The sequence below is a fragment of the Chryseobacterium carnipullorum genome, from assembly GCF_900142785.1.
Lineage (GTDB): Bacteria > Bacteroidota > Bacteroidia > Flavobacteriales > Weeksellaceae > Chryseobacterium > Chryseobacterium carnipullorum.
Map to the genome: position 1 here is coordinate 1 of NZ_FRCD01000010.1, position 115,343 is coordinate 115,343.

Genomic DNA, 115,343 nt, shown 5'->3' on the forward strand with positions numbered 1-115,343 from the left:
ACCGATGATGCCGTAATGAAATCAGTGTATCTGGCATTAAAAGAAGCTACTAAAAAATGGACGATGCCTATCCAAAATTGGGGCATTGTTCTCAATCAATTTATCCTTATTTTTGAAAAAAGGCTCAGATTATAAAATCCAAGCCTAACTTTTTAACTTACACACTTTGTGGGATAGTGTCCTCATTGACAAGCTTTTACATCATTTCTGGTATTCCACCTCCCATTGGTATAGGTTCAGTGCTCTTCAATTCATTGGTTAAGTAGTAAGAAGCATTCCTTTTTTGTCTTGTAATATTAACTTTATCTGTTGGAGGCAGTTTATTTTAGTACGGTATTTAATTCAACCACTTCAAAGTCGTCATTATTTTGTAGCAGGTGTTTTAAGATAGGAATATGGCCTTGTCCAAATATGAGGATAACATATTTGTCATTGGGATTTATTTGCGTTATTATATTAGAGTAAATCGCTAAATTCCTCAAATACCAGTCAGAAACGGATTCTGCACCAATGTAATTGTCTCCGGCACCAATTTTTGCATAATATTTTAAGTATAATGATAAATTTTTCTGCAAAAGTTCTTTTGTGTTGATATATTTCAGGACTTCGGTGATTGAATTTCGTTTTACTACACCATCGAATTCAAGTTTTAAGTTATTCGCAGTAGTCCCTAATTCGTTTAACAGATATACCTGATTTTTTTCTTTAGCCGTGACAGAAACCAAACTGTCATGCTTCATTCCATAAAACTTATCTACACAATTGATCTGTTTTAAATTTAATTTTTTAGCTAATCTAAAACCGATTTGCTCCCGTTCAGAAACGGTTAATGTATACTTGTTTTGGGAATAGGCATTATACAGACTATCAATTTTCTTTTGTTGATTCAATGGTTTTTCTATCATCACTTTATCAGCATTTGTCCGTTTTAGAATTTCGGTCAGTTCTTCCAGTTCCTTCTGTCTTTTCGGAGCTAAAAAATCATCAGTCTTTAATTCATACGTATCTAAATGAGGGGTTTCGAAGTGAATGGTCCCGATTAACAGGATTTTGGTTTTGTGTTTAGACTTTTGTCCAAAAATTGTGGTTAATGTTAAAAGGGTAATTAAAAATGTGGAAATTGTTTTAATGAAAGTCATTCTTTAGGTTGTTAGTTTATTTTTGGCTAAAGATAAAGCTTCTTGCGAAACGTAAAGATGAATTCACCACAAAATTCGTAATTATGTGAAATGGCTTTTGTAGTTTTTTTTGATTTGCTGTTTTTTATTAACTTCCTTTTCTTATTCCAAACAAAAAAACCGCCCTATAAAATAGAACGGTTAGTATATTAATTTGCCTCGGTCGCTGACCGTTACATCATTCCCGGCATTCCACCTCCCATTGGCATAGCAGGTTCAGCGCTCTTAATTTCAGTGATTACGCACTCAGTGGTAAGAAGCATTCCAGAAACAGAAGCTGCATTTTCAAGGGCAACTCTTGTTACTTTCGTAGGGTCAATGATTCCTGCTTCAAGCATGTTTACATACTCGTCAGTTTTCGCATTGTATCCGAAGTCTCCTGTACCTTCTGCTACTTTAGCAACGATGACAGAACCTTCACCTCCTGCGTTGGCAACGATTTGTCTTAATGGCTCTTCGATCGCTCTTTTAACGATTTTGATCCCTGTAGTTTCGTCAGAATTGATTCCTGTAAGGTTTTCCAAAGCTGAGATTGCTCTTACCAAAGCAACACCACCTCCTGCAACGATACCTTCCTCAACAGCTGCTCTTGTAGCGTGAAGCGCATCATCCACTCTGTCTTTTTTCTCTTTCATTTCAACTTCAGAAGCTGCCCCTACGTAAAGTACGGCAACACCACCAGCTAATTTAGCCAATCTCTCCTGTAGTTTTTCTCTGTCGTAGTCAGAAGTAGTTGTTTCCATCTGAGCTTTGATCTGAGCTACTCTTCCTTTGATTTTAGCTTCATCACCACCACCGTTTACGATCGTCGTGTTATCTTTATCGATCGTTACTTTCTCAGCAGTTCCAAGCATATCTAAAGAGATGTTTTCCATTGTGAAACCTTGCTCCTCAGAAATCACCTGTCCACCTGTAAGGATCGCGATATCTTCCAACATTGCTTTTCTTCTGTCCCCGAATCCTGGAGCTTTTACGGCAGCAATTTTAAGAGAACCTCTTAATTTGTTTACTACTAAAGTTGCTAAAGCTTCACCTTCAACCTCTTCAGAGATAATTAATAGAGATTTTCCGCTTTGTGCGATAGGCTCAAGAACCGGAAGCAATTCTTTCATAGAAGAGATTTTCTTCTCTACTAAAAGGATGTAAGGATTTTCTACTTCAGCTACCATTTTCTCAGGGTTCGTCACGAAGTAAGGAGACTGGTATCCTCTGTCGAACTGCATCCCTTCTACAACGTCTACGGTTGTATCGATACCTTTAGCTTCTTCTACAGTGATTACCCCTTCTTTACCTACTTTTCCGAAAGCTTCAGCGATCAGAGATCCGATAGTTTCGTCGTTGTTAGCAGAAACGGAAGCTACCTGCTTCACCATTTCTTTAGAATCTCCAACTTCTTTAGACTGAGCTTTAAGGCTTGCAACAACCGCAGTTACTGCTTTGTCGATTCCTCTTTTTAAATCCATTGGGTTGGCACCTGCAGCTACATTCTTAAGACCTTCTCTTACGATAGCCTGTGCCAAAACAGTAGCGGTAGTAGTACCGTCTCCTGCGATATCATTAGTTTTGGAAGCCACTTCTTTTACCATCTGCGCTCCCATATTTTCTACTCTGTCTTCAAGTTCGATTTCTTTTGCTACAGAAACACCGTCCTTCGTTACGTGAGGTGCACCGAAAGATTTCTCGATCACTACATTTCTACCTTTTGGTCCTAACGTTACTTTTACTGCATTAGCCAATGCATCAACCCCTCTTTTTAAAGCGTCTCTAGATTCAATATCGAATTTTATTTCTTTTGCCATTGTTTGTTGTATTAATGTACGATGTACAGTGTACAAAGTACTTGATTTACTTTTTTAATATTTACTTTTAATCAGTCATTAATACATTGTACATTTTACATTGTACAACGTACAGATTTTTACCCAATAACTCCTAAAAGATCTCCTTCCTTAACGATTAAGAAATCTTTTCCGTCTAATTTTAATTCAGAACCTGAATATTTTCCATAAAGAACTTTGTCACCTACCTGAACAGTTGTAGGCTCATCTTTTTTACCTGGACCTACTGCTACTACAGTACCTTCCTGCGGCTTTTCCTTCGCAGTGTCCGGAATAATAATACCTGAAGCTGTTTTAGTTTCTGCAGCGATAGGCTCGATAAGAACTCTGTCTGCTAATGGTTTAAAGTTTACTGACATAATATATTTTATTTTTTAATTAATTCTCCATTATAATTCTCTAAATGTATGCCATGAGGCCCTGATGGATGAAATGGCAGAATTTTAATTCCGAGTGTGAAAATTTGGCAGAAAAATAGAAAAGATAAAGCCGGAAGATTCCGGCTTTGTATTGAACTCTGATGATTCATTGAATTATGGGCAGTGCTGTCCCGGCCCGATCCATAAAGTACATTTTCCCTGGTCGTCGCGTTCACAACAGACTGTTCTTGCTGCGCCTCCCATGATGGATTTTTGGGCGTCTCTGCTTAATGATTTAGCGTTTTTCATAAGTAATATTTTGTTTATTGTACGTGCCTGAACATTTAATGTCAATCAGGATTTTGACGATTTGATTTGATAAGTGTACGTCAAAGATAAATAAAAATAGAATTCAATAATACACCGTTGGTAGATTTATTTATGAATTTTGTATTCTGATTGTCATTATTTTAACTTTTATTTTGCGAGATGGAGTTAACCGATGCTTTTGATGGCCGCAATACATTAAAAAGAAAAAGTTTACCATTACGGTAAACTTTGTATATTCATTATTGAATGGTTTCCATTGTCATTTTTCTTCCACTCATCTCTATATCCTGTTTCAGAATTTTTCTGGTTTCGGGATCAATATAATAAGTAACGATGTTTTTTTTATCTCCTATATCATCGGTTGTTTTTACAGCCCATACTTTTTTTCCGTTATAATCTGTTTCCTTTACATCCATTATGTAGGCTTTAATAAGTCCTTTCTTAGCATCCGGATTATAATCGAAAATAGAGAGGTCTGCAGTATAATTTTCTTTCAGGGGAGAAAACCGGACCAGCATAGGATAGCTGCTGCTGTCAAAATAATCTGCGGCATCCATTTCTATATGGTCTTTTTTCTGGGATTTTTTATCAAGATAATAGCCGGTTACTTTAGTCTTACCGGATTTCAGGACCATATCTCTCATCATATTAAAAGACGAATGATAAATGGGTTGGAAATTAGCGGTTTTTACGATGGTAGAATCCGTCCACTTGGCATCCGGAGCCTGTTTCAGCTTTACAGCCGTTTTGATGAGCAGATCGGTTTTATTTAATTTTTTAAGTTCCGTTATAATGCTGCCGATCTCTATTTTTTTTCCTGCATTTTCAGCGTACCATACTGCTTCTGAGGTTTCATCTTTGATCAGTTTAGAATCAATGGTGCTGTTGCCTGGAGTGAGCAGTTTTTGTGAAAATAAATTAGCGCTGCTTACTAATAAAAAGATAAGAAATGTTCTCATGATTTTTTTTACCAATAAGTATTTCTGATTTTCAAAAAGTTACAGATCCGATATCAGCTTTTCTTCATATGACACAGAATTCATCTTATTTTTCTGATTCTGATTGATCTTTGAAATCACCGCCCCGGAAACTGCAATGCTGATAAAGTTGGTCACAGATCTTGCCTCATTCATAAAACGGTCTACACTGTACAAAAGGGCAATATCCGTTAAGGGAATTTTTCCAAACCGGTTCAACGTAAAAATAAGGGCAAGAAATCCTGATCCGGGAACGCCTGAAGCCGTTTTTGAAGTCACGGAAATAATCACGAAAAGCCAGAGATAATCACTGACCGTTAATGAAATATTATAAAACTGAATGAGAAAGCAGCAGGTCACAGAAATATAAATACACGCCCCGGAAAGGTTGAAATTATAGCCTAAGGGAATGACAAATCTTAAAATCTTTCTGCTGTAGCCTTCCGATTCCATTTTTTCAAAGATCAGTGGAAATGCTGTTTTGGAAGAAGAGGTGGTGATGACCAGAATAATTTCCTCCTTTAAATCAAGCAAAAACTTCCACAGACGGATTTTGAATATATAAGAAACGATTCCTAAAATTCCAAAGATAAAAACAATGTCAGCGAGATAAACCGTGGCAACGACTTTACTGAGCGGCAGGAGCGTGTTGATGCCATATACCGCAACGCCATACGAGATATTACAGAAAATAATAATCGGGAGAATGATGTAGAGATACTTAATTACGGTATAAAAAACTTTGAGGCCGCGGTCTAATAAATTCAGGAATTTTTCTCTTGCCCCGGAAAGATTCATGCAAATTCCGGCAATAATGGAGACTATAAGAAAAATTCCGTGCCTGTTGAGATACAGACTACCGGATAAGCTGCTGTCATTGATTTCAAATGTTTTCGGAAGCGATGTACTGATTCTCGAAGTGTTAATTCCTGTATCAGCGCCGGGCTTTACGGCAAAACCGAAAATGAAACCTATAATAATAGCCACAGAACTGATGATCAGAAAATAAAGAATGGTTTTCCAGACAATGCTACTTGCATTTCTGATACCGGACAGCTGGCAGATTCCATACATGATCGCCATGAAAATAATGGGAAGTATAAGCATTTCAAGCACCATGAAAAAATATCTGCTCACCATTCCCAGCTGAATACTTGCTTCAGGCGCATAATAGCCTGTAAGTACTCCGCCGAGAATGGCGGCAAATACATATAAGGTGAGATTTTTTAAATATCTTCCCGTGAATGTTTTCTTGGTTTCAAAAAGGTCCATCTGAAAAAAATATACAGTCCGTATCGATCTAAACGAAATACGAAAGGTTTTTATACCTCCGAAATATAATAATAATTAACGAATTCAGATTATATGACTCCAAGAATCAATGCAGCGATCAACATCACAACAGAAGATCCCAATGCCCATTTTAAAGTATATTTCAAATGATCTGAAAATTCCACACCGGCTAATGATACTAATAAATAGGTTGAGGGAACCAGCGGACTCAAAAGATGGGAACCTTGGCCAATAAGACTCGCTCTTCCCAGGATTTCCGGAGAAATTCCCAATTGATGTCCGGTAGCCACAATAATAGGTAAGATCCCGAAATAATAAGCATCATTGGAAAGAAAAAAAGTAAGCGGAATACTGAATACCGCAGTAACAATATTCATGTAGCCACCCCAGCTTTTCGGAACGATTTCTATCATACTGTTTCCCATGGCCTGCATAATGCCTGAACCATTCAGGATTCCGGTGAAAATTCCCGCTCCGAAGATCATTCCGGCAACCGATAAAGCATTACCAGCATGTTTTGAAATAATTTTCTGCTGATCTTTTAATTTGGGATAGTTGATAACGGAAGCGATACAAAAGGCGATCATAAAGGCAATTCCCAATGGAACTACATCCAGAATCATCACAACCAGAAGCGCGATCGTAAGCGCCAGGTTGATCAGGATCAGTTTCGGACGTCTGAGTTTAAGATCTACCTCACCGATGATATCATTGCTGTTATACTTGGTGAATTTTCCATGTTTGGCAATTCTTATTTTTTCTCTTCTCCCTAAAATATAGGCAACGAATATCACCCAAAGGATTCCAATAGCCATAATCGGGATCATAGGAACGAATATTTCGGTGTGCCCAAGTTTCAAAGAACTCATTACCCTTGCCGTAGGACCTCCCCATGGAAGAATATTCATGATCTGTCCCGCAAGCATAATAATACACGTAAGAATCAGTGGATTGATACCTTGTTTTTTATAAAGAGGAAGCATAGCGGCAACCACAATGAGATAAGTGGAAGAGCCATCGCCGTCCAGCGAAACCAAAGCCGTAAGAACAGCGGTTCCCACTGTTGTTTTAATGGGATTGTCTCCAACCGCTTTTAAAATGATATTGACTAAAGGCTCAAAAAGTCCTGTGTCGATCATTAAACTGAAATAAAGGATGGCAAAGATCAGCATGACTCCGGTGAGCGCTATTTCTTTGACCCCGTTCTTCATCATTTCACCAAGTTCAGGACCAAAACCCGCCAAAAGAGCGATGGTTACCGGTACGATGACCAAAGCCGTAAGCGGAGTCAGTTTTTTATTCATGATCAGGACCATGAAGATCAGAATCATGAGAAATCCAAGGAATGTAAGCATAGAGGATTTGATTTATAGTTATTTATTTTTGTTTTTCTTTCTCCAGTCGAAGCTGTTTCTGTACCCAATGTAGGCGTAGTTGCTTGTAGATCCGGTCTCCAGCTGATTGATAAAAGCTACTTCAACTGCTGAGTTTTTTCCAACCTTAATTCCCAGTCCTGCAGTTAATCGGTTACTGTCAAACGGATCTTCTTTCACTACGTTCATTCTTAATTCATTTTTCAGAATGCCGTATAGTTTTTCTTTTTCTCCCGCCCTGTTAAAAGGAATTCTCAGGGAAATTAGATACCGCAGCCTGACAATGAATTCATCGGGATTACTGATAAAGCGTTCTTCCACACGGAAACGGTGTGAGACGGACGTTCTTCCGATATTGCCTCCCAAAGTCACCTGTTGGAAAGGTCTCTTTTCATACCTTTCTTTTTTTGAATTGTCAGACTTATAAGAATCCAGTACCAGAAACATAAATCCGGCTGCGGGCTTCACTTCATTGGCTACTTCATAATCTACATAGGCAGAAACCAGAAAAAGCCTGGTGTCATACGCCAGATCAAAAGAACGGTACTGTGAAAGAGCGGTCAGTGTACTCTTGTCGGTCAGTTTTGCAGACATGAGATACTGAAACCACATATTGTAGTTGTCCCGGCTTTGTGCATCGATCTGCCAGCTCATGGCCAGCAGTAAAATGACGATTAATTTGAATTTAATTTTCATGTAATATTGAGTTAACATCCTGATGTCTCAAATATATTTATAAGAACCAGCCGCGGATTTATTTTTCAACCAATGACAGATTTTATCAGTGAACTGCAGGAGGGGGTAAAAAAGATGGTATATTTGAAAGATTGAAATTTGGATTTTTTAGATGTTTTTAATTATAAATATTGTATTTATATTGTTGGTTTTCAGGATTTTGTTTAATGCAAAGATTTTGAAAAGACTGATGGAATATCATTGGGGACTTTTGCTGAAGTTTCAGCATATTTTTTTCTTTTTTATCTTCTTTATCATCACTTTTTTCACCGAAAACTACTTTTTAGATGTTCCGGAACTGGTCTGGAGTGTTTTGTCTGTGATTATTTTTAATTTCGGAATTTACAGTCTCGTCTATTTTTATCTGGTTCCTGAATTCTATCTTTCCAATAAATATCCCGAGTTCATTCTCTATGCGCTCATCAGCTTTCTGTTCTCGAGTCTCTTTAGAATTTTACTCGAACCGGCAGTTTTTAATATGCATTTTAACGAGACGCTTTCCAATACCAAATTTCTCTACAATGTATATACAGCGCAGGGAATTGTGATACTTGTTGCCTCATTTTTAGGAATTACCAAGGATAAATTTCTCATTGAACAGGATTTTAAAGATCTGGGTGAGGAAAAAGACCAACTGTATCTGGATCTTTTAAAATCTAAAATGAATCCTCATTTTTTGCTTAATACCCTTAATAATATTTATTCCAAAAGTTTTCAGCCTTCAGAAAATACCTCAGAATCTATTTTACAGCTCAGTAAACTGCTTCAGTATGTGATTTATGATACGAGTAAAGAAAAGATCAGTATGGCTCAGGAGTTTTCTTCCATAAAATCTCTTGCAGGACTGTATCAGTTAAAATATAATAATGTGCTGAACATCACTTTTGATATTCAGGATGAAGAAACTCTGGAATTAATAGATATTCCACCTTCTGTATGCCTTACGTTATTTGAAAATGCCCTGAAACATTCGGCCATTGGAATAGAAACGGATAGCTACATCCAGATCAGCTATACAATACAGGATCAGCATCTTCTGTTTGAGATAAGGAATTCTGTATCGAAGAAAAAGAACTTGGTCGGAAATATGAATGACAGCGGATTGGGAAATGAAGCAGTCATGAATATTTTAGAGAAAAATTATGCAGGAAGATTTACTTTTATATCGGAACCTGCGGAAGAGAACCACTATCAAACTATTTTAAAAATCAAATTGTAATGCCTAATCTGACGATTGTAAGTGTAGATGATGAATATCCGGCGCTCCAGCTTATTCAGAAGTATTGCGGGCAAATGGAAGATGTGGATCTGCTGAAGGTATTTCAGGATCCGGAAGAAGCATTGGAATACCTTAAACAGAATAGGGTAGACCTCGTGATTCTGGATATCAATATGCCTTACATCAACGGAATTGAACTTTTACATCAGCTTCCGTATAAGCCGTTATGCATATTTCTTACCCTGGAAACTCAATATGCAGTTAAAGCTTTTGAACTGGATGTGGTGCATTATCTTGTCAAGCCTGTCGACTTTGAGACGTTCAGAAAAGCGATTAGTAAAGCAAAGGATTTCCTGCAGTTTAAAAATTCTGTGGAGGATCAGAAGAAAGAAGACTTTATCATGTTCAAGTCCAATTACGTGATGCATAAAGTTCTTCTGGATGAGGTACGTTGGGTCCAGGGATTCGGTGAATATATTATTCTGGTGACTCCTCTTAAAAAGTATATGATCCTTGAGCGGATGTCCAATTTTGAAGAGAAATTTCAAAACCTGGGATTTATCAGAATTCACAAATCATATATTGTTCTGTCTTCCCACATCAGCTCCTATGATGCGGCTCATGTGTATCTTAAAGACGGGGAGAAGCTTCCGCTTGGGAGAACGTATAAAAATTCTTTAAAGGCTTATTTAAATTAAAATGTACGTTTGGAAATTTCCGGCAGATCACACAAATTACGAAGATTTTTTTGATTTTAATATTTAAAAATTCAATACGGGCAGGCTTTAGCCCAATCATTAAAATGTTGTATTACAAGAAAAAAGGTTGTCTCAATTTGAAACAACCTTTAATTTTATGATTTCTTTCCGGCAGCCTGCATCGGATTGACCTTTCCGTTGGCTCCTCCTCTTACAGGACCACCTCCCTGTTTCTGTTTAAACAATTGGAATTTGGAAACCTGAGTATCTGTTCCGGTACTGCTCCATACGTTATTGGAAGTATCGATATCCGCGGTTTCTCTCATCGGGTCAAGCTGGATCGATTTTATTTTTTTGTCAAAATAATACGTCTTGGAAACCTTCTGCTCATTCTGTCTCCATATTTGCGCAGATGATTTGTCATACAGTTGAGTTCCGTCTTCAAATGTGAATTCAAGAATGATCGGCATTACCAGTCCGCCTTTATTAACAAAATCAATCTGGTAGCCTGTCAGGTTTTTGAATTTCTCCTGATCCTTGGCATCCAGCGGAAGACCGGCTTCTGTTTTTACAGTATATTCTTTGTCCGCATCTAATTTCTCCTGACCTCTGTCATATCGGTAATAGAAATCCTGAAGATCCTTATCCTTATCTACATAGAATGTGATGTTCTTATCTTCTCTGTTTCTGATTTTTGAAATATCTTCAAAAGTATTCTGAAGTGGTTTTTCCACTTTATATTTTGTTTCTTTGACTTCTTTAGGTGTTGTGTTGAGATCCGGGACAGCAACCGTTACTTTGTCAATTGCAATATCTACCGGATCTGTTCCGTAGAACCATCCTCTCCAGAACCAGTCAAGATCCTCACCGCTCGCATCTTCCATCGTACGGAAGAAATCGGCAGGCTCAGGATGTTTGAATGCCCATCTTTTAGCATACGTTTTAAAAGCCTTGTCAAAAAGTTCTCTTCCCATGATGGTCTCACGAAGAATATTCAATCCTGTAGCCGGTTTTGAATACGCATTCGGGCCAAACTGAATAATGTTTTCAGAATTACTCATGATCGGTTCCAGCTGATCTTTCGGCAATTTCATATAATCTGTGATCGTCCATGCCGGACCTCTTTTTGAAGGGAATTTATTGTCCCATTTCTCTTCGGTAAGATACTCTGTGAATGTATTTAACCCCTCATCCATCCAGCTCCATTGTCTTTCATCAGAGTTGATGATCATCGGGAAGAAATTATGTCCTACTTCATGGATCACTACTCCAATCATTCCGTTTTTGGTTCCTTCAGAATAAGTCCCGTCTTTCTCCGTTCTTCCGAAGTTGAAACAGATCATGGGATATTCCATTCCGTTGGCCGCCTCTACAGACTGTGCCACAGGATAGGGATAAGGAATCGTGAATTCAGAGTAAGTTTTGATAGTGTGGGCAACGGCTTTTGTTGAATATTTTCTGTACAGACCATAGGCTTCTTTTGGATAGAAACTCATCGCCATCACTTTATTATTGTTTTCAGGAATCGTAACACGCATTCCATCCCAGACAAATTTTCTGGATGAGGTCCATGCAAAATCTCTTACATCATTAGCTTCAAAATTCCATGTTTTTCTCTGCTTGGAATGATTTTTCTCTGCTTTTTTCGCTTCGTCTAATGTTACAATTTCAATAGGTTCGGAAGCACTTTCGGCTTTTCTGTATCTGGACATCTGGTCAGAAGTCAGAACCTGATCGTAGTTTTTACATTCTCCAGTTCCGCCAATAATATGATCCGCCGGTACATCCATTGAAACTTTAAAATTTCCGAATACCAATGCGAATTCACCACGACCTGTGAACTGATGGTTCTGCCATCCGTGGAAATCACTGTATACACACATTCTCGGATACCATTGGGTCATTGTGTAAAGATCATTTCCGTCTTCAGCGAAGTTTTCATATCCGCCGCGGCCGCCCATTTTGATTCTGTTCGGGATATTATAGTTCCAGTCTACTTTGAAGACCAGTTTTTCTCCTTTCTTTAAAACTTTCGGAAGATCGATACGCATCATCGTCTTGTTCACCGTATATTTCAGAGGATTTCCTGAAGCGTCCGTTACCTTTTCCAGATTAACGCCATAGCCGTTGTCTTTTTCCGGAAGATCAGTGACTTTCAGTTGCTGATCATTAGAAGAAGCCGGAAGGGTAGAAGAGAACTGGAATCCGGCATTTTTAACGGTAGATTGTTCATTTTCGTCCAATTGAAGCCAGATGTAATCCAGATTATCCGGCGAATTGTTGTAGTAGGTAATGGTCTCTGAACCTTTCAGATTTCTTTTATCTTCATCAAGGTAAGCCTTAATATCATAATCAGCTCTGTTCTGCCAATATCCGTGGCCTGGAGACCCGGAAGCCGTTCTGTAAATATTGGGAGTCGGGAGGATAGTCCCCAGCTGCTCGAATCTGTTTCCGTGATTACTTCCAGGATTGTTCTGGATATTTTGTGCGGTGAAACCTGTATAGGCCAATACAGAAAATGAAAATAGGACTGCTTTTAGTTTCATTACCGAAAAGATTTAATAATTATCAAAGATAATAATAAGTAGTTGAAAAATTGAAAATGTTTCAAAGTTAAAAAGGAATTCTCTCTAACGTCATTTTTAGCGCCAGTGCAAATACTCCCGAAGAAACAAACAGGATCCAGTCTTTTTTATTGACCTTAAAAATTTTAAGCAGAATAAATAAAAGGATAAGAATAGCCAGTACAATAACGATTTGCCCTAATTCCAATCCAATATTAAATCCTAATAAAGGAATGGTAATGCCCTGGCTTTTGGCAATCATTACTCTTGCTGTATTGGCAAATCCCATTCCGTGAATCAGTCCGAAGATCAGGGCGAGATAATAATTGGCGCGCATCAGAATCTGCTTCTTATTCTTCATCAGAATATTATCCAGAGAAGTCAGAACGATGGTGAGCGGAATCAGGAATTCTACCCACGCAGAAGGAACTCTGAAAACATCAAGAATACTTAATGCGAGGGTAACAGAATGTCCGATGGTGAATGCGGTAACCAGGATAAGAATTTTCTTCCAGTCAATATAAGAATAGACCGCGATCAGAGCCAGTACAAACAACTGATGATCCAACGCGTCAAGAGAAATAATATGTTCCCAGCCAAGGTTTAAGTAAAATAGAAAATCTTGCATTTTTAGTATGGTTTATAAATTTTTTATTTTTTAAATAATAGATTAAAATTTTTATTTATTGAATAGTTTGAATGTGATTTATTTTTGTTTAATTTGATATTTTTGTGAATTATTTATTTTTTAATTGTTGTTTTTGTTAATGTTGATGGTGTTTTGTTGGATTTTATTGTGAAATAAAAATTGTATACTTGTGATGTTAAAAAAAACTTAAAATATGCAATTAAAAAAACTATTTCTTGCAAAAGTAAACATTCCGATTGGAGGAGCGAAGTTTCTCAGGAATGCAACGGCTGCTTTTTTAGGACTGTACTCGTATGCTTTTTACGGACAGGTACAGAAATTGGATTCCAGATTTGATATTTTGTTGAAAAATAAAGATATCCTGGTAAAAGGGAATGTTATTAAAGATCTTGAACGTGACGATATGAAGCTGGACAAGCATCTTGTCGTAACTTCTAAAGGTGCTCAAACCATGTATTCATGTATTATCTATACAAAAACACCGGAAAAACTGAAAGCTGACGGTTTTTTGGTTCAAAGTCAGCTTCCTAATTTTGCGACCGCCTTGGTCACCATTGATGATATTGAAAAGCTGATGCAGCTTCCCTATGTGACTTCAGTAATGGCGCCCACCTTTGATGAGCTTCATAACGATGTGAGCAGAGCTCAATCCGGAGCAAGCCTGCTCCAGGAGGGTGCTTTTAATAATACCGCCTATAACGGAACCGGAATTTTAGTGGGGGTTTATGATACGGGAATAGATTGGAAACATCCCGATTTCAGAAAAGCTGCTGACCAGACAAAAAGTAGAATTGTTTCCATTTGGGATCAGACATTAACTGCTCAGGCAGGTGAAGTACCGCCCGCGGGATTTGCGACGGGTGTAGAGTACACAAGAGCTCAGATCGAAAATGAATTGGATGGTAGCCCGGCAGGTTTTGTTCGTGAAAATGATACCAACGGCCACGGAACCCACGTATCTGGTACAGCTGCAGGAAATGGTGCTGCTTTTGCAGATAAAAGGCACAAAGGTTTTTCTTCCGAAGCAGACATCGTTTTTGTAAAAGGAGGAAACGGTTCTTTTCCTACGACAAATACAATCAATGCTTTGACCTACTTTCAGAATGTGGCCACAGCTTTAAATAAGCCAATCGTCGTTAACATGAGTATTGGAGGTCAGGGAAGTGCTCATGATGGAACCTCTTCTCATGAAGTCGCAGTTAATAGTTTCACAACAGCAGCTCCAGGCAGGGTAGTCGTAATTTCCGCAGGAAATGATTATGGTGCCAATCTTCACAGAAAAGTTGATATCGAACCCAATGCTGCTCAGTCTTATACCTTTACGGTGGGAAGTAATACTTCTGCTTCTTCAGTATTTGCATTTTTGATGTATGCGAACAATGATACTGCTGTTACTGCAAAACTGACAACCCCGGATGGACAGCAATATATACAAAACGTAAGTACGAATACGGCACACAGTATATTAGGCGGAGGTTTTACAGCATCCATGTATAACTATTGGGGTACAGATAATAACAAACGTTATGTGCAGTTGGTGATCAGTAGAAATACAGGATCTGCAGCTGATTGTGCAGGAAATTATACTTTAGAAATCACGAATAACGGAACCCAGGCAATCACCACTCATGGCTGGTTATATAGCAAAGGAACAGGGATTAATGCTACTCTCCAAAATGGAGATAATGAATATGTTGTGGGAACTCCTGGTAATGCTTCTAACGCTATTACTGTAGCCTCATATATGGGAAGGGGAAGCTGGTATACTGCTGCTGGCGGATATTTAACACCTACTCCACAAGAATCTATTTCCTCATTCAGTGGACAAGGACCTAGGGTTGATGGTTTTCAAAAACCGGACATTACTGCTTCAGGTCAGAATGTGATTTCTTCGAGATCAGTTGATTCTGTTCCGGGAGCAACGGATATTATCAACGGTACGTCTTACTATGTGAAAAATCAAGGAACCAGCATGTCTTCACCGGGAGTGGCTGGAGCTGTAGGCTTGCTTCTTCAGGCTAATCCTGTTTTGACCGCAGCACAGGTGAAGAGCCGACTTACTGCTAATGCTAGAAAAGACGGAGCTACAGGAAATATCCCGAATGCAAGATGGGGCTATGGAAAATTGGATATTTATAAAGCAGTAACGGATGAACTGGGATGTGTAAAATCCAATTTTGAGACTGTAACTTATGACGAACCATACATTCTTGTCAGTGCAGAAAACAACAATTATTTTGATAATGCTGCTTTAGCTGTTCGATATACGCCAACATTAACAGGAAAATTAGGAGGCTTTTCATTCTCAACAGGTACATCCACAATTCCAAGTGATATGGCCGTTGATATTCAAATTAGAAAAGTAAATGCCAATGGTGATCCGGGAGATATCATTGCAACCAAAACCGTTTCTTCATGGGTAAATGATATTCAGAGATTTACTTGGAACTATGTGGATCTGTCCGGATTAAATGTGCAGATGGTGACAGGGAAGGATTTTTATATTGTAATTAATGGACTGAGCGGAAGAGTTTCTATGAAGAACGAATCTGTTTCGGCCAGCGGACGTACTAAAACTTCAACCAACGGAACCACCTGGATGATGAGAACCTTTGATCTTAAAATGAGAGCAACGGTTTATGAAAATATTGCCGAAGTGAAAAATCTCGCTACTTCAAATCTGAATAAAACAGCAACAGTATCCGGAGGATATAATTATTTTACCAATACCTGTCAGCTGATTGCAAGGGTAGAAAAAGAAGCAGCAAGTACCGTTTCAGGAGATATTACTTCAAAAGTGTGGGTTGATAATGCGCAGCCCAATTATGTTTCAAGGAGATATGAAATCAATCCTGCAACGTCTGCAACTACTTCAACGGGAAAAGTTACGCTATACTTCAAGCAGGCTGATTTTGATGCCTATAATCTGACTAGCAGCGTAAAACTACCTATGTCCGCGACAGATAATGCAAACAAATCCAATCTTGTGATTGAAAAATATGCAGGAACCAGTGCAAGCAATACCGGTACCATAGCTTCTTTTGGAAGTTCAGCTAGTGTAATTAATCCTAATGTAAATGATATTGTCTGGAATGAAACCTATCAATATTGGGAAGTGAGTTTTCAGACGACAGGTTTCGGGGGATATTTTGCTAAGGCGAGCACCAATGTGTTGGGAACAGCAGATGTTAAGATAAATTCAGAAGTTAATATTACACCTAATCCCGCGAGAGATGATGTAAATGTAATCTTAGGAAAATATACTAAAGCAACTGTAACAATCTATGATGCTTCAGGAAAATTCATTAAAACAGTAAATGTTGATGCTTCTTCCAATAAAATTGATGTTTCAGAATTGGTAAAAGGAGTATATGTGTTCAATGTTGTATTAAATGATACTACTAAAATTACTAAGAAAATAGTAAAAGAATAATCGAGGTTAAACATACAAACAGATGTCTTAAAAAAGCAGCAGTTGGATAACTGCTGCTTTTTTTATATTTGTTTAAAAATAAAATCAATGCAGGGTACATTCTTTTACGCCTTTATTTTTATGATAGCTGTTTTTTTTCAGAGTTTTACAAAGCCTGATCATGTTCATCCTTATCATGTAGGTTCTGTAGAAATTAATTATAATGCAAAATCCAAATCATTTGAGATTACCGGACGTTTTTTTCTGGATGATCTGGAAAACGGACTGGGTAAGAAATACGGAAGCTCATTTCATTTTAATGATGAAAAATATAAAGCGAAACTCAACGAGGCCTTAGAAAAGTACTGTGCCGAATATTTTAAACTGAAAGCAGACGGCAGGTTTTTAAAAATAAATTATGTGGGTTATGAAGAAGACAGCGAGTCTGTCAATATTTTTCTGGAATCAGAAACGGTTTCTCCTCCAAAAAAATTAGAAGCGGCAGTAAGTTTTTTGTACAATCTTTTTGATGATCAGATCAATATTGTTCATATGATTGTGAACGGACAACGGCAAAGTGAAAAACTTACTTATCCTAACCGTTATCTGTACCGCCAGTTTTAGCGCTGTTTTGTTTGTTGAAATTTTTTCTTCATCGCTAGATTTTAGAATAAATATTAAATCACTAGTTGATGATTAATAATTTTAAATTGTCCCGCTTTTAGAATTAATTTTAATAAGTTTTTTTTAGCGAATTCTTATTTTTGTTATCAATAATGCATTGGTAAATATTATTTAATTAATTAACCTTTATAATATTTGTTATTTGTTTGAAATAAATTATATTTGTGTATGTCTAATAAGGATGATTAATTTTTAAATTAATGATTTATTAAAGAAAATTTTTCATAAAATTTGAAATTAATTGATAAATTAGAATTTACGATCTTTTATTTAAAAATAAGAAATCACTAAAATCATACAGGAATCAAGGTAATCCTACTGGCATTTCTATAGGATAAATAGCTCTTGAGATTAAGTAGGGATTAGTACTAATGTATTTTTTAAATGAATTCAAGAGTAAAAAAGCTCATCAGTAGGACATGATGATGAACTCTTTAAAAGTAGAGATGAGAAGATTTAAAACGGGATTGACCCATAATTTTAAATAAGACCTTTGGTGTAATGCATAAAAATTCCCATTTATGACATTGAAGGCAGCGGATTCTAACAACACAAATTGTTAAAAAAGCACTTACGTTCCCTGTAGGTGTTTTTTATTTATGGTCAAGCTGGATCAATGTATTGATGCCTTTTGCGTGGGCAAGAAGATCAGGAAAAAAATCATGATAACATTCCTGGAGAAAAGATTTGTTTTTCAGGAAAGCTTCAAAAACAGGAATGTCCGGTTCAAGGTATTTCGCTTTGTTGAGAACATTTCTCATACTGAATTTGATGCCCCGGTCTTCACGATAATTATACAGCCAATCGTCTTCCTCCATTTTTACCAGCATTTTTTTGAAATTTTCAGGAAGCCATTCTTCATGTTCGTTCAATACTCTGTAAACCCTTAGGGAATGAGCTTTCCATTCAGCCAAAGAATGCAGGCTGAGATCATTGGCCACAAAATAATCCATAGCAACATCTACAAAAGCACCGGCATACAATCTCACAAGAGGAGAGAATACTTTTTTGGCCTCATGAATAGCGGGATGAGAATCGGTGAATGTATCCACAGCCCTGTGCATTGTGATTCCATCCTGAATGTCTTTCGGAAAAGAATAACGGTCTTTGTTCCGGATGAAATCTTCAAGAAATTGTCCTACGATCTGGCCGTCCGAAAAAGTAAGAAAAGAATGGGCTAAATAATTCATAAACGAATATAAAAATTTTTACACAATAACCTGTCCTCCACAAAGGTCTCCACCCAAACTCCCTTTTCAATTTCTGTATATTTAAAATCAATAGTATTTAAAATGATTTTTTCCGGAGAAACCAAATGAAGATGAAGCTCCTCCTCGTTCACGAAACTTGTGAACTGTACAGGGTAGTGAAAGTGATTCTGAATCTGCAGATCTTTATACCCATAAACCACAGTGCAGTCTGAACCTAACGGAGTAAAACGCTCATGATCTTTATAAATGTCTATAGAATGGGGATACCTTTCAATAATCTTAAGGCCTGCCTGTAAAGCTGTATAATAAAGAATAGATGAAAACTGACAGATTCCGCCTCCGGTTCCGCTGGATATATGATTTTTAATAAGATTCCGGCCTTCTTTGAAATTGTTTTTTGAGGGCTTACCAACTAATTTCCAGAAAGAAAAGACCTCACCGGGCTGAATGACCAGATGGTGAATTTTCTCACTGACTACTTTTAAGTTGTGGATCTTATTTTCATTTAACTCTCCCTTTTTTATGGCCTGTTTCATTTCGAGAATATGATTACCGATTCTTTTTGAATTATATTCCTTTGAATAGCGATAACGGGATTGTTGTTCGTCAAAATACCGCTGCCACAATCTGATTTGCAGTTTCAATGAATCGGGAAGCATTTTTTTTAATATCCTTTTCATTTCTTTTCCAGAACTACGATATGATAGGAAGCCCACTTTTTCAGAAAAGTACGGCAGAGCAGAATATCTAAAGGTAGAAAAAGTTTTCTTATGCTGTTGGGAAATCTGTGAACGGGAAACCATAAAATACCTGCAGTCCTCCTGATATTCCATTGTTTATCTGATAAAACTGAAATCTCTGAAGCCGTAAAGGTATTCCCTGCATGCCAGTCTTGCTGAGGGGAAACAGCCTTTCTTCTGGTTTTTGTAGGATAGTCAAAAATCAAAATTCCATGATCATCTAATTTCATATAACATTCATCAAGGAATTTTTCAGTTTCCTCTTTCGTTTGATGCATGATCACATGAAAGCAGAATATACAGTCAAATTTTAGATCAAACGGAATTTTAGAAATCTCCCCAACAGCTGTTATTTTCCCCGGATTTTTTTCTTTCGCAATGTGGAGCATTTTTTCACTGAAATCGAGTCCATGCGTTGCAAATTTAAGCAGCCTGCCCGTTCCACATCCTAAATCCAGAATTTTTGAATATCTTTTATCTTTGAAAAAAGAATGTAGAAAAACATTCTCCTGCTCGTCGATATACCTTCCGTAAGAATTCCCGAAACGGTTTTGTTCATAGGTTTCTGCAAGATGATCATAGTATTCATGAATACTGTTTTTCATTATTTTAAATTCTTTAGTGAAGATAATTAATTCTTTAGCTGTCTGTCAATAACTATTCCAACCTTTTTAGAAAACAGGGTTAAAAAATTCTTTCATGGAAATCTTCAATTTTGCTCACTTCCTCAATCTTAATTCCAAATTTTCTTTTCGGAATTTTGTTCAGGTTGGAGACAAATATTTTTTCGTACCCTAATTTTTCAGCTTCTGTAATTCTCTGTTCAACCTGTGCAATAGGACGAATCTCTCCACTTAACCCGATTTCTCCGGCAAAACAGAAATGCTCGGAAATCGCAATGTCTTCATTGGAAGACAGGATAGAAGCTACTACCGCAAGATCCAAAGCAGGATCATCCGTTTTAATTCCTCCGGTAATATTTAAAAAGACATCTTTAGCGCCCAACTGAAAACCTGCCCGCTTTTCAAGAACGGCCAGAAGCATATTCAGTCTTTTGGCGTCAAATCCGGTGGAGCTTCTTTGAGGAGTTCCATAAACAGCTGTACTAACCAGTGCCTGGATTTCAAGCAACATCGGTCGGTTTCCTTCCAAAGTGACTGCCACAGAGTTTCCGGAAAGTTCTTCGAATTTTTTGGTAATGAGGATTTCAGAAGGATTTCTGATCTCTTTTAAACCTTGGGAAACCATTTCATAAATTCCAATCTCAGCAGTAGATCCGAAACGGTTTTTATTGGCCCTTAGCAATCTGAAAAGATGATTTCTGTCGCCATCAAAATTTAAAACTACATCTACCATATGTTCCAATACCTTAGGTCCTGCAATCTGGCCATCCTTTGTAATATGGCCTACAAGGAAAACGGGAGTATTGTTTTCTTTTGCATATTTGATGATCTCATTGGAGCATTCCCTGATCTGGGAAACGGTTCCAGGTGAACTTTCGATTAACTGAGATTGTAAAGTTTGAATGGAATCGATGATCACAAAATCCGGTTCCAGTTTTTTGGCTTCGTGAAGAATCTTTTCCAGTGAAGTTTCCGTAAAAAGAAAACAGTTAGGATTCTGAAGATCTGTCAGCCTGTCCGCTCTCATTTTTATTTGTGAAGCGCTTTCCTCTCCGGAAACATAAAATACTTTCTTCTTCATCTTTAAAGCCAGCTGAAGCAAAAGCGTAGATTTTCCGATTCCGGGCTCTCCACCTATCAAAGTTACTGAACCCAGTACAATACCTCCGCCCAGAACACGGTTCAGTTCTTCGGAAGGTGTTTTTATTCTGGGTTCTTCGCTGGTCACCACTTCAATGATATTGATGACATGCTGTTTTGATTTTGAAAAAGGGGGAGTTTTAGATGAGGTTTTCTCAACGACTTCTTCTACAAGGGTGTTCCATTCTCCGCAGTTTTTGCATTGCCCCATCCATTGGGAATACTGGGTTCCGCAGTTTTGACAGAAATATGCTGTTTTCAGTTTTGCCATACTGCGAAGTTAAAAAAAATGAATCTCCTTTCAGAATTTTAATTAATTTTCAACCATGAAAAATATTCTTCTGAAAAGTGTGATCATATTTGTTGTGATGAGTTGTCTCAATGCTCAGCTTGCCCATTGGAGCGGAAGAATTCTTAAGTTGTCTGCCGGTCAATTGGGAATGCTTCCAACGGCTGTTTTTTTCGGATCTTTGATCATTACCGTGATTGCATCTGTAACTATAGTGATATTCAGGAGAAGCTATCAATCCCTATGGAAAAGTGCCGTTTTATTTGAAATCCTTTATCTTCTGATGCTATTGCTGTCTGGTGTTCATCCTTTTATTTATTTTATTGAGGCAACAAATAATCATCTTATAGACTTAATGTTGTACATCAATTCAATTATTGTTTTCCTTCTGATGTGTATAGTTGATCTCCTTTATCATAAAATTTTGGGATCTAAAATTAAAAACTAACCTACATCAAGATGAGGGTAATCAATATGCATTATCTTTACTCAATTAAAAATAAGTTATAATGAAAAAAATATTTTTATCTTTCGTATTCACGCTGTTAAGCGTTTTTGGGTTTGCACAAACGGAATGGATTGTAGATCCTATGCATTCTTCTGTAAATTTCAATATCAAGCATATGGGAATCAATTTTGTGCAGGGAAGATTCGATAAATTTGACGGAAAAGTAAGCACAGAAGCTGCTAATTTAGATAATGCCACTTTTGCATTTGACGTGGATGTCAACTCAATCAATACAGGAACAGATATGAGAGACAAACATCTTAAAAGTCCGGATTTTTTTGATGTTGATCAATATCCGGCCATGAGTTTTCGCAGTAAATCGATCACAAAAGATAAAAATAACACCTATATTCTGAAAGGAGCTCTGAAAATAAAGGAAACTGTAAAAGATGTCAGCATTCCTGTAACCTTTGGAGGCGTTACTAAGAATCAGCAAGGGAAAGAAGTAATGGGTTTCCAGGCAAAATTTACGGTTAACCGTTTAGACTATGGAATCAAATATGACCCGACTGGTGCAGGAGTCGCTAAGGATGTAGACGTAAGTTTATATTTTGAACTGGTAAAACAATAGTTTTATAGACCATTTGTATAAAAAAAGGTTTTTCAAGTGATTGAAAAACCTTTTTTTATTGGGATTTGATTCTCGCTGATCTATCAGATCTTGCAGGTTTAATTGCAACGCAAACATCTGTGCCATCTGCTAAATCTGCGGGAGATTATATTTTTTTAAGTTTAAGAATTAATCTTCCCGGAAGAAACTGTGAAAATACCGTAGTCATCAATCAACATGTTTTCCTTTCGGATTCCGCTGTATTTCATGATCCTGTCAAGCTCTTTCTGAGAACGTCTCCTCATGATCCAGTCTTTGTTCTGATGATTATTCAAAACATAAGCAATCATTTTAAGTTGCGGATGCCATGGCTGTCCTGTGTAGACGATAAAAGAATTTTTTTCAGAAATAGAAGCTGCTCCCTGAATTGCTTTAGCCGTCATCTCGTTGTCTCCAAATAGTTCAAGAATCCCTGAAACAATGGTAATGTTAGGTTGGAAATCTACCTTTTTATAGGTTTCAGAATCAAAGCAGTCAAAGTTGGTAAAACGGATATTCTGATAGTTTTTTTCTTTGATTACTTTTTCTCCGATCTCAATATTAGCCTTAACAAATTCATTAATAACAATCTCGGCATCAGGATATTTTTCTTTAATATCGAATAAATAATTTCCTGTCCCACCGGCAATATCAAGAATTTTAATTTTTCTCCCTTCTTTCTTAAGACTTTGGATATTCTGTTCCAAAAGTCGGATCAAATGCTCCTTACGGATACGAATTCCTTTCCAGCCAATCGCATTAAGATAATTTTTATCCATCATTTTCCCAAAACCGAATTTGCCTTTCGGCTGGTTCTGATACACATAATGCAGGGAAGCACCGGAATCAAAGCCGTATTTCAGACCGATCGCCATTCCGTTGCTTATTTTTCCGATGTTATTCAGTGAAAATTTCTGAAGCTTGAAATTCAGATTATTTCCGATATTATTCTGAAGATCCTCATATTCCTTTACAGAAAAGCGGTCAGGATGGAGGGAAGCTGTTTTGTGGGTTCTGCTGAAGCACTTTTCAGCAAAATCAGCTATTTTGTCGTATACTTTCTCCTTTCCGGTATCAAACAGGATTCCATGGAAAAAGCCGGATAATACTTCATATTTCTTTAAATCTGTATCAAGCCTGTCATAAAAAGTTTTCTGTTCTTTATTGAAAACCACATGATCTTTTTCTGCTGCCAGAATCAATGCTGGTGTATCAATAGCTTCAGCATCTTCTACCAGACGTTTTCCCGCTTTGGCAAGGTCGATAAGAAGTTCAGCGTCGATAGATCTTGTGATCAGTGGATCTGTGTCGTATGCTTTTTGCTGCTCCGGATCATGAGTAAGCATTTTAGATTTTACATAGCTTTTGATGATCAGTCCTTTTTTAAACTTTGTTCCAAGCGTAATCATTTCATTGGCCAGCGGAACAATAAGATTGATTTTAAAAGCAGGAGCTAAAAGAGCCATTCCGGCAATATCAGGAGCGAAATCGTGAGCCCAGGCTGAAGCGACAACCCCTCCGATACTGTTGGCCAACAGGAAAATATCTGAAATATTCACAGCGTATTTTGATCCCAGAAATTTGGAGAAAGAATCCAGATCTCTCACGTAATCCATAAAGATAGATGATGTTTTCGTCTCGGTGTGTCCGTGTCCGCGAAGATCAAATGCGAAAATGTTGTATTTTGAGAATTGTGAAGATTGCGCAATATCATTCAGTCTTTCCGAATGTTCATGACCGCGGTGGATGATGATGATGCTTTTTTGTTGTGGCTGATAATTCCATTCCCGATAGAAAATAGTACTGCCGTCGAAACTCTTAAAATGTCCGCTGTTCATAGTTTAAATTTTTTTCAAAAAATCCTTCAGATAAGGATGAATGACTGCATCTTTATGGATGCCTTTCATGGTTTCTACTGCTTCATCTAGAGGTAAAGATAGAATATTTTTCATTACTAAAATGCCTATAACAGAGCTTCTTGTTAATCCCATGGTGCAGTGAATGAATATTTTTCCCTCTTCTGGAAGTTTTCTATAGTTCTCTGTGATTTCATTAACCAACTTTTTCGTTTCTTCAATATCTAAAGTTCCGATATCCAGAAAAGAAACAGAGTGGTAAGAACACTTCTTTTGTAAATCCGGTATTTCCTCAATTTCTGCTGAAAGATCATAGACTAAAATATCTCTGCCTGTTCCGAAATAATGTACATCATCACGACCGGGCCTTGACGAAATGTAAATGCAGGGAGCAATTTCCAGCGGTCTTTTGTTCTTCCGTAAAAATTTCCAGAAAATCCAATAGACCATCAGATAGGGTGCATAAAATATTTTTTTCCATAATGAAATTTTTCCGTTTCTATCTTTTAGAAAGTGAATGTTATTTTTTTGATAATGATAACCGATAATAATAGCCATTGCGGCCGGCCAAAGAAGAATCAACCCTAAATGGCCATAAAATTTATCAAGAAGAACTGAAACTATGATCAGAATCCATCCGGACAAAAAATAAAAGTTTGCAATCTGAAAATTTCTTTATTGAAAATCATTTTTTCGATAAGGAAAGACTATAAAACTTAGATGCGCAAGGACTGTTCCTGTAAGAATATCCATGAAATGATGCTGGTAAGTTGTCAGGGTAGAAATTCCCAATGCAATAAGCCATAGCATCAGAAAAATCCGGAATCGGTTTAAGTTTCTGAATACGGTCCAAAAGATCAACGCATAAGCGATGTGCAGAGACGGAGACTGGTTGAAAGGCGAATCAAATATCTTGAGAAACTGAAAAGAGTAATCTAAAATAGAATTGTCTGTAGCGGGTTTTGTCAAAGAAAACCGCAGTGGAAACAGAATAAAACAAATGCCTGCAACTATTGTAGTAAAAAGCATTCTCTTTGTTAAAACTTTAAGCTGCTCATTATTTTTACATACAAAAAATACCAAACAGAAAAAACACACACTCGTCATATATGGAATAATGCTCCAGGGTAAAAATGGGATATACTTTTCAAAATTAAAGGTGAACGACGGAACTTTTTCAGCCTTTGAAGTGTACCATGCCGCAAAATTGTAAACAGTCATGAATACAAACGCACAGAGGGCAAAAGCATAGGTTTGCTGTTTTAGGGTTGGTCTTCTTTCATCCATCGGGCTTTCCTGAACATGATTGTATTTAATAAAAAAGAAGGAAGTAAAGACAGTGCTTTCATCATCCATTTCATTTTTGCCGGAAAAATTACTAATTTTTCATGGTTTTCAATAGCTTCTGAAATGATCCTTACTGCAGTTTCAACATCGGTAAGGAAAGGTTTTTTATGAAGATCATTATTATTGAGCTCTCTTAATTTTTCGGTGTCTACATATCCCGGAGCAATGGTCGTTACAGAGATTCCAAACGGTTTCAGGGCACGACGATAGGCACCAGCAATTTGTATGACGGAGCGTTTTGTTTTGGTATACAAACTTGAGTTATCATAATCTAAAATTCCGGAAACGGAAGCAATAACCGCAATACTGCCTTTTTTCTGTCCTTTCATCAGTTTTCGAGCTGTTTCAAAACAGTTTATCGTCCCTAAAATATTGGTTTGAAGCATTTCCTCAGCTTCTTCATAGGAGATTTTTCCGGCTACATCTTCCGCATAGCTTCCTGTACAGTTGATGAAAATGTCAAGATTTCCGCGATCGTTCAAAAAGGAATGTACCGCAGCGGCAATAGAATCCGTATCACAAACATCTGCCTGAAATGCTTTTAAATTTTCAAAATTATTTTCAGATATCTTTGCCAGGTTTCTCCCGCAGATTCCTACATCATCTCCTTTTTCACGATAATGCCGGGCAAGAGCATAGCCGATACCGGAAGTTCCGCCTGCTATAAAAACATTCATTAGGTTGTAGTGATTTGAATTTTGTGTAAAAATAGATTTTAAAACTGAAAGTTGGATTTTATCAACCACAAAAGGTTCAAAAGTTTTTAAACACTTTAGTGATTTTAAGTGTAAAGGTGTGAGAATAGAAGATCACATGAGTTGTTTAGAAAATCAAAGATTTTCAATGCATTAATAAGAATGGCTTTAACCCGTTTAAACAAAATGAAGACCATACCATTGGATTTTAGACAAATATAGTGGGTCATAAAACATCAGCTGCAAATAGATTTCATCGTCTGGTCATAACCGTACAGCCACTGCACTTCCATATCTTTTGCAAACTGGTTGTATGTTTTTGGGAAAGAAAAATCAATCTCCAGTTTACTCCAGTGGATTCCCTTTTTAAGATAATGACCTTTTAAATCCTTCTTAATAGTAGTGGTGTCAACCTTGAAACTCACCGGGAATTTTTCAATTTCGGCAAGTCTTTCATTACCACTGAAACCAAGCACAGCCCGGACAAAAGCTTCTTCGACAGAACTGTAAGATTGTTTTTTTTCGGTAATGATTTCGTCGGCAAGATGACTGGCCAATTCTACAGGAATAAGATCAATAGCTCCGCCTGCAAAATATTTTCCATGCAGAAAAGCGGGTTCTACATAAAACATATCGGAAATAGAAATCCGGGTGCTTTCAAGCAAAGAAATATGAGTTCTTATCATCGCAAGCCTTTCTACAGCGCTATTCATTAAATTTTCAGATCTGATAATGATCTGTTCCGGCTTGATTTTTTCTGCTGTCTTTGGGTCAGTGATTATAATTTTTTGATAAAGTTTTCTTCCATTTCTTTCCATTCCATTCTCGTTTGGATGAAAGAGAATTTCTGAACCGATAACGACTGTAGGAATGTTTTGTGAAAATTGAAGGTTTTTTAATGAAGGAAAAACTTCGGACAGATCCTGAGGCATTTCAACAAGATATCTGCTAAAAACATCTTCAATGAAAGGCGCTCTTTTTTTATCTAATAATTTTTTTAGTGAGAAAATTCCGATCTGAGAAAGTTTTTTATGTTTTGTCAATACCGTTCCGCGTACAAACCTGAAATATTCCTCCGACTTGAGATATTCCTTTCTGGAAATATGATCAGGAAAAGCATTAATAACGGTTGCTGCAAATGCTCCGCCACATGAAGCGATCAGTATATCGGGCTTCATATCCAATTCTTCAAGTGCCGCGAACATTCCAAGGTAAATCATCAGTCTGGTCCCGCCTCCTGAAAACAGAACCGCTCTTTTAAATTTTTCACTCATGATTTTAACTTTTTATAATAAGAGATAGGATCCAAAAGAAAATGGGAGCATTAAAGATCAGACTGTCCATACGGTCGAGTAAGCCACCATGTCCGGGAAGAAGCGTTCCTGTATCTTTAATATTGGCTTTTCTTTTTAAATAAGACATAAAAATATCCCCGGAAAATCCAGAAATACCAAGAATGACTCCTATGATTGTATTGACGAAAATATCAGTCTTCAGTAAGTAAAATCCTAAGATAGTACTCAATATCACCGTAAGAAAAACACCACCAATGAAACCTTCCAAAGTTTTATTAGGACTTATTGTAGGCGTGATTTTATGCTTTCCGAAAAATTTTCCCATCAGGTATTGAAAAACGTCATTGAGCTCCGTTACAACTACAATAAAAATAATGGAATTCAATCCGGAAACGGTGTCTCTGATGAATGAAAGGTGTGGAAAAGCGAAAAGGCAGACGAATAAAGCTATGAATATTCCGTAAAGCAGCTTTAAGGATATTTTCAAAATTAAAAAGTAGAGCAGAACAACGAGTGACAAAATAGAACTGTATATAAAATAGATTTCAATGGTGAAAAAATACAACAGAAAAAACTGTGCAGCTCCAAGAAATAAAGAAGGAATAATATGATTTGAATTAATTTTGAATAATCTTAAAAATTCAAAGAAACACTGGAAGCTGATCCATGAAACGAAAATCTTCATGGCGAGAGGATGCGAGGTTCCCATGGCAAAAACGACGATAATATAAATCCATGTTTTTACCCGCAAGGGAACATCTGAAAATTTATTTTCTTCAGGCTTCATGCAGTGATTTCTTTAGTCGGATACCGGTGCTTATGGTCAACAAAACAAAAATAAACCCGAAAATATAGGATGAAATTCCTGAAATATCCGCTCCGAAAAAAAGAGACAGACCATAAACTCCCAGAATAAGGGCTCGGTCACTTTTCCCCATCGGACCATCGTAACGACGTTCTTTTCCAACTACTTTCCCTATCAACCCTGCAAATTCGTTGATAATGCTTAATACTATAAAGATAACGATCAGGTATAGACTTTCAGGCTGAAATTTTAATAAAGGAAAAAAGATGATCACATCAGAAACAATATCACCCACTTCATTTAAGACTTCACCCAGTCTGCTGGTCTGATTGAATTTCCGGGCCATCATTCCGTCTAATGCGTTCAGAGCCATTCTTAATAAAAGTCCTATTGGCAGGCTTAAAAAGAACCATTTGGAGAAATCTGCATTCCAGAATAGAATCCCTATAACAACGGATAATATTATTGAAGCTATTGTAATTTGATTGGCTGTGATCTTATTTTTATGCAGGAATAATAAAACCGGAGTAAGCAGCTGCTGGAATTTTGGTTTTAATTTATATACGGAAATCATGATGGCTATCGCTTTTTGTCATTGTGTTTATCAAATATAGATAAATTTTTTAATCAGAATTTATAATTGATAGAGGCGTGTTTTTCCAATTTCAAAATTTAAAAAATTGCTTTGTGTCTCTTTTTCCCATAACTTTGCACAAACCTAATCTAATGAGTAAAAAGAATACAAAGTACATCTTTGTGACAGGAGGTGTAACTTCATCTTTGGGAAAAGGAATCGTGTCTGCTTCTCTGGGACTTTTATTAAAATCACGCGGTTTTAATGTAACGATCCAAAAACTTGATCCTTATATTAACATCGACCCGGGAACACTGAATCCATATGAACACGGAGAATGCTATGTAACCGAAGATGGCGCAGAAACGGATCTGGATTTAGGCCACTATGAGCGTTATCTTGATGCTCCTACTTCCCAAAACAACAACGTTACAACAGGGAAAATCTACCAAACAGTTATAGAAAAAGAAAGAAAAGGAGATTTCTTAGGAAAGACTGTACAGGTAATTCCTCATATCACCAACGAGATCAAACGCAGAATCAAAATGCTTTCCAAGCAGAACTACGATATTATCATTACTGAGATCGGAGGAACTGTAGGAGATATTGAATCTCTTCCCTACATTGAAACAGTACGCCAGTTGAAATGGGAGCTTGGTGAGAAAAATTCTATGGTGATTCACCTGACGCTATTGCCTTATCTGGCTTCAAGCGGCGAATTAAAAACAAAACCATCGCAGCATTCCGTTCGTCAGTTGATGGAAAGCGGCATCATGGCGGATGTCTTGGTTTGCAGAACAGAGCACAATATTCCAAAGGATCAGAGAGCAAAACTGGCTCAGTTCTGTAATGTTTCTTTAGATAATGTGATTGAATGTAAAGATCTTGAAACGATCTATGAAGTTCCGATGTATCTGCAGAAACAAAACTTTGATGATGTCGTTTTAAAAGAACTTGATCTGAAAAATGATAAAGAAGCTGACCTGAAAGACTGGAAAACCTTCCTTAAAAAATTCAAAAACCCTAAAAGAACAGTAGAAATTGCCTTGGTAGGAAAATATATTTCTCTGCAGGATTCTTACATTTCTATTGCTGAAGCTTTCAAACATGCGGGAGCAAGTCTTGAAACTGAAGTGAAAGTAAGATGGGTATACAGTGGAGATATCACCGCTGAAAATATTAAAGAGACCTTAAGTGGTGTAGACGGAATCCTTATCGCTCCAGGTTTTGGCGATAGAGGAATTGAAGGAAAAGTACTTACGGCTCAATATGCAAGAGAAAATAAAGTTCCGATGTTGGGGATTTGTTTGGGAATGCAGATCATGACGATTGAATTTGCAAGAAATGTTCTAGGTCATTCAAAAGCCAACTCAATGGAATTTGATACGTCTACACCAGATCCTGTCATTTCTATTATGGAAGAGCAGAAAAATGTAGTAGACAAAGGAGGTACAATGCGTCTTGGAGCATGGAAGTGTTCATTGAAAAATGCTTCTAAGCTATATGATATCTACGGAGCTAAAAATATTTCTGAAAGACACCGTCACCGTTATGAATTCAACAGTGATTATCTTCAGGAGTTTGAAAAGAACGGCTTCCTCGCAACAGGGACCAACCCTGAAACAGGATTGGTAGAGGCGCTTGAAATGCCGGATCATCCATTCTATGTAGGAGTGCAGTATCACCCTGAATATAAAAGTACCGTAGCAACGCCGCATCCTCTGTTCAGAGCTTTTATCAAGGCTTGCGAAAAGAAATAAGGTAATACTATACCATAAACGTCTTATCATAAACTCAGGCTGATTATTCTCAGCTTGAGTTTATTATATAGTAACATGGTAATGCATAGAGTTTTGATAAAAAAACAGTATTTTTGTCAGCTCAAAAAGTAGCACATTGTGATACTTAGGTTAAATTTTAAAATTTTAATATAAAAATAAAATGCAAGAAAACAAGGGAATCGATAAAAGTCAGATGATCAGTTTTGCGGTTTTATGTCTGGTTCTTTTCGGATTCATGTTCTATTTCCAGAACAAGCAGTCGAAAGAAGAGCAGTTAAAAGCTCAGGAACAGAAAACGGAGCAGGTAAAAAATGCTGTACAACAGACTCAGGCAAGCAATATCAATCCAAATGTAACTCCCAGCGCCATTCAGACAGCCAGTTTGAACAACAAAGAACTGAATGTGGAATTCTCAAGCTTGGGAGGACAGGTTTCTAAAGTACAGCTTTCGAAATACAAAGCATATGATCATCAAACAGACAGAGCAGATCTTCCTCTTTATCTGATTGATAAAAAGAACTCCAACTACGGTTTTCAGTTTAAAGATAAAACCGGAAAAGTGATCAATACTAAAGACTTAGTTTTTACACCGGCTGTTAATGGAAATGCTGTAACGATGACAGCGGACTATAATGGTGCTGTTATTAAGTTTATTTATACCTTACTTCCAAAATATACACTAGACTTTAAGGTAAGAACGAAAGGGCTTGCTGCCGTGACGTCTGATAATAAAGCAGACTTTATCTGGGACTACAGTGTAAGAAACCTGGAAAAAGGTAGAGCACAGGAACAGTCTCACTCAGAATTCTCATATGCTTTCAATAATTATGAAGATTATGATTATGATGGAAGAACAGATATGAGTGAGGAAAAAGAAACCCTTAACTGGATTGGTGTAAAACAGCAGTTCTTTTCTTCTGTCATCGAAGCTAAAAACGGTTTTACCCATAGTAAAGGAAATCAGGAAGCTATTGAAGAAGGTGAATACCTGAAGAAATTAAATTTTGAAGGCTTTGTTCAGATGACAGGAAGCGAGCTTAATCAGGATTTTACCTGGTACTTTATGCCGCTTGATTTACCGTTGTTAAAATCTTATGACAAAAATTTTGATGAAATTTTACCGTTAGGATGGTCTTTCATTGGAGGAATGAACCGTTATTTCTTCATGCCTATGTATAATTTCATCGCAGGATGGGGGCTTACAGCAGGTTGGGTGATCTTCTTAATGACCATCATCGTGAAGCTGATCTTATCGCCAATTATGTATAAACAACATAAATTGAGTGCGATGATGAAAGTGATTCGTCCTGAAATTGATGAAGCTAATGCTAAATTTAAGGATGCAGATCCAATGAAAAAGCAACAGGCTACGATGGAAATCTACCGAAAGGCGGGCGTTAATCAGATGGCAGGATGTCTTCCGGCGTTGGTTCAGATTCCTATTTTCTATGCTTTATTCCGTTTCTTCCCGAACTTTATTGATCTTAGGGGACAAGGATTCTGGTTTGCAAAAGATTTGACGGCTTATGATGACTTGATCAAACTTCCCTTTAAAATTCCTTTCTTAGGAGATCATTTAAGTGTTTTTGCTCTGGCATGTACGATCGTGATCTTGATTTATACAGTAATGACTTCAGGGAATATGCAGCAGCCTCAGCAGGAAGGAATGCCAAACATGAAAGTGTTAATGTATATCTTCCCGATTACCTTCCTGTTCTTCCTGAATACATCAGCATCTGGTCTTTCATGGTATTATTTTGTATCGAATGCGATTAACATTTTAATTATTCTTGTTATTAAATACCTGATCCTGGATGAAAAGAAAATTCATGCACAGATTCAGGCGAACAAAGAAAAGCCAAAATCAGAAGGCAAGTTCCAGAAGAAAATGAGAGAGATGATGGAGAAAGCTCAAAATCAACAACAGATCCAGGAGCAACAGAAAAAAAAGAAATAAATTAATACTTTATAATAAAAAAGAGAAGCAGATTACTGTTTCTCTTTTTTATTATATATCGAAATCTAATCAGACGATAAGGGCTCTTTTTATCTAGTCATATTTGAGTCTGAACGATTGTCTGTGATGTTTTGTGGGCCCGTATTTTATTAAGGCCTGCTGGTGAGCTTTTGTGGCATAGCCAAAATTGGTATTCCAGCTGTATTCGGGATGTTCTTCATGGAGCTCGATCATTAATTTGTCCCTGTAGTTCTTTGCCAGAATAGAAGCCGCCGCAATCGAAAGAAGTTTTGAGTCTCCCTTAATGATACATTGATGAGGAATAAAATTATAGGGATGAAATTTATTTCCATCTACTAAAATCAGCTCAGGTCTTATCGTTAATTGATCCAAAGCACGATGCATAGCATGAATACTGGCATTAAGAATATTATGTTCATCAATGAATACGGGGGGGAGCTCTGCAATCGCATAGTTCTTTACATTGTCTTTGATATAACTATCCAGTTCCATCCTTGTTTTGAATGTTAATTTCTTGGAATCATTGACTAAATTCTGCTTAAAACTATCATCTAAAATAACGGCAGCGGCAACTACCGGACCACTTAGGCATCCTCTTCCTACTTCATCGCATCCAGCCTCAATGTAGTGATCTGTCCACTTTTGTAATAAATCCATGATTTTATTTATATCATATTATAAATGATGGGTAAAATTAGTGAAAATTGCATTTAATAACTCATGCGGTTTTTTTTATATATAATTTAGTTTTAATAAATATATTGCTTCTATTTGACACATTGGTTATGTTGTGTGTAATATGGGTGGTTTTGTGTTCTTTTAAATAATATTAGTTTTTTGTTAAAATATTTCCAAGTATTTGGTTTATTGATGCTGTTGTATTTGTTAAATTAAATATTTTTAACGAAATATTTGGTGATTTTAAGAAAGTTTCACATATTTGCAATCATAAAAAAAAATAATCAATTTAAATATGAAGAAATTAACTACAAGTGTTTTAGTGGTAGTTCTGTCTTCGACTTTTGCTTTAGTAAGTGGTCAGAAGAAAGATACTGTTAAAACGACGGAGATTGGTGAGGTAATCATGACCGGAGCCATGAACAGAAAAATGAAGTTGGATGCTCAGACTTCAACCGCTGCCGTTATTGGAAAAGACAAGCTTGTTCAAGCTGGTGCTCCGAATGCTATTGCAGCTTTGGCAGGTAAAGTACCGGGCCTTACTATTAATAAAACAAGCAGCAGTGTTGATGGTACTTATGATATTAAAATCAGAGGTTCTAGAACATTAACAGGAAGTACTTCTCCGTTGATTGTTATTGACGGTGTAATCTCTTCAATGACAATTCTTCAGTCTTTACCATCTGATGCTATAGAATCTACTACAACTCTATTAGGTCTACAAGGTGCCGCTCTCTATGGGTCTCAAGGGGTTAACGGTGCTCTTATCGTAACTACTAAAAAAGGAAGTGGAAGCAGAAAGCCTAGAGTTAACTTCAACAGTAACGTTGAATTTGATAATGTTGCTTTTACACCAAAAAGACAGCAAAAATACGGACAAGGTTGGTACGGAGATAGAATTCACGTAGAAAACGGTTCTTGGGGACCTGCGTATTCTGATCCTGCTTTTGCTGGTCAGAATGTAGCTATTGGGGTTCCTTTTTATGATGTTAACGGAGATGGAGTAATCTCAGTTAATCCAGACGGAGATGTTCCTACGGAAGATGCAGCTGGATCTGTATTCGCTCCATTTGCGCCTAGAAAAAAAGATAATGCTAAGGAATTCTTCAGAACTGGTCTTAACCTTAATAACACATTAAGTATAACTGCCGGAAGCGAAGGTGCTTATGCAGGACTAACGATCAACCGTCAAGATAGAGAATTTATCGTTGCTGATGATAAGTTGAAGAAAACTTCGGTAATGTTAAATGGAGGTTTCAAAATTGGAAATCTTTCTCTAGATGGATCGGTAACTTATATCAATAGATCTGTTAACTCAACAGATCCTGCACTATATACGAACCTTCTTCAATCTGCTGCAGAGATTCCTATTGTGGATTTCAGAACTAGCCCGAATCCTTACGCTTGGACTGTTTTCTATCAAAATCCTTACTGGACAATCCAAAATGTTAGAAATACATCTAAGGTTGATATCGTAAACGGAACTATTTCATTAGGTTATAAGATCAATGATCATATCTCAATCAACAATAACGGAACTGCTCAGATTACTTCAACCGACATATTAAACTATAACAACGGATATAACGCAGCACAATCAGTTCCAACGATTGTGAAACCAGATGGTAATCCTGCACCAAATTCAATTACTTCAACTTTGGCTCAGTCTAATGCGATTAACAGATATTTCTATAATGACTTGATGGCTAATTTTAATTATGACTTTACAAAAGACATTAATTTTAAATTGACATTAGGTTATAATGTACAGAGAACTGAAAGTAAGACTACATCAGTAGGAGGTAGCGGGATTAAAATTCCTGGTATTTATCAATATTGGAACCTTAGTAATCTAACTATTCCATATAACCTTAACAACAGAAGATTCACTGATAACAGATATGCATTCTTTGCTAATATGGATCTTTCATATAAAGATTATTTATTTGTAAATGCTACAGGAAGATATGAAAATTCTTCTAAGCTTCTTCACTCTGATCAAACTCAGAAAAGTAAGCCTAGCTACTTCTACTATTCCGGCGGGGTGTCATTCATGCCTTTGAAAGCATTCAATGTTGAAAGTGAGGTAGTAAGCAGATTTGTAGTTAAAGGATCTCATACAAGAGTAGGAAATGACCCTGTAAGTGTCTTTGGTATCGAAGAGACTGTTGTTTTAGGACAAGGATACCCGTTTGGTTCAGCAGGACCTCTTAGTTTTGTAAACAATCAAAGACCTACAAATACTAATATCAGACCTGAAAAGATAACCAGTGATGAAGTAAGCTTAGGGTTAGGATTCTTTAAAAACAGAATTACATTAGATGCTAGTTTTTATCTTCAAACGACTAAAGACCTTATCACTAACCAAACTACATCTTCAGCATCAGGTTTGCAGCTTACAGCAGTTAACGTAGGTGATATCCGAAACAAAGGGATGGAGGTTAATTTAGGATTGACGCCAATAAAAGGGACTGACTTTTCTTGGGATTTAAACCTTGGATGGTCTATTAACAGAACTAAAGTAATTGAATTGGCTGATGGCCAGGATGAAGTAAACCTTTCTACGGGAGGAATTGCTGGTATCTATGCCGTGAAAGGAGAAGATTTCCCTCAATTAAAGGCTACTGCCTATATGAGAGATGGGCAAGGGAGAATAATTATCAACCCTGACAACGGGAATCCTTATATTTCTAACAATTATGTGAGCTTTGGACGTGTTACACCTAACTATACATTGGCACTTAATACAAACTTCAAATATAAAAATTTTGGATTGTATGCAGTTCTTGATTACAGAAATGGTGGTAAAATCTATTCTGGAGCAATGGCAGGTCTGGCATTTAGTGGAAACTTGGAGCAGTCTGCAGAATTTGACAGAACGCAAGGAGGTTATGTTATTCCAAATTCTGTTTATATGAACTCAGCTGGACAGTATGTTGAAAATACTTCAATAAAATCTGGAGGAGAAAGTTATGGAGACTTGCCGGATTACTATGGAAGCGTATACTCAAGGGTTGGTGAAAACTTTATCTTAAGTGGTACTGCATTCAAAGTTAGAGAATTAGGTGTATCTTATGCATTAAGTGCAGATGCGGCTAGATCTATTGGATTGACTGGTTTGAGTTTCAGTGTATATGCAAGAAATCCTTTCTATAAGTTTGCTAAAGAAAACAGAGGGTATGCAGATCCTGAAGGATCTTTCACAACAGGAAATATCCAGGGACTAACAAATGCAAATCAATATCCATCAACGAGAACAGTAGGTTTCACTACTACAATTAATTTTTAAATAAATCATAATGAAAAAGATACTAATACCTATTTTAGGAATGACGACGCTGCTGTTTTTCAACTCGTGTAGTGATGATTTCCTAGATGTAAATAAAAATGTAAACGAAGCCTATACTAATCAGGTAACTCCTAAAGATAGACTGGGCGCTGCTGAGACTGTAGTATTCAGAACACAGGGTAATACCATGAACAGATTCGGTAACCTGATGATGAATGCATGGGCAGGAAATATTTACTATTATGCTTCTCCTTACGGGGATGAGTTCAGAATGAGAGCAGATTCACAGTTCTATGACAATATCTGGGATAATCTTTATTTAGGAGTATCTAACCTGCAGGCAGTAATAGATGCTCCGGAATCTGCAAAATATCCTCATCATGTTGCAGTAGCTAAGGTGATGAAGGCTTATTATATGCAGATGATCGTTGACCTATACAATGATGTTCCTTATACTGAGGCATTCAAAGGACAGGCTAATAAGAATCCTAAATATGATAAGGCTAAGGATGTTTATAAGGGACTTTTAGCTGAACTGAACCAAGCACTTGCATTGATCCCACAGACTCCAAGTTCATCTAATTATAATTTGGCTTTTACTGAAGATCCAATCTTCCAAGGATCTGGTGCAACTCAGGATCTTGCTACGTGGAGAACTTTCTGGACGCAAATGGCTAATACAGTGAAGCTTAAAATGCTTGTTAGGCTTTCTAATTGTACAGATCCTGAAGTTATTACATGGAGAAATGCAGAACTTCTGTCTATGGCTCCACTTACTAGTAATCCAGCTAATTTTATCAGTGCAGATGTGAAGATTCAGCCAGGATTTAATCCAAATTCTTTAGATCAGAGAAATCCGTTCTATGCAAATTTTGGAAGAATAGATATTGATGCAGGGGATATTGGTGCAGGTTTTAGACAGACATTTGCGTCAGAACACATCGTTAACTCTCTAAGAGGATTGACAACTGAAACTTCAGGAGTGTCAGATGGAAGGATTTCCAGATTATTTATTGGTAGAGGACTTGGAAGCCCAAGTACTGCTGCTGGTAATATAGTAGGACAACCTCAGGGAGGAACTAAACAAGCAGGGAAAGCAGAAGGTGATTTTGCGACTCTAGGTTTATTTTTGGCCTTCACAAATGGTACTACTGGACCTAATACAAGTACGGCTTTAGCTTCAAATCCAGGACTTGTACTGACATTATCAGAAGTAAGATTCTTACAGGCTGAAGCTGCGGTTGTATATCCTACTACTATGGCATTTAACGCTCAAACGAGTTTTAATCAAGGTATTACTGAGTCATTTACAACGTTTGGTTCTACAGCAGCTGCTAGTGCTGCGTATCTTAATGCGATAGCTGCAAAACCAGGAATGGGATGGGCTGCATCCGCTAATAAGATTCAAGCTATCCAGTATCAGAAATGGGTTGCATTAACGAATATCAACCCGACTGAGACATACATCAGTTATACAAAAACAGGTTTCCCTCAGTTACCAATGCCACAAGGGGCCTATTATACATCAAGACCGAAGAGACTAATGTATCCGCAGTCAGAATATATCTCAAATACGGCTAACGTGCCTAATCCAAGTATTGATGATATGTATAATATCAATGCTTATTCTCCATTCTGGTTAAAATAATTGCTACAAATTTTTAATATATTTTTATTACCGCCTTAGGGCGGTTTTTTTTTGTCTATAAGGTAAGACCTCGCCTTTTTAATAGAATAAATATCATATGTGTAGCATTGTATTGTGGTGGTAATTTTTACCATTTTTCATTTAAATGTGATTAATTGCTTTGATTATCAGTTTGTTATTGCGATTTTTATTAATATTCCATATAGAAATAATCAATTAAAAGCGTTTGTGTTTTTCTGAAAAAAGATATCTATTAAATGTTTTGTTTTTGTTAATTGTATTGTTTTTAACTTAATTTAATATTTTTTAGTGTTGTTATTTTGAAAATTAATGAATATTTAATAATTTTTTACGATTTTGTTTTGTGTTTTTAAGAAAGTTTTACAAATTTGTACAGTTACAAAAATTAAAATTTGATATGAAGAAACTAACAACAAGTCTACTTGCTTTGGTACTGTCTTCGTCTATTGCTATTGTTCATGCCCAGCAAAAAAACGATACGATCAAAACAAAGGAAATTGAGGGGGTAGTGGTAACTGCACTCGGAATTAAAAGAGAAAAAAAATCTTTAGGATACGCATCACAGGAAATTAAGGCAAGTGCTCTTTCTGATGGAACAACAAATACGGGTAATATTGGAGCTCAGTTGTCAGGTAAGGTGGCTGGTCTTAATGTTACAACGAACAACAATTTTGGAGGTTCGGCAAACTTACTGATAAGAGGTGTAAAATCGTTAGGGGGTGGAAACCCTTTAATCGTTATTGATGGATCACCGGTAAACAACACCTATACCCAAGAAAAAAATGTAGATTATGGAAATGCCTTATCTGATATTAATCAGGAGGACATCGAATCAATTAACGTTCTGAAAGGTGCAGCAGCTTCTGCTTTATACGGAGAAAGAGGCTTAAATGGGGTTATTGTTATCACAACTAAAAATGGAAAAGGAAAAGATGACGGATCTTGGGGAGTTACTTTATCATCCTCAATAAATGTAGGTTTTGTTGATAAATCAACCTTTCCAGAGTATCAGACAAGGTATGGAGCTGGATATTCTCAAAAATTTGGGACGCAGGGACCTGGTGGTTTAAATAATGCCAATTTTGGAGCAGATGCATCTTGGGGACCGAAATTTGATCCAAATTTACTGGTTTATCAATGGGATTCTTTTGATCCGACCTCTCCCAACTACGGCAAAGCAACACCTTGGGTAGCTGCTAAAAATGGACCAATTACTTTTTTTAATAATCCAGCAACTTATAATAACACAGTAACCTTAGAAAAAGGCGAGAAAGGAAAGAATATTAGTTTTACTTATGATAATATGATGATGGATGGTCTTATGCCGAACTCTCATATTAACAAAAATACTTTTTCATTAAAAGTAAATTATGATCTGACTTCTAAATTACATACTTCTTTCTATTCTACAATGACTTTACAGGAGACGAAAGGACGTAGTGTAACAGGTTATAATGACAATACAATGAGTAATTTCAGACAATGGTGGCAAACTAACGTGGATATGGCTGAGCTGGAAAGAGCCTATTTCACGAATGTTAATCCTACTATTGCTAGTGCGGCCAATAATTATGGGAATGTTACATGGAACAGAAAATCTGCTGCGAATGGAGCACCTGCATATTGGAATAATCCTTATTTTCAGGCATATCAGAACTATACTACAGATAAGAGAAATAGAAATTTCACCTATGCACAAGTGACCTATGATGTAGTGGATAATATCTCTGTTACTGGGAAAGTATCCTATGATAGATCAAATCTTTTTGCTGAAAACAGACTAGCTGTTGGATCTATAGCCCAAATTTTTGGGCAGTCAGGAAATGATGTTTCTTCTGGGTATGCAAGACGTGATGTACTAAGAACGGAAACGAATTATGATTTGATGGCCAATTATAAATTTAATATTACTGATGATATTAACGTTTCAGGAGTTTTGGGAGGAAATATAAGAAGAAATTATTTTAACTCTGTTTTCGGTTCTACAGAAGGAGGATTGGTCGTTCCTGGAATTTATGCTTTATCGAACTCCAAAAAGACTCCTTTGGCATCGGATGAGAATGAATTTACAACACAAACAAATTCAGGATATATTACTGCTTCATTTGATTTCTTTAAAAAATTCTACATTGATGGGACTTGGAGAGTAGACCAAAGTTCAACATTACCAGCTGCTAATAATGTATATAACTATCCTTCAGTAACTACCTCAATCATTATGTCGGAGATTCTTAATACCAAAAGTTGGATGAATTTCTGGAAGTTAAGAGCAAATTATGCTGAAGTAGGAGGTACAGCAGATCCTTATATGTTAACGAATAATTACAGGTCTGCAGGTATTTTGTCAGGTGTAGGAATATATAACTCTATCTTGAATCAAGCCGACCCTAATTTAAAACCTCAAAGATCTAAAGAATTTGAGGTGGGTACAGAGGCACATTTCTTAAAAGATAGAATTACAGTTGATTTTGCCTATTATAAAACAAAAACGATTGATCAGATTATTACACTTCCTGTTTCATCGGGAACAGGATATACTGGTAAAGTTATTAATGCGGGAAGAATAGATAATACCGGATTTGAAGTGCAGTTAGGCTTAGTACCTATAAAATCAAAAGATTTTACATGGAATATTGATGCCAACTGGTCTAAAAATAAAAATGAGGTCGTTAGCTTATATCCTGGAATTACCAACCTTCTATTAAATAGCTTTCAAGGTGGAGTTTCTCTGAACGCCAGAGTTGGTGAAGCATGGGGAACGTTAATCGGAGGAGATTATGTTTATTTGAATGGACAAAGAGTTATTGATCCGGATACAGGAATTTATCAAATCAATGCAAATAAGATTATAGGTAATACGACTCCTGATTGGATTGGGGGTATTAGAAATAGTTTTACTTATAAAGGTTTCTCTCTAAGTTTCCTAATTGATATGCGTAAGGGTGGAGATATTTTCTCTACAGATATGTATTATGGTATGGATACAGGACTTTATAAAGAAACTGCTATTGGTGACTATAGAGATAAAGATGTTATACTTCCCGGAGTTTTACCAGATGGTTCTCCTAACAATATTGCCTTGTCACAATTTACAACTGGAAGTAATTACGGATATGAAACTCAGCCGGCAAAAGAATTTGTTTATGATGGATCATTCATCAAATTAAGAGAGGCTAGTATTGGATACATGCTTCCTAAATCTTTATTGGCAGGAACTAAAATCTATGATGCGAAAATTTCTATCGTAGGCAGAAACTTATGGATTATTCACAAAAATCTACCATATGCTGATCCTGAAGCGATGATAGGTGGAGGAATAAATTCTTATGGATGGTCAATTGGATCTATGCCAACGACAAGAGATATAGGGGTAAATGTTACGTTCAAATTTTAAAAAATCAACAATGAAAAATATATTAAAAGCAGCCTTAACTGGTATACTTATATCGGCAAGTTTGGTATCATGTCAAAGCGATTTGACGTCACTGAATGAAGATCCTAAACATCCATCAGTTTTACCTTCAGAAAATTTGCTGGCGACCGCGTTATTCCAGTCTTCTTATTATATGGACAACCCAAGTGTGAATTTTAACAACTATCGCTTTTTCACACAGCAATGGGCAGAAGGGCAGTATCCGCAGGAAACTCAGTATGATTTGGTTACTCGAAATCAACCTCGAAATCATTTTAATAGAATGTACGTGTACAGTCTTAATAATTTGAGACAGGCAAAGGAGAATCTAAAAAATGAAGTAGAAACGGAAGATGTTCGTACTAATAAATTAGCAACTTTAGAAATTCAAGAGATTTTTATCTGGGAAAATCTGGTAGATACTTTTGGAGATGTTCCTTATTCTGAAGCTTTTAAGCCGAATGAAGTTTTGACACCAAAATATGATGATGCCAAAACCATTTATATTGATTTAATTAAAAGAATTGACGCTGTGATCGCAGCAGTAAAACCCTCTGCAAAAGGATATGGTTCTGGAGATTTGGTATATGCGGGCAGCATGCCAAAATGGGTAAAATTTGCCAATTCTGTTAAATTAAGATTGGGAATAAACTTAGCAGATGTTGATCCTACATTGTCAAAAGCAACTGTTGAGTCAGCGATTGCTGGAGGAGTTATCTCTTCTGAGGAAGAAGCATATAAATTTAAATATGATGGTAACACATTTTCAAATCCTGTTTTTGATAACTTAGTAGCTTCGAACAGAGATGATTTTGTTCCTAGTGAAATCGTAATCAATACGATGAGTAGCTTATCAGATCCACGAATGGAAAAATGGTTTACCAAAGTTGGAGGAATTTATAAAGGAGGGGTTTTTGGCGAATTGAATGATCCCTATTCAGACTTTTCCCATTTAAACGATTATTTTAGATCCTCAACTACCGCTTCTAATTTATTAAGCTATGCAGAAGTGAATTTTCTTAAGGCTGAAGCAGCAGCAAGAGGTTATTCGGCTGGTGGAACGGCTGCAGATCTATATGCAACCGCAGTTACATCATCAATGAAAGAAAATGGAGTGGCAGATGCCAGTATTACTACCTATTTGGTTGCGCACCCTTATAATGCTGCTAATTGGAAACAATCTATTGGAGTTCAGGCCTGGATTGCTATGTTCAATAAAGGACTTGCATGCTGGAATTTTACAAGACGTTTAGATAATCCAACTCTTGTGAATCCTCCAAAATCTAACCTTTCTTCTGTACCATACAGAATGCCTTATTCGGATCAGGAATATGTTCTAAATGGAACCAATGTAAATGCAGCAGCCAGCAAAATCGGTGGCGATAAAGCGACTACAAAATTATTCTGGGATAAGTTTTAATATATTCTCTAAACAAATTGTAGTTTAGCTGGAGTAAATATTTAAGTAATGAAATTTTTTATAGGAATTTTTCTTTTTATGACTGTTATCTCATGTTCAAGTAATGATGACAATGACAATGACAATGACAATGATAATAATACTGTAGAAAGTGTAAGAATCAATGGTAATTGGAAACCTTACAAATATGAATTCAGAGGCAAAAGTATCACTTTAAATGACTGTGATAAAAAAGGTGAGATATCAATCAACTCTGATTTTTCAGGAACTTATGAGAGATATGAACTTTCTCCTTTGGGTGTTTGTAATCACATTGATTCGTACGGAGGTAAATGGTCTTATGATAATAGCAGTCTGACAATTACATATAATGAGGCAGGAACTGCTAAAACATTAAAAAAAACAGTTCAGTCATTCACTGATGTTGAATTAAGAGTTTTAGATAATTCTAAAGATTTAGATGATACACCAGGAAATGACCAGGCAACTTTAGTTTTTGTTAAACAATAATATTCTTATACAAACCGCCTTCGGGCGGTTTTTTTATTTCCGTATATTTGTATTTCAAAAATTTAGGACAGGTTAGGCTGGTTCAGCCGGCCTTTAAAAAGTAATACATACACATGAATATTAAAGATATTATAGAAGAGAAGCTTTCGGAGGTTATTTTAAACGTATTCCAGCTGAAAGATATTAAGCTTGAGATTCAGGAAAATAAAACAGAATTTGAAGGCGATTTTACCATTGTTACATTTCCATTGGTGAAGCAACTTAAAAAAAATCCAGAAAGCATCGGTGTTGAATTAGGAGGTGCTTTGACAGAACAGGAAGACTTGTTCGAAAGCTTTAATGTGGTAAAAGGTTTCCTTAATATTAAGGTGAAAAACCAGCTGTTTGTGGATAATTTCAGATCTGTTAGCAATGATTTTGATACTATAGAAAAGAAAAACGAAACAGTAATGGTGGAGTATTCCTCTCCAAACACCAATAAGCCGCTTCACCTGGGACATGTCAGAAATAATCTATTAGGATTTTCTGTGGCACAGATTCTTAAAGAGGCAGGATATGAGGTGATTAAATCTCAAATCATCAATGACAGAGGAATTCATATCTGTAAGTCTATGCTGGCGTGGGAGAAATTCGGACATGGAGAAACTCCGGAATCAACCCATACAAAAGGAGATAAGTTTGTAGGAAACTATTATGTAGAATTTGATAAAAACTACAAAAAAGAAATTGCTGAACTTATTGAGGCCGGGTCAACTGAAGATCAGGCTAAGAAAGACGCACCTTTAATTGTTGAAGCACAAAAAATGCTTTTAGATTGGGAAAATGATGATGAAACAGTAAGAAAACTCTGGAAAGAAATGAATGCCTGGGTGTATAAAGGCTTTAGCGAAACATACAAAAGATTAGGTGTCGATTTCGATCAGGTTCAGTATGAAAGTAATACTTATATTCTGGGGAAAGATTTAATCCAGGAAGGTTTGGATAAAGGTATTCTTTACCAGAAAGAAGACGGTTCAGTTTGGTGTGATCTTACGGATGAAGGACTGGATCAAAAACTGCTGCTTCGTTCAGACGGAACTTCTGTGTATATGACTCAGGATTTAGGAACGGCAGTAGAACGTTTTAAACAAAATAATATTCAGAAACTCATTTATACGGTAGGAAACGAACAGGATTATCATTTCCAGGTTTTATTTAAAATCCTGAAAAAATTAGGCTATTCGTGGGCAGATCAATTGTTCCACCTTTCTTATGGAATGGTAGAACTTCCCAACGGTAAAATGAAATCCCGTGAAGGAACCGTTGTAGATGCTGACGAGCTGATGCAGGAAATGTATGAAACAGCAAAATCGATCACTACGGAATTGGGAAAACTGGAAGGTCTTTCTGATGATGAAAAAGAGGTTTCTTATGAAATCATAGGATTAGCTGCTTTGAAATATTTTATGCTCAAGGTTGATCCTAAGAAAAAGATGCTGTTTGATCCTGCTGAAAGTGTAGAATTTTCAGGAAATACAGGTCCGTTTATCCTCTATACCTATGCGCGTATTCAATCATTGTTATCAAAGGCAGAGGTAGATTATAAGGAAATTTCAGAGGTAACTTTAAATCAACACGAGAAAGAACTGATCATGTTATTGACCAATTATAAAACGGTCGTTGCGAAATCAGCAGAGGCGCTAAGTCCTGCTTTGGTAGCCAATTATGTTTATGATTTGGTAAAAGCTTATAATTCATTCTATCAGAGCAATGTCATTCTGAAACATGAAGACGAAAACTTAAAAAAATTCCGTTTGAATCTATCAGACCTCACTGCTAAGACAATTAAAAAATCACTAACCCTGCTCGGCATCGGAACCGTAGACAGAATGTAAAAAATAAAGCCTCCTGAAATTTTAGGAGGCTATTTTTTTATAATGTAAAATAGATTACGGATAAATTAAAAGAAATCTCAGCTCTCACTCAAATCATCCTTTCTGCTATCTCTGTACAGCTTCGCCGCACTCCATTTGGCATGTTTTGAAAGAACAATGGGATATCCCTTTTTATTGTTATAAACTTTAGTAAACTCTGCTCCGAAAAACACAAGCATACAGGAATAATTGATCCACATCATAATCAAGATCACGGTTCCGGCAGTTCCAAAAGCGGAAGTAGGCTTAAAATTTCCAAAATAAAGGCTTAGTAAAAACTTACCCAGCGTAAATAAAACAGTAGTAAGCAAAGCCCCTTTCCATACAGGATTCCAGCTGATCTTTACATCAGGAAGTACTTTAAACATGAGCGCAAACAGCAGCATGACCAGACAAAAACCAATTCCAAAATTGACCAGCTCTACAATCATATAGGTTTCAAGGCCAAAATAATTCGTGATCCAGTTATTAAAAAGGCTGATCATGGAAGATAAAATCATGGTGATCATCAGTAGAAAACCGAGAATAAGAATCATTCCCAATGAATTGGCTCTGTCCAAAATAAATTTTAACAAAGCTTTTTTAGGAGCGGCTTCTACATCCCAAAGAGTATTTAAAGAATGTTGCAGCTGAAAAAATAAAGTGGTAGAACCGAAAACTAAAGATCCGATTCCTACTATTTTCATAAAGATATTCTGCTTGTCAATCAATGCACCGGCAATCATTCCTTCAATACTTTTTGCAACATCCGTCCCCATTAAACCGCTGATCTGATTACTGATTTCACCACGGATAGCTTCTTCACCGAAGAAATTTCCTGCGATCCAGATAATAATTATCAATAATCCGGGAATAGAAAATATCGCATAGTAGGCTAAACTTGCAGAATCTTTTGATGCAGAAGAACTGTTCCATTCATCGAAGGTCTCTTTAAGTACCTCCCAGAAAAATTTGATAGTATTGATCATATTAGAAAGGATATCCTATGGCTATATTTAAAATTAAATTATCTTTTCTCCAGCTAGAATCTCCGAAATTGATTCGGTCAAATGCCCATCGGTCTCCTTTTTCATAATAAGGAACCCGTAACGGCATTGCTAGATCCAGTCTTAAAATTAGGATAGAGAAATCAAGTCTTAGACCAACTCCGGCTCCAACTGCAATTTCACTTAAGAATTCTTTTGAAAATTTACCTCCGGGTCTGTTCTTATCATCATTGATTAACCAGACATTTCCCGCATCAACAAAAGCTGCTACATTTAAAAATTTATATAGATTGGCGCGGTATTCTGCATTTAACTCTAATTTGATGTCTCCTGCCTGGTCTAATAAAGTTCCCGGTTCAATAGTTCTTGGATCAAAACTTCCAGGCCCTAAAGTTCTTGCACGGAAAGCACGGATGCTGTTGCTTCCCCCAGCAAAAAACTGTTTGGAGAAAGGAATAAATTCCGAATTTCCATAGGGATAGGCTATCCCTCCGATAAATCTGCTGGCGAATGAAGTCTTTTCGGTGAATTTATGATAGAACCTGAAATCATGTTCCATTTTTGCATATTGGCTGAATGGGACTCCGAAGATTTTTTTCTCTTTATCTTTTTTTACATTGGCACCTGTTACCAAACCGGTAACGTTTCCTGCCAGATCCAACGTTCCTTTATAATAAATAGTGGTAGGCTTAGACAGCATTGTATTGGTATACGTATACGAGTAAGTTGGCCCGAAAATAAGTTGCTTTGCAACGACTCTTTGTGCAGCAGGAGTAGTTGCCTGCTTGTAAAACTCATCGGTTACATTGGCAGGAGATACCAAAGTAATATCAATGACCTTTAATTCATGTTCCTTTCTGGCGTTCTCCTTCCATACATACCCAAATGCAGCATTAAAATTATTAAGCGTATAAAGTTGAGTACGGTTTTGGAATTCATAGCCCAAAGTAATATTTGTTCTCGGAACAAAAGCACTTGAAGAATTAAAGCGGAAAGGTGCTACAATTCTTGGAATTGAAAGCTGAACATTCGTCCCTGCACGGAATAGATTCTGTGCATTTTCCTGTCCTCCCATCTGGAAATCAAAGGCTCCGTAAACGGCTGCCTTAAACTGTTCAGCTCCCCTGAAGAAGTTTCTGTGCGTCCAGTTCAGGTTGAGTTCACTACCAGCATAATTCGCGGAGTTCGTTCGTCCTAAAGCTTCCAGTCTGAGCGATTGAATTTGTCTTGGTGTCAATAAATAATACGCATCAAATTGATGTTTTAACGAATCTGAAACGATAAATTCATTTTTCACAAATTTGAAAACCCCCAAACTGATCAGACGGTTAAGCGTAAGATTATGATTGGAGCGGTTGTAAAGATCCCCCTTCTTGAAATATAATGCTTTGTCGAAGATTTTTGGTTTAAATTTATGTTGAGGGTCAATGACGTAGATGTCATCATAAGCATATTTGGACAGTGAATCAGGATTCATCGGAACGCTGTACTTTCCTCTTTTGACATCCTGAATAGTATAATTGGGAAAGACAATAACATTATTAATACTGAACTGTTCTGTAGCCAGATCAGGAGTGTCTTCTTTTAATTTTACGTTAAGCTCTACTTTGTGATTTTTGCTTACTGTACTGTCAGCCTGAACAATAACATTATCCGGACTGAAATAGTAGAAACCTCTTTCCTTTAAGCCATTATCAATACGCTCTCTCTCATCTTTGATCACATCGAGGTCGAAAGGTTTTCCGGATTTAAGTAAGGTTTTATTAGCGAAATTTTGAATTTCACGGTTGATAAGTGTGGAATCCTGCTGGAATTTAACATTGCTCACCAGATACCTTGCACCAGGTCTTAAGGTGTAAATAACCTGTGCTTTTTTATTTTTTGATACCGTATCATACGTGGCTTTTGCATTGAAATATCCTTTATTTTCAGAATAGTTTTCAATGATCTTTCTGTTGAATTCACGATCTACATCCCCCAGTAAAACAGGTTTTTCACCTACTTTATATTTTAACCAGTAATTGAATCCTTTATCTTTTTTAGGTTCTTTGGCTATATTATAGAAATATAATTTTGGGCGTAGACCTAATAATTTGGAATTGGGCTTAGGAACTAAATTTTCCTCCAGCGCCGCCTTGAGTTCATTCTTTTCCTTTTTTGAAAGACTGTCATTTTCGACTTTCACTTCTCCGCCGGTGTAAAGCATCTGACCTTCCTTAAGAAATTTTGTATTGCTACATGACACCGAAACAGCGGCAAATCCCGAAACGAACAAATATTTACAATATATATTAAAATTACTTTTCATTATTTAAATTCTACCACTTGGTTATTCTTGTTTTCTTTTTTACGTCTTTCTTTCTTGGATTTTTGGAAAATCTCGCGGAATTTATCATAGTCCAGAGTGATGATGAATCCTAATCCCGTTTCGATAATCTGTCCCTGAAGAGCCACCTGATATTCATCCTTACGATACGCCCTCATCATATATCTTCCATCTCTTGACAGACTGTAATCTATTGTGACATTTCCTGCTATGTTTGTGGTGTTTTCGTTTTGACGGGCTTCACCCTCCAAAGCAAAATTACTTCCTACAGAAACTTTCAGACGGTCATTCAGTAATTTTTTACTAACGCCCACATTCAGGTCTGTTCTTGTATTTTTTTGTCCCGTTGAATAATCTTCAGAAGAATCAAGGCCTAAATCGATATCCACTCCTTTGATCAAACCGGCCGCAAGATTATTTAATTGCTGGGAAAGAATTTTACTCACACTCTGTCTGGCCATCGCTTCAGCCGACATTCCTGCCCCGGATTCAAATGGATTTTCTCCGATAAAGCGGTTCAGTAAAAGAAGGGCGAAAACCTGCTTATTCATTTCCGATTCCTGAGTCCTTAGCTGATTGAGTTTCTGATCCACTACATCCGTTACCGCAGATGAAACAGCATTGTTTTTTTCGTCCGTTGTAATGTCGAAACTGATTTGCGGTTTTAGAAGTTCACCTTTCATTTTTAATAAGGTATTGAAAGGAATTCTTTGTTTAAGCTGGTTTAATACAGCCGGGTCATCAACCTGCTGCTCAACAAGATCAATAGGAGGTGCTTCCGTTTTATAAACAGCCGTAATATCCATGATAGCTGCAGTGGGCTCTCCCGTCCATGTAATCGTGCTTCCTTTCTGAATATCAAATTTACGTTTCAGAAGACTTACAGAAAGTTCGTAAGATCCTTTTTCTACTTCATAGACTCCTACCAGTGTGGTTTTTCCTGAAGGATCAATTCCTCCTGTTAACTCTGCTTCACCCTGAAGTTTTACAAAATCTCCGTTGGCTTTATCAATGACAATGGACATTTTTGCTTCTTTACTTACTTCGATATTCACACTTACATCCATACCTTTGAAACGGCTTTGGGCTTTCAGTGAATCAGCCTTAATTGTTTTGTTTAAAACCACCTGATCCTGATCGATGAACTCTACAATTCCATCTCTTTCCTGAAGGGAAGGACTGGACTGTGGAAGAACAAAAGTGAAATCTGTATCGTCAGAAACGGACAGCCTCCCGTCAACTTTAGGGAGATCCAGATTACCCCTAATATGAAGTCCCGCATCAATAGCAAGAATTCCATACATCATTGCATCATTGGACTTTTCAGAATTAACCACTTTGAAATCTTTGGCATTAACGTCAAGATTAAAAGCAAAATCTCTGTAAGTTTGCGTAAGAACCTGTCCATTGATTACAAGAGAATTTCCATCCTTATCATTGATTTTAAATTTGTCAAACTCGATACCCCGGTTGGTAAAATCAATTTCATCATTCAATTTTCTGAAATCACTGCCTGTTTTTGCAATTTCCAGTCCGGCATCATTGAATTTTACTTTCCCTAAAATATTAGGTTGATCCGTATTTCCTGTAATCTTTAAATTTCCTGAAATATAACCTTCGGTATTGGTGATCGCATTCATAGAAAAACCCTGAACACTTTTCATCTGAAGCTTATTGATCGCCATATTCAGATCAAATGTGCTTGAAGACGTATTATAATCTCCAAGAATTTTCACATCATTATTATTACCTGAAAGAGCAACGTCAGCATTTAAAATATTCGGTGAAGCGTTGTTCACCTTTACAGCAAGGTTCCCCACCGCATTTCCATAGACGATCAGGTCTGAAATATTCAGATCAGAAGTGAAGGTCATCTTTTTGGTAATATCCCGAAGCTGTGCTGTCCCATTGATGGTTCCTCTCGCCAGAACTGTATCTTTTTTGATAAGTTCAGTGATTGTTTCAATTTTAAAATCTTTCAGCGAAACATTAAGGGGACTGCTTGGATTGTCTGTTTCAGACTGAAGTGATATCTCACTTCCTGCATTGGAAAGAACAAAATTATCTGCCAGAATCCCTTTGCTGCTGATTTGAATTTTATTATTCTCAGCAACACTCCAGTCCGAGTAGTTAAGTTTTAAACCATTCGGATTCAATGAAATTTCTGTGATGTCATTCAATGATTTTGCATGACCTGCAATAAGGAACTGTGTGGTATCTTTATCGTCTTTTGTGGTAATATTGTAATTAATGGTATTATCTGCGACATCTCCGCTTACAGCCACTTTTTTCAAGGTGAAGCTTGAGCTTTTTAATGCAGCTACATTCAGGTTGTATTGCAACGCCTGATTTTCATTGGTTACTTTTAAAGCAACATTTTCAAGTGAATTTTCACCATATATGACCTGTGGGATCTGACCGTCGATTTCGATCTTTTGAGAATCTGCATTGTAATTTCCTGCTAAATTGATCGTTTCAAAACTTTTCAGCTCCGGAACAAACTTTCTGATTAAATCATCATTTTTGATCTTTGCATTGAAGGTGAAATATTGCCCCGGATCGATCTTCTGACCTTTCGCTGGTTTCTGAAACTGATAATATTGATTGATGGTCTGCGTTAAAGCTCCAAAAATCTGGGTCAGTTTATATTTTCCTTTTAAAGAAACATCAGCGATTTGAGAGTTGAAAATAATCTGGGTAGAGTCTTGGGTTGAGGAAGCTTTCAGATTCACTTCCTGTACAGGATAAACCTCTTTTGTATCTGAAAAAGCGAAATCCTTCAAGTTTAAATAACCGTTCAGGGCATCCGGATCAAGGCTTGAAAAATCTCCGTCGATCTTTCCGGCAATAATCATAGGCTTCTCATAGAATCCAAGTTTATTCACATCGAGTTTGATCACTTCTCCATTGATTTTTACGGTAGGATTTTTTTCATTGTAAACTCCGGAAGCGATTAAATTCAGATTCGCATTCGGATCTTTTGAATTTAAAACAATGTTGTAAGCTCCTTTATTAATTTTACCAGTAAGATCCATATTCTGGTAGCGGTATCCTTTATAGACAGCCGATGCTACATGGCCTTTCAGATCTGCTTTTGCATTTTTGAAATCAAAACTTTCGCCCTTTGCAGAAATCTGAGCGGTAATGGCTCCTACATCTTTATTTTTGATGATCTTTCCAACCTGAATACCCTGAAGATTAGCTTTTACATCATACAGTTCACGGTTTTTTCTGCTCATATCCACGTCTGCAACAATGGCAGCATTTCCAAGGGTAGAGTAGAGGTTAAGATCTGCTTTTACAATTTTGGTCGTTCCTTTTGCGCTTCCCTTGATACTAAAATGGGAAGGCAGAGAAATATTCGAAGGAATGGTGTTTTTTGGAACAAGATTGTAAACTGTCTTTGCCTCAGCTGAAAATTCTCCGATCCTTAAATCATAATAAAGATTTTCAGGTTTCATCGCGTTTTTGATCCTTCCTGAAGCTGCAACTCTCAGCTGATCCAAACCTGACACCTTAAGATCTTTGATCAGAAGGTCATTGACAATTCCCTGAACATTAGCATTGACATTCAGAATAGCGTTAGGATATTTATTGAATGGAACAGTATTGCGTAAAGTAGGAACTATATTCAATATGTCGGCAAAACCAATTTTGGAATCTTTAATATTAGCTTTAATTTTTACAGTGCCTGGATTTGAAGTCAGCTGCTCCAGGGAATCATAATTTAAAATTACCTCATCACGGATCAGCGTTTTGGGAGTCTGTAAATAGAGATCTTTTAAGTAAGCCTCTTTTTCGGCATAGACAAAATCTGTATTGAATTTTTGAATATCTAGCCCTCTTGCTTCCTGAACTTCCGCGGAATTCACGGTTCCAGCAAACGTATTATTCTCCATTTTGAAGCTTCTTACCTCCACATTCATTTTAGAGAAATTCATGTGATTAAAGTCCATGCCCTGTCTGGTAGGAGCAATAGCCGTGTTGTTGTAAACAGCTTTTACATCATTAAGGACAAGTTTTCCAAGAAGTACTTTCATCGCTTTATCCTGATCGGAAATTTTCGAAACTTCCGGTTCTTTTTGGTCTTTCGGATTAGCATTTTGTGCAGGAAGATAAAGATTCGCGTTAATATCTGCCCCTGACAGAACAACGTTGGAAATATTATAGGAATTATTCTCGAGATCCAGTTTATTGACCTTCGTACTTAATTCTTTAAACAGAACTTTGGCAAAAGTTTTGGTATTGTCGTCTCCATAATCGATATCGAAATTGGTAAGCTTGATTCCCCTCAGACCAATATTCATAGGTTTTTTATCGTTGAGGGAATCTACTTTTTTCTCGACTTTTTTAGAAACTTCTTCAATGAGGTCCTGTTTTAATTTTAATTTCAGTCCGTCAAGATTAATATCATTAACGGCATAGGTATTTTTATTCAGGTCAAAAGTTTTAACCCTTGTATCAAAAGATTTAAAATATAATTTAATATCATTCTTCGACTGCTGGTCATTAAATGTTACTCCAATATCTTTTAAATTGATCTTATCAAGAGAAATAATAAAAGGTTTGGAAGAACTTTCTTCTTTGTCACTCGTTGCAAAAGCATTAATGATATAATCGAAATTGAATGTTCCGTTGGGTTTGCGTACGACATTCGCACGGGCTCCGTCAAGATCTACGGAGGTGATATCGGCTGTGGAGCTGATAAGTTTCAGCATATTTAACCCTACATCGAGTTTTTTGACAGCGAGAAGCGTGTCTACATCCTGTCCTTTCAGATAAAGGTTTTCCATGACAAGGCTGTTCGGAAATCCGATATAGACCCTTTCCAGACTTACTTTCGTCTTGATCTTTTTCTCAAGATACACGATCAGCTTGTCTTTGATAAAGTTTTGAACGGCAGGAAGCCTTAAACTCAGGATCAAAAGGGTAAGTAAAACCAGTATAGAAATAATGGTTATTGCAATACGCCTTAAAATTTTTCTTTTGTTGATTTTCAGTTCCAAATGCGATTAGGTTTCTAACAAAGATAAGAATACTATTTTATTAGTTCTTTGTTGTGGTATCCTAGTGCAAGTACAAAAATCCTGCCTTGGCTGCCGTGATATGGAATTTAGTTAGTAGTTGTCAAGTGAATATGTTGATAAAGACAACCAAGGTGTGGATTTTTCTCTTTAGAAAGCCCCCTTTTTTAATCATTTTTAATGTTGAAAAGGTTAGCAAAAATGAAACTCAAATGTTAGACTAGTTTCAAAAAAGGGGGCGAGAAATATATGGAGATAATAAAATTTAGGTTAATTATTTTCGTTTTCCCATTTCACTTCTTCACCCTGCGGAGTGGCACCGCCCTGTGCTGGAGTGATGGGAGAAGTTTCCTGATTGATATGATAAATATAGGCTGCAATTTTTTCAGCATCTCTTCCGCTGATGGTTCCTTCTTTGATGAAAGGTCGCATCGTAGGGTTATTGGGTGAACCGTTTTCAAGCATCCAGAAAACATTTTTAAAAAGACTTTTTTCTTTGATATTGATCCAGTGCGTGTCTGTAAGATTTGGACCGATACCGCCTTTTCCACCGTCACCATGACAGGTTACACAATTGGTTTTGAAAAGTTCCTGACCATCTGCGATGTTGTCTGCACTATATTTTGCCGTTTCCAGATCAATCTGGGGTGCTGTTTTTTCATATTCAGCTATAGAAGCGAGCATTGTTTTTACTTCTTTATCATACTCCGCTTCAGGATGAGCATATTCAGTAAAGGCAAATGCGGTCATATACACAACGCAGAATATACATCCGAACCAGAACAGGCCTATCCACCATTTCGGAAGGGAGTTGTCAAGCTCTGTGATTCCGTCAAAACCATGGTCGATAAGAATATCTTTTTCTTCCGTAGCAGACTGTTTTTTGAAGGCAGAATTCCAAAGTTTCTGATAGTAGGGAATACTTTTTTCTGCTAAATATTCTTTCTTTTCCTCTTCTGAAAGTCTGCTGAAACTTTCGTTTTCAACAAGATCTCCGATGGAGTTCATGATTAGCAGAAGAATAACAGCGATTACAATAAGCGCCCAGAAAAACGGAGAAGAAAAATAGCCTGAATCTCCGGCGAACATTTCAAACGCCATGATCGTTAAGCCTATCGTCGTTGCGATATATATTGAAATGGGGGTTCTCTTTTTCATTGCAGTAAAAATTTTAAAGTTTACTCAGCACTTGCGGTCTGGATCTGTGTCGTTTTAATATCGGTACCTAATCTTTGCAGGTAAGCAATCATAGCTACAATTTCTCTCTGCTCCAGCGGTACGTAGGAGGTGCCTTTTGTTGCTTTTTCTTTTTCCATCTGATCTTTAAGGTCATTAGCCTCAGAATAAATTCTCTTTACAATGCCTTTTGACTGATTGTCTGCCCACTGGTTAGCCGAATCTATTTCTGCTTTTGAATAAGGCACATCGAAAGCATTTTTCATCAATTTCATCTTGTCAACCATTTGAGTACGATCCAGCTTATTGGTGATCAGCCATGGAAAACGGGGCATGATGGAACCAGCAGAGGTAATTCTCGGGTTGTACATGTGTTTAAAGTGCCATGAATCCGGATTTCTGCCACCTTCTCTGTGAAGATCCGGTCCTGTTCGCTTAGATCCCCATAAGAAAGGTCTGTCATAAATGAATTCTCCCGCTTTAGAATACTGTCCGTTTTTACCTTCAAATCTTACGATCTCATCACGGAAAGGTCTGATCATTTGAGAGTGGCAGGAGTTGCAGCCTTCCCTTACATAAAGATCTCTTCCTTCCAGTTCAAGTGGAGTATAAGGTTTTACAGCGGTGATGGTCGGAACGCTCTGCTTCAGAGATAGTGTAGGAACAATTTCTATTAATCCGCCTATGGCTACTGTGATGAAAGCTAATATTGAAAGCAGTTTTGGAGTTCTTTCCAGCCAAAGGTGTACACCTTCTCCTTCTTTTCTTGAGCTGCCGATCTCTGCCAGTGCCGGAGCTTCTGCAGGAACTTCCTTCTGGAATGAGCCTGATCTTACGGTTCTGATCACATTCACCACCATTAAAATAGCACCTGAAAGATAAAGGATACCGCCTAAGAATCTCATTTTGAAATAAGGAATGATCGCCGTTACCGTATCCAGCCAGTTTTTATACATTAAGGTACCATCAGGGTTGAACTGTTTCCACATCAGTCCCTGGGTGAATCCTGAGATATACATGGGAACTGCATAGAAAATAATTCCTAATGTTCCCAGCCAGAAGTGCCAGTTGGCTAATTTTTTAGACCATAAGGGCGTTCTCCACATGATTGGAACCAGGTAATATACCACTCCGAAGGCCATAAAGCCGTTCCATCCAAGGGCTCCCAGGTGTACGTGTCCGATCACCCAGTCTGTGTAGTGCCCGATTTTATTTAAAGATTTTGTAGCCAGTAAAGGTCCTTCGAAAGTGGCCATACCATAACAGGTAATCGCTACCACAAAGAATTTCAGGATTGGATTTTCTCTTACTTTATCCCAGGCTCCTCTTAAGGTGAGAAGACCGTTCAGCATTCCTCCCCATGAAGGCGCAATAAGCATGATAGAGAATCCCGTACCTACGGCCTGTGCCCATGCCGGAAGCGCCGTATACTGAAGGTGGTGAGGGCCAGCCCAAAGGTATACGAATATCAGCGACCAAAAGTGAATAATGGATAATTTATAGGAGAATACAGGTCGCTGTGCCGCTTTCGGCATGAAGTAGTACATCAGGCCTAACACCGGAGTGGTCAGTACAAAGGCTACGGCGTTGTGACCGTACCACCATTGTACAAGAGCATCTTTTACACCGGCATATACAGAATAGGATTTCCAGCTTGTGAAGGATAGGGGAACTTCAAGATTATTAAAAATATGCAGCATGGCCACGGCAATCCAGGTGGCAATGTAGAACCAGATCGCTACATAAAGGTGTCTTACCCTTCTCTTGGCAATGGTTCCGAACATATTGATTCCGAAAATAACCCATGATACGGTGATCATAATGTCAATTGGCCATTCGTGTTCAGCATATTCTTTGGAAGTATTGATTCCCATTAAGAAAGTGATCACTACGGCAACGATCATCAGCTGCCAGGTCCAGAAATGGAGCCATGAAAGTGTATCGCTGTACATTCTTGTTTTTAAAAGTCTCTGCATACTGTAATAAGCACCACAGAAGAAGGAATTACATACGAAAGCAAAAATAACCGCACTGGTATGAAGCATTCTGATTCTTCCAAATCCCATGGCTCCCTGTGTATTGATAAGTCCCTGTATATTTCCGCTTCTCAGACTCTGAATCGTGGTATCATCTGTCCCGAATAAAAACTCAGGCAACTCAGGGTAGAAAAGCATCAGCGCAGCCGAAAGTCCCAGCAGAAAGCCGACCAGCCCGAATACGATAGTAGCATACAAGAATGCTCTGACAATATTATTGTCATAATTGAATTTTTGCGTCTCCATAATTCCAATAGTGTTGTACCGAAGTGATATTTACCTTTTGAAAGCAGATTTTATTTTATCTTGATTTCTGTTAAAAATAAATATCATGTAACGTGTATAATGTTTTGCCAAAGGTATTTATTAACTTTGTGTAAGTCTAGTAGCTCTCCTTCTAAACTATACTAAAAACTACTAAAACAAAAACGATGAAAATATGTGGTCAAAATATCAGAAAAATCCGTAGAAGTAAAGACTTTACGCAGGAGTACATGGCTTTTGAAATGGGGATTTCCCAAAAGGCTTATTCCGACATCGAAAATTCTAAAGTAAAGATCAACCTTGATATCCTTAAGAAGATCTCCGATATCCTGGAAATTAAACCTTCAGACATCTGCAGTATTTCTCACAAATGCGGAACAGACGGGAATGAAGACCGGTATCAGTCGCTTTTAGAGTATATGAAAAAGAATAATATTTCAATTCCGGAAGAATATTTATAATAAAATACGACTTTTTTAGTTTTTAATTCTTTAAAAATGAACCTTTTGAATATTAAGAAAGCTTCATAGAAGGCAAATTTCTCTAAAGTTTTATATATTTAGGGCATAATTGATTTTATGAGCAGCGAACAGAAAACAGAGTCCAGCGATGGGGCTCTGGTGAGAGGATTAACCAACAGACATATTCAACTAATTGCCCTCGGAGGTGCTATAGGAACAGGATTGTTTCTTGGAATCGGCCCGGCAGCAGTTTTGGCGGGACCTTCCGTTATTCTGGGATATGCATTAGCAGGAATCATTGCATTCTTTATTATGCGCCAGCTCGGTGAAATGGTGGTTCAGGAACCTGTTTCAGGAAGTTTCAGCCATTTTGCCTATAAATATTGGGGTAATTTTCCAGGCTTTGCATCTGGCTGGAATTACTGGATTCTCTATATTCTGGTAAGTATGGCCGAGCTTACGGCTATCGGGCATTATATTCATTTTTGGTGGCCCGAAATTCCACTCTGGGTGTCCAGTTTATTCTTTTTTATTGTGATTACAGCCCTAAATCTGGCTTCTGTAAAAGTATATGGAGAAACTGAATTCTGGTTTTCCATCATCAAAGTGGTTGCCATTATCGGGATGATTGTATTTGGTATTTACTTATTATTAAATGGTACCGGAGGCGATAAAGCAAGTATTACGAATTTGTGGAACGATGGTGGATTTTTCCCCAAAGGATTTTTTAATAAAAGCGAAAGTGGATTTTCCGGACTGTTTGCCGCCATGGCGATGATTATGTTCTCATTTGGAGGATTGGAATTAATCGGAATTACGGCAGCAGAAGCTAAAAACCCTGAAAAGACCATTCCTAAAGCAACTAATCAGGTTATTTATAGAATTCTAATTTTCTATGTGGGAGCCTTGGTGATTTTATTTGCATTGAGCCCGTGGAGAGAGATTACAGAGGGAACAAGCCCGTTTGTGATGGTTTTTCAGAATTTAAATGGATTTGAATTCAATATTTTCGGAAAGGTGATTCAGTTCAATATTTTAATTGCCAATATCCTTAATCTGATTGTTTTAACAGCGGCATTGTCGGTATATAACAGCAGTGTTTACAGCAACAGCAGAATGCTTTTCGGACTGGCTCAGCAGGGAAATGCACCAAAGTTTTTAAAGAAACTGAACAAAAACAGTGTTCCTACGAATGCGATCCTGATTTCGTCCTGTTTCGCGGGAATCTGTATTATCATTAATAAACTGGTTCCGGAAAAGGCTTTTGAATATTTAATGGCTCTTGTAGTTTCGACTCTGATTATTAATTGGCTGATGATCTGCTATACCCATTTGAAATTCAGAAAAGATAAAGATCAATCGGGGGTGAAAACGTTATTCCCATCCATATTCTATCCGGTTTCAAATTACATCTGCATCTTATTTTTAGTAGCTATTTTGGTATTGATGAGCATTACGGGAATGGAAATCCAGGTGATCCTGATTCCGATCTGGCTGGCGTTTCTTTTTATAATGTTTAAACTGTATAAACCTAAAACCAAATAATAATTTGATTATAGTACAGAAAGTGGGTGCAGGCTTACTTAATTATACAGAGGACAGATTTTGATCTGTCCTTTTTTTTTGTCTATTACAATTAGATAAATAATAAAGCTTTTATCATTTATCCCATAATTTTATAATGTCCCTTCTTAAAAAGATTTTTTTTTGCGTACATTAGTAAGTATATATATCAAAATAGGGTGAAAAAAACCTAGTCAGAAATCAGATGATCATTTCAATATTACGATACAAGTAACAAATTTAAAACACATTCACTTATGGCAAATCTATTTCAAACCCTTACAAACACGGTAAAGCATTGGTATATTCCATTGATTTTCGGAATTATATTTTTAATCTGCGGTTTTTATGTATTCAGTGTCCCGCTTGCTACGTATGTCACTCTTTCTATTTTTTTCAGTGTTTCATTTTTATTTTCGGGAATAACGGAAATATTTTTTTCCTTACAGAATAACAAGTCATTGCAGGGATGGGGCTGGTTCCTGATAAGCGGATTGCTGACGACAGCAATTGGGGTATATCTTGTGAGCAATCCACAGATCTCGATGACGGTACTTCCATTTGTTGTGGGATTTACATTATTATTTCGTTCTTTTCAGCTTTTAGGATGTGCCTTTGATCTTAGAAGTCAGAAAATTTTAAGTTGGGGAAATGTTGCCTTGGCAAGTGCAGGGGGAATTATATTCTCTTTGCTATTGATATTTAATCCTGTATTTACCGGACTTTCCTTAGTTACATTAACGGCTGTATCTTTTATCTTTATAGGAATTGCTTCCATCATGCTGGCTTTAGACCTTAGAAAACTTAAAAGATTCCCTTCAAAGATCAGTGAGGAGCTGAAAAATAAAGTGAGATCTCTTCAGGAGGAGATTGATGAGTTGAAAAATAGAAAATAGAAAGATATCTATTGATTATCATAAAAAACTTCAAATAAAATGACTTTTGGGTTTCTGCCTTATATTTATTAATATGAGAAAGACAAGCAACACGTCAGACCAAGGACTGGCCAGATTAGAGAAGGAATTTTTCACTCCTGAAAAAATAAAAAGAATTATTTTTTTGATGAATTACCCTTTTCAGTAAACCAATAAAACCCGCGAAAGCGGGTTTTATTGGTTTACTGAAATCGTTTTAATGAATGTAACCTCAATTAAATACTATTGTTTTACAATTTTCTTGACGATTTTTTTTCCTTCTTTATTGATTCCATGCAGAAAATAAATGTTTGCAGGTAAATGATGAAGATCTATTTGTTTACCGGATAATGCTTCATAAACGATTTTTCCATCGGAAGTATATATTTCAACTGAGCTGAGTTCTTCTGAGAAAAAGACTACATCTTTTGCAGGATTGGGATATAAAGAAATACTAGTGGCAGCCTTTATATCTTCTGTTCCCATGTTACCTGACCCTAATTTTACCAGCCAAAAATCCGTAGCAGAAGAATTGGTGTGTAGGCCGGTCACATCACCATTGTTGGAAAGCGTACTTCCTGCAATAGCATAGCCGCCATCCGCGGTCAGATCTAAAGAAAAAGCAGTATCACTACCAGTACCTCCCAGAGATTTGGCCCAGGATTTATTTCCAGAAGCATCCAGTTTTACCACCCAATAATCATTATTGTTAGTGCTGCCGCGGTGATCTGTAACATCCCCGTCATTAGAGAAAGAAGTTCCTGTTACAGCGTATCCTCCATCAGGAGTTTGTTTAATAAAATGAGCCTGATCAGAATTACTCCCGCCCAGACTTTTTTGCCATTCCAATGTACCGCCAGAAGTTATTTTAACCACCCAGAAATCTTTATTTCCGTGATTTCCGGTAACATCACCATTTACAGAATTGGAATATCCGGCAAGAATATATCCTCCATCTGTCGTTTGCTGGATAGAATACGCATTGTCTTCTCCAGTTCCTCCTAAACATTTTTGCCATTGTAATACCCCTTGTGCATTTAATTTTACTACCCAGGCATCTCTTGAGGCAAGGTAGGCAGCGTCACCTGAACTCCAATACGTGTGATTTCCGGAAACATCACCATTATTTTTAGTTTGGGTAGAACCGGCAAGAATATATCCTCCATCTGTTGTTTGTTTTACAGAGTAGGCCACTTCATCATCTGAACCTCCAAAACTTTTACGCCATTCTATATTGCCACTGGGATCAGTCTTTATCGCTACCATATTATATCTGGTCACCGGGCCCACTCCGGCAGCATATATAGCTCCTGCCACTATAAAGCCTCCATCTGATGTCTGTTGAATAGAGTAAGCTTTTTCATCATCTGTCGTTCCCAGATTTTGTGTCCATAATTTATTACCTGCACCATCTAATTTTACAATCCAAATATCATTGGCACCGTAATATGCAGGTACATCTCCATTATCTATAGTAGAATATCCTGCAACAATATATCCCCCATCACTCGTGAGTGCTATAGCGGCTGCAGAATCATTTCCTGTTCCTCCCAATGCTTTTTGCCATTGGAAGTTTCCGTGGCTATCTGTTTTTACTACCCACATATCCTGGGTAAATCCGGCACTTCCGTGGAAACCGGAAACATATCCGCTGTTGGCATTGGTATTCCCTGCTAAAATATACCCCCCGTCCGGAGTATGCAAAACCTGTAGTCCATATTGCTTGTTTGCAGTATTGAAATCTACACATGCACCTTCAGTTCCTATACCTCCCAGACATACTGCCCATTCAATAGGTGGAGCTTGCTGAGCTGTTGACAAATGATATGTTAAAAGAAATAAGAAAAGGAGTAGCGTTTTTTTCATGGTTATAAAGTATTTGATTAAATAAATGCTACGAAAGTAATTAAATAAGCTCAAAAAAAATAAAGAAATGTAATAATGTCTAGTGAACGAAATCAGAGAAAAGCTAATTCATAATTTTTGAAGATTTTCAGATACAAAAAAACCATCCTTAGAAAAGGATGGTTTGTAGACCCACAGGGATTCGAACCCCAACTGATGGTACCAAAAACCAGAGTGCTACCGTTACACCATGGGTCTGTATTATTGAGTGGTGCAAATTTACTATTTTTTTATTGATGTGCAATACTTTGGAATATAAGAAGCTGTTTTTTTGAAGTAAAAAATTTTAAAATAATAGTTTTACGAACGTCATTCCAAAAATTAAATCTTGGATAATCTTTGGTTTCCAGATTCTTGTAAGCAAAAAAGCCTTCCCAACGAAAGGCATTGTCATCTCAACGTTTGAAAATTATTTTTTCGGTAAGCCATTAATTTTTGATTCTAGTTCGTTGATTCTTCTTTCAAGATTCTCATTTTTCTCATGCAGCGCTCTTATGGCTTCCACCAGAATGGCATCGTAATCTCCATAGGCAGTTTGCAAATAGCCTTTGGTATCTTTGGTTACTTTATCGGGAAAAACTTCCTGTATATTTTGGGCGATAAAGCCCATCTGTTTTTCTTTCGGACGAAGAATACCCGTTTTATCATCATTCCAATAATAGTAAACTCCTTTCAACTGAAGCAGTTTTTCTAATGCTTCATTGCCGGAGATTTGCTGAATGTCTTTTTTCAGGCGTCCATCCGAATTGGCAAGCCATGCTCCGGCAGTCGTTTTAGAAGCTTCTCCCTCTATCTCCAGAATATTTGTTGAAGCTGTTTTACCAATCCCGATCTTACCGTCCTGACCTATGGTCATTCGTAAAACACTTGAATTTGTATCATTGGGGGTCGTATGGAATTCTATTTTGATTCCCTGTGCTGTTGTTGTAAAATTCTGGGTTGCTTGTGCCGTGATCCTAGAAGAAGTTAAGGCATTGCTGTTGTAGCCATTTCCTGAGTTTCCTGCAAAGACAATCGCCCCTACATTATCTCCCGATGCTAAAGCTTGGTTGATACTGCTGTCAGTAGAGGCATTTTTTCTAAGGACGAAGTACGCGGGACCTACTCCTCCAGCTCTTTCATTGATTGCTCCTAACACATCACTCAAAATATGAAAATTGGATTGTGGATTAGTCATTCTTATTCCGACACGAGCGTTATCAGTAACAGTTAGTGCCTCTACGTTTGAAGAGTTTCGGACTTTAAATGACCTGTTTGCAGAGGAGTTTGTTTTGCTGACTACATCCAAGGTCGCCTGTGGCATAGTGGTGTTAATTCCTACCTGTCCATTTATAGATAAAAAAAAGCCTGATATTAATGCGAAATAAAATTTGAAAATAATTTTTGAAGTCATCGTATGTATATTTTAATATTGCGAATTTACAATATTTTCTTTTTCATAGATGAAATTTTAACAATAAAATGTAGTTATTATTATGATTGTTTAAAGTAATATTATTATGAATGGTTCGCAAATGTTAATATTGGGTTGAAATTACGAAATCATTAAAGACTTCCATTGGGAAATAAAAAAGCCTTAATAATCTGTCGATTAAAAAGGCTTTAAGTAGACCCACAGGGATTCGAACCCCAACTGATGGTACCAAAAACCAGAGTGCTACCGTTACACCATGGGTCTCTTTATTTTGGTGATGCAAATTTACAGCTTTTTTCTTTAGATACAAGAAAATTTTAAAGTTTTTTTTACATTTACACTCCGCTTTATTTCATACCATTATGCTGATAGACTTCAATAAACTCAATATTAATAATTTATCTCCTCAAACGGATTTCGAATATACCATCAAAAATTTTTTAGATGAATGGTTTTCCCTTGGAGATACTGTAAAAGTGCAAACTTCAGGTTCCACAGGGATTCCGAAAGTTTTTGAAATTGAAAAAAAGAAAATGATCAAGTCTGCGGTGATGACCTGTGATTTTTTGGAATTAAAAGAGGGGAACAAAGCATTGTTGTGCCTTCCTGTAGACTATATTTCAGGAAAAATGATGATGGTACGTTCTATTCAGAGAAAATTGAAACTGATCGTAACTGATCCCTCCTTAAAACCAACCGAATATTTAAATGAAGAAGTAGATTTTTGTGCTATGACGCCGCTTCAGGTAGAAAATTCACTCAACAAATTGCATTTGATTAAAAATTTAATCATTGGAGGAGCTGCTGTTTCTGAAAATTTAAAAAGCAAAATACTAAGTACAAAACTGCTTTCCAATACTTCAAACCGTATTTTTGAGACCTACGGAATGTCCGAGACCCTTTCTCATATTGCGTTGAAACAGCTGATGCCTGAACCTGAAGATTATTTCACTGTTTTCGAAAATATTTCTATCACTACAGATGAAAGAGGCTGTCTGAAAATAGAGGCTCCCGATTTAAATACTGAGGTTCTGCAAACGAATGATTTAGTTGAGATTAGAAATGAAAAACAGTTTAAATTTCTGGGACGCATCGACAATGTGATTAATTCCGGCGGAGCTAAAATTTTCCCTGAAGCATTGGAAGCATTAGTTAAAAAAGAAATTCCGAACGAAGCGGTATTTTTAGGAAGTAAAGATGAACGATTGGGACAGAAACTTATTTTGATCATCGAAGGAGAAGAATCTGCAGAACTTTCTGAAAAGGTTTTAAAAATCCCTTTTGAAAAAAGTTTTCACAAACCGAAAGAAATTATTTTCACGGATAAAATTCCCAGAACCCCAAACGGCAAAGTCAACAGAATAGAACTCTATAAAATAATAACCAAAAGTTAAAAAATAGTCCCATCCACTATCTATTCATTTACCATCATCCATCTCTACATCTATCATCTCGCCATCTATTATCTATTAATCCACTATCTTTAACCCATCCTATGAAAGACTTCTCAAAAGAACTCAGCTTTAAAACTTCCCGCAGCAGTGGGGCAGGAGGCCAGAATGTCAATAAAGTGGAAACTGCGGTAACCGTTCTTTGGCTGGTCGATGAATCCGAATTTTTTAATGAGTATCAAAAAGGGCTCATCAGGGGTAAGTTAAAAAACAGAATCAAGGCTGACGGCTATATGTTCCTTACCGTTTCTGAAAGCAGGACCCAGCTCATGAATAAAAATAAGGCGATTGAAAAAATTATTGATCTCGTTGACAAAGCCTTAATTGTACCAAAAAAGAGACTGGCTACCAAACCTTCAAAAGGACAGAAGCAGAAAAGACTGGATACCAAAAAGAAAATTTCTGAAAAGAAAGATAACAGGAAGTTTAAGTTTTAGAGATTCAGGTTTTGGGATGTAGAGGCTATGAGATCTGAGTTGCAGTTTAGTAGGTTTTTTCCTTTTGTATATCGGTATTTTTGATTATCTTAGGGGTATTATTTACAAACATTAATTTATGACAGCAATTATTCCTTCTTCTGCAGAAAGCCACTCTAATGGCCTTTTGTTGTCGCTGTTATACTTACATACAGATTCTTTTCTGAAGAGTTCCAAGGACTTTATTAATTAAGCCCTGTCAGGATCCACGACAGGGAAAATATTCCAATTAATTTCACGTATTTATTTTTGCAGTTTTCTACAGGAGAAAAACTGAATAGGGTCATCCTGCATTGGATCACTGGAATAGCTGCATCCACTCATTTTAAAAGAATTAAAAATGTCCAACCATATTACTGTAACCACCGGAATTTATGATGCGATAAAAGATACACTCAGAAGAAAAAAGGTAAGCATGCCGGAAGAGAAAAGACTTACTGAAGAACTGAAGAAAGCCAAGCAGGTTTTGAGGAGAGATCTCCCTGATGATGTAGTGACTGTTGACAGAAAAGTAACCATCAAAGACCACACGCGGAATTTCGAGCACGAATATATTTTCGTTGCCTCCGTAAAAGCTAAACCGGCAAAAAATAAACATTCCATCTTATCGGATATTGCTTTGGCAACTGTAGGATATAAAGTGGGAGATATCATCGACTGGCCTTTCAAAGATGGTGAAAGGAAGATCGAGATCTTAAAAGTAGAATCTTGTCACGGGTAGTCCCTGTGTTATCTATATTTGTTAGATGAAAGTACAGCTCCAGGGCTGTATTTTTTTTGTGTAAAATATGGGATGTTGAGAAACATTTTTTATCATTTGTTAAAAAAGGATGTTCGCGGAGGAGTTTATTGAAGTACTCATGTTGCATTCCGTTTTTAAGTTTTATCTTTGCAAAAATTAAAAAAATGAGCAAACCGATTTCTGAATTTATAGAGAAATATTACCTGCACTTCAATGCGGCTGCATTGGTAGATGCATCTAAGGGGTATGTTGCACATCTTAAAGATGGCGGAAAAATGATGATTACTTTGGCAGGTGCGATGTCTACTGCTGAATTGGGGAAGATTCTTGCAGAAATGATCCGTCAGGGAAAAGTTGATTTTATCTCTTGTACAGGCGCTAACCTTGAAGAAGATCTAATGAATCTTGTGGCACACTCTCACTACGAAAGAGTTCCGCACTACAGAGATCTGACGGCACAGGATGAGTGGGCTTTATTAGAAAGAGGGCTAAACAGAGTTACCGATACCTGTATTCCTGAAGAAGAAGCTTTCAGAAGACTTCAGAAGCATATCGTGGAGATCTGGAAAGATGCAGAAGCTAAAGGAGAGCGTTATTTCCCGCACGAATTCATGTATAAAATGATTCTTTCAGGAGTTCTTGAGCAGTACTATGAAATTCCAAGAGAAAACTCATGGATGATCGCTGCAGCAGAGAAAAACCTTCCGATCGTGGTTCCGGGATGGGAAGATTCTACGATGGGTAACATCTTCGCTTCTTACTGTATCAAAGGTGAGCTTACGGCAACCACTATGAAATCAGGAATCGAATATATGATGTACCTGGCAGACTGGTATACTCACAATTCAGCTGGAAAAGGAGTTGGTTTCTTCCAGATTGGTGGAGGTATCGCAGGAGATTTCCCAATCTGTGTAGTTCCAATGTTGTACCAGGATATGGAAATGCATGACGTTCCGTTCTGGTCATATTTCTGTCAGATCTCAGATTCTACAACGTCTTATGGTTCATACTCAGGAGCAGTTCCTAATGAAAAAATCACTTGGGGTAAACTGGATATCACTACACCGAAATTCATCGTTGAAAGTGATGCTACCATCTGTGCGCCACTGATGTTCTCTTACATTTTGGAAAATTCTTAAGAATAACTTCTTATCAAAATACCAGCGCTTCAATTCATTTTGAGGCGCTTTTTTATGGTTGTGCTTGTCATTGCGAGCGTAGCGAAGCAATCTCATAATTTAAGCAACAAAGTCTTTAAGGTTAATTGCTTTTGAAATTTTAATTCTAACCTTAATGTTTCAAAATAAAACCACTAAGAAAAAGTTTATAAAGAGATTGCTTCGCTTCGCTCGCAATGACGTACGTGGAGGGGTTCAGTCCAGAGAATTCACCAGCACAAAATAACGGTAGGCCAGAATTCCCTTCTCAATTTTACTGAGGCTGTTCGGATCCTTGTCGCTCAACTTGGGGAGCATCTTTTTATTCACTGTATTCAGCAGTTGGAAAAATGATTTTTTCATACCTTTATATTTAAAATCAAACATCATTGAATCATTAAACATTCAAAAATGATGCAAAAACGGTTTAAAATTCACGGAGACCTTATTTTTAACGGAACACAACCCCTGACTGACTATGGACGAAATTTTCAAACAACAGATTTACGAGATTACACGACTTATTCCCAAAGGAAGAGTTTCCTCTTACGGAGCTATAGCAAAAGCAGTGGGGTATCCGAACCATTCCCGTCACGTAGGAAAAGCGATGGGAGGCTGCCCCGAAGACGTTCCGGCACATCGTGTGATATCAAGTTCCGGAGTATTGTCTGTTCCTGAATTTCAAAAAAGACTCGAAGCAGAAGGTATTACCGTCGACAATTTAAGAATCAAAGATTTCAAAAAACTCTTTTGGAATCCGCTTGACGAGATTTAGGATTGAAAATTTTACCCGTTCAGATCAGGATTTTCCATTCGGTCAATAGGCGGGATAGCTTTGGTTCATCAATAAAACGAAAACCAATGAAACCCATTTCAATCTTCTCATTCCTATTCCTTTTTATCGCTATATTTTCAAAAGCCCAGATGCATTTATGGGTGACAAGATAAAAGAATACTTAACGAACACGAAAGTTAGGTTCTCTAAATACTTAAGGCACTAAAGTTTTTATTCAGCCAAATAGAGACCACCTGAATGGATTGGTTAGTAATAAAAAAGAGGAAGAGTGATACACCATAATAAAAACAGGTTCCAGCGGCTTTGCCGCTGGAACCCCCAAATAAAAAAGATCACTCTCCTTAATCTACCGATAGAGAAGTTAGATCTCCCTTCACATTCCCCTTCCTTGAAGGGGTGGATTTTTGCCTGCAAAAAGACGGGGTAGTAAAAAAAAAACCACAACCAATTAAAAAAAATATCCAGAATACTCAAGAGTATTCTGGATACAATAAACGACACTGGAAACTGCCAAATTTATCTTCTTCCTTTCGGAGTTTTTAATTCTTCTTTCAATCTTTCATTCTCTTGCTTTAGCAGGGCAATATAATCCTGTAAACTTTGAATAATGGATGCAGAGATGTTATGAAATTGAGTCATCGTTCCATTTCCGGAAGAGCTGTCATTAAATACAGGATGATCGTAATTAACAACTACTTTTGCTTCCTCTTCTTCATAAATATCTTCTACAGTAACATCCAAAAAACGGGCAATTTTGTCCCATTCATCTTTAACGATTCTTACATCACCGCTTTCTTTTCTGCTGTAGTTGGATACATCAGTCGCGATAATATCGGCTATCTGCTGCTGAGTATAGCCTTTTTGTTTTCTGATGACGCGTAATTTTTCTTTTTGCATATCCGACATTTTATACAAAAATGGAAAAAAAGGACAATGTGTACAATAGAAAATGGAAAAAATGTGAAGTAGGAGGTTGAGATTTAAGGAAAAGTGTAGAAAAAGTTTAGAATATCAAAGGTATTGCATCAATGTGTTTATTATTTACGCTTTTGTTTTTAGGTTTTACACACAAAGACGCAAGGTTTTAAAATATAAATAGTTTTTAAGACGCAGGAATATCGAAGATTTTCAGCAAGGGAAAAGTGATAGTTCAATTTTTTTTGATTGGTACGATTTGTAAAGGATTCTAGATTGATTATAAAATTATTTCATTTCTCGCAATATTAGCGGTGTACAATTTTATCGGAGATAAAATCTTTGCGCCTTAAAACAGTAGGATGTAAAAAAACTTTTGCGTCTTTGCGTTTCCTCAACTTCACATTCGGTTTGATTCAAATTTAAAGCATAAAAAAGACTGCTCCCAATATGAGAGCAGTCTTACTATTTTTAGAGTATCTATTATTTCTCCAGTTGCTTATAACTTCTTTGAATAAAATCTGTCAGGTCTTTTCCTTTCAACAGATTCTGTGAAAGCTTCGCAAGGTCAAGGGCATACTTGATTAAAGTTTCCTTTTCTTCAGGATTTTCTGTCTTTAAGATCTGGTTTGAAAGCTCACTGTTCGAGTTCACGACCAGATTATACATTTCCGGGAAACCTCCCATTCCGAACATACCGCCTCCGCCGGTTGCCTGCATTTCCTTCATTCTTCTCATGAATTCAGGCTGCGTGATGGTAAACGGAGCATCATTGCTGTCAAGATCTTCAAGTTGTACCGTGAATTTGGCGTCTTTTACAGCCTCTTCAACGTTCTTTTTTAAAGATTCTTTTTCAGTTTCAGTTAACTTAGAAATGACAGGGTCGTCTTTTTTGATCAGGTTATTGATGTGATCTGCATCCACTCTTGCAAATGAGATTTTCTCTTTTGACGTTTCCAGTTTCTGGATCACGTGAGAAATGACAGGTGAGTCTAATAACAGAACGTCATAACCTTTATCATTAGCCGCTTGAATATAGCTGTGCTGCTCATCTGCATTGGTTGCGTAAAGAATGACCGTGTTACCATCCTTATCGGTGTGCGAAGGCTGAATCTTTTCGATCAGCTCATTCCATAGGAAGTATTTTCCATCTGTAGTAGGATATAACGTGAATTTATCTGCCTTTTCAGCAAATTTTTCTTCCGTGATAATTCCGTATTCAATAACGATTTTGATGTCATTCCATTTTTTCTCATAATCTTCACGGTTTTCGTTGATCAGAGAAGACATTTTGTCGGCTACTTTTTTCGTGATGTAAGAAGAAATTTTCTTTACAGCACCGTCTGCCTGAAGATAAGAACGGGAAACGTTCAACGGGATATCCGGAGAATCAATGACTCCTCTCAGAAGCATAAGGAAATCTGGAACAATCCCTTTTACTTCATCCGTTACAAATACCTGATTCTGGTACAGCTGGATTTTATCCTTATCAATATTTAAATTGTTGCTCAGTTTCGGGAAGAATAAAACTCCCGTAAGATTGAACGGATAATCAACATTCAGGTGAATATTAAACAAAGGCTCTTCAAACTGCATTGGATACAGTTCGTGATAGAACTTCATGTAATCCTCACTGGTCAGTTCGCTTGGGGCAATCGTCCATGCTGGTGTTGGATTATTGATGATATTATCCACTTCTTCAGTTTCTGCAACGGCATCTTCCGGAGCATCTTCCGGTAATGGAAGTGTATGGGTTTTAGTCCCGAATTTAATCGGAACAGGCATGAATTTATTGTATTTTGAAAGCAGTTCACGAATTTTTGCTTCTTCTAAAAATTCGGTTGAATCTTCTGCAATATGAAGAACAATCTCTGTTCCTCTTTCTGTTTTGTCAGTAGTTTCCTCAAGAGTGAATTCCGGACTTCCGTCACAGATCCATCGTACGGCTGGTTCGTCTTTATAAGATTTAGTGATGATTTCCACTTTTTCGGCCACCATAAATGCAGAATAGAATCCAAGACCGAAATGACCAATAATTCCGGAGTCTTTTGCAGAATCCTTATATTTTTCAAGGAATTCTTCAGCGCCCGAAAAAGCAACCTGGTTGATGTATTTTTCAACCTCTTCAGCCGTCATCCCGATTCCCTGATCGATGATGCGAAGTGTTTTTTGTTCTTTGTCGATTTTTACTTCAAGCTTCGGATTTCCGTATTCCACTTTAGCTTCTCCGATACTTGTTAAATGCTTTAATTTTAAAGTAGCATCCGTGGCATTTGAGATCAGTTCTCTCAGGAATATTTCGTGATCACTGTAAAGAAATTTTTTGATGAGAGGGAAAATGTTTTCCACAGATACATTAATATTTCCTTTAGTCATAATATTTTAGATTTTTTAATTTCCTTTTAATGCTCAAAAAAAATACCATGAAGGAGAATGTGACAGAATGGCATTTTTTCTACGGACTGTAATTGTGAAACGGGTTACTTTTCAGTGGTAACACCAATCATCACTCCGAAATCTCCATCTACCTGAGTCCAGTTTTCTTCCGGGAAATAAGCTCTAGAGACAAAACCATCAAGATATAATGCATGGGTGCAGCCCAAACTCTTAAAGAAGGAGGCGAAGTGGTAAAAGTTTATTTTTTTCTTAGACATCACAAAAACCGGATCGCCATTTTTCAATATTCCGACACCGTTTCTGATATGTAAATTACCTGAGTTTTCTTGAAAAATGGGATTTATTTTTCCGTTGATGATCAACATAGGACCGGATTGCGTCGCAAATTGTATATTTGAATCTGTTTTGAAATTTGAAGTAGGAATAATGACCGATTCATTAGATTTTGTTCTATAGAAAATGCCATTAGGTTGTAAGTAGAAATTTCCTTCACCACTCAATGTATCAATGGGATGTAAAGTTTTAAAATTTTCTATGTATAATCCTTTTGGGATATTGTTTTCAATGAACATACCGCCATTCATAGCGAATTTTAAATTCTGATTTTTGGTGTTAACGTATTTTTTTAAATTTTCAATATTCCTTAAAGGCTGGTTTCGATGATCTTTCCAAAAGAATTCAATTTTCTCGTTTTTTGTATCGACAGGATATACGACGAAATCAGGGTTGATCTTGCTGTCTTTTTTACAGGATAAGAAAAATATAAATACCGAAATACCGACTATTTTGGATAGAATATTCAGCTTCATTTGCATTTTTATTTAAAATTACACAAAAAAAAGACAGCCCTGAAGCTGTCTTAAATATATGGATTGAAAAAAATTATTTTACTTTATTTTTCAATTCTTCTTTGATTTTATTTTCTAATTCATCAGCTAGCTCAGGGTTGTCTTTCAACACGTCTTTTACTGCGTCACGACCTTGTCCCAATTTGGTTTCTTCATAGCTGAACCAAGAACCGCTTTTCTTTACAATTCCCTGTTCTACAGCCTGATCAAGAATTTCTCCTGTTTTAGAAACTCCTTCACCGTACATAATGTCAAATTCAGCTTGTTTGAAAGGTGGAGCTACTTTGTTTTTTACAATTTTCACTTTCACACGGCTTCCTACTGCTTCATCTCCGTTTTTAATCGGTGCACTCGCTTTTCTGATATCTACTCTTACAGAAGCGTAGAATTTCAATGCATTACCACCGGTTGTGGTTTCCGGATTTCCAAACATCACCCCGATTTTTTCTCTCAATTGGTTAATGAAAATAACGGTACATTTTGTTCTGGAAATCGTAGCAGTCAGTTTTCTCAATGCCTGAGACATCAATCTTGCGTGAAGACCCATTTTGGAATCTCCCATTTCTCCTTCAATTTCTGCTTTTGGAGTTAATGCTGCAACGGAGTCAATAACCACAATGTCGATTGCCCCTGAACGGATCAGGTTATCAGCAATTTCCAAAGCCTGTTCCCCGTTGTCCGGCTGAGAAATAATTAAGTTTTCAAGATCGATTCCTAATTTTCCTGCATAACCTCTGTCAAAAGCGTGCTCTGCATCAATAAATGCTGCAATTCCACCTGCTTTTTGAGCTTCTGCAATCGCGTGAAGTGTTAAAGTTGTTTTACCGGAAGATTCAGGTCCGTAGATCTCAATGATTCTTCCTCTAGGGTATCCACCTACTCCAAGAGCGATGTCTAATCCCAAAGATCCGGAAGGAATCACTTCAATGGTCGTATCAATTGTACTGTCACCTAAGGTCATTACCGTTCCTTTTCCGTATGTTTTATCTAGCTTGTCAAGCACTAATGCAAGTGCTTTTTTCTTATCGTCTATGTTGCTCATCTGTTGTTAAAATAATTGCTCAAAATTACGGAATTTTACCTTCAAAAACTAATATTATTTACTGTGAAAAACTGTTTTTATCGTTAAATAATAATAATGTTTTGAGGCTGATGTTATTCATTACGAATGGAATGTGAAGTTTTATGATTCAAAACATAAAAAATAATTTTTTCCGTTGACTATACTTGCTGTTCAGTATTGTTTTAGTGAAAATTTGAATTTTTAGTCACTCTGAGATAGTCTTCCAGTACTTTCATCTGGTCTTTGTCTCCTTTTTTTATTCTTGCATCCCTGCTTACGATTGTATCATAGATTTTGTTGAACAGGATCTTTGTTTTGGGAAACAGTTTTCTGTTTGAAACTTCCGGGATCTGAAGTCTTTTGCATACCTCATCATCCAGCAGAAACCAGGTACAGCAGATGTGCAGATATCTGAGATTAGTCCTCTGAAACTTGAATTTTAAAATTGGATTTTCCAGAGATTCATTCAGTAAAGAATGGGCGAGTAAAATAGAATCTTTATCCGAAGGAGGCTGAACAGAAGTCCATAAATGAAAAAATTCTGTTGCCTGCTTTTTACTGTCGGGAAGAAGTTGCTCAGGAATTCCCAATAAGTATCCTACATATTTCCAAAGATGAAAAATTCCTTTTTCCTCTTCTTCTGAAAAGGTATTTCCCAATTTTTTAAGACTGTGAAGAAAAACAAGACTGAAACCAATATACGTAGCCATCATATCCCATGAATTGATAGGTTCTCCCCAGTTTTCCGTATCCCATTCCTTGTAATGTTTCTTGACGGAAAGTCTGGCGTACGAATGAATCAGGCGGGTCTTAATAGCAAATTCGTAACCTTTTGCATGAATTTGAAGGGCATCATAGCGCGTTGCATTGACCCAAAAGTCCAGAGTTTCTGAAAGACGTTTTACCGCACCTTTTTTCAGAGCCTCTGTAGCGGTGAGGGGTTTATTAAGATAGGCATAATCATAACCGCCGATCAGACAGTAATCCCTTAATGAGATGAGCGAGTCAATATTACTTCTCATACAGAGCTCTGCGCCGCTTTTCAGCAGGCTGTAGTCAAGCCATTCCGGAATCTGCTGGGTCTGGGTGAAAAGTTTTTTTACGCTTTCAGGAACATCATCTGTTTCAGAGACCCCGTTTCGGATATAATTTTCAATTTCTCTTGAGGCTTCATGAAATTTTTTAGTAAAATAAACCTCTTTTACCACTTCATCTCCCACCTCATCCACATGATAAAAATAGCGTGAAAACTTTTCAAAGTCCTTAAAACTCACTTCAGCTCCGGAAAAGTCGATAAGTTGTTTTCCGTTTCCTTTTTCCCAGAAATGTTTAAAGTGAGGAGAATCTTTAAAACGCGGCAGTATCATCATGTTTTCCATTACTATAAAAATACAAGTTTTAAACCAAAATATACTGGTGAGATTTATCAGCCTTTCATCAGATTTCTTAATAAAAAATCATTAGATAAGTCCTCTTTCAAAAGCTTTCTTTACAAGCTCTTTGCAGTTCCTGGAATCTGTTTTTCGTAAAATATTTTTTCTGTGGGTGCGTACTGTGTGTTCAGATAGAATCAGGGACTGGGCAATTTCAGGGCCTGAATATCCTTTTGTGATAAGGGAAAGAATTTCCATTTCTCTTTTCGTTAAATGTTCAGGGAAACTCTCAGGTTTCGAAAAGGAGTCCAGCTTCACTTGGTGAAAGTCATTTCTGGGGCCCATCCCTGAAATCAGGACGGTATAAGGATTTTCTTTTGTGATATGATGGATGTTAGTATGGATGTTTATCGCCTGAATGGGAATTCCGGTTTCATCTTCCATGGTGATCACAGACTGGTGATGGAAGAGTTCATATTTTCCTTCCGCTGTTTTCATTCTGAAGCAATAGCTGCATTTGATGTAAAGCTGATGTTCTAAACCTATTTCTGTCATTTTGTCGATCAGAGTCTGCTCAGCTTTCATGACAAATTCAATATCATCAGGGTGCGTGAGGTCTATGACTTCTTTTAAATTTTCAGGATAGCTGTCAAGACCGTGAAGTCTGAGGATATTTTCATGATGATGGGAAAGCGTACTATTGGTAAGATTGAGCGCGTAATAATAAAATTCACCAATGGCAAACATTTCACTGATGATCTTTTCGATCGGTGGTTTATCACGGATCGTTCTGTCTCTTCTTACACCCGGATACGTATTCCAGACTTCAATAAGAGGGTGTTTTTTTTCTGAATTCTCCATGAATTAATTGGTTTATGCTAAAATAATTAAAATACTTGCAAAATACCACAAAAGGGGGATTTTTTTACGATGATAAAATTTTAAACTTTGTACTAACTAATAACCAGGAAAACTCAATTTACTTTATCCCGTTTTGTTTAATGATTTAATTTATTCTATAATTTAATTTTAATTAAGAAAAACATTAACTGTCAAATCATTAGCAGACTGTCTTTACAGACTATTTTAATGAAATCTTTAATGAATGTTATAAAACAGTTTACTCTTTTCTTTTTAGTTGTTTGAAAATGATAAACTTATGGCCTCTCGTTGCTGGGGGGCTTTTTCTTTTGTCTCATATTACTTTACATCCCCTTTTTCTATATTTCAAAATCACCCGAACGGGTAATTTACTTGTATTCATGGATTTTTAAACTTTGTATAAAACTAATAGCCATGAAAACAAAAATTTTATCTGTAGTATTACTATTGATTGGAACATATGCTTTTTCTCAAAATTCATATGAGTTATTTGGAAACTTTATTAGCGAATCAACTCCGTATGAGGCTAAAATAAAAACTACAAAAACAAAGGAAAAAATTACATCATTTAAAATTCAGATTTGTAAAGCCAGTACGGAATGTGAGGAAAGCATTGAAATAGTAAATAATTTTGATCAGGAAACTTTTATCTCAGCCATGGGAAGCACTATGAAAAAGTCAAAACTGGTAGGAACTGCATTTATCTTGAAACCAGAGGTAGAATTACAATGGAAGAATATTTATTATAATTTGATGAAAGATTTTAATAAAAAGGAGGTTTTAACTGAACTGTATGATTTGCAGGATATTGAATATGGCGGAAGATTAAAAATGAATAAAGAATTAATTAAATTAAAGGCAGAGGATAGTACTGGTCAATATTTATATTTTGCCCCAAAATATGCAAGTGTAAGACTTTTTAACAATAAAATAAACAGTATTTCTGTTGTAGGAAATATATTGGATAGTAGTGGAACTATTGTAATAAAGGAAGAAGCAACATTATTCAATAGTAAGTATTCTATACCTTTCAGGTCCACGATTATCGATCGAAATAATTATAGTGCTAAAATATATACAACAAGAGGTACGGATAGCTATTATTATATAGAGTGCAACGATCTTTTAGATTATAAACCTTTTGAAAATAATTATAGTTATTCCTTAAAAAATAAAGAGTACGAAATAAAAGTTGATGAAGAGCTTAAAGTAGAAAAAAGAGGATTGTATGATTATTTTACAGCCATTATTTTTTCTGATTTTTTAGGATTTAATAATGAAGGAGGAAATAGCCTGCTACAAGCAGAAGGGAGAGCAAGGATTCCGTTAAATTATGTGAATTTTGGTAGATTTAATTCGCCTGAGTATATGGAAGCTTATTTGAATGCATCCATTTATAATGGACAGGAAGAGGGAAGTGGTTTTATCGAATTTAATGTAAAAGATAATTCGAAAAATATATCATCCTTTGAGCTGTTAAGAAAAAATAATGTAGAGGCCGGGGTAAATATTGGGGTTGGTTCATTTGAATGGAAAGGAACTTCCACTAGCTGGATTCTAGACTACGGTATTCAGATGTATAGAACTAAATTCAGAACGATAAAAGATACGGTTACTACAAACTATCAACTGTATTCTATTTCACATGGTCCAAGATTGAAAATAGAAATAAGACCTCAGATCAATTTTGGTGCAGATGTAAATTTTGGATTATTAGGATTGAAATATAGTGGAGCGAATAAAGATTTAGATATGATTGAAGGCAGGAATTTTAGAAAAGAAATTCTAAAGGATAATGGAACGTTCTATAATACTCTCTTTCTTACTACTAATTTTTATACAAAACTTAGTCCTAATGATGGAAATGGAGGATTGTATTTTAGATTGGGCGGATATTATGATTTTTATACAAAAAATGTTGCACCACAGGTAATGGTAGGATATGCTACCAATCTTACGACATTCATTAATAAATTTAAGAAAAATGATGACGTTGAAAAATAATGCAATATTAATATGAGCCTTGCCAATCTGGAAGCTTCTTGAAAGGCTTTTCAGCTCATATTTAAAACTATGAATATTTATCAGGTTGTATATCCGTTTTTATTTAAATAGACTTCCATTAATTCTGAATCAGAATATTGAGAATATCTTTCAATAAGTTCATTAAGCATAGTCAGATTTTAACGACTAAATTAAAAAAAACCTTCCAATTTGGAAGGTTTTATATTATTTATTTGCTCATTATTATAAAGAAGCAGAATGGATAAGCATATCTACCAATTTGTTTGAGTAACCCATTTCGTTGTCATACCAAGAAACAAGTTTTACAAAGTTTGGAGAAAGCATAATACCAGCATCTTTGTCGAAGATAGAAGTTCTCTTATCTCCTACGAAGTCCTGAGAAACTACTGCATCTTCAGTGTATCCTAAGATTCCTTTCAATTCACCCTCAGAAGCAGCCTTAATAGCAGCACAGATCTCATCGTAAGAAGTAGCTTTTTCTAATCTTACCGTAAGATCAACTACAGAAACGTCAACAGTTGGCACTCTGAAAGACATACCTGTTAATTTTCCGTTTAATGAAGGGATTACTTTTCCTACCGCTTTAGCAGCACCTGTAGAAGATGGGATAATGTTGTTAAGAGCAGCTCTACCACCTCTCCAGTCTTTAGCAGACGGTCCATCAACAGTTTTTTGAGTTGCTGTTGTAGCGTGTACCGTAGTCATAAGACCTTCTACGATTCCGAAGTTATCGTGGATTACTTTAGCTAAAGGTGCTAAACAGTTGGTTGTACAAGAAGCGTTGGATAAGATTTTGATATCGTCAGTAAGCTCCAGGTGGTTCACACCCATTACGAACATTGGAGTGTCGTCTTTAGATGGAGCAGAAAGGATTACTTTTTTAGCTCCGGCGTTGATGTGAGCCTGAGCAGAGTCTTTAGATAAGAAAAGACCTGTAGATTCTACGATATACTCAGCACCTACTTCATTCCACTTTAAGTTGTTAGGATCTTTCTCAGCAGTTACTCTGATTTTTTTTCCGTTTACCACAAGGTCGTTACCTTCTACAGAAACTTCTCCAGGGAAAATACCGTGTACAGAATCATATTTTAACATGTAAGCCATGTATTCTGCGTTGATTAGGTCATTGATTCCTACTACTTCAATGTTATCTCTTTCAGTCATTGCTCTGAAAACAAGACGTCCAATTCTACCAAAACCGTTGATACCTACTTTGATTGTTGACATAATAGTTTGTTTTAGATTTATAAAAAATAATTAGATTGCTAAAATTTCGGAAATCAGTAAAAGATCTTTATTGATTTCATTATGTTTTTTAATGGCATCTTCGATAGGCGTGTATACCATATCATTGGAACGCATTCCGGCCATTACATTTGTTTTTCCTTCCATTAATCCCACTACGGCACCGTAGCCCAGTCGGCTGGCCAAAACACGGTCTGCACAGCTCGGAGAACCTCCTCTCTGAATATGCCCAAGGATTGTTACCCGGATATCATAATCTGGGAATTCTTCTTTAGTCTGGTTGGCCAGATCGTAGATGCTTCCCAGTTTTTCACCTTCAGCAACTACCACGATACTGGATGCTTTTCCTGTTTTTTCAGCTTTTCTGAAATTAGCAAAAAGATCTTCCATGCTGTCTTTTTTCTCAGGAATAAGAATATCCAGAGCACCAGTCGCCAGGCCACTGTTTAAAGCAATGAAACCGGCATCACGACCCATCACCTCAACAAAGAAAACCCTGTTGTGGGAAGTAGCCGTATCACGAACCTTATCAATAGCTTCCATCGCTGTATTCAAAGCAGTATCGTAGCCAATGGTATTATCCGTTCCGAAAATATCATTGTCAATAGTTCCCGGTACACCGATGACCCTGATCCCGAATTCTTCGTAGAAGACCTTGGCTCCGGTGAAAGTTCCGTCACCTCCAATACATACCAATGCATCGACACCGTATTTCACACAGTTGTCATAAGCTTTCTGACGTCCTTCCGGAGTTCTGAATTCTACGGATCTGGCAGATTTCAGAATGGTTCCGCCCTGGTTGATTATATTTTTTACGGAACGGGGACCCATTTTCAGGAAATCATCATTGATGAGCCCGTTATAGCCTTCCCTTACTCCGTAGCATTCGATATTATAATAATTGGCGGTTCTTACCACCGCTCTTAATGCTGCATTCATACCTGGAGAGTCACCTCCTGAAGTAAGAACTGCAATTTTTTTTACAGCACTCTCTTTCATCTAGTAAAAAATTTCGAACACAAATTTACAAAAACAAGTTCAGATAATGGCAGTAAGTTGAGAAGAGTTTTGAATATATATAATTAAAAGCTTCTAAAATTTGTAGGTTTAAAAAAATACCTTGCTGTTTTGGTTTCAGAAGAATTTACATCAAGACGATACCATGGCGAAATATTTTTATCAAAAGGATTGGAAAGCATATGAATAGATTGGGCAGGAGTGAATCCCTGGCTTAATAAAAATAACTTTTCACCTTCCTTATTCTGACAGACTCCTGAAATAAAAACAATATGTCCCGGACTTCCCGGAGTGATCAGAATATCACCGGTTTTCAGATCAGAAGTTTTTGCAACCGGGTTTGTTTCTTTATTCAAGGAAATCGTTCCGGCATAATTGAAAATCAGATCCAGATATTTTCTGAAATTAGAATAGGAATCATCAAAACCTGCTGTCTTTCTAAAAATTACTGAATTTCCATTGACGAAAGCCCGGATACCATTTTTATAGTCATTCCAGGAGACCAGATCGCCACTGGTAAAATGAAACTTGATCTTGTCAAATTTTTTAGCTTTGTACAAATATTCCGCTCTTAAACGGATTGCGGCATCAGCACACTGTTGCAGATCTTTATTCCCTGTATGAATATCATAAACGGCTTCGTGAAGATCCTGAGTGGAAATAGGAGTGTCATCATATTTTAAAATCTGACTTCCATACGGTTTAAGCTTGAAATTCTCAATAAAATATCCAAAAGAATCTTGCTGCTCTTCAATCCATGTATAACCTTCAGGAGCAGAAAATCTTTCCCTGATCGTGTTTTTATCTTTATTGATTTGAACAGAACTTTCAGGACCCCCAACTCCTGCTATTTCAATGGTGTTACCTGATAATTTTTTGTCATTGTTACAGCTTGAAATGATCAGGGTAAGCGTCAGAATAAAAATATTTTTTTTCATGCAGTTTCTGTTTAATGACAAATATCCGTGATTTTAGGATATGAATTGAAAACAGACATTAAATTTTCTCATTTTCAGGAACCAAAAGCTTTCCCCAATCATTCAGCTGCCAAAGAATTTCTACCAGTTTTTCTCCAAGCTCCGTTAAAGTATACTCAACTCTGGGAGGTAATTCATTAAACGACTGTTTAACCAAAATACCATCCTCCACCATCTCATTAAGCTGCTGGTTCAAAACTCTGCGGTCCACCTTAGCAATTCCGCGAAGAAATTCACTGGGCCTTTTTTTACCTTCATTGATCTGCCATACAATAGGAACTTTCCATTTTCCACTGATGGTATTGACGGCGACTTCCAACGGACATATTTTATTTTCCTCAGCTTTATCCTTTGTTTTCATAAAATTGACTTTTTTATCCCTATGGGTGAAAAATATGCGTTATTGCCTATTCTGATTCACTTTTAGACCTTTGTAAAAATAATAAAATTAAAAAGATGAATAGTCTGGCTCAACAGATTGATGAATTAAATCATACATTATCTTCTCAGCTTCCAATAGAGGTTTTGCAGGCATTTCGAAAATCTATTGAAGAATTAAAAACCAGTAATCTGGAAAAAAGTAGTCTTAAGGTAGGTGATAAAATGCCTGAATTTTCACTTCCCAATACTGTCGGACAAATGATATCGTCCCGGGAAATTCTTAAAAAAGAAAAAATGATCCTGACTTTTTACAGAGGAAACTGGTGTCCGTATTGTAATCTCGAGCTGAGGTCTCTGCAGGAAAATCTTTCATTAATAAAAAATAAAAATACTTTTTTAGCCGCTGTTTCTCCACAAACTTTGCATTATTCTAAAACTACAGTTGAGGAAAATGACCTTGGTTTTGATGTTTTGACAGATGCAGGTAATGCTTTTGCAAAAAAGTTGGGAATCGTTTTCCAATTAACGGATTTTTTGTTGCCTTATTATGAAAGCCTCGGTATTGATCTTACAGAATTTAATGGTAATGAAGATAATATGTTGCCAATTCCTGCTGTATTTGTAGTTGACAGAAATGGTTATATCATTTTCAGATTTTTAGATGTAAATTACATGAACAGGCTGGATATTGAAGAACTGATTAAAGTATTATGACAGAAAAACGAAAAGGAGCCCGCTCCATCAAAGACATTCCACATGAGATTCTTGAAAAGCTGAATCGGGGAGAGATCGAAAGTGTTAATCTTACAGAATGGCTGGCGGTAGATCAAAGACTGTTGCTGGAAAATTTGCTTCAGCAGAATCACCGTACAGAATATTTGAAACCTATTGTAGAAAATGTAGACCAGCTGAAAAAACAAACCGTTAATACCATTAATGAAACCATCGGAATTGGTTTACTTAATCTGGCTTCTAAAAATAATGACGATGAGTTTCTTCTCAAACTTTCAGCCCATCCGGCAGATCTCGTACGTTGCTGGGCTTCCTATACCATTGGACGAAACAATAATTTGAAAATTAAAGAAAAATTAGACAGGATTCAGTCATTTGCTTCTGATTCTCATTTTGGAGTGAGGGAAATCTGCTGGATGGCAGTGCGTCCGGATATATCCAAAAATCTTGAGGAAAGCTTATCTGTTTTATCCGAATGGACGCGGCATGACAATGAGAATGTGAGACGTTTTGCCAGCGAATCTACAAGGCCGAGAGGTGTTTGGTGCGAACATATCAATGCTTTAAAACAAAATCCCGGACTTGGACTGAAAATTCTCGAGCCTTTACGGTCAGATTCTTCAAGATATGTGCAGGATAGTGTAGGAAACTGGTTGAATGATGCAAGCAAATCACAACCTGAGTTTGTCATCGAAACCTGCGATGAATGGCTTCGGGAAAGCCCAGGAAAAGAGACACAGTATATCGTAAAAAAAGCTTTGCGAACCCTTAAAAAGTAAGACTTATCCACAAAAAAAGAATGGTGATTTAATTTTTCATTACATATGTCACGGATTTTCAAATTTTTAAATAATTTTTTTCAAACCTCTATTCTCGTTGACCAGGGAATAATTTGCTCCATTTGACAGGAAAAATAAGATTGAAAAAGCCTCAATGTTAACGGTATGTTAACTTGAAAAAGTTATCCACAATATGAGTTTTTGATTAATGTGAATTATATATCTCATGAAATGAATGATTTAAGTAATATAAATCAAAAAGGGAATTGAAATCAGGTCTTTTTTCAACGAAATAAAAAGTTATCCACAATATGGAATGATTGATTCAAATTTTAGAACTTATTTCCAGAGATCATCGGGGATAAGAAAATTTAATTGATAAAGATTTGAAGCCGGAGGCACGAGGTTAGAAGTTATTATTGCGTTTTCATTTTTAAAGGATGTCATAAAATTTGATTTCAAATAGCTTTAAATGCTATGATCGCAAAATATTTTTAATTAAACCTGAAAAAAATGTTCGCAAAGGTGTCAGAAAAAATAAAAGAATGTTGAGTTACAATATATATGACCAGGATATGTAAAATCAATTTTATCCTGAACTCACGTTATTTAAATTTTTGAGGATCTGTTACCATTTTTCAGTCAGATATTTCCAGTACCTTTTCGGAACATGCTGCACATGCAGTTTTAAATTCTTCCTTTCCGTTATGTTGGTCTTCGTAAAATACCGCTGCCAAAGCGTTTGGTAATTCTGTTCCTCATCATGGAACTTTTGTTGGTATTTATGAAGATCTAGTTTTTCTTCCGGATAAAAAAACTCACAGCTTTCCAGATCGTACAGGATTCCATAATTCCGTCTCAAATCGTAGATCATCCATTTCTGGTCCTGATAACGGTCTTTAAAATGTTTCCGGATCAGGGGAAGAACATCAAAGTCAGGATCTATTTTGGCAAAGAAAACTCCGTCCTGCATTTTTTCAAACCGGACAAAAGCAGTCATTCTGTGCCTTTCACGATCTACAGATTTACAGATCTTTGATATTTTCAGCATCTCTTCATCCGCATAATTTTGAAGAATATTTTTGCCAGAGTGCCTGATGGATTGTTTGACAGCAGAAAGAATAAGATGCTCCCGTTCCTGATCTTCGGACAGAAAAACTTTCAGCAGCTGGTGAACGCCCGATCTTCCAATATTCTCTTCCAGTTTATTGAATACTCTTTCCGATTTGTCGCATTGTGTGATCACTTCATGAATTTCAGCGAAAATGTTTTCCTGATGGAACTTTTCCTTACTTATAATTTCAACATCTTGGTACCGGTATTCAAATACTTCAAATACTGCGGTTAAAAGGCCGTCGAAACTTCCGTCATAAAGCAATGTGGTCATTGGGATTCAACTAAAATTATTTTTTTTAATGCAAAAATGGGGCAACTATGGTATTTTATTTTGTTTCTTTGAAAGAGTTGTACAACCCAATAAAATACAAATGGTAAAGATGATAAAAAATTTTCTTTTAACCTTGATTTGTCTGATCGGTATTCAATTGAAATCACAGTCAGTTAAACAATTAAAAAAAGACTTACAGCAAATAATATCTACGAAGAATGCAACGTTTGGAATTTCTGTCAAAGGAATTGAAGATAAAGATACTTTGAGCATTAATGGAAATAAGAGAATGCCAATGATGAGTGTTTTTAAATTTCATATCGCATTAGCCGTACTGGATCAGGTGGATAAAGGAAAACTCAAGTTAAATCAGAAATTTTTCATTAAAAAAGAAGAACTTCACTCCAATACCTGGAGCCCGATCAGAGACGAGTTTCCTGAAGGGAATATGGATCTGACCCTTGATCAGCTGTTAAGATACACCGTTTCACACAGTGATAATAATGGATGCGATATATTACTGGAGATCATTGGTGGAACGCAAACGGTTCAAAAATTCATTAATAAAAAAGGAATTAAAGATTTTACGATACGATTCAACGAACAGCAAATGTCCGGAGAAAATCTATACATCAATACGACAACACCTATTGCGACTACCGAGCTTCTTGAAAAATTCTACAAAGGAAAAGTTTTAAAGAAAGCCACTACCAGATATCTGTACACCATCATGGTGGAAACGTCCAGAGGATTGACGTGGATGAAAGCCGGCTTGCCTGAAGGTACTGAACTGGCACACCGTACCGGAATTTCGAATACCAATGAACATAATCTCAGAGCAGCTATGAACGATGTGGGTATTGTAAAGCTTCCCAACGGGAAACATTTTATACTTTCAATCTATCTTAAAGATATTACAGAAGATAGAGTAGTCACAGAAAAAACGATCGCTGATATTGCCAGAGCGGTATGGGAATATTATTCAAAAAAATAAATGTGATACGGGAAATATCAGTTTTAAAACAAAGTCAACTGCTGTGAAAACTGATTGTGAAACTTGGAAGAACTTCCTCCTATCAGCAGTTTCCTTAAATTGATATCCGTTAAATATTTCAGGTAAGCATTTCCTGCATTAAAATCGATGAAATATTTTGCCCGGTTCACGGCAGCACCAAGTTTTTTCAAATGGTCCATATTTAAAACCTGAAAACGACGTGCCTGAACGATCTTCTGTGCCGTTTTTACGCCAATTCCCGGAATCCTTAAAATCATTTGGTAATCGGCCGTTTGCAGATTAATAGGAAATTGGTGAAGATGTCTCAGTGCCCAACTCAGTTTAGGATCTACCTCCAGATCTAAAAACGGCATATGAGGATCTAAAATTTCTTCCGCTTTAAATCCGTAAAACCTCATCAGCCAGTCCGACTGATACAGACGGTTTTCACGAAGCATAGGAACTTCCGTAGTCAGAGAGGGGAGTCTTTTATCTTCCAAAACAGGAACATATCCCGAATAATAGACTCTCTTCATATTGAAGTTTTTATAAAAATGATCAGCCACTTTGATGATCTGTAAATCGTTTTCATTGGTGGCTCCTACGATCATCTGTGTAGACTGTCCTGCAGGCGCAAACTTCGGTACTTTTCTGAAAATTTTCTTTTCATCTTTATATTGAATAATGCCTTTCTGAATATAGCGCATCGGATTGATCATATCCTGACGGTTCTTTTCAGGAGCCAACAGTTTCAGACCACTTTCTGTAGGAATTTCCAGATTGACGGAAAGTCTGTCTGCGTATAAAGCGGCTTCCTGCATCAGTTCATCACTGGCACCCGGAATAGACTTTAAATGGATGTAGCCGTTGAAATTTTCTTCAGTCCGTAATTTTTTAGCCACTCTTACCAAACGCTCCATCGTTGTATCAGCGTTTTTGAAGATACCTGAACTTAGAAACAATCCTTCAATATAATTTCTGCGGTAAAAATTAATCGTCAGATCCACCACTTCTTCTACTGTAAAACCTGCTCTTTTAATATCATTTGAACTTCTGGATACACAGTAGGCGCAGTCGTAGATACAGTGGTTGGTCAATAGAATTTTAAGCAAAGAAACACATCGTCCGTCTTCGGTATAGGTATGACAGATCCCGCTTACGGAACTGTCTCCCAAAGCGCCTTTCTTATTCTTTCTCGTTCCTCCGCTGGATGAGCAGGAAACATCGTATTTCGCAGCGTCCGCAAGGATTTCAAGTTTTTCTTTCAGGCGTTCAAAGTTCATATTTTTAACCGGATGTTATATTTTGTATCATTATTTTGTTTAAAAATAGTTCCAAAATTTATAATTATCAATCTTTTTCGATAGAAGTTATCAACAATGGTGACTTACAAAATTACTATCTTTACGGATATTAAATTTATGCTATGGATCATAAACCGGTAGAAGGTTTCTCGAAACTTACCAAGCAAGGCAAAATAGATTGGCTTGTGAGCGAATACCTTGATGGAAACGAAGAATATCAAAATATACTAAAACAATACTGGAACGAAAATGCTGATCTTCAGAAACTTCACGAAGAGTTTTCTGAAAATACGATCTCCAATTTCTATATGCCTTACGGAATTGCTCCTAATTTCCTTATCGACGGAAAGCTATTCGCCCTTCCAATGGCGGTAGAAGAAAGCTCAGTCGTAGCGGCCGCTTCCAAGGCTGCCAAATTCTGGATCGATAAAGGAGGTTTTAAAACAACCATTATCAACAATGAAAAACTGGGACATACCCACTTTATATTTAACGTAGAATCTCATAAGCTTCAGCATTTCTTTAATTTCAATTTAAAGAAAAAATTATACGAAGCTACAGAAGCGATTACAGCCAACATGAGAAATCGAGGCGGTGGAATTTTGGATATTAAATTAGTTGATAAAACTTCTGAAATGCCAAATTACTACCAGCTTAAAGCAAGTTTCGATACGGTAGATTCCATGGGTGCGAATTTCATCAATTCATGTCTTGAGCAGTTCGGTAAAACATTGAAACAGGAAATTTCAACGAGTGAAGATTTTACTCAGGAAGAAAAAAGCTCACTTCAGGTGGTGATGAATATTCTTTCCAACTTTACCCCTGACTGTATAGTAAGAGCTGAGGTTTCCTGTAAAATTGAAGATTTAAAAGACGACAGCGGAATTTCCAATGAAGAGTTTGCAAGAAAATTCAAACAGGCGGTAACCATCGCTGAAATAGAACCTTTCCGTGCCACGACGCACAATAAGGGAGTGATGAATGGAGTAGATGCTGTAGTCATTGCCACAGGTAACGATTTCAGAGCCACAGAAGCGTGCGCACATGCCTATGCTGCAAGAGACGGACAATATAGATCTTTAACTCACTGTACGATAGACAACGGAATTTTCAGATTCTGGATTGATCTTCCGATTTCTGTTGGAGTGGTAGGAGGACTTACGAATTTACATCCTTTGGTGAAATTCTCGCTGGCCCTTCTTGGAAAACCATCTGCACAGGGATTGATGAGTATTCTGGCTGTTTCCGGTCTTGCCCAGAACTTCGGAGCCCTTCGTTCTTTAGTGACAACAGGTATCCAGAAAGGGCATATGAAAATGCACTTGCTGAATATTTTAAACCAAATGGGAGCTACAGAAGCAGAAAAACAGCATTTTGTGACGTATTTTAAAGATAAAACAGTAAGTCATCATGAGGTTATTCATGAGTTTAACCGATTAAGAGCCCAATAATGCTGCAAATCATTTTACCTTTACTATTTATCGGCTTCGGGATTTTTTTAAAGAAAACGACATCCCCGGGATTCAGAAGTTCTAAAAAATTTTCCACTCTCTTTATGATATTGGGGATTTCGACTCTGGTTGCGAAACTTATTTTAATCTATATAAAATCAAAATAGTGAAACGGAATCTTCTATTCTTCCTTTTGATTTCAGGTTTAAGTTTTTCACAGCAAAAAAATGTGAAGATCAATAATCTGCAACCTGCCTCTGAAAACCATAATTTTCCGTTAATTTCTTACAGCGTAAAGCCTTTGGTTGAGAATAAGATCAATACTTTTCTGCAGGTCAGTGAACTGGAATATATTCCGAATTCCGGTGGGAACCCTTTTAAACTGGCCTCTACAGCTACGAATTACTATTCCAACTATGTCTATTTCTTTGATTGGCAGAAATTGGAAACTCCTAAAAATATTTTAAGTATAAGCATCAATGGAGAGGCTTCGGGAGCGTATCCGGAAGAGTTTTCAGACTGGAAGAATTTTGATCTGAGAACTGGAAATTATATCAATGCGGAAGCTTTATTTCAAGCAAGTGCTACCAAAACGGTTGCAGGTTTGATTCAGAAAAAAATTAAAAAAAGAGTCAATAGCTTTCTCGTAAAATTAAAATCCGAAAAGAATCCATCAGAAGAAGTTCAGGAGCAGATTGGCTTATATGAAGGATGCTTTATGGATTATACTTTGAATGGCATCCAGTATTTTTTCGGAAAGGATAAATTGACTTTTGTAGCAGGTCGATGTTCCAATCATGCCATGAGGGCATTAGATGATTTGGGAAGTCATAAACTGGAATTTACCTATAAAGAACTTGAAAAATACCTGAGTATTTATGGTAAGAATCTGATTTCAGGTTCTGAAAAAATTGGGCAGACGGGTCCAGGAAATAAATTATTCAAAGGAAAAATTGACGGAAAATATCCTGTTACGGTTTTGTTTAACGAAATCAATGAGGATGATTCCTTTTCAGCTACTTATTGGTATGACAAGAACAAAAAATCAATCAATTGGAGGGGCGAATTTGTCCATGACCATTTTTCCATCACAGAAGATGATTACCACAGTGAGGAACTTAAGGAATGGATACCAAGAGCCTTAATAGAAGCGGATTTGAAAGGGAATAAAATCATTGGTACATGGCAGGATTACAAAACAAAAAAATATTTAAATCTAGAATTAGAAGAATTATAAAATGAAAACAATTACTTTAATTTTCGGTGCCGCCTATGGAATGCTGTCCGTTATTCTGGGAGCTTTCGGAGCACATGCTTTAAAAAAGATACTGTCTGTGGAAAGACTTGAAAGTTTTGAAACCGGAGTGCGATACCAGATGTACGCCGCATTCTTTCTGTTGATCGTTGGCTACATCCTGAAATTTGATACTTCATCGCAGAAATGGATTTCTATTTTAATGATTGCAGGAACAATGTTATTCTCTTTCAGTATTTATTTCCTGAGTTTACAGGATTATCTGGGGGCCAACCTGAAGTTTTTAGGGCCCATTACTCCGCTTGGAGGTCTTTTTATGATTGTTAGCTGGGCACTGCTGATTTGGTATTTTGCCAAAACAAAAATATAATCAGAAACGGGTTTCAGACTTTGGCAAAACTTGTTTACTATAAAGACGGACAAATGAAAAATCGTTTTATCTTATTGTTGATGACCCTTATTATTTTTTCTTTCGGTGTTCAAAAAATAAACGCCCAGGAGAAGAAGAAATTCATGAATGGGAATATTTTAACGGCCGTTAAAACGATTCAAAAGAATTTTTCTGACAGCATCAGTCGGTATGATTACAAAAAAAATGCTGATCTGTACAGTAAGAAATATAAAGTTTTTTACATTGAAAAAATACAGAATCTGGAAAGCCTGTACCAAAGTATATTCGATAAAGAAGTCATCATCGGGAAGGTTGATCAAAGTATTTTATTTAAAACAGCGAATGGAATACAGGTAGAAAACACCGTGTCGCCGGGGGAATCTCAATCTCAAAATGAAATCAAAAGTAAATCTGTTGATATGAGTCAGGTCGAGAATTACCATCAACTTGAAGATTTAAAAAAACGCTTGACCGTTGATTTTCCGGTTTATTTGATAGAAGAGGGCGAAGGGACCTATCAGTGCCGGCTGAATTTTATCATTGATGTGGATGGGAAATTCAAAAAAGTAAAATACAGCGGATCATCCGGTACAGAGTTCAAGATTATCAGTGCATTATTCCTATATGCTATCGGAGGTTTGGAAAAGCCCTTGTATTATGATAAAAAGCCCATTATACAACAATTTTCCCAGCCGATTGTGTTAAGGTTTGAATAGTCAAAAACAACTGATGTTTTCTGACTCCAAAGATTACATGGATGGGATCACAGTCTGAAAAATCATCCGAAGAACAGAGGGAATTTGATAAATATGTTAAAAATCAAGTATACTGTACCTTAATTTTTAAGTCAATAAACTTGAACTTCCATGTCTTTTTAGTAAATTTGTCAACCTTTAAATTTTAAAATAAAATAATAAAAATAATATGAATCTTCACGAGTATCAATCAAAAGAGATTTTATCAAAGTACGGAGTTGCTATCCAACGTGGTTTCGTAGCTAACAATGTAGAAGAAGCTGTAGCAGCTGCTGAAAAATTGACTGCTGAAACCGGAGCTCAGGCTTGGGTGGTAAAAGCACAAATTCACGCAGGTGGTCGTGGTAAAGGTGGTGGTGTAAAGTTCTCTCCAAACATGGATAAACTTAAAGAAAACGCTCAAAACATCATCGGAATGCAGTTGGTAACTCCACAAACTTCTGCTGAAGGTAAAAAAGTACACTCTGTTTTGGTTGCAGAAGATGTTTATTATCCGGGAGAAACTGAAACTAAAGAATTTTATGTTTCTATTCTTTTAGATAGAGCTGAAGGTAAAAATACAATCGTATATTCTACTGAAGGTGGTATGGACATTGAGCATGTTGCAGAAGTAACGCCTCATTTGATCCACAAAGAAATCATTGATCCTGCTTTAGGTCTTCAAGGTTTTCAGGCTAGAAAAATCGCTTTCAACCTAGGTCTTGAAGGAAATGCTTTCAAAGAATTTACAAAATTCATTGCCTCTCTTTACAATGCTTACACTGGAATTGATGCTTCTCTTTTCGAAATCAACCCTGTGTTGAAAACTTCTGATAACAAAATTATCGCTGTAGATGCTAAAGTAACTTTGGATGACAACTCATTGTTCCGTCACAAAGACCTTGCTGAATTAAGAGATACAAGAGAAGAAGATCCAATGGATGTAGAAGCTGGTGAAGCTGGTCTTAACTTCGTAAAATTGGATGGTAACGTTGCTTGTATGGTAAACGGTGCTGGTCTTGCTATGGCAACGATGGATATCATCAAATTATCTGGTGGTAACCCGGCTAACTTCCTTGACGTAGGAGGTACTGCAGATGCTCAGAGAGTACAGACTGCTTTCGGAATTATCTTGAGAGATCCCAACGTAAAAGCAATCCTGATCAACATCTTCGGAGGTATCGTAAGATGTGACAGAGTAGCTCAGGGTGTTGTAGATGCTTACAGAGCGATGGGTAGCCTTCCGGTTCCATTGATCGTAAGATTACAGGGAACTAACGCTGTTGAAGCTAAAAAATTAATTGATGATTCAGGTCTTCCTGTACATTCTGCAATTACTTTGGAAGAAGCAGCCAACAAAGTAAAAGAAGTTTTAGCATAAGCCTAAACTTGTAAATAAATTGAGAAACCGTTCCATTTTTGGAACGGTTTTTTATTTTTTAGCCACAAAAGCCACAAAAGTTTTTTTTACACTTAAGTTTATTTCAAGTTTAAATTCAGGCTGCAAAAAAGAACGCCTAAGTTTGATAAAAAACCAAAGATCATTTATTAATAATAGCAAAAAAAGCACACAATCTATTTAATCTGATGGAAAAGAAATTTTAAAGCATCAAGACTTATTAAGGTGGTAAGAATATTAAGTTTTAGCTTAGTTTGAAAGCTTACAGCTTAAAAAATCATTTGATTTTCTCTTAACTAACCTTAGATCCTTCATTAATCTTAATGTTTTAAAATGTGAGAAATGAAAATTTGTCTCATCAGAAAAATCTATAAGAGATAAGAAAATATAATTCAAAAGGTTTTATTGAAAACTTAAGTTATCTAAAGTGTTTAACATTAAAAAAAATTGTAACTTTTATGATCAATTTTTGTATTCTATGATGAAAAATATATATATCGCTAATCCTTGTTCCGAAAGCTGGGAAACAATGTCTTCTCATGAGCTGGGAAAGTTTTGTTCTGTCTGCAGCAAATGTGTAGTTGATTTTACAGAAAAGAAATCCGAAGAAATTGAATCAGTTTTTAGAGAGAACCATGATGAAAATATTTGCGGTAGATTTTTTAGTCATCAACTGGATAAAGAAGTTGAAAAATCTGAGAAACTGAAAAGTAGGTTTTTAAAATATATTCCCCGAAATTTTCAGAACAGCAGAATGACACTCGCTGCCTTTTCCCTGATTCTATTTTTGGCAGGCTGTGCAAAACCAAAAGAGAAAGTTCATGCAGTTATTGGGGAGACCAGGATTGAAGAAGATTCTATTCCTAAAAATGATGGCTATGTTGTAGGTGCACCTGTAGTCCGGAATGATTCCGTAGCCAACATTTTTCATAAAGACAGCTTGAAATCCAATCATCACAAATAATTTGAAGAATAAAAAAACCGCTTAAGAAAAGCGGTTGGTATTTATTTGTCCTGATTTTCGGCAGGAGAAGTTTCTCCATTCGTGATGCTGATGCTCGTAGGGGTGACAAGCTGTATATTGTCAGCGTCCAGACGCTCCTTGATCTTCAGATAAGCCTCGCTTTTCAACTGAACCATGTTAGCACCTACCTTCATCCAGAATTTAGCCTGGAGGTTAAAATTGCCCTGTTTAAGGTCGGTGAAAATAACTTCCGAAGTATCCAGTCTGTCTACGGTGTCAAGACTTTTAATAACATCGAGCATTCCTTTCTGTGCTTTACTGATATCTTCGTCTGCCGGAATCTCAAAATTTAAAATAATTCTGCGTTGCGGGGAAGCCGTGATATTATAAAAAGGAGCATTGAAAATAACCTGATTGGGGATATAAGCTTTCTTTCCATCGTCAGTAATGATTTTGGTTGTTAGGAAACCTATTTCCTGTACGGTCCCCGAATGCGCTCCGATCGTAATATAATCCCCTATTTTAAATGCTTTATCAATCCCGATAAGCATTCCTGAAAAGATGCTGGATACCAGATCCTTTAAAGCGACCCCGGCAATAACCCCGGCCACCCCTAGACTTCCGATGAATTTCCATAGGAAACCGCTGAAGCCCATAATTTCAAGAGCGATGAAAGTTCCCATCATCATGATCAGAAATCTGAAAATACTGATTAAAGTAACCAGAGAACTTTCCTTCTGACTTTTCGGGAAAAATTTGTGAAATAATTTTACGGCGCCTAAACTCAGGTACTTACTGGTAATAAGAAAAAAAGAAAAGACTAAAATTCCGACGATAAGTTTCGGAGTAAGCTCGGCAAATCTCATGTACCAGCTTTCCAAAACTCTGTAAATGACATCTATATAGCGGTGTCCAATGTTCTGCATGAATAAAATTTTAATTAAAGATATAAATTTCTTACAAAAATTTTGCCAGTTCCAAAAAGTCTACTAAATTTGTAGACTAATAAAGCAGAATATTATGTCAATCAAACTAGGAGATACAGCACCGGATTTTCAGGCAGAGACTTCTTTAGGTGATATTAAATTTCATGAATTTTTAGGGGATTCGTGGGGAATTCTTTTCTCACATCCTGCAGATTATACGCCGGTATGCACTACAGAGCTGGGCTATACAGCAAAGCTGAAATCAGAATTTGATAAAAGAGGAACCAAAGTTATTGCTTTAAGTGTAGATGGAGTAGAAGACCATCAGAACTGGATTAAAGATATTAATGAGACCCAGAATACGGATGTTCAATTTCCTGTTATTGCAGATAAGAACAGAAGAATTTCTGAACTCTATGATTTCATTCATCCGAATGCTTCACTGACTGCTACGGTAAGATCTTTACTGATTATTGATCCCGGCAAAAAAGTAAGACTCATTATCACCTATCCTGCATCTACAGGACGAAATTTTAATGAAATCCTGAGAGTACTGGACTCTCTTCAGCTGGTTGATTCCCATAAGATTGCGACTCCTGTCAACTGGAAAAACGGGGAAGACGTCATTGTTCCGCCTACAATTTCTACAGAAGAAGCAAGAAAAATATTTCCGAAAGGTGTTACAGAAGTAAAGCCGTACCTGAGATATACGCCCCAACCCAATACATGATTTATTTGATTTTTTATAGTTTAGTTTTAATTTGTACGAAAATCGCCCCGAAAAATATTTCGGGGCGATTTCATTTTTTTTATCAGATAATATAAAATTATCTTACGTCGTTAGCTACTTCTTTAGCCTTTGAAGTTGGTAAGTAAATACTGAATCCTACGTTGAATGTAATATTCGAATTTAATCCTTCGCTACCAAAACCAGCTTGTCCCTGATATTTAACAAGACCTTCTAAACCAATATTAGGGGTAATGAAATATGAATAACCAGGTCCAACACCGAAATCAAGACCTGTTGTTGAGTTACCATTTTCAACAGATGAACCTCCGATACCTACGTTACCTTCGAAGAACCAACGTCCGTGATTTAACAAGTTATCCACTCCTTTTTCTCCCGGAGATAGATAATAACGGCCTAAACCACCTACTGCATAATCAAATCTTGTTGGGCTTCCGTTGGTTACTTTGCTAATTCCTAAATTAACATATCCACCCACTGCAACATTGTCTTGGATAAAATAAGCACCTTTAGGCTGAATAGCAATGCTATAACCACCACCAGTATTCAAACCAAAGTTACTTGTTAGTAAGCTACTCCCTACAAGCCAGTTACCTTTTTGAATCTGAGCATTCGCAGTTGCAGTTAATCCTGTTGCTGCCAATATTCCTGCAAAAATTAGTTTTTTCATAATTTATTATTTTAATAATTAAATGTTATCATTTGTAGATTAAAGAAAAAACAAGAAATGTGCCAGACTTCTTAATTTTAGATAAAAACTCAGAATAAGTGTTAATTTGCCAAGATGAGTAATGTGAATTATTTAGTCATTTTTTTGATGATCCTATAATTTATAGGCACAAAAGAATCACCGAAATAATAAGGCCTGCAATAGCAAATTTGATCCCTCGCTTGAATGCTTTTGTTTTAGGATTAAACATCCAGAAACTTGAAATGACAAAGAAAAATAAAGAGATCCCAAAAAATGTGTTAAGAGGAGATAATGTTTCTTTTGATTGGGATTTATGAAGTTTAACCATCTTGTCCAGAACAAAAGGAAGTTCCATTTTAGAATATTTTGCTTTTCCGGATGCAGCATCATACGTTCCCTGTTTAAAATGAAGAATGTTTCCTTCCGTTTTTTCCACTTCAAGGCCTTTGATCTTTAATTCTTTTCCCAATTCCTTTTCTGAAAGGTTGACCGCAACAGTTTTATCGTATTTCTTTTCTTTTTTCAGGAAATCGGTGTCCCTGTAAACAAGTAAAACTCCACTTAGTGCATACACGGCCATTATTCCTGCAAGAAAATATCCAAGATAACGGTGTGTAATTCGCATAAAACTTCTTGTGTCCTTGATCTTATCCATATCGTATATCGTATTGTTTGTTTTTTATCATTTAAAAATGGAAACTGCAAAAATGCAATTTCCACTTTGATTGATGAAATTATTATCGTATTAAATTCTACAGCTTGTAGGTAAGGGTAAAATAGTAGTTTCTTGGGGTAATAGGGTTGACTGAATAGTTTTCGTGTACGTTGTAATTGACAACATCGAATAAGTTACCCACTTTCCCCTGGATAGAGAATTTTTTCCACTCGTAGCCTACAGATACGGTTACGGTTGTGTAATCTTTTAATTCAAAAATTCTGCTCACTCCATTTCTTGAAGCTAAACTGTTACTTCCTGTTTTGGTATCATTCCATCCCGCGAGACGGTTACCGATATAATAAGCACCGGCACCTATTTTTAATCCTTTGGCAAAACGGGTGAATTTATAGAATACAGAAGCATTGGCTGTAGTAGCAGGAGTTCTCACAATTCTCTGCTCTTCTACATAACCGAATTTTTCAGGAGTATCAAGATAAACTGAATTATTATACGAGAAGCCTCCAATAATGGATAGATTTTCATTAGGATTTCCCGTAATGTCCAGTTCTATACCGCGACTTCTCATTTTTCCTGCAAAATCTTTAATCAATCCGTTGGGATCCAACTGTAGTCCTGCATCATTTAATGCTACCTGATAGTAGTTTCTATATAATATTTGATAAATAGTAAGGTTAATTGCCAAAGCGTTGTTCCATAGATTTTTCTTGGCTCCCACTTCATATTGGTCAATATTGGTTGGAGTTAAAGCTTCATTATTTCTTAACATACCTGTATTAGCCACAAAAGAATTGGTATAGGTTGCAAAAACAGATAAATTGTTATTTGGAGAATAGACAAATCCTACTTTTGGTGATATTGCCTGATCTGATGATGAAGTATTATTGACTAATCCTTTAGTTGTTGTAGCGTTAGGATCAACAACTGCGTTTTTACTGGTTTTGAATTTAGTATTGATTGTCGGCATATTTTCAATATAAGACCAGCGTAATCCTGCTATTACTTTAAACTCTTTAGTAAGGCTGATATAATCCTGTGCATATACTCCAATTCTTCTTGTATTAATGCGATTCTGTTCTAATCTTGAAGCATCGGGTGTTGCACCACTTGCCCAGCTTGAAGGGTCATCAAGGTAAACCGTTCCAAGGCTGTTTCCGTTTGTCCCATAAAAATAACTGTTTCCGTATGCCAGATTATTACTTGGATTATAGTAGGTATATGAGTCTGCGGCACTGTAATCTGCATCTGCTCCAATTAATACTTTATGATTAATTTTTCCTGTATTAAATTCACCATTAAGATTTACCTGTGCTGAAGTATAGTTTTGTTCATTATAGGTTCTGTTTAAAGGTCTTTTCCATGAAAGGCGATTACTGATTTTTTCATATCCCCACTGTACTCTTTCCGTAGAAAAATAATCTTTAGTATAGTTTTGATATGAAGCAGTACTATTCAAAGACCATTTTTCATTAAACTGATGATTAAATGTGATATTTGTGGAAAGCTGCTGTACATTTTGATATTGCCAGTCTGTTCCTAAAAATGCATTTCTTGGAAGCAAATTATTTAATTCATACGTAAGACCATCCTGTTTTGTAATAGACCCAATACCAAAATCCGGAGTAAAATTATTCTTAAGATAATCCGCTTCTACAATTAACTGGGATTTTGGACTTATATTAAATAAAAATGAAGGATTGAAATAATATTTCTCAGACTGAACAACATCTCTGAAGCTTTCAGCATATTCGTAAGCACCATTTATTCTGAAGGCTATATCCTTGGATAAAGGACCGTAAAGATCAATCGTTGGCTTGTAAGAATTCCAGCTTCCTCCGTTCAGTCCCACACTTCCTCCAAAATTGAATTTTGGTTTTTTGGTAATCATATTGATAATCCCTCCTGCAGCTGTATTTCCATAAAGCATTGCATTAGCTCCTTTCAGGACTTCAACTCTTTCAAGACCGCTGATTTCCGGAAAAACACCACTGTTAATCCTGGATCCGTTTTTAAAAATATTATCATTCCCTAAGATAAAACCACGCCCTCCAAAGCTATCCTGAGAATTTCCTCTGGATGAAGTAACATACATACCATTGACATTCTGAAGAACGTCGCTCAATTGTTTAGCCTGTTGCTGCTCAATGATTTCATGCGTGACAATGGAGATCGCCTGTGGGTTTTCCATTACCGTAAGATTAGACTTGGTCGATAATGTTCTTGCCTGGTTTGGATTTCCTGTTTTATGAAGGTTGATATCTTCTATAGTTTGTGATCTGATGGTGTCCGTCTCAATATTTTTCATTTGAGCGCCTAAAGATAAGGCGGTCAATAAAAGGCCTAAAGAAGAGAGTTGTCTTTTCATTTCTTATTTTTATGTAGAATAGTTTTAAATAGCGGCAAAAATAAGAATTCGGAAGGGATTAATTTAGAATTAATAAAAATAATAAAATGATTTTTGTCATACTTTAAGAAAGTAATAAAAATATCTATCCTTGCTGTAAGCGGCTAAACTGAGGATTATTAAATATCTTTGTTAAAAATTTATACCTATGCAATTGGTAAAAGCAGGACTTTGTGCCTTTGGAATGAGCGGAAAAGTTTTTCATGCTCCGTTTTTAAAAGAACATCCCGGATTTTTTATGGCTGCTATTGTAGAAAGAAGCAAGGAAGAATCTAAAGAAAAATATCCGGAGGCGACTATTTATCGTTCCGTAGAAGAGATGCTTCAGAATGCAGATGTTGAACTGGTGATCATCAATACTCCGGTTCAAACGCATTTTGAATATGCTAAAATGGCGCTCGAAGCCGGAAAAAATATAATCGTTGAAAAACCTTTTACGGTAAGTGTATCAGAAGCAGAGCAGCTTGTGAATCTCGCAGAAGAAAAAGGGTTATTTCTAAGTGTGTATCAGAACAGAAGATTTGACCGCGATTTTTTACAGGTTCACAAAATAATGAGTGAAGGAAAATTGGGAGACATTAAAGAAGCTGAAATTCGTTTCGACAGATTCCGCACGACACCAAGCGGAAAACAGCATAAAGAAGATCCGGAACAAACAGGTTCAGGTTCACTTCATGATCTGGGGGCTCATCTTGTAGACCAGGCAGTACAGTATTTCGGATATCCGGAAAAGCTTTTCGCTGATGTGTTTTCCATGAAAGGAGCAGAGTATGCGAATGATTATTTTGAAATCCTTCTTTACTACAAAAATAATTTGAGAGTGAGACTGAAATCATCGGTCTTTACCAAAGAAGCTCATTATGCCTATGCTATTCATGGGGAAAAAGGAAGTTTTTTGCAGGAAAGGACAGACAATCAGGAGAATGAATTGGTTGCCGGAGCTATACCTGTGTATGGGAACGAATGGACAAAACCGTTAAAAGACACAGACGGAATTTTAAACTTCTTAAATGAAAATTCGGAAACTGAAAGAATACTGACCACCAGTGAACCCGGAAATTATATGGATTATTACCAACAGATCTACGAATACATTGTCTTTGGATATGCATTGCCGTCACAGGGGAGAGAAGTGGTTCAGAATATGAAAATCATCGATGCTTCCATTGAGAGCTCAAAAGGGGAGAAGGTTGTTTATTTATAAGAGCGTGAGAGTTGAGAGTAATAGGGGTTTTAGAATAGAAGCGTATAAGGGATTATATCAGTCGCTCGTATTCTAAAACCCATTCTCTATATATTATTTAAATTTCCTGAAGTTCCAGCCATCTCATTTCATACTCCTCAAGTTTTTCAGAAATGGTTTCAAGTTCAGCAGATAATTTTGCCACCTTTTCATATTCCGTTTCATTGTTAAGCTGGTCCATGAGCTTGGCGCGTTTTTCTTCAAGTTCAGGCATTTCTTTTTCTATCGTTTCCAGTTCTCTTTGCTCCTTAAAAGACATTTTTCTTTTTGGAGAAGAAGTCTGAATTACTTCTTTTGCTGCTACTGCAACAATTTCTTTTACAGGTTGCGGTTTGGATACTGCGTTTTTTTCCATTGCATCCTCGCGGCTTTTGGCATCTCTGTATTCTGAGAAATTTCCAATAAAATCTCTTATTTTTCCTTCCCCTTCAAATGCCAAAATATGGTCAACAATTCTGTCCATAAAATACCTGTCGTGAGAAACAATAATCAAACTGCCCTGAAAGTTCAGCAGGAAATTTTCAAGTACCGTCAAAGTGGGAAGATCCAAATCATTTGTAGGCTCATCAAAGATCAGGAAGTTGGGATTCTGATATAAAATATACATCAGATGCAGTCTTCTTTTTTCCCCTCCCGAAAGTTTAGAAATAGGTGAATATTGTGTCTGATCGTCAAATAGAAATAATCTTAAAAATTGAGATGCAGAGATGGTTTTTCCGTTGGCTAAAGGGAAGTTTTCAGAAATTTCTTTAATAAAATCAATGACTCTTTCATCTTCTTTATACTTCAGTCCTTTTTGAGAAAAATAGCCGAATTTGATCGTCTCTCCCGTTTCAATTTCTCCGGAATCTTTGGGCTCAAGCCCCTGGATGATATTCAGTAAGGTAGATTTTCCGGCACCGTTTTTTCCTACAATTCCTACTTTTTCGCCTCGCTGAAACTGATAACTGAAATCTTTTAATAATAATTTATCTCCATAACTTTTAGAAATATCTCTAAGCTCTAAAATTTTGTTTCCAAGCCTTTTCATTTCGAAATCAAGTTCCAGAGATTCCTTGCGCGTATCGGTTTTAGCTATTTTTTCAGTCTCGTAAAAGTCATCTTGTCTCGATTTCGATTTGGTAGTTCTCGCTTTAGGTTGTCTTCGCATCCACTCCAATTCTTTCCTGTAAAGATTATTGGCTTTGTCGATGGTAGAATTCATATTGTCCTCACGAATCATTTTGTTTTCAAGATAAGTTGCATACGATCCATTATGGAAATATAGATTTTTATCTTCCATTTCCCAGATAATGCCACACACAGCATCCAGGAAGTACCTGTCGTGAGTTACCAGAATTAAAGTTATTTTTGCTTTACTCAGATAGCTTTCAAGCCATTCTACCATTTCTACATCCAGGTGGTTGGTAGGCTCATCCATAATGAGAAGGGTATGACGGTGTTCAGCTCTTGTTTCAGTCAGTAATTTCGCTAAGGCCACACGTTTGATCTGTCCTCCGGAAAGGTTTCCCATTTTGGCTTCCAGATCCGTGATTTTCAACTGAGAGAGAATTTGTTTCATGTCATTCTCGAGATCCCACGCTTTATGGATTTCCATTTCAGCCAAAGCTTTTTCAATGAAATCGTAATCGGTAGAAAGAAGGGATTTATGATAATTCTTCAATGCCTGAATAGGGGCAGAATCAAGCGTCATCATAAATTCGTCAATAGTAAGATCAGAATCAAACTCGATCTCCTGGTCAAATAGAACAACCTGGATGTCTTTATTAATATTCACAGTTCCGCTGTCTGCAATTTCTTTCCCCATTAATATTTTAAGAAGGGTAGATTTTCCGCTCCCGTTTTTAGCAACAATGGCTATTTTGTCGCCTTCATTTACATGAAAATTGATGTTTTGGAACAAAACTTTGATGCCATAAGATTTAGTAAGATTTTCGACAGAAACGTAATTCATTGGAATGTAATGGTTTGATATTGATTTTGTATTCAGCGGCAAAAGTACGAAAATGTAACTAGAAAAGTTTGACCTAATGAAGTGAATTAGAGGTAAGGAAGATGGAAGGGGGAAGAAGGAGGTTGGAAGATACCCTTGTCAAGGTTCAAAACCTTGACAAGGGTACAAAAATATTTGGATTTAAATAGTTTCTCTTTTCCGGCTTCCATCTTCCATCCCTTAAAATTAAGATTTATTTAATATCCATCAAGTAAATTTCCCCAAACGCATTCCCTAATTTTGAATGGCCCTAAGGCTTGATTTTTGATGTTAATGAATGCTAAATCTGATTTAAATAATGAAAAAAGTAATTGTAGACATGGACGGGGTCATGGCAGATGTATATCATCAGCTGGTGCAGTTTGAAAAAAGAGATTCAGGAAGAGAAATTGAAATCAGTGGTCTTGCCGGAATACCGGAAATTGAAGCCTTCCCCAATGGAAAGAAACACGTCAATGAAGTTGGCTTTTTCAGAACGCTTCCGGTAATGGAAGGAAGCCGTGCGGCTTTGGAGTATATTAATAATAAATACGAGCTCTATATTGTTTCCGCCGGAATGGAATTTCCCAACAGTTTACGGGAAAAATTTGACTGGCTGGGAGAACATTTTCCGTTTATCAGCTGGGAACAGATTGTTTTATGCGGAAGCAAAAAAGTAATCCATGGTGATGTAATGATTGATGATTATCCTAAAAACCTGGATCATTTTGCCGGCGAAAAATTCATTTTTACCCAACCCCACAACGAGCTGACAGAAAACGAAAATTACAAGAGAGTGCATTCATGGGAAGAGATCATGGCTATTCTGTAAGAAGGAAAGATTATACATTTTTTAGAACATCCATCACAAAATGGTGATATTTTAAAATAAATTTAACTAAACAGCTGCTAAATTTAATAAGACCTTGGGAGTTTTGAATGCAGGAAATAAAGAATTTTGCACCAAACTTATCCCATGAAAAAGCTGAATACTTTATTCTTTCTTTTAGCCACTTATGCTTTAAATGCACAGGTAATTTCTGGAACAGTCATTTCCAAAAATGAAAATCAGCCGATTCCTTATGTGAAAATCGGAATTGAAAAGGAAAATGCAGGAACCGTTTCAGATGAGAAAGGGAATTTTTCAATTGATCTGTCCGGACTTGATTCCTCAAAAAAACTCAGAATAGAAGTTCCCGGTTACGAACCTTATGCTGAAACGGTACAGAATTTAAAAAAACAAGAGCGTCAACAGATAATTTTAAAAGAAAAAACTAAAGATATAAAGGAGGTTAATATCAAAGTAAAAAAGCTGGTTGATAAAAACTGGGGCGTCAATACGAAAACAAAGCATGTTCTGTATTCTGTTAATCCCCAGTTGAAAAAAGATGATTTCATTGGTGAAACCGCATTGGAATTTAATGCCAGCAGAAGATCCAGGATCAAAAATATCAATCTGAATATTGCAAGTTATACGTCCGATAAACCTGTATTGATGCGCTATAGTATTTACAAGGAAAAAAATGGTTTTCCTGATCAAAATATTCTGGATGAAGAAATCACGGTATCACTCACAAAGGAGATGATCAAAGACGGAACCTTTACACTGGACGTTAGCGACCAAAATATTTGGGTGCAGGGGAAATTTTTTATTGGAATTCAGTTTCTGAAAGAATTTGAGGGAAGAATCTTTATCAGTGCAGCCTTGTTCAGAACCGGATTTCTTAGAAGATTTTATGGAGAGTGGAAAAAAACAACATTAGCGGCCCCGGCTATTAATATCGATGTAAAAGTGGATAAAAGTGGAAAAAATACCAAAGATGAAGCGTCTGCTTCAGGAGATGATCTTGAAGGGTTGATTTCTGATATTTCTCAATATAAAATAGCATCAGAAAGCTCTGTATACGGAAAAAACGAATCCTCAGGAGGTTATCTTGAAGTAAAGGATACGAAACTTTATTACGAAATATATGGGGAGGGAGAACCCCTTTTTCTCCTTCATGGCAATTCAGGAAGTATAAAGGACTTTTACCAGCAGATTCCCGTTCTTTCCAAACAATTTAAAGTCATTGTGGTAGATACCAGGGGGCAGGGTAAAAGTAATGATACATCTAAAAAAGAGTTTACCTATACTCAGTTTGCGCAAGATATAAAAGCTCTTGCAGACCATCTGGGATTAAAGAAAATAAATATTGCCGGATGGAGCGACGGCGGAATTACAGGACTCGAGTTTGCCATAAAATATCCTGAAAACCTTGACAAATTAATTATTATCGGAGCCAATACCTTTCCGTCAGGCGTTGACGAAAGACTGACCTCTCATATGAAAAACCAGCTTTTCGTACTCAATATGGAAAACAAACCTGAAAAATTCAACGAACGCAGATTGGTGAAGATGATGTTGAATGAGCCCCATATCAGTACAAAAGATCTCAACAAAATACAAAGCCCTGTTTTAGTCATTGCCGGAGATCAAGATGTAATTAAACAAGATCACACTGAGATGATGGCGAAAGAAATGCCTCATGCTGAACTTAAAATTTACAAAAATGCAACCCACATGATTCCTTTTGAACATGCAGATGAATTGAATGCAGATATTCTGAAGTTTCTGGGTAAATGATCAGGGTTTGGATTGGAAGACGGAAGATAGAGAACGGGAGATATCGTAGGCGAATAAATTGTATCAGCCATTTATCATGCAGCTTCCCTCTTCCTGACTTAGTCTAATGTAAGCCTTTTCAAAGACCATAAGCTACCATTATAAATATCAAGATCTACTTTGGTGTTAATGCCGTGAACGATACCATTCTCCGTAAACTGCCAGAAATCCCAGGGGCCTTCAGGAGTGGGAGAGGGGACATCATTATAGTTAGCCAGCCATAGCGGATAATCATCGAATTCCCCTTTCAGGAAATCTTTATAATAATGATAATAGGTATAGATAATGGGCTTTTCACCGTAGGTTTCCTCTACGATTTTACACCATATTTTCAGATCTTCAATCAGTTTTTTATTCGTTTTTCGTTTTGGAATTTTTTCGATGTCTAAAATAGGCGGAAGATCTCCGCTTTCCAGTTTTACATTCTCTAAAAAATTATTAGCCTGGATGACAGGATCTTCATCGGCTCTGTAAAAATGATAGGCTCCGCGGATAAGGTTATGTTGGTGAGCTTTTTCCCAGAATTCATCAAAATGTTTGTCTGCATTTCGGTTTCCCATCGTGGCTCGCATTACGACAAATTCCAGGGGAATGGTTTTATTTCCAATACTTAAACTGTCCCATTTGATATCTTCCCTGTTTTGGTAATGGGAAACATCAAAACCGTAGGTCTTGTCAAGATTAGCGCTGAGAATTTTCTGTATTCTTAAAGTTTCTGTTTCGCTGTTGTGAAGTTTTTTATGATTGAATTTATTAAAGTACAATGCGTAATAATAGCTGACAGACTGCTTCAGGTAGAATCCGGTCCCAATTAAAGCGATTATTAAAATGGCCAATATTACTTTTCTTCGGAAAAAATAATTCTTCCGACGGTTCTCGTGTACTTTTTTGGCAGTTTTTTTGGTGTACTTTCTGGGTGTCATAAAGTTTTGCAAAACTAACTTTTTTCACTACTAAATGCTAAATAAAATCAGTAAATTTGTGTATTATGGAAACACGCGAAAAAATCATCATTATAGGAGGAGGATTTGCGGGGCTGCAGCTTGCAAAAACATTAAATAACAAGAATAAAAAAGTAATCGTTCTGGACCGGGTGAATCATCATATGTTTCAGCCGCTTTTTTATCAGGTGGCCTGCGGAAGGATAGAACCTTCCAATATTTCCTTCCCTTTCAGAAAGATTTTTCAGCAGTCACGAAATACACAGTTTCGTCTTACGGAAGTAAAAGAAATTGATTCTGTCCATAATAAAGTCATCACAGATGAAGCAGAGTTTACCTATGATAAACTCATTATAGCAACCGGATGTAAAACCAATTTCTTTGGCAACAAAGATATGGAATCCAGAGCTTTCGGGATGAAAAATACGCAGGAAGCGATAGGCATCAGAAACCATGTGCTGATGACCTTTGAAAAGCTGATTCTGGAGAAAAGCAGAAGCGACGACGGTAACTGGAACATCCTTATTGTAGGAAGCGGACCAACCGGGGTAGAGCTCGCAGGTGCCTTTGCTGAAATGAAAAAAGAGATTCTTCCGCGGGATTATCCATACATGAATTTCGATCACCTTAAGATTATTTTAGTCAGTTCTACTGAAAAACCATTGGCCGTAATGAGCAGTGAAGCACAGGAGAAGTCTGAAAAATATCTTAAAGATCTTGGAGTAACTTTCTTAAGCGGTGAGGTCGTTACGGAATATGACGGCAATAAAGTATACATGAAGAGCGGGAAAGAAATCCCTTCCAACAATGTGATCTGGGCTGCCGGAGTTACAGGCAATGTAGTAGGCGGTTTTCCGGAAGATAAGCTGATCAGAAACAGATATATAGTAGACAGATTTAATAAAATAAAGGGGTACGATAATATTTATGCGGTTGGAGATATTGCCTATATGGAAACTCCGAAATATCCTCAGGGACATCCGCAGGTAGCCAACGTAGCCATTAATCAAGCAAAAAATTTAGGTAAAAATTTTCTGAAGAAGAATGAAAGTGAATGGACAGAATACGAGTATAAGGATCAGGGTTCACTGGCCACTATTGGAAAGCACAGAGCTGTGGTAGATCTTCCGTTTATCAAGTTTCAGGGATTCCTGGCATGGTATTTCTGGATGTTCCTTCACCTGATGCTCATCCTGAGTGTAAGAAATAAGCTTGCCGTCTTTTTCAACTGGATGTGGAGCTATTTCAACAAAGATTCTTCTTTAAGATTAATTATTTCACCGAATAAGAAAAACGGAACATTACAATGAGAATTGACATAATAAGCGTACTTCCTGAATTGATGGAAAGTCCGTTTCAGACTTCTATTTTAAGAAGAGCAATGGATAAAGGTTTGGTAGAGGTACATTTTCATCATCTGAGAGACTGGGCGATTAATAAGCACAGACAGATCGATGATGAGCCTTATGGAGGCGGAGCAGGAATGGTGATGATGATAGAACCGATCGATAAATGCATTTCGGAACTTAAAGCCCAGAGAGCCTATGACGAAGTGATTTATCTGACACCCGATGGGGTTACTTTAAACCAAAAAATAGCCAACACCCTTTCCATAAAAAACAATCTGATTTTTCTTTGTGGTCATTATAAAGGTATTGATCAGAGACTTCGGGATCTTCATATTACCAAAGAAATTTCAATCGGTGATTATGTCCTTACCGGGGGTGAACTGGCAGCGTGCGTTCTGGCAGATTCTATTATAAGACTGATCCCCGGAGTATTAAATGATGAGCAGAGTGCCCTTACCGATAGCTTTCAGGATGATCTTCTTTCGCCACCCATCTATACAAGACCCGAAGTGTATAAAGGTTTAGAAGTACCGAAGGTTTTGCTGAGCGGTAACTTTGCCCAGATTGAAGAATGGCGTCATGATGAAGCAGTAAGGATTACACAGGAAAAGCGTCCGGATTTGCTATAAAAATAACAGGGAAACCTGTTATCATGAATTTTTTTTCACATTCTGAGGATATTGAAATTAAAACGGAATAAGAATTGATAGAAAAATCAATCGGGCTGAAATTATTAATTATTTTGCGATCTCAAACATGAATTTATTCATGTTAATTTGAAAATTATGGATTGTTTTAATTCTATCTAATGGAGAAATAATTTCAAATACTTAATAATTTAGTCAGATAAAAGCTTTCTTGTTGATGTTTTTTAGTCAATAAGTTGTATTTATTGTATAAGTTTAATCTAAAAATATTGTAAATAAATTAACGAAATTTGAAAAAAAACAATAAATTTACAACGGAAAAAGAAAGTGATAATTTAAGATAGCAATTTGTGCAGATGGAGATGTTCTCTTTTTACAATGTCGAAAACTTATTTTTACCTGATCCAAAACCTGTCCACAGATTAGATCCAACCCGATCGGGATTGAGAAACTGGGATGAAAAAAGATACAGAAATAAGCTTTTTAAAATTTCACACGTTTTTCAATTGATGAAGGAGGAAAATGAAGTTCTTCCGTTTTTAATTGGGCTGTCCGAAGTTTCCGGAAGGAAAGTTTTGGAAGATCTGGTGGAAATGGAGCCTTTTAATTCAGAATATGGAATTGTGCATTACAATTCCATGGACGAGAGAAAGGTAGATGTAGCCCTGCTATATGATAAAACCAAAGTAGAAATTATAGATTCGGAAACGATCACTTTCTTCTTTGAAATTATAAATAAAAAAAACACAGAAAATTACGACACAACCCGAGACGTACTATTTTCTAAAATTAAATATAAAGGAACTGTTATTAATGTTTTTGTCGCCCATCTTCCCTCTAAGCGAGAAAAAGACGTTAATAAGCCCAAAAGAGACTTTATCCTTAATGAGATCCGTTCACGGATCTTGAAAATCGTGCGTGAAGAAAAGGAACATGTAATATTGTGCGGTGATTTTAACGAAAACCCGGATGATGGAAATTTAGTAAAAATTCTATACGACAACGATCATGAGAAGGTATTGATAAATCCTTTTCAAGAGTTGTTCTATACAAGAAATTATTCTACTTTTCATTATAAGTCAGGTTTGCTTTATGATCAGATTATCTTGTCAAAATCTCTTTTTGATCACGATATTTTGAAGTTTCAGAATGCCCATATTTTTAATTCTGAAAAATTAAGCAGCCGAGTAAAAAATTTTGAAGGCCGACCCTTCCGAACCTATGCCGGTACACGGTATTTGGGCGGATACAGCGATCACTTTCCGGTTTTTGTAAAATTTGAGGAAACAAAAACATAAATATTAAAAGTAGAAAATGAAGAATTCAAGCAACACAAGTTATCATTTAGACTCGATTGACAAAGAGATCATTTACATGCTCATGGATAACGCTAAGACATCGTTAGCCCACATTTCAAAAAATGTCGGAATTTCCACAACAGCAGTACATCAACGGATCAAAAAACTCGAACATGCCGGAGTTATTGAAAACTCTATTTCATTTCTTAACCCTAAAAAAATAGGGTATAAGGTGATCTCGTATATCGGTATGTTTTTAGACCAGCCCAGTCATTATCCGGATGTTGTAAAATCTCTTCAGGACGTGAATGAGGTAGTAGAAGCCCATTACACAACAGGAAATTATACCATATTCCTGAAAGTTCTTTGCAAAGATAATGACCATCTGATGCAGATTCTTAGCAAACTTCAGAAGCTTAAAGGCGTGACAAGAACAGAAACTTTCATATCTTTGGAACAAGGTATTTACAGACAACTGAAAGTATAACGATTATGAACATTGCCCAATATTTGGATTCAACCTATTTGAAAACACCCGCACAGTCCGGTATTTCAAACGAAGAAACATTACAATTAGATAAAGAACTGGCACAGGAAGCTATAGATCATAGCATCTTTGCCGTAATGATCCGTCCGGATTATGTAGCGGATATCAAAAAGTATATTCAGGAAAAAGGTTCAAATGTTGCGGTAGGAACCGTAATAGGTTTTCATGAAGGAACCTATTCTATTGACGAAAAGCTTGCGGAAGCTTCAAAAGCAATTGAAGACGGAGCCGATGAACTGGATTTTGTTATTAATTACACTGCCTATCTAAGAGGAGATCTGGAACTGGTAAAAGAAGAGTTTGTAAAAGGTACTCAGCTGGGCCTCAAGCATCAGAAAGTAGTGAAGTGGATTATTGAAATAGCGGCACTGACAGATGATCAGATCGCTGGTATCACCAAACATATTTCAACCTGGGCAGAAGAAAATTTCTCAGAAAGTGAGTTTCCAAAAATTTTTGTGAAATCTTCTACAGGTTTTTACCAAACTGAAGGAGGAAAGCCCAATGGAGCTACGTTTGAAGGCATAAAAATTATGCTGGATCATGCAGGCCAGCTTCCTGTAAAAGCAGCCGGAGGGGTAAGAACTCCTGAAGATGCTGAAAAAATGATCAGCATGGGAGTTAAGAGAATCGGAACTTCCTCCGCACTGGCACTAATTAAAAACGAATCCTCATCAGAGGGATATTAAAAAAATAAAACCATCAAATTTTGATGGTTTTTTTATTTATGCCTGAGCCTGATACTCTTCGTAGAACTTCTGTGTTTCTTTGATTAACACATCCATTTCCTCCAAGGTAAAGACCTCAAGGAATTTCTTTCTGAATTCTTTAAAATGAGGAACACCACGGAAGTAATTGCTGTAGTGCTGTCTCATTTCAATAAGTCCCAATTTTTCTCCTTTCCACTCTGCGCTCCATTCCGCATGTTGGCGTACAGCCAGAAGACGGTCTGAGATGCCAGGTTCAGGAAGATGCTCACCTGTTTCAAAGAAATGTTTGATCTCGTTAAAAATCCAGGGATATCCAATAGCGGCACGACCGATCATAATCCCGTCGCAAGCATATTTCTGTTTGTAGGCAAGCGCTTTTTCCGGAGAATCAATATCACCGTTTCCGAAAATTGGAATCTCTATATTCGGATTTTGCTTAATTCTTGAAATATGTTCCCAGTCTGCTTCTCCCTTGTACATTTGTCCACGGGTTCTTGCGTGTATTGTTAAAGCTTTAATTCCAGTCTCCTGTAAACGCTCTGCCACTTCATCAATATTGATGCTGTTGCTGTCCCATCCCAAACGGGTTTTCACTGTCACAGGCAGATGAGTAGAAGTTACCACTGCTTTGGTAAGACGTACCATAAGGTCAATATCCTTAAGAACTCCTGCCCCTGCTCCTTTGCACACTACTTTTTTCACCGGGCATCCGAAATTAATGTCTACCAGATCCGGGTTGACAGTTTCTACAATTCTTGCAGACATTGCCATTGCTTCCTCATCTCCACCGAAAATCTGGATGCCGACCGGTCTCTCATAATCGAAAATATCCAGCTTCTTGCGGCTCTTCATTGCATCACGGATCAAGCCCTCGGAAGAGATAAATTCTGAGTACATCAGATCAGCCCCATGCATCTTGCATAGACGTCTGAACGGAGGATCACTTACATCTTCCATCGGAGCCAGCAAAAGCGGAAATTCCGGCAGTTCTATATTGCCTATTTTTACCATGGCGCAAATTTACGAAATTCTAAACATTCGGAAGTATGATAATATCTATCGTTGTAAATGTTCCCTGTCTATTTGGTAAAAGGCTTTGATCTCAGATTTGAGACATGAGATCTTAGACTTTAAAAGTTGTTTCCTTATAGGATTTTATTACGCAAATGAATGAAGAACAATCGATTGTAGATGTATGATAAAAGACATGGGCACGAGATAAGAGCCCTTTTTTAGATGCTTGATTGAATAATTGGTAACTCAAGCGCTTAAAAACTAGCCTTTACCTGCATACTTCCAATGTGGATGGTTCGGTCTCCCGAATTTCTTCCCTCATAATTGAGGTTGAGCTGAAGGAAAGAATTGATCGCCTGCTGGATGAAGACACTCCATACCTGATTTTTTCCAGGCTTGAGACCATCCAGCATCTGGTTTCCTACAATACTGAAATTGTTTCCTGTAAAATTATTATTGATGAAAGAGAAGTTTCCTCTGATCGACGTTTTTCTTCGTTCCCACTGAATCGTTCCTGTGATGTCAAAAGCTTTTAATAATTCTTCACCGTCCATTCTTTTTTTCTGACGGTAGGCAGAGGAGAGTTCAGTCTGGATGGCATCTGTAAATTTATAAGTCGCTTTCGGTTTGGTTTCAATATTATGAAGAAGGTAATCTCTTGTAGCAAATAGCTGGGATGAGTTTTTAAGCTCATGGACAGAATTCTCCCAGTCTACCCTGAATTCTTTATTAAACCAGTATCCAACATTGATGAAATGAGAAGTCTGCTGCCTTTCTTCGTTACTGAAATTGGCATTGATAAGGTTATCGTTGGAGATAAAACGGTAGTTACCATTCCATCCGGATTTTTCAGTGGGGTTAAACTGTACGGAAGCTAATATGTTTTGATTTTTGAGGATCTGATCGCTGTTCTTTTCAAACGGGTTCAATACTAAAACTTTATCTTTTTTATAGAATGAGTTTTGTGAATTTAATGAAACATTAAAATTCCAGCGCTTTAAAAATCCATTTTCCGAATTGAAAATAATCGCTGGGTTGACAAACAATGCCAGCTGTATTTTATTTTTATTTGAAGGGATATACCGTACAGAATTGGTGTAGATTCTGATGTACTGTGCCAGATCAGAGTATTCTGCAATTTCGAATTCGTCGAGCTGCTGGATGCCGTCTCCGTTATAGTCGGTCCACTTGTAGACCCCTTGTCCATCTGTTACTTTAAGGTACTGGAATTCTCTTTGCGCTTCCTGTCCGTTTCCAAGTTCATAAAATGCCTGCAAACGCATTCCGTTTCTGAATAACTGCTGATTGTAAAGTATATTTCCAACTACGAAATCATTATTTCGAGTCATATCGGCTTCATTATTTTGATAGAAAAATTTTCTGTAATGTATTAAAGCATTTAAAGTCGTTTTATCAGTTTTAATAATCTGACTTTCAGCCATAATCCCCAGAATATTATTCATATTTTCCAGTCTGTTGTTTCTTACAGAATCATTATCTCTCATATAGACTTTAGCAAGTAATTTTGTACGCGTACTATCGCCGATTTTTTTCTGTACAAAGATCTCTTTCCAGCTGAAACTGGTGACATCCATGAGTTGGGTATCATTGTACTTCTTCTCATTATGTTCCATACTTCCTCCCAGAGCCCAGCTGCCTTTTTTGCCTGTAAACTCTGTAGAAACCCCTCCTCTGATAAACTTGGTATCCTGAAGGGTCGCATTGGTATTAAGATAAGATAAATTCCCTTTGGTAAAAAACTTTCCTGTGATCCATCCAAAGTCGAGGTCATTTTTTATTCCTTTGTAGGTGTCCTGTTCATCCAGGTAATTGATTCTGTAATTTAGATTGGATTTATTATTCCATTTATTCAGAAAGCTGAATGTAAATCTGTTTTGGGTTCTCTGGCTGAATTCCTGTACCAGGTTAAAGTCTCTTGAGAATTCTACATCGTTGATACGGTCCAGAATATGAAATTGTTTGTCTATGTATTGATATTCAAAACTTGGAGTACCTTTCCACTTGCTTTTTGTGAACGTTTTATTTCCAAAAACACGCCATGCATATCCTATATTTTGAGCTGCATCTTTTGATGAAAATAGGTTCAGATCGTAATTGCTCAGAGAGAAATCAGCGCCTATTTTTCCTTCCTTTAAAAGATATTCGGAATTCACTGAATAGACTTGTGATTTCTGAGGTGAGGGAAGTTTTCTTACGGCTTTATAATCTCCCATATTATTGCCTACATACTCAAATACACGGCCGTTGTTAGTCGTCTGGGTAATTTTATAATCTCCCTGATTAATACCGAAATACGTGAAGGAAACCTGATATAATGTTTCATTCTGATCGGTAGAGAATTCGTAGAAATTGCCGGCGGGGTTTAACCGATATAGGATTTTGTTGACATCATATGCTGTAACCACACCTGATGGGGCATACATGAGATTCGGGTCATTTCCTGCTTCTGCTAAAATCTGTTCATCTTCTTTAGAAAGATTTAAAGAAAGAGGAGCATTTTTATTGTCATTTTCCATGAACCAGTTTAATCCTACTTTAAACTTTTCCCTTTGATGTTCAAGCTTTCCGGTAAATAAATATCGGGAGTAATTCCTGTTTGTATAGTTATAAGAGATTGTAATGAAATTTTGCTGGAAAATCGGTCGGAAACTGGTAAAGGTAACCTCTCCCGTATTATAATTAATAATGTAATCCTGGTTTTCTCCACGCTTCATTAGAATACCGTCAATAAAAACCTGTTCAGAACCCGAGATAAGAGTGATAAACTGTTCACCATTTTTACCTGTCAGACGGTAAGGTCCCTGATTACCTTCCACTCCCTGAAAACGTACCCTGTGGAATTCACTTCGTGCGACCCCCATGGAAACATCTACAAAAGTCTTATTATCCTTTCCAAATTCAGTCTGAAATTCAAGACCCATACTCCGTCTCTGAAATTTGGCGAAATAGTTTTTGGACTCTACCAAGTCAAGGTGACCAGCTCTGAGGATCGATTTATCCTTAATATTAAGCTGCATATAGATCTTGTCAAATTCTTCCAGGGTTTGCGTGTATCCATCCGCCTGAATAGGAAGGTTATGATCTGAAATACTCGCCAAAATAGTGACATCCTTCGAAAGTCGTCCGGAAATCTGAAGGTCCATTGAACTCTGTACAGATTGGCCTTGATTATTACCGAAAGTGATTCCTCTAATAATGGAACCTTTAGAGTTCAGTTCACCCAAAAATCTTTTCTTGTCGTTTTTGACAAGTACGGCTTCATCTACGATTATTTTGTTGTTGGTCCTTACAAAATCCAATGTGTCTTTTGCAAAAAGGTCCTGTTCAAAGCGTGCTGCGAGGATGCTGTCTTTTTTAATACTGTCTTGTGGGATGTTTGGATTTTTCCACGAAAATATTTGTGCATGAGCCGAAAATATGCCCATGAAAAACAAACCGATCAGAAGAAAAAAATTGCGCAAGCGTTTCAAAATAATTCGTAAAAATAGCTAAAAAATGTTAATGGAAATGGGTTTAGCATTATTAACAGAAAATTAATCTAATTATTGTAAACCCCTGAAAAATACCGGTAATTTTGCGGTGTAAATTATTAATAATTAAATTTTACAGTTATGAAAAAATTTTATTCGTTAGTTGCTACAGTTGTATTTGCTGTTGCAACATTAGCTCAAACTACTGTTTTCAATGCAACGTTTGATGATTTGGATGGAACAGGGGGAAATGATGATTCTTGGACTGGAAACGTCGGGACAAAGTCTCTCAGTACCTATACAACAGCAGGTTGGGTATTTGCAGGTGCAGGAGGAGCGTCACAATGTATTAAAGCTGGTTCTGGCAGTACAGCAGGTTCAGTAACTACACCTGCATTAACAGGTCTTGCCGGTAATGCCACTCTTACATTCAGAGCTGCAGGATTCGGCACTGACAATACCTCATTAACGGTGACGATTTCTGGTGGAGGAAGTATCAATGGTTCCAACAGTTTTACCTTGACCAACTCTGCATTTTCTACTTATACCGTTAATATTATTGGAGGTACCTCTACAACAAAACTTAGATTTGCTTCAGCAGCAGGAGGAAAGAGATTTTTTATCGACGATATTAAATTGGCAGTGCAAGGTGCTCTTGCTGTAAATGATATTAAAGCATCTTCAATAAAGTTGATTAAAAATACTTCAGTAGATCATGAGATCTATTTCGGAGCAAAATCTGATATCAAAATCTTTGATCTTAATGGAAAATTAATTAAATCTGCTTCTGTGACGGAAAATGGAGTATTAAATGTAATAGATCTTCAGAAAGGGATTTATATTGTAACAGGAAATGTTAATGGTAATGCGGTTTCTGAGAAGATTTTAAAAAGCTAATTTTAATTAATTGTTAATTATATACCGTCATTTTAAAATAATGACGGTTTTTTTGTACTTTTACCACATAAATTTAAAACTTTTTATAATGAAAAAAATCTTTACTGTTTTAGGATTAATTTCCGCAACGGCATTTATGAATGCTCAGATTGTGATCAATGAGGTATATGGAGGCGGAGGGAATTCTGGTGCTTCTTATAAAAATGACTTTGTTGAATTGAAAAATATTGGTACAACTTCAATTACTTTAACTGGAGCTTATTTACAATATGCTTCAGCTACCGGAACTTTT

At 36.7% G+C, this 115,343-nt stretch carries 93 protein-coding genes, 2 tRNA genes and 1 pseudogene (1 of these 96 running past the window's edge); 44 read left to right on the forward strand and 52 right to left on the reverse strand.

Annotated features, from left to right (window positions below; genetic code table 11):
* A pseudogene (locus BUC06_RS23570) lies at positions 1-135 on the forward strand (IS256 family transposase); the annotation flags it as partial.
* A 185-nt stretch (positions 136-320) separates the two neighbouring features.
* Here BUC06_RS23570 and BUC06_RS12170 read toward each other — a convergent pair.
* The 8 genes from BUC06_RS12170 to BUC06_RS12200 form a co-directional block, all read right to left on the reverse strand.
* Positions 321-1,139 (reverse strand): DUF5694 domain-containing protein, encoded by an 819-nt coding sequence (locus BUC06_RS12170; protein WP_073334215.1) that lies wholly within the window; start codon positions 1,137-1,139, stop codon positions 321-323.
* Between the two features lie 212 nt (positions 1,140-1,351).
* Positions 1,352-2,977 carry a chaperonin GroEL gene (groL, locus tag BUC06_RS12175; protein ID WP_073334217.1) on the reverse strand — a complete coding sequence of 542 codons (1,626 nt, stop codon included), beginning with the start codon at positions 2,975-2,977 and terminating at the stop codon, positions 1,352-1,354.
* Positions 2,978-3,096: 119 nt separating this feature from the next.
* Positions 3,097-3,375 (reverse strand): co-chaperone GroES, encoded by a 279-nt coding sequence (locus tag BUC06_RS12180; RefSeq protein ID WP_034723531.1) that lies wholly within the window; start codon positions 3,373-3,375, stop codon positions 3,097-3,099.
* Positions 3,376-3,549: 174 nt separating this feature from the next.
* On the reverse strand, positions 3,550-3,684 hold the full coding sequence (locus BUC06_RS24295) for a hypothetical protein (RefSeq protein WP_262487919.1): 135 nt from the start codon (positions 3,682-3,684) through the stop codon (positions 3,550-3,552).
* A gap of 260 nt (positions 3,685-3,944) precedes the next feature.
* Entirely contained in the window at positions 3,945-4,664 is a 720-nt protein-coding gene (locus tag BUC06_RS12185) for a DUF3108 domain-containing protein (protein ID WP_073334219.1), read from the reverse strand.
* Between the two features lie 39 nt (positions 4,665-4,703).
* Entirely contained in the window at positions 4,704-5,954 is a 1,251-nt protein-coding gene (locus BUC06_RS12190) for a cation:dicarboxylate symporter family transporter (RefSeq protein ID WP_073334221.1), read from the reverse strand.
* Positions 5,955-6,043: 89 nt separating this feature from the next.
* A complete protein-coding gene (locus BUC06_RS12195) occupies positions 6,044-7,330 on the reverse strand; it encodes a CitMHS family transporter (RefSeq protein ID WP_073334223.1) in 1,287 nt (428 codons plus the stop codon).
* Between the two features lie 18 nt (positions 7,331-7,348).
* Positions 7,349-8,044, reverse strand: coding sequence for a DUF2490 domain-containing protein (locus BUC06_RS12200; protein ID WP_073334224.1), 696 nt, complete (start codon positions 8,042-8,044; stop codon positions 7,349-7,351).
* 217 nt (positions 8,045-8,261) lie between these two features.
* On the opposite strand from BUC06_RS12200, the gene BUC06_RS12205 reads away from it, so the two are divergent.
* Both BUC06_RS12205 and BUC06_RS12210 read left to right on the forward strand, forming a co-directional pair.
* On the forward strand, positions 8,262-9,302 hold the full coding sequence (locus BUC06_RS12205; protein WP_228423718.1) for a sensor histidine kinase: 1,041 nt from the start codon (positions 8,262-8,264) through the stop codon (positions 9,300-9,302).
* The gene (locus BUC06_RS12210; RefSeq protein ID WP_073334226.1) at positions 9,302-10,000 is read left to right on the forward strand and encodes a LytR/AlgR family response regulator transcription factor; all 699 of its coding nucleotides are present in this window, start codon (positions 9,302-9,304) and stop codon (positions 9,998-10,000) included. Before BUC06_RS12205 ends, BUC06_RS12210 begins: the two co-directional genes overlap by 1 nt.
* A gap of 155 nt (positions 10,001-10,155) precedes the next feature.
* Here the strand turns inward: BUC06_RS12210 and BUC06_RS12215 are convergent, their stop codons facing one another.
* Together BUC06_RS12215 and BUC06_RS12220 are read right to left on the reverse strand one after the other, a co-directional pair.
* Positions 10,156-12,546, reverse strand: coding sequence for a M1 family metallopeptidase (locus BUC06_RS12215; protein ID WP_073334228.1), 2,391 nt, complete (start codon positions 12,544-12,546; stop codon positions 10,156-10,158).
* A gap of 67 nt (positions 12,547-12,613) precedes the next feature.
* Positions 12,614-13,192, reverse strand: coding sequence for a HupE/UreJ family protein (locus BUC06_RS12220; RefSeq protein ID WP_073334230.1), 579 nt, complete (start codon positions 13,190-13,192; stop codon positions 12,614-12,616).
* A 214-nt stretch (positions 13,193-13,406) separates the two neighbouring features.
* Between BUC06_RS12220 and BUC06_RS12225 the strand changes: the two genes are divergently transcribed.
* Positions 13,407-16,646: a S8/S53 family peptidase gene (locus BUC06_RS12225; protein WP_073334232.1), complete on the forward strand. Its 3,240-nt coding sequence runs from the start codon at positions 13,407-13,409 to the stop codon at positions 16,644-16,646.
* 87 nt (positions 16,647-16,733) lie between these two features.
* Positions 16,734-17,249 (forward strand): DUF6702 family protein, encoded by a 516-nt coding sequence (locus BUC06_RS12230; RefSeq protein WP_073334233.1) that lies wholly within the window; start codon positions 16,734-16,736, stop codon positions 17,247-17,249.
* 653 nt (positions 17,250-17,902) lie between these two features.
* Here BUC06_RS12230 and BUC06_RS12235 read toward each other — a convergent pair.
* From BUC06_RS12235 to radA, 4 genes are all read right to left on the reverse strand, one after another.
* Positions 17,903-18,499 carry an acyl carrier protein phosphodiesterase gene (locus BUC06_RS12235; protein ID WP_073334235.1) on the reverse strand — a complete coding sequence of 199 codons (597 nt, stop codon included), beginning with the start codon at positions 18,497-18,499 and terminating at the stop codon, positions 17,903-17,905.
* Positions 18,496-19,200 carry a VanW family protein gene (locus tag BUC06_RS12240; RefSeq protein WP_073334237.1) on the reverse strand — a complete coding sequence of 235 codons (705 nt, stop codon included), beginning with the start codon at positions 19,198-19,200 and terminating at the stop codon, positions 18,496-18,498. Before BUC06_RS12240 ends, BUC06_RS12235 begins: the two co-directional genes overlap by 4 nt.
* The gene (locus BUC06_RS12245; RefSeq protein WP_073334239.1) at positions 19,197-19,865 is read right to left on the reverse strand and encodes a class I SAM-dependent DNA methyltransferase; all 669 of its coding nucleotides are present in this window, start codon (positions 19,863-19,865) and stop codon (positions 19,197-19,199) included. Before BUC06_RS12245 ends, BUC06_RS12240 begins: the two co-directional genes overlap by 4 nt.
* Before the next feature lie 79 nt (positions 19,866-19,944).
* Positions 19,945-21,294 (reverse strand): DNA repair protein RadA, encoded by a 1,350-nt coding sequence (radA, locus tag BUC06_RS12250; protein WP_073334240.1) that lies wholly within the window; start codon positions 21,292-21,294, stop codon positions 19,945-19,947.
* A 55-nt stretch (positions 21,295-21,349) separates the two neighbouring features.
* Between radA and BUC06_RS12255 the strand changes: the two genes are divergently transcribed.
* A complete protein-coding gene (locus BUC06_RS12255; RefSeq protein ID WP_073334242.1) occupies positions 21,350-21,760 on the forward strand; it encodes a hypothetical protein in 411 nt (136 codons plus the stop codon).
* Positions 21,761-21,821: 61 nt separating this feature from the next.
* Positions 21,822-22,391 carry a YceI family protein gene (locus tag BUC06_RS12260; RefSeq protein WP_073334244.1) on the forward strand — a complete coding sequence of 190 codons (570 nt, stop codon included), beginning with the start codon at positions 21,822-21,824 and terminating at the stop codon, positions 22,389-22,391.
* 161 nt (positions 22,392-22,552) lie between these two features.
* Here BUC06_RS12260 and BUC06_RS12265 read toward each other — a convergent pair whose 3' ends face one another.
* The 7 genes from BUC06_RS12265 to BUC06_RS12295 all read right to left on the reverse strand — a co-directional run bounded on the left by BUC06_RS12265 (position 22,553) and on the right by BUC06_RS12295 (position 28,981).
* The gene (locus BUC06_RS12265; RefSeq protein ID WP_073334245.1) at positions 22,553-24,247 is read right to left on the reverse strand and encodes a bifunctional alpha/beta hydrolase/class I SAM-dependent methyltransferase; all 1,695 of its coding nucleotides are present in this window, start codon (positions 24,245-24,247) and stop codon (positions 22,553-22,555) included.
* Positions 24,248-24,250: 3 nt separating this feature from the next.
* Positions 24,251-24,910 carry a protein-tyrosine phosphatase family protein gene (locus BUC06_RS12270; protein WP_073334247.1) on the reverse strand — a complete coding sequence of 220 codons (660 nt, stop codon included), beginning with the start codon at positions 24,908-24,910 and terminating at the stop codon, positions 24,251-24,253.
* 30 nt (positions 24,911-24,940) lie between these two features.
* Positions 24,941-25,552 carry a phosphatase PAP2 family protein gene (locus BUC06_RS12275; protein WP_073334249.1) on the reverse strand — a complete coding sequence of 204 codons (612 nt, stop codon included), beginning with the start codon at positions 25,550-25,552 and terminating at the stop codon, positions 24,941-24,943.
* A complete protein-coding gene (locus BUC06_RS12280; protein WP_073334250.1) occupies positions 25,528-26,289 on the reverse strand; it encodes an SDR family NAD(P)-dependent oxidoreductase in 762 nt (253 codons plus the stop codon). Before BUC06_RS12280 ends, BUC06_RS12275 begins: the two co-directional genes overlap by 25 nt.
* A gap of 254 nt (positions 26,290-26,543) precedes the next feature.
* Positions 26,544-27,581, reverse strand: a complete 1,038-nt coding sequence (locus tag BUC06_RS12285) for a patatin-like phospholipase family protein (protein WP_073334252.1) — start codon at positions 27,579-27,581, stop codon at positions 26,544-26,546.
* Positions 27,582-27,585: 4 nt separating this feature from the next.
* Positions 27,586-28,389, reverse strand: a complete 804-nt coding sequence (locus BUC06_RS12290) for a phosphatidate cytidylyltransferase (RefSeq protein ID WP_073334254.1) — start codon at positions 28,387-28,389, stop codon at positions 27,586-27,588.
* Positions 28,379-28,981 carry a CDP-alcohol phosphatidyltransferase family protein gene (locus BUC06_RS12295; RefSeq protein ID WP_073334255.1) on the reverse strand — a complete coding sequence of 201 codons (603 nt, stop codon included), beginning with the start codon at positions 28,979-28,981 and terminating at the stop codon, positions 28,379-28,381. Before BUC06_RS12295 ends, BUC06_RS12290 begins: the two co-directional genes overlap by 11 nt.
* A gap of 152 nt (positions 28,982-29,133) precedes the next feature.
* On the opposite strand from BUC06_RS12295, the gene BUC06_RS12300 reads away from it, so the two are divergent.
* Together BUC06_RS12300 and yidC are read left to right on the forward strand one after the other, a co-directional pair.
* Positions 29,134-30,741: a CTP synthase gene (locus BUC06_RS12300; RefSeq protein ID WP_073334257.1), complete on the forward strand. Its 1,608-nt coding sequence runs from the start codon at positions 29,134-29,136 to the stop codon at positions 30,739-30,741.
* Positions 30,742-30,922: 181 nt separating this feature from the next.
* A complete protein-coding gene (gene yidC, locus BUC06_RS12305; RefSeq protein ID WP_073334258.1) occupies positions 30,923-32,719 on the forward strand; it encodes a membrane protein insertase YidC in 1,797 nt (598 codons plus the stop codon).
* Between the two features lie 93 nt (positions 32,720-32,812).
* On the opposite strand, the gene BUC06_RS12310 is transcribed toward yidC, so the two are convergent.
* Positions 32,813-33,397, reverse strand: a complete 585-nt coding sequence (locus tag BUC06_RS12310; protein WP_073334260.1) for a ribonuclease HII — start codon at positions 33,395-33,397, stop codon at positions 32,813-32,815.
* 316 nt (positions 33,398-33,713) lie between these two features.
* Here BUC06_RS12310 and BUC06_RS12315 point away from each other — a divergent pair, with 316 nt between their 5' ends.
* From BUC06_RS12315 to argS, 6 genes are all read left to right on the forward strand, one after another.
* Positions 33,714-36,707 (forward strand): SusC/RagA family TonB-linked outer membrane protein, encoded by a 2,994-nt coding sequence (locus BUC06_RS12315; protein WP_073334261.1) that lies wholly within the window; start codon positions 33,714-33,716, stop codon positions 36,705-36,707.
* A 10-nt stretch (positions 36,708-36,717) separates the two neighbouring features.
* Positions 36,718-38,355: a SusD/RagB family nutrient-binding outer membrane lipoprotein gene (locus tag BUC06_RS12320; RefSeq protein ID WP_073334263.1), complete on the forward strand. Its 1,638-nt coding sequence runs from the start codon at positions 36,718-36,720 to the stop codon at positions 38,353-38,355.
* A gap of 418 nt (positions 38,356-38,773) precedes the next feature.
* The gene (locus tag BUC06_RS12325) at positions 38,774-41,770 is read left to right on the forward strand and encodes a SusC/RagA family TonB-linked outer membrane protein (RefSeq protein ID WP_073334264.1); all 2,997 of its coding nucleotides are present in this window, start codon (positions 38,774-38,776) and stop codon (positions 41,768-41,770) included.
* A 10-nt stretch (positions 41,771-41,780) separates the two neighbouring features.
* The gene (locus BUC06_RS12330) at positions 41,781-43,208 is read left to right on the forward strand and encodes a SusD/RagB family nutrient-binding outer membrane lipoprotein (protein WP_073334451.1); all 1,428 of its coding nucleotides are present in this window, start codon (positions 41,781-41,783) and stop codon (positions 43,206-43,208) included.
* 48 nt (positions 43,209-43,256) lie between these two features.
* Positions 43,257-43,718, forward strand: a complete 462-nt coding sequence (locus BUC06_RS12335) for a lipocalin-like domain-containing protein (RefSeq protein ID WP_073334266.1) — start codon at positions 43,257-43,259, stop codon at positions 43,716-43,718.
* Positions 43,719-43,831: 113 nt separating this feature from the next.
* Positions 43,832-45,592, forward strand: coding sequence for an arginine--tRNA ligase (gene argS / locus BUC06_RS12340; protein ID WP_073334268.1), 1,761 nt, complete (start codon positions 43,832-43,834; stop codon positions 45,590-45,592).
* A 77-nt stretch (positions 45,593-45,669) separates the two neighbouring features.
* Here argS and BUC06_RS12345 read toward each other — a convergent pair whose 3' ends face one another.
* From BUC06_RS12345 to ccoN, 5 genes are all read right to left on the reverse strand, one after another.
* Positions 45,670-46,599 carry a YihY/virulence factor BrkB family protein gene (locus tag BUC06_RS12345; protein WP_073334269.1) on the reverse strand — a complete coding sequence of 310 codons (930 nt, stop codon included), beginning with the start codon at positions 46,597-46,599 and terminating at the stop codon, positions 45,670-45,672.
* 1 nt (position 46,600) lies between these two features.
* Positions 46,601-48,925, reverse strand: a complete 2,325-nt coding sequence (gene tamL, locus BUC06_RS12350; protein ID WP_073334271.1) for a translocation and assembly module lipoprotein TamL — start codon at positions 48,923-48,925, stop codon at positions 46,601-46,603.
* The gene (locus tag BUC06_RS12355) at positions 48,925-53,949 is read right to left on the reverse strand and encodes a translocation/assembly module TamB domain-containing protein (RefSeq protein WP_083564064.1); all 5,025 of its coding nucleotides are present in this window, start codon (positions 53,947-53,949) and stop codon (positions 48,925-48,927) included. Before BUC06_RS12355 ends, tamL begins: the two co-directional genes overlap by 1 nt.
* 288 nt (positions 53,950-54,237) lie before the next feature.
* Entirely contained in the window at positions 54,238-55,125 is an 888-nt protein-coding gene (locus BUC06_RS12360) for a cbb3-type cytochrome c oxidase N-terminal domain-containing protein (protein ID WP_073334272.1), read from the reverse strand.
* 20 nt (positions 55,126-55,145) lie between these two features.
* On the reverse strand, positions 55,146-57,425 hold the full coding sequence (gene ccoN / locus BUC06_RS12365; RefSeq protein WP_073334274.1) for a cytochrome-c oxidase, cbb3-type subunit I: 2,280 nt from the start codon (positions 57,423-57,425) through the stop codon (positions 55,146-55,148).
* 185 nt (positions 57,426-57,610) lie between these two features.
* On the opposite strand from ccoN, the gene BUC06_RS12370 reads away from it, so the two are divergent.
* The 3 genes from BUC06_RS12370 to BUC06_RS12380 all read left to right on the forward strand — a co-directional run bounded on the left by BUC06_RS12370 (position 57,611) and on the right by BUC06_RS12380 (position 60,363).
* Positions 57,611-57,904, forward strand: a complete 294-nt coding sequence (locus BUC06_RS12370) for a helix-turn-helix domain-containing protein (RefSeq protein ID WP_073334275.1) — start codon at positions 57,611-57,613, stop codon at positions 57,902-57,904.
* Positions 57,905-58,021: 117 nt separating this feature from the next.
* Positions 58,022-59,449: an amino acid permease gene (locus BUC06_RS12375; protein ID WP_073334277.1), complete on the forward strand. Its 1,428-nt coding sequence runs from the start codon at positions 58,022-58,024 to the stop codon at positions 59,447-59,449.
* Between the two features lie 275 nt (positions 59,450-59,724).
* On the forward strand, positions 59,725-60,363 hold the full coding sequence (locus BUC06_RS12380; protein ID WP_073334278.1) for an HdeD family acid-resistance protein: 639 nt from the start codon (positions 59,725-59,727) through the stop codon (positions 60,361-60,363).
* A gap of 261 nt (positions 60,364-60,624) precedes the next feature.
* Here BUC06_RS12380 and BUC06_RS12385 read toward each other — a convergent pair whose 3' ends face one another.
* From BUC06_RS12385 to BUC06_RS12400, 4 genes are all read right to left on the reverse strand, one after another.
* Entirely contained in the window at positions 60,625-62,247 is a 1,623-nt protein-coding gene (locus BUC06_RS12385) for a T9SS type A sorting domain-containing protein (RefSeq protein ID WP_073334280.1), read from the reverse strand.
* Between the two features lie 166 nt (positions 62,248-62,413).
* Positions 62,414-62,484: transfer RNA gene (locus BUC06_RS12390), tRNA-Gln, on the reverse strand.
* A 211-nt stretch (positions 62,485-62,695) separates the two neighbouring features.
* Complete coding sequence (locus tag BUC06_RS12395) at positions 62,696-63,679, reverse strand: tail fiber domain-containing protein (RefSeq protein WP_073334282.1); 984 nt, start codon at positions 63,677-63,679, stop codon at positions 62,696-62,698.
* 214 nt (positions 63,680-63,893) lie between these two features.
* Positions 63,894-63,964 (reverse strand) — tRNA-Gln (locus tag BUC06_RS12400).
* Between the two features lie 98 nt (positions 63,965-64,062).
* Between BUC06_RS12400 and BUC06_RS12405 the strand changes: the two genes are divergently transcribed.
* The 4 genes from BUC06_RS12405 to BUC06_RS12420 all read left to right on the forward strand — a co-directional run bounded on the left by BUC06_RS12405 (position 64,063) and on the right by BUC06_RS12420 (position 67,508).
* Positions 64,063-65,094, forward strand: coding sequence for an AMP-binding protein (locus BUC06_RS12405; protein ID WP_073334284.1), 1,032 nt, complete (start codon positions 64,063-64,065; stop codon positions 65,092-65,094).
* A gap of 101 nt (positions 65,095-65,195) precedes the next feature.
* A complete protein-coding gene (arfB, locus tag BUC06_RS12410) occupies positions 65,196-65,588 on the forward strand; it encodes an alternative ribosome rescue aminoacyl-tRNA hydrolase ArfB (RefSeq protein WP_073334286.1) in 393 nt (130 codons plus the stop codon).
* 379 nt (positions 65,589-65,967) lie between these two features.
* On the forward strand, positions 65,968-66,348 hold the full coding sequence (locus BUC06_RS12415) for a GreA/GreB family elongation factor (protein ID WP_073334288.1): 381 nt from the start codon (positions 65,968-65,970) through the stop codon (positions 66,346-66,348).
* 185 nt (positions 66,349-66,533) lie between these two features.
* On the forward strand, positions 66,534-67,508 hold the full coding sequence (locus BUC06_RS12420; RefSeq protein ID WP_073334290.1) for a deoxyhypusine synthase family protein: 975 nt from the start codon (positions 66,534-66,536) through the stop codon (positions 67,506-67,508).
* Positions 67,509-67,742: 234 nt separating this feature from the next.
* Here the strand turns inward: BUC06_RS12420 and BUC06_RS23840 are convergent, their stop codons facing one another.
* The gene (locus tag BUC06_RS23840) at positions 67,743-67,889 is read right to left on the reverse strand and encodes a hypothetical protein (protein WP_164466099.1); all 147 of its coding nucleotides are present in this window, start codon (positions 67,887-67,889) and stop codon (positions 67,743-67,745) included.
* Between the two features lie 115 nt (positions 67,890-68,004).
* Between BUC06_RS23840 and BUC06_RS12430 the strand changes: the two genes are divergently transcribed.
* Entirely contained in the window at positions 68,005-68,301 is a 297-nt protein-coding gene (locus BUC06_RS12430; protein ID WP_073334294.1) for an MGMT family protein, read from the forward strand.
* A 537-nt stretch (positions 68,302-68,838) separates the two neighbouring features.
* Here BUC06_RS12430 and BUC06_RS12435 read toward each other — a convergent pair.
* The 6 genes from BUC06_RS12435 to BUC06_RS12460 form a co-directional block, all read right to left on the reverse strand.
* Entirely contained in the window at positions 68,839-69,219 is a 381-nt protein-coding gene (locus BUC06_RS12435; RefSeq protein WP_073334296.1) for a helix-turn-helix transcriptional regulator, read from the reverse strand.
* 501 nt (positions 69,220-69,720) lie between these two features.
* A complete protein-coding gene (gene htpG, locus BUC06_RS12440; RefSeq protein ID WP_073334298.1) occupies positions 69,721-71,613 on the reverse strand; it encodes a molecular chaperone HtpG in 1,893 nt (630 codons plus the stop codon).
* Positions 71,614-71,717: 104 nt separating this feature from the next.
* Positions 71,718-72,443 carry a phosphodiester glycosidase family protein gene (locus BUC06_RS12445; RefSeq protein WP_073334300.1) on the reverse strand — a complete coding sequence of 242 codons (726 nt, stop codon included), beginning with the start codon at positions 72,441-72,443 and terminating at the stop codon, positions 71,718-71,720.
* A gap of 73 nt (positions 72,444-72,516) precedes the next feature.
* Positions 72,517-73,524 (reverse strand): recombinase RecA, encoded by a 1,008-nt coding sequence (gene recA, locus BUC06_RS12450; RefSeq protein ID WP_073334302.1) that lies wholly within the window; start codon positions 73,522-73,524, stop codon positions 72,517-72,519.
* Between the two features lie 203 nt (positions 73,525-73,727).
* On the reverse strand, positions 73,728-74,915 hold the full coding sequence (locus tag BUC06_RS12455; RefSeq protein WP_073334453.1) for an oxygenase MpaB family protein: 1,188 nt from the start codon (positions 74,913-74,915) through the stop codon (positions 73,728-73,730).
* A 90-nt stretch (positions 74,916-75,005) separates the two neighbouring features.
* Positions 75,006-75,779 (reverse strand): LuxR C-terminal-related transcriptional regulator, encoded by a 774-nt coding sequence (locus BUC06_RS12460; RefSeq protein WP_073334305.1) that lies wholly within the window; start codon positions 75,777-75,779, stop codon positions 75,006-75,008.
* A 435-nt stretch (positions 75,780-76,214) separates the two neighbouring features.
* Here BUC06_RS12460 and BUC06_RS12465 point away from each other — a divergent pair, with 435 nt between their 5' ends.
* The gene (locus BUC06_RS12465) at positions 76,215-77,804 is read left to right on the forward strand and encodes a hypothetical protein (protein WP_073334307.1); all 1,590 of its coding nucleotides are present in this window, start codon (positions 76,215-76,217) and stop codon (positions 77,802-77,804) included.
* A gap of 243 nt (positions 77,805-78,047) precedes the next feature.
* On the opposite strand, the gene gap is transcribed toward BUC06_RS12465, so the two are convergent.
* The 4 genes from gap to BUC06_RS12485 form a co-directional block, all read right to left on the reverse strand.
* On the reverse strand, positions 78,048-79,052 hold the full coding sequence (gene gap / locus BUC06_RS12470; protein WP_073334309.1) for a type I glyceraldehyde-3-phosphate dehydrogenase: 1,005 nt from the start codon (positions 79,050-79,052) through the stop codon (positions 78,048-78,050).
* A 30-nt stretch (positions 79,053-79,082) separates the two neighbouring features.
* On the reverse strand, positions 79,083-80,069 hold the full coding sequence (pfkA, locus tag BUC06_RS12475) for a 6-phosphofructokinase (RefSeq protein WP_073334311.1): 987 nt from the start codon (positions 80,067-80,069) through the stop codon (positions 79,083-79,085).
* Positions 80,070-80,152: 83 nt separating this feature from the next.
* Entirely contained in the window at positions 80,153-81,025 is an 873-nt protein-coding gene (locus BUC06_RS12480; RefSeq protein ID WP_073334313.1) for a DUF4846 domain-containing protein, read from the reverse strand.
* Positions 81,026-81,083: 58 nt separating this feature from the next.
* Positions 81,084-81,425, reverse strand: coding sequence for a winged helix-turn-helix transcriptional regulator (locus BUC06_RS12485; protein WP_073334315.1), 342 nt, complete (start codon positions 81,423-81,425; stop codon positions 81,084-81,086).
* Positions 81,426-81,520: 95 nt separating this feature from the next.
* On the opposite strand from BUC06_RS12485, the gene BUC06_RS12490 reads away from it, so the two are divergent.
* Both BUC06_RS12490 and BUC06_RS12495 read left to right on the forward strand, forming a co-directional pair.
* On the forward strand, positions 81,521-82,159 hold the full coding sequence (locus tag BUC06_RS12490) for a peroxiredoxin-like family protein (protein WP_073334317.1): 639 nt from the start codon (positions 81,521-81,523) through the stop codon (positions 82,157-82,159).
* Positions 82,156-82,956: a DNA alkylation repair protein gene (locus BUC06_RS12495; protein WP_073334319.1), complete on the forward strand. Its 801-nt coding sequence runs from the start codon at positions 82,156-82,158 to the stop codon at positions 82,954-82,956. Before BUC06_RS12490 ends, BUC06_RS12495 begins: the two co-directional genes overlap by 4 nt.
* 628 nt (positions 82,957-83,584) lie before the next feature.
* On the opposite strand, the gene BUC06_RS12500 is transcribed toward BUC06_RS12495, so the two are convergent.
* The gene (locus BUC06_RS12500) at positions 83,585-84,343 is read right to left on the reverse strand and encodes a TIGR03915 family putative DNA repair protein (protein ID WP_073334321.1); all 759 of its coding nucleotides are present in this window, start codon (positions 84,341-84,343) and stop codon (positions 83,585-83,587) included.
* Between the two features lie 109 nt (positions 84,344-84,452).
* On the opposite strand from BUC06_RS12500, the gene bla reads away from it, so the two are divergent.
* Entirely contained in the window at positions 84,453-85,337 is an 885-nt protein-coding gene (gene bla, locus BUC06_RS12505; RefSeq protein ID WP_083564066.1) for a class A beta-lactamase, subclass A2, read from the forward strand.
* Positions 85,338-85,360: 23 nt separating this feature from the next.
* Here the strand turns inward: bla and BUC06_RS12510 are convergent, their stop codons facing one another.
* The gene (locus BUC06_RS12510; protein ID WP_073334325.1) at positions 85,361-86,620 is read right to left on the reverse strand and encodes a putative DNA modification/repair radical SAM protein; all 1,260 of its coding nucleotides are present in this window, start codon (positions 86,618-86,620) and stop codon (positions 85,361-85,363) included.
* Positions 86,621-86,763: 143 nt separating this feature from the next.
* Here BUC06_RS12510 and BUC06_RS12515 point away from each other — a divergent pair, with 143 nt between their 5' ends.
* From BUC06_RS12515 to BUC06_RS12540, 6 genes are all read left to right on the forward strand, one after another.
* The gene (locus BUC06_RS12515; RefSeq protein ID WP_073334327.1) at positions 86,764-88,092 is read left to right on the forward strand and encodes a hydroxymethylglutaryl-CoA reductase, degradative; all 1,329 of its coding nucleotides are present in this window, start codon (positions 86,764-86,766) and stop codon (positions 88,090-88,092) included.
* 166 nt (positions 88,093-88,258) lie between these two features.
* A complete protein-coding gene (locus BUC06_RS12520; protein ID WP_073334329.1) occupies positions 88,259-89,329 on the forward strand; it encodes a hypothetical protein in 1,071 nt (356 codons plus the stop codon).
* Between the two features lies 1 nt (position 89,330).
* Positions 89,331-89,717, forward strand: coding sequence for a DUF423 domain-containing protein (locus BUC06_RS12525; RefSeq protein ID WP_073334331.1), 387 nt, complete (start codon positions 89,331-89,333; stop codon positions 89,715-89,717).
* Positions 89,718-89,770: 53 nt separating this feature from the next.
* On the forward strand, positions 89,771-90,454 hold the full coding sequence (locus BUC06_RS12530; RefSeq protein WP_139263355.1) for a hypothetical protein: 684 nt from the start codon (positions 89,771-89,773) through the stop codon (positions 90,452-90,454).
* A 208-nt stretch (positions 90,455-90,662) separates the two neighbouring features.
* Positions 90,663-91,853 carry an ADP-forming succinate--CoA ligase subunit beta gene (gene sucC, locus BUC06_RS12535; RefSeq protein WP_073334336.1) on the forward strand — a complete coding sequence of 397 codons (1,191 nt, stop codon included), beginning with the start codon at positions 90,663-90,665 and terminating at the stop codon, positions 91,851-91,853.
* Positions 91,854-92,349: 496 nt separating this feature from the next.
* Complete coding sequence (locus BUC06_RS12540; RefSeq protein WP_073334338.1) at positions 92,350-92,835, forward strand: hypothetical protein; 486 nt, start codon at positions 92,350-92,352, stop codon at positions 92,833-92,835.
* A 41-nt stretch (positions 92,836-92,876) separates the two neighbouring features.
* Here the strand turns inward: BUC06_RS12540 and BUC06_RS12545 are convergent, their stop codons facing one another.
* Positions 92,877-93,761 (reverse strand): mechanosensitive ion channel family protein, encoded by an 885-nt coding sequence (locus tag BUC06_RS12545; RefSeq protein ID WP_073334340.1) that lies wholly within the window; start codon positions 93,759-93,761, stop codon positions 92,877-92,879.
* A gap of 94 nt (positions 93,762-93,855) precedes the next feature.
* Here BUC06_RS12545 and BUC06_RS12550 point away from each other — a divergent pair, with 94 nt between their 5' ends.
* Positions 93,856-94,491, forward strand: a complete 636-nt coding sequence (locus BUC06_RS12550; RefSeq protein ID WP_073334342.1) for a peroxiredoxin — start codon at positions 93,856-93,858, stop codon at positions 94,489-94,491.
* 97 nt (positions 94,492-94,588) lie between these two features.
* On the opposite strand, the gene BUC06_RS12555 is transcribed toward BUC06_RS12550, so the two are convergent.
* The 3 genes from BUC06_RS12555 to BUC06_RS12565 form a co-directional block, all read right to left on the reverse strand.
* The gene (locus tag BUC06_RS12555) at positions 94,589-95,179 is read right to left on the reverse strand and encodes a hypothetical protein (protein WP_073334344.1); all 591 of its coding nucleotides are present in this window, start codon (positions 95,177-95,179) and stop codon (positions 94,589-94,591) included.
* Between the two features lie 160 nt (positions 95,180-95,339).
* Positions 95,340-95,855, reverse strand: a complete 516-nt coding sequence (locus BUC06_RS12560; protein ID WP_073334346.1) for a hypothetical protein — start codon at positions 95,853-95,855, stop codon at positions 95,340-95,342.
* 97 nt (positions 95,856-95,952) lie between these two features.
* Complete coding sequence (locus BUC06_RS12565) at positions 95,953-98,241, reverse strand: TonB-dependent siderophore receptor (protein ID WP_073334348.1); 2,289 nt, start codon at positions 98,239-98,241, stop codon at positions 95,953-95,955.
* Between the two features lie 187 nt (positions 98,242-98,428).
* Between BUC06_RS12565 and BUC06_RS12570 the strand changes: the two genes are divergently transcribed.
* Positions 98,429-99,484 carry a Gfo/Idh/MocA family oxidoreductase gene (locus tag BUC06_RS12570; protein ID WP_073334350.1) on the forward strand — a complete coding sequence of 352 codons (1,056 nt, stop codon included), beginning with the start codon at positions 98,429-98,431 and terminating at the stop codon, positions 99,482-99,484.
* Positions 99,485-99,581: 97 nt separating this feature from the next.
* Here the strand turns inward: BUC06_RS12570 and BUC06_RS12575 are convergent, their stop codons facing one another.
* Positions 99,582-101,477, reverse strand: coding sequence for an ABC-F family ATP-binding cassette domain-containing protein (locus tag BUC06_RS12575; RefSeq protein WP_073334352.1), 1,896 nt, complete (start codon positions 101,475-101,477; stop codon positions 99,582-99,584).
* 337 nt (positions 101,478-101,814) lie between these two features.
* On the opposite strand from BUC06_RS12575, the gene BUC06_RS12580 reads away from it, so the two are divergent.
* Positions 101,815-102,327, forward strand: a complete 513-nt coding sequence (locus tag BUC06_RS12580; RefSeq protein ID WP_073334354.1) for a 5' nucleotidase, NT5C type — start codon at positions 101,815-101,817, stop codon at positions 102,325-102,327.
* Between the two features lie 144 nt (positions 102,328-102,471).
* Positions 102,472-104,118 (forward strand): alpha/beta fold hydrolase, encoded by a 1,647-nt coding sequence (locus BUC06_RS12585; protein ID WP_073334356.1) that lies wholly within the window; start codon positions 102,472-102,474, stop codon positions 104,116-104,118.
* 98 nt (positions 104,119-104,216) lie between these two features.
* Here BUC06_RS12585 and BUC06_RS12590 read toward each other — a convergent pair whose 3' ends face one another.
* A complete protein-coding gene (locus BUC06_RS12590) occupies positions 104,217-105,080 on the reverse strand; it encodes a glycoside hydrolase family 25 protein (protein ID WP_073334358.1) in 864 nt (287 codons plus the stop codon).
* Between the two features lie 65 nt (positions 105,081-105,145).
* Here BUC06_RS12590 and BUC06_RS12595 point away from each other — a divergent pair, with 65 nt between their 5' ends.
* From BUC06_RS12595 to deoC, 5 genes are all read left to right on the forward strand, one after another.
* Positions 105,146-106,408, forward strand: a complete 1,263-nt coding sequence (locus tag BUC06_RS12595; RefSeq protein ID WP_073334360.1) for an NAD(P)/FAD-dependent oxidoreductase — start codon at positions 105,146-105,148, stop codon at positions 106,406-106,408.
* The gene (gene trmD, locus BUC06_RS12600; RefSeq protein WP_073334362.1) at positions 106,405-107,076 is read left to right on the forward strand and encodes a tRNA (guanosine(37)-N1)-methyltransferase TrmD; all 672 of its coding nucleotides are present in this window, start codon (positions 106,405-106,407) and stop codon (positions 107,074-107,076) included. The genes BUC06_RS12595 and trmD overlap by 4 nt, the downstream gene beginning before the upstream one ends.
* A 374-nt stretch (positions 107,077-107,450) precedes the next feature.
* Entirely contained in the window at positions 107,451-108,392 is a 942-nt protein-coding gene (locus BUC06_RS12605; protein WP_073334364.1) for an endonuclease/exonuclease/phosphatase family protein, read from the forward strand.
* A gap of 16 nt (positions 108,393-108,408) precedes the next feature.
* The gene (locus tag BUC06_RS12610; protein WP_073334366.1) at positions 108,409-108,879 is read left to right on the forward strand and encodes an Lrp/AsnC ligand binding domain-containing protein; all 471 of its coding nucleotides are present in this window, start codon (positions 108,409-108,411) and stop codon (positions 108,877-108,879) included.
* A gap of 2 nt (positions 108,880-108,881) precedes the next feature.
* Positions 108,882-109,628 carry a deoxyribose-phosphate aldolase gene (deoC, locus tag BUC06_RS12615; RefSeq protein ID WP_073334368.1) on the forward strand — a complete coding sequence of 249 codons (747 nt, stop codon included), beginning with the start codon at positions 108,882-108,884 and terminating at the stop codon, positions 109,626-109,628.
* 36 nt (positions 109,629-109,664) lie between these two features.
* On the opposite strand, the gene dusB is transcribed toward deoC, so the two are convergent.
* Positions 109,665-110,660, reverse strand: a complete 996-nt coding sequence (gene dusB, locus BUC06_RS12620; protein WP_073334370.1) for a tRNA dihydrouridine synthase DusB — start codon at positions 110,658-110,660, stop codon at positions 109,665-109,667.
* Between the two features lie 257 nt (positions 110,661-110,917).
* On the reverse strand, positions 110,918-114,109 hold the full coding sequence (locus tag BUC06_RS12625; protein ID WP_073334372.1) for a hypothetical protein: 3,192 nt from the start codon (positions 114,107-114,109) through the stop codon (positions 110,918-110,920).
* Between the two features lie 186 nt (positions 114,110-114,295).
* On the opposite strand from BUC06_RS12625, the gene BUC06_RS12630 reads away from it, so the two are divergent.
* Entirely contained in the window at positions 114,296-115,051 is a 756-nt protein-coding gene (locus BUC06_RS12630; protein WP_073334374.1) for a T9SS-dependent surface endonuclease, AS87_RS02955 family, read from the forward strand.
* An 88-nt stretch (positions 115,052-115,139) separates the two neighbouring features.
* On the forward strand, positions 115,140-115,343 hold the beginning of the coding sequence (locus tag BUC06_RS12635; RefSeq protein ID WP_073334376.1) for a lamin tail domain-containing protein. It continues 627 nt past the right edge of the window; 204 of the gene's 831 nt are visible here — the first part of the coding sequence; it begins with the start codon at positions 115,140-115,142; its stop codon lies off the right edge, out of view.

Bases quoted from the DNA above. Each gene is read 5' to 3' on its own strand.
- pfkA (WP_073334311.1), bottom strand. From the start codon at position 80,069: ATGAAAGAGAGTGCTGTAAAAAAAATTGCAGTTCTTACTTCAGGAGGT.
- BUC06_RS12185 (WP_073334219.1), bottom strand. From the start codon at position 4,664: ATGAGAACATTTCTTATCTTTTTATTAGTAAGCAGCGCTAATTTATTT.
- BUC06_RS12360 (WP_073334272.1), bottom strand. From the start codon at position 55,125: ATGAAAAAGAGAACCCCCATTTCAATATATATCGCAACGACGATAGGC.
- BUC06_RS12570 (WP_073334350.1), top strand. From the start codon at position 98,429: ATGCAATTGGTAAAAGCAGGACTTTGTGCCTTTGGAATGAGCGGAAAA.
- BUC06_RS12290 (WP_073334254.1), bottom strand. From the start codon at position 28,389: ATGAAGCCTGAAGAAAATAAATTTTCAGATGTTCCCTTGCGGGTAAAA.
- BUC06_RS12500 (WP_073334321.1), bottom strand. From the start codon at position 84,343: ATGACCACATTGCTTTATGACGGAAGTTTCGACGGCCTTTTAACCGCA.
- BUC06_RS12420 (WP_073334290.1), top strand. From the start codon at position 66,534: ATGAGCAAACCGATTTCTGAATTTATAGAGAAATATTACCTGCACTTC.
- BUC06_RS12295 (WP_073334255.1), bottom strand. From the start codon at position 28,981: ATGATTTCCGTATATAAATTAAAACCAAAATTCCAGCAGCTGCTTACT.
- BUC06_RS12560 (WP_073334346.1), bottom strand. From the start codon at position 95,855: ATGGATAAGATCAAGGACACAAGAAGTTTTATGCGAATTACACACCGT.
- BUC06_RS12485 (WP_073334315.1), bottom strand. From the start codon at position 81,425: ATGAAAACAAAGGATAAAGCTGAGGAAAATAAAATATGTCCGTTGGAA.
- BUC06_RS12245 (WP_073334239.1), bottom strand. From the start codon at position 19,865: ATGAAAAACAGTATTCATGAATACTATGATCATCTTGCAGAAACCTAT.
- BUC06_RS12395 (WP_073334282.1), bottom strand. From the start codon at position 63,679: ATGACTTCAAAAATTATTTTCAAATTTTATTTCGCATTAATATCAGGC.
- BUC06_RS12240 (WP_073334237.1), bottom strand. From the start codon at position 19,200: ATGAAAAGGATATTAAAAAAAATGCTTCCCGATTCATTGAAACTGCAA.
- BUC06_RS12225 (WP_073334232.1), top strand. From the start codon at position 13,407: ATGCAATTAAAAAAACTATTTCTTGCAAAAGTAAACATTCCGATTGGA.
- BUC06_RS12255 (WP_073334242.1), top strand. From the start codon at position 21,350: ATGAAAAATATTCTTCTGAAAAGTGTGATCATATTTGTTGTGATGAGT.
- BUC06_RS12490 (WP_073334317.1), top strand. From the start codon at position 81,521: ATGAATAGTCTGGCTCAACAGATTGATGAATTAAATCATACATTATCT.
- BUC06_RS12330 (WP_073334451.1), top strand. From the start codon at position 41,781: ATGAAAAATATATTAAAAGCAGCCTTAACTGGTATACTTATATCGGCA.
- BUC06_RS12210 (WP_073334226.1), top strand. From the start codon at position 9,302: ATGCCTAATCTGACGATTGTAAGTGTAGATGATGAATATCCGGCGCTC.
- htpG (WP_073334298.1), bottom strand. From the start codon at position 71,613: ATGACTAAAGGAAATATTAATGTATCTGTGGAAAACATTTTCCCTCTC.
- BUC06_RS12280 (WP_073334250.1), bottom strand. From the start codon at position 26,289: ATGAATGTTTTTATAGCAGGCGGAACTTCCGGTATCGGCTATGCTCTT.
- BUC06_RS12195 (WP_073334223.1), bottom strand. From the start codon at position 7,330: ATGCTTACATTCCTTGGATTTCTCATGATTCTGATCTTCATGGTCCTG.
- BUC06_RS12220 (WP_073334230.1), bottom strand. From the start codon at position 13,192: ATGCAAGATTTTCTATTTTACTTAAACCTTGGCTGGGAACATATTATT.
- BUC06_RS12510 (WP_073334325.1), bottom strand. From the start codon at position 86,620: ATGAACTTTGAACGCCTGAAAGAAAAACTTGAAATCCTTGCGGACGCT.
- BUC06_RS12345 (WP_073334269.1), bottom strand. From the start codon at position 46,599: ATGATCAATACTATCAAATTTTTCTGGGAGGTACTTAAAGAGACCTTC.
- ccoN (WP_073334274.1), bottom strand. From the start codon at position 57,425: ATGGAGACGCAAAAATTCAATTATGACAATAATATTGTCAGAGCATTC.
- BUC06_RS12260 (WP_073334244.1), top strand. From the start codon at position 21,822: ATGAAAAAAATATTTTTATCTTTCGTATTCACGCTGTTAAGCGTTTTT.
- argS (WP_073334268.1), top strand. From the start codon at position 43,832: ATGAATATTAAAGATATTATAGAAGAGAAGCTTTCGGAGGTTATTTTA.
- BUC06_RS12370 (WP_073334275.1), top strand. From the start codon at position 57,611: ATGAAAATATGTGGTCAAAATATCAGAAAAATCCGTAGAAGTAAAGAC.
- BUC06_RS12565 (WP_073334348.1), bottom strand. From the start codon at position 98,241: ATGAAAAGACAACTCTCTTCTTTAGGCCTTTTATTGACCGCCTTATCT.
- BUC06_RS12630 (WP_073334374.1), top strand. From the start codon at position 114,296: ATGAAAAAATTTTATTCGTTAGTTGCTACAGTTGTATTTGCTGTTGCA.
- BUC06_RS12375 (WP_073334277.1), top strand. From the start codon at position 58,022: ATGAGCAGCGAACAGAAAACAGAGTCCAGCGATGGGGCTCTGGTGAGA.
- bla (WP_083564066.1), top strand. From the start codon at position 84,453: ATGATAAAAAATTTTCTTTTAACCTTGATTTGTCTGATCGGTATTCAA.
- BUC06_RS12300 (WP_073334257.1), top strand. From the start codon at position 29,134: ATGAGTAAAAAGAATACAAAGTACATCTTTGTGACAGGAGGTGTAACT.
- BUC06_RS12215 (WP_073334228.1), bottom strand. From the start codon at position 12,546: ATGAAACTAAAAGCAGTCCTATTTTCATTTTCTGTATTGGCCTATACA.
- recA (WP_073334302.1), bottom strand. From the start codon at position 73,524: ATGAGCAACATAGACGATAAGAAAAAAGCACTTGCATTAGTGCTTGAC.
- BUC06_RS12170 (WP_073334215.1), bottom strand. From the start codon at position 1,139: ATGACTTTCATTAAAACAATTTCCACATTTTTAATTACCCTTTTAACA.
- BUC06_RS12555 (WP_073334344.1), bottom strand. From the start codon at position 95,179: ATGAAAAAACTAATTTTTGCAGGAATATTGGCAGCAACAGGATTAACT.
- BUC06_RS12445 (WP_073334300.1), bottom strand. From the start codon at position 72,443: ATGAAGCTGAATATTCTATCCAAAATAGTCGGTATTTCGGTATTTATA.
- BUC06_RS12430 (WP_073334294.1), top strand. From the start codon at position 68,005: ATGGACGAAATTTTCAAACAACAGATTTACGAGATTACACGACTTATT.
- BUC06_RS12625 (WP_073334372.1), bottom strand. From the start codon at position 114,109: ATGGGCATATTTTCGGCTCATGCACAAATATTTTCGTGGAAAAATCCA.
- arfB (WP_073334286.1), top strand. From the start codon at position 65,196: ATGAAAGACTTCTCAAAAGAACTCAGCTTTAAAACTTCCCGCAGCAGT.
- BUC06_RS12455 (WP_073334453.1), bottom strand. From the start codon at position 74,915: ATGATGATACTGCCGCGTTTTAAAGATTCTCCTCACTTTAAACATTTC.
- BUC06_RS12230 (WP_073334233.1), top strand. From the start codon at position 16,734: ATGCAGGGTACATTCTTTTACGCCTTTATTTTTATGATAGCTGTTTTT.
- dusB (WP_073334370.1), bottom strand. From the start codon at position 110,660: ATGGTAAAAATAGGCAATATAGAACTGCCGGAATTTCCGCTTTTGCTG.
- BUC06_RS12525 (WP_073334331.1), top strand. From the start codon at position 89,331: ATGAAAACAATTACTTTAATTTTCGGTGCCGCCTATGGAATGCTGTCC.
- BUC06_RS12385 (WP_073334280.1), bottom strand. From the start codon at position 62,247: ATGAAAAAAACGCTACTCCTTTTCTTATTTCTTTTAACATATCATTTG.
- BUC06_RS12405 (WP_073334284.1), top strand. From the start codon at position 64,063: ATGCTGATAGACTTCAATAAACTCAATATTAATAATTTATCTCCTCAA.
- BUC06_RS12335 (WP_073334266.1), top strand. From the start codon at position 43,257: ATGAAATTTTTTATAGGAATTTTTCTTTTTATGACTGTTATCTCATGT.
- groL (WP_073334217.1), bottom strand. From the start codon at position 2,977: ATGGCAAAAGAAATAAAATTCGATATTGAATCTAGAGACGCTTTAAAA.
- BUC06_RS12190 (WP_073334221.1), bottom strand. From the start codon at position 5,954: ATGGACCTTTTTGAAACCAAGAAAACATTCACGGGAAGATATTTAAAA.
- BUC06_RS12325 (WP_073334264.1), top strand. From the start codon at position 38,774: ATGAAGAAACTAACAACAAGTCTACTTGCTTTGGTACTGTCTTCGTCT.
- BUC06_RS12580 (WP_073334354.1), top strand. From the start codon at position 101,815: ATGAAAAAAGTAATTGTAGACATGGACGGGGTCATGGCAGATGTATAT.
- BUC06_RS12610 (WP_073334366.1), top strand. From the start codon at position 108,409: ATGAAGAATTCAAGCAACACAAGTTATCATTTAGACTCGATTGACAAA.
- trmD (WP_073334362.1), top strand. From the start codon at position 106,405: ATGAGAATTGACATAATAAGCGTACTTCCTGAATTGATGGAAAGTCCG.
- BUC06_RS12540 (WP_073334338.1), top strand. From the start codon at position 92,350: ATGATGAAAAATATATATATCGCTAATCCTTGTTCCGAAAGCTGGGAA.
- BUC06_RS12530 (WP_139263355.1), top strand. From the start codon at position 89,771: ATGAAAAATCGTTTTATCTTATTGTTGATGACCCTTATTATTTTTTCT.
- BUC06_RS12200 (WP_073334224.1), bottom strand. From the start codon at position 8,044: ATGAAAATTAAATTCAAATTAATCGTCATTTTACTGCTGGCCATGAGC.
- BUC06_RS12515 (WP_073334327.1), top strand. From the start codon at position 86,764: ATGGATCATAAACCGGTAGAAGGTTTCTCGAAACTTACCAAGCAAGGC.
- BUC06_RS12235 (WP_073334235.1), bottom strand. From the start codon at position 18,499: ATGAATTATTTAGCCCATTCTTTTCTTACTTTTTCGGACGGCCAGATC.
- BUC06_RS12285 (WP_073334252.1), bottom strand. From the start codon at position 27,581: ATGAGTGAAAAATTTAAAAGAGCGGTTCTGTTTTCAGGAGGCGGGACC.
- BUC06_RS12550 (WP_073334342.1), top strand. From the start codon at position 93,856: ATGTCAATCAAACTAGGAGATACAGCACCGGATTTTCAGGCAGAGACT.
- radA (WP_073334240.1), bottom strand. From the start codon at position 21,294: ATGGCAAAACTGAAAACAGCATATTTCTGTCAAAACTGCGGAACCCAG.
- BUC06_RS12590 (WP_073334358.1), bottom strand. From the start codon at position 105,080: ATGACACCCAGAAAGTACACCAAAAAAACTGCCAAAAAAGTACACGAG.
- BUC06_RS12585 (WP_073334356.1), top strand. From the start codon at position 102,472: ATGAAAAAGCTGAATACTTTATTCTTTCTTTTAGCCACTTATGCTTTA.
- BUC06_RS12495 (WP_073334319.1), top strand. From the start codon at position 82,156: ATGACAGAAAAACGAAAAGGAGCCCGCTCCATCAAAGACATTCCACAT.
- BUC06_RS23840 (WP_164466099.1), bottom strand. From the start codon at position 67,889: ATGAAAAAATCATTTTTCCAACTGCTGAATACAGTGAATAAAAAGATG.
- BUC06_RS12465 (WP_073334307.1), top strand. From the start codon at position 76,215: ATGAAAACAAAAATTTTATCTGTAGTATTACTATTGATTGGAACATAT.
- BUC06_RS12415 (WP_073334288.1), top strand. From the start codon at position 65,968: ATGTCCAACCATATTACTGTAACCACCGGAATTTATGATGCGATAAAA.
- BUC06_RS24295 (WP_262487919.1), bottom strand. From the start codon at position 3,684: ATGAAAAACGCTAAATCATTAAGCAGAGACGCCCAAAAATCCATCATG.
- BUC06_RS12380 (WP_073334278.1), top strand. From the start codon at position 59,725: ATGGCAAATCTATTTCAAACCCTTACAAACACGGTAAAGCATTGGTAT.
- BUC06_RS12180 (WP_034723531.1), bottom strand. From the start codon at position 3,375: ATGTCAGTAAACTTTAAACCATTAGCAGACAGAGTTCTTATCGAGCCT.
- BUC06_RS12275 (WP_073334249.1), bottom strand. From the start codon at position 25,552: ATGGATGAAAGAAGACCAACCCTAAAACAGCAAACCTATGCTTTTGCC.
- BUC06_RS12595 (WP_073334360.1), top strand. From the start codon at position 105,146: ATGGAAACACGCGAAAAAATCATCATTATAGGAGGAGGATTTGCGGGG.
- BUC06_RS12315 (WP_073334261.1), top strand. From the start codon at position 33,714: ATGAAGAAATTAACTACAAGTGTTTTAGTGGTAGTTCTGTCTTCGACT.
- tamL (WP_073334271.1), bottom strand. From the start codon at position 48,925: ATGAAAAGTAATTTTAATATATATTGTAAATATTTGTTCGTTTCGGGA.
- BUC06_RS12435 (WP_073334296.1), bottom strand. From the start codon at position 69,219: ATGCAAAAAGAAAAATTACGCGTCATCAGAAAACAAAAAGGCTATACT.
- BUC06_RS12460 (WP_073334305.1), bottom strand. From the start codon at position 75,779: ATGGAGAATTCAGAAAAAAAACACCCTCTTATTGAAGTCTGGAATACG.
- BUC06_RS12545 (WP_073334340.1), bottom strand. From the start codon at position 93,761: ATGCAGAACATTGGACACCGCTATATAGATGTCATTTACAGAGTTTTG.
- BUC06_RS12310 (WP_073334260.1), bottom strand. From the start codon at position 33,397: ATGGATTTATTACAAAAGTGGACAGATCACTACATTGAGGCTGGATGC.
- BUC06_RS12575 (WP_073334352.1), bottom strand. From the start codon at position 101,477: ATGAATTACGTTTCTGTCGAAAATCTTACTAAATCTTATGGCATCAAA.
- BUC06_RS12320 (WP_073334263.1), top strand. From the start codon at position 36,718: ATGAAAAAGATACTAATACCTATTTTAGGAATGACGACGCTGCTGTTT.
- gap (WP_073334309.1), bottom strand. From the start codon at position 79,052: ATGTCAACAATCAAAGTAGGTATCAACGGTTTTGGTAGAATTGGACGT.
- BUC06_RS12480 (WP_073334313.1), bottom strand. From the start codon at position 81,025: ATGAAAAAAAATATTTTTATTCTGACGCTTACCCTGATCATTTCAAGC.
- BUC06_RS12605 (WP_073334364.1), top strand. From the start codon at position 107,451: ATGGAGATGTTCTCTTTTTACAATGTCGAAAACTTATTTTTACCTGAT.
- sucC (WP_073334336.1), top strand. From the start codon at position 90,663: ATGAATCTTCACGAGTATCAATCAAAAGAGATTTTATCAAAGTACGGA.
- yidC (WP_073334258.1), top strand. From the start codon at position 30,923: ATGCAAGAAAACAAGGGAATCGATAAAAGTCAGATGATCAGTTTTGCG.
- BUC06_RS12265 (WP_073334245.1), bottom strand. From the start codon at position 24,247: ATGAACAGCGGACATTTTAAGAGTTTCGACGGCAGTACTATTTTCTAT.